This is a genomic window from Streptomyces sp. NPDC051740, from assembly GCF_044453165.1.
In the GTDB taxonomy this organism is placed as follows: Bacteria; Actinomycetota; Actinomycetes; order Streptomycetales; family Streptomycetaceae; genus Streptomyces; species Streptomyces atrovirens.
In genome coordinates this window covers 55,017-167,375 of record NZ_JBITCL010000008.1, presented here as the reverse complement: position 1 = coordinate 167,375, position 112,359 = coordinate 55,017, and the positions used below count along the sequence as shown (strand labels likewise).

General features: G+C 71.5%; 104 protein-coding genes, 3 tRNA genes, 2 pseudogenes and 1 riboswitch (2 of these 110 running past the window's edge). Of the genes and pseudogenes, 47 read left to right on the top strand and 62 right to left on the bottom strand.

The features are described 5' to 3' along the window. Positions 1-232 carry the start of an NADP-dependent malic enzyme gene (locus ACIA6T_RS16040; protein ID WP_399447101.1) on the bottom strand. The gene continues 1,007 nt to the left of window position 1, outside the view, so the window shows 232 of its 1,239 coding nt (coding positions 1-232); its start codon is at positions 230-232; its stop codon lies beyond the left edge, outside the window. A 583-nt stretch (positions 233-815) separates the two neighbouring features. On the opposite strand from ACIA6T_RS16040, the gene ACIA6T_RS16035 reads away from it, so the two are divergent. From ACIA6T_RS16035 to ACIA6T_RS16025, 3 genes are read left to right on the top strand one after another with little or no spacing between them, the layout of a single operon-like run. Beyond that, positions 816-1,778, top strand: a complete 963-nt coding sequence (locus tag ACIA6T_RS16035; protein ID WP_399447100.1) for an ABC transporter substrate-binding protein — start codon at positions 816-818, stop codon at positions 1,776-1,778. 38 nt (positions 1,779-1,816) lie between these two features. Beyond that, the gene (locus ACIA6T_RS16030; protein WP_399447099.1) at positions 1,817-2,755 is read left to right on the top strand and encodes an amino acid ABC transporter permease; all 939 of its coding nucleotides are present in this window, start codon (positions 1,817-1,819) and stop codon (positions 2,753-2,755) included. Beyond that, positions 2,752-3,528 (top strand): amino acid ABC transporter ATP-binding protein, encoded by a 777-nt coding sequence (locus tag ACIA6T_RS16025; RefSeq protein ID WP_399447097.1) that lies wholly within the window; start codon positions 2,752-2,754, stop codon positions 3,526-3,528. Before ACIA6T_RS16030 ends, ACIA6T_RS16025 begins: the two co-directional genes overlap by 4 nt. Positions 3,529-3,587: 59 nt before the next feature. On the opposite strand, the gene ACIA6T_RS16020 is transcribed toward ACIA6T_RS16025, so the two are convergent. Then, a complete protein-coding gene (locus ACIA6T_RS16020) occupies positions 3,588-4,358 on the bottom strand; it encodes a class I SAM-dependent methyltransferase (RefSeq protein ID WP_399447096.1) in 771 nt (256 codons plus the stop codon). A gap of 100 nt (positions 4,359-4,458) precedes the next feature. Between ACIA6T_RS16020 and ACIA6T_RS16015 the strand changes: the two genes are divergently transcribed. Next, a complete protein-coding gene (locus ACIA6T_RS16015) occupies positions 4,459-5,109 on the top strand; it encodes a CGNR zinc finger domain-containing protein (protein WP_399447095.1) in 651 nt (216 codons plus the stop codon). On the opposite strand, the gene sodX is transcribed toward ACIA6T_RS16015, so the two are convergent. Then, complete coding sequence (gene sodX / locus ACIA6T_RS16010) at positions 4,992-5,426, bottom strand: nickel-type superoxide dismutase maturation protease (RefSeq protein ID WP_399447094.1); 435 nt, start codon at positions 5,424-5,426, stop codon at positions 4,992-4,994. The genes ACIA6T_RS16015 and sodX overlap by 118 nt on opposite strands. 146 nt (positions 5,427-5,572) lie before the next feature. On the opposite strand from sodX, the gene sodN reads away from it, so the two are divergent. The 4 genes from sodN (at position 5,573) to ACIA6T_RS15990 (ending at position 7,757) form a co-directional block, all read left to right on the top strand. After that, positions 5,573-5,968: a superoxide dismutase, Ni gene (gene sodN / locus ACIA6T_RS16005; protein ID WP_004983535.1), complete on the top strand. Its 396-nt coding sequence runs from the start codon at positions 5,573-5,575 to the stop codon at positions 5,966-5,968. Positions 5,969-6,120: 152 nt separating this feature from the next. Beyond that, positions 6,121-6,543, top strand: coding sequence for a helix-turn-helix transcriptional regulator (locus ACIA6T_RS16000; protein WP_399447093.1), 423 nt, complete (start codon positions 6,121-6,123; stop codon positions 6,541-6,543). A gap of 9 nt (positions 6,544-6,552) precedes the next feature. Continuing rightward, the gene (locus ACIA6T_RS15995) at positions 6,553-6,984 is read left to right on the top strand and encodes a VOC family protein (RefSeq protein WP_399447092.1); all 432 of its coding nucleotides are present in this window, start codon (positions 6,553-6,555) and stop codon (positions 6,982-6,984) included. A 29-nt stretch (positions 6,985-7,013) separates the two neighbouring features. Further along, positions 7,014-7,757, top strand: coding sequence for a VOC family protein (locus ACIA6T_RS15990; RefSeq protein WP_399447091.1), 744 nt, complete (start codon positions 7,014-7,016; stop codon positions 7,755-7,757). Here the strand turns inward: ACIA6T_RS15990 and ACIA6T_RS15985 are convergent. From ACIA6T_RS15985 to ACIA6T_RS15945, 9 genes are all read right to left on the bottom strand, one after another. Then, a complete protein-coding gene (locus ACIA6T_RS15985; RefSeq protein ID WP_399447090.1) occupies positions 7,754-7,981 on the bottom strand; it encodes a hypothetical protein in 228 nt (75 codons plus the stop codon). The two genes, ACIA6T_RS15990 and ACIA6T_RS15985, sit on opposite strands and share 4 nt — an antisense overlap. A gap of 9 nt (positions 7,982-7,990) precedes the next feature. Continuing rightward, positions 7,991-8,188, bottom strand: a complete 198-nt coding sequence (locus ACIA6T_RS15980) for a hypothetical protein (protein WP_399447089.1) — start codon at positions 8,186-8,188, stop codon at positions 7,991-7,993. A gap of 26 nt (positions 8,189-8,214) precedes the next feature. After that, positions 8,215-8,799, bottom strand: a complete 585-nt coding sequence (locus ACIA6T_RS15975; RefSeq protein WP_399447088.1) for a dihydrofolate reductase family protein — start codon at positions 8,797-8,799, stop codon at positions 8,215-8,217. 133 nt (positions 8,800-8,932) lie between these two features. After that, positions 8,933-9,460, bottom strand: coding sequence for a hypothetical protein (locus tag ACIA6T_RS15970; protein WP_399447087.1), 528 nt, complete (start codon positions 9,458-9,460; stop codon positions 8,933-8,935). A 3-nt stretch (positions 9,461-9,463) separates the two neighbouring features. After that, positions 9,464-11,167: a cytochrome c oxidase subunit I gene (gene ctaD, locus ACIA6T_RS15965; RefSeq protein ID WP_399447086.1), complete on the bottom strand. Its 1,704-nt coding sequence runs from the start codon at positions 11,165-11,167 to the stop codon at positions 9,464-9,466. A 124-nt stretch (positions 11,168-11,291) separates the two neighbouring features. Beyond that, on the bottom strand, positions 11,292-11,828 hold the full coding sequence (locus ACIA6T_RS15960; protein ID WP_399447234.1) for a hypothetical protein: 537 nt from the start codon (positions 11,826-11,828) through the stop codon (positions 11,292-11,294). A 177-nt stretch (positions 11,829-12,005) separates the two neighbouring features. Continuing rightward, positions 12,006-12,620, bottom strand: a complete 615-nt coding sequence (locus tag ACIA6T_RS15955) for a GNAT family N-acetyltransferase (RefSeq protein WP_399447085.1) — start codon at positions 12,618-12,620, stop codon at positions 12,006-12,008. A gap of 190 nt (positions 12,621-12,810) precedes the next feature. Continuing rightward, complete coding sequence (locus tag ACIA6T_RS15950; RefSeq protein WP_399447233.1) at positions 12,811-13,866, bottom strand: family 2 encapsulin nanocompartment cargo protein polyprenyl transferase; 1,056 nt, start codon at positions 13,864-13,866, stop codon at positions 12,811-12,813. A 190-nt stretch (positions 13,867-14,056) separates the two neighbouring features. Continuing rightward, complete coding sequence (locus tag ACIA6T_RS15945) at positions 14,057-15,463, bottom strand: family 2B encapsulin nanocompartment shell protein (RefSeq protein WP_399447084.1); 1,407 nt, start codon at positions 15,461-15,463, stop codon at positions 14,057-14,059. Between the two features lie 293 nt (positions 15,464-15,756). On the opposite strand from ACIA6T_RS15945, the gene ACIA6T_RS15940 reads away from it, so the two are divergent. From ACIA6T_RS15940 to ACIA6T_RS15930, 3 genes and pseudogenes are all read left to right on the top strand, one after another. Beyond that, positions 15,757-16,347, top strand: coding sequence for an N-acetylmuramoyl-L-alanine amidase (locus tag ACIA6T_RS15940; RefSeq protein ID WP_179167205.1), 591 nt, complete (start codon positions 15,757-15,759; stop codon positions 16,345-16,347). A 157-nt stretch (positions 16,348-16,504) separates the two neighbouring features. Then, positions 16,505-16,906, top strand: a pseudogene (locus tag ACIA6T_RS15935) (DUF6010 family protein); the annotation flags it as partial. 10 nt (positions 16,907-16,916) lie between these two features. Then, positions 16,917-17,837 (top strand): 1-aminocyclopropane-1-carboxylate deaminase/D-cysteine desulfhydrase, encoded by a 921-nt coding sequence (locus ACIA6T_RS15930; RefSeq protein WP_399447083.1) that lies wholly within the window; start codon positions 16,917-16,919, stop codon positions 17,835-17,837. Between the two features lie 313 nt (positions 17,838-18,150). On the opposite strand, the gene ACIA6T_RS15925 is transcribed toward ACIA6T_RS15930, so the two are convergent. Then, complete coding sequence (locus ACIA6T_RS15925; RefSeq protein WP_399447082.1) at positions 18,151-19,743, bottom strand: Na+/H+ antiporter; 1,593 nt, start codon at positions 19,741-19,743, stop codon at positions 18,151-18,153. A 60-nt stretch (positions 19,744-19,803) separates the two neighbouring features. Between ACIA6T_RS15925 and ACIA6T_RS15920 the strand changes: the two genes are divergently transcribed. The 3 genes from ACIA6T_RS15920 (at position 19,804) to ACIA6T_RS15910 (ending at position 21,893) form a co-directional block, all read left to right on the top strand. Further along, positions 19,804-20,064 (top strand): UBP-type zinc finger domain-containing protein, encoded by a 261-nt coding sequence (locus tag ACIA6T_RS15920; protein WP_030219872.1) that lies wholly within the window; start codon positions 19,804-19,806, stop codon positions 20,062-20,064. A 258-nt stretch (positions 20,065-20,322) separates the two neighbouring features. Next, positions 20,323-20,736, top strand: a complete 414-nt coding sequence (locus tag ACIA6T_RS15915) for an anti-sigma regulatory factor (protein ID WP_004925829.1) — start codon at positions 20,323-20,325, stop codon at positions 20,734-20,736. Positions 20,737-20,753: 17 nt separating this feature from the next. Next, a complete protein-coding gene (locus ACIA6T_RS15910; RefSeq protein ID WP_399447080.1) occupies positions 20,754-21,893 on the top strand; it encodes an RNA polymerase sigma factor SigF in 1,140 nt (379 codons plus the stop codon). A 296-nt stretch (positions 21,894-22,189) separates the two neighbouring features. Here the strand turns inward: ACIA6T_RS15910 and ACIA6T_RS15905 are convergent, their stop codons facing one another. Further along, entirely contained in the window at positions 22,190-22,633 is a 444-nt protein-coding gene (locus ACIA6T_RS15905) for a hypothetical protein (RefSeq protein ID WP_399447079.1), read from the bottom strand. Positions 22,634-22,749: 116 nt separating this feature from the next. On the opposite strand from ACIA6T_RS15905, the gene ACIA6T_RS15900 reads away from it, so the two are divergent. Both ACIA6T_RS15900 and ACIA6T_RS15895 read left to right on the top strand, forming a co-directional pair. Further along, the gene (locus tag ACIA6T_RS15900) at positions 22,750-23,718 is read left to right on the top strand and encodes a diacylglycerol kinase family protein (RefSeq protein WP_344568988.1); all 969 of its coding nucleotides are present in this window, start codon (positions 22,750-22,752) and stop codon (positions 23,716-23,718) included. Between the two features lie 318 nt (positions 23,719-24,036). After that, entirely contained in the window at positions 24,037-24,294 is a 258-nt protein-coding gene (locus ACIA6T_RS15895; protein ID WP_030219886.1) for a WhiB family transcriptional regulator, read from the top strand. A gap of 175 nt (positions 24,295-24,469) precedes the next feature. On the opposite strand, the gene ACIA6T_RS15890 is transcribed toward ACIA6T_RS15895, so the two are convergent. Then, positions 24,470-25,945: a sensor histidine kinase gene (locus ACIA6T_RS15890; protein WP_399447078.1), complete on the bottom strand. Its 1,476-nt coding sequence runs from the start codon at positions 25,943-25,945 to the stop codon at positions 24,470-24,472. Between the two features lie 485 nt (positions 25,946-26,430). On the opposite strand from ACIA6T_RS15890, the gene nagB reads away from it, so the two are divergent. The 7 genes from nagB to ACIA6T_RS15855 all read left to right on the top strand — a co-directional run bounded on the left by nagB (position 26,431) and on the right by ACIA6T_RS15855 (position 34,511). Then, positions 26,431-27,216, top strand: coding sequence for a glucosamine-6-phosphate deaminase (nagB, locus tag ACIA6T_RS15885; protein WP_399447077.1), 786 nt, complete (start codon positions 26,431-26,433; stop codon positions 27,214-27,216). A 157-nt stretch (positions 27,217-27,373) separates the two neighbouring features. After that, complete coding sequence (locus ACIA6T_RS15880) at positions 27,374-28,138, top strand: GntR family transcriptional regulator (RefSeq protein ID WP_385051892.1); 765 nt, start codon at positions 27,374-27,376, stop codon at positions 28,136-28,138. 226 nt (positions 28,139-28,364) lie between these two features. Further along, the gene (locus ACIA6T_RS15875; protein WP_399447076.1) at positions 28,365-28,631 is read left to right on the top strand and encodes a DUF3311 domain-containing protein; all 267 of its coding nucleotides are present in this window, start codon (positions 28,365-28,367) and stop codon (positions 28,629-28,631) included. Continuing rightward, positions 28,628-30,256, top strand: a complete 1,629-nt coding sequence (gene mctP, locus ACIA6T_RS15870; protein ID WP_399447075.1) for a monocarboxylate uptake permease MctP — start codon at positions 28,628-28,630, stop codon at positions 30,254-30,256. Before ACIA6T_RS15875 ends, mctP begins: the two co-directional genes overlap by 4 nt. 76 nt (positions 30,257-30,332) lie before the next feature. Beyond that, entirely contained in the window at positions 30,333-30,839 is a 507-nt protein-coding gene (locus ACIA6T_RS15865; RefSeq protein ID WP_399447074.1) for a GNAT family N-acetyltransferase, read from the top strand. A 15-nt stretch (positions 30,840-30,854) separates the two neighbouring features. Then, positions 30,855-31,023, top strand: a riboswitch (cobalamin riboswitch). Between the two features lie 123 nt (positions 31,024-31,146). Then, on the top strand, positions 31,147-33,504 hold the full coding sequence (locus ACIA6T_RS15860) for a ribonucleoside-diphosphate reductase subunit alpha (RefSeq protein WP_399447073.1): 2,358 nt from the start codon (positions 31,147-31,149) through the stop codon (positions 33,502-33,504). Beyond that, positions 33,504-34,511 (top strand): ribonucleotide-diphosphate reductase subunit beta, encoded by a 1,008-nt coding sequence (locus ACIA6T_RS15855; RefSeq protein ID WP_399447072.1) that lies wholly within the window; start codon positions 33,504-33,506, stop codon positions 34,509-34,511. Before ACIA6T_RS15860 ends, ACIA6T_RS15855 begins: the two co-directional genes overlap by 1 nt. Positions 34,512-34,541: 30 nt before the next feature. Here ACIA6T_RS15855 and ACIA6T_RS15850 read toward each other — a convergent pair whose 3' ends face one another. Next, positions 34,542-34,826 carry a hypothetical protein gene (locus ACIA6T_RS15850; protein WP_399447071.1) on the bottom strand — a complete coding sequence of 95 codons (285 nt, stop codon included), beginning with the start codon at positions 34,824-34,826 and terminating at the stop codon, positions 34,542-34,544. A 93-nt stretch (positions 34,827-34,919) separates the two neighbouring features. Here ACIA6T_RS15850 and ACIA6T_RS15845 point away from each other — a divergent pair, with 93 nt between their 5' ends. Then, positions 34,920-35,882, top strand: a complete 963-nt coding sequence (locus ACIA6T_RS15845; protein ID WP_399447070.1) for a GlxA family transcriptional regulator — start codon at positions 34,920-34,922, stop codon at positions 35,880-35,882. A gap of 16 nt (positions 35,883-35,898) precedes the next feature. On the opposite strand, the gene ACIA6T_RS15840 is transcribed toward ACIA6T_RS15845, so the two are convergent. The 10 genes and pseudogenes from ACIA6T_RS15840 to ACIA6T_RS15795 form a co-directional block, all read right to left on the bottom strand. Then, positions 35,899-37,269, bottom strand: a complete 1,371-nt coding sequence (locus ACIA6T_RS15840; RefSeq protein WP_399447069.1) for a cytochrome P450 — start codon at positions 37,267-37,269, stop codon at positions 35,899-35,901. Further along, positions 37,266-38,351 carry an epi-isozizaene synthase gene (gene cyc1 / locus ACIA6T_RS15835; protein WP_399447068.1) on the bottom strand — a complete coding sequence of 362 codons (1,086 nt, stop codon included), beginning with the start codon at positions 38,349-38,351 and terminating at the stop codon, positions 37,266-37,268. Before cyc1 ends, ACIA6T_RS15840 begins: the two co-directional genes overlap by 4 nt. A gap of 220 nt (positions 38,352-38,571) precedes the next feature. Beyond that, positions 38,572-39,222, bottom strand: coding sequence for a peptide deformylase (gene def / locus ACIA6T_RS15830; protein ID WP_391789887.1), 651 nt, complete (start codon positions 39,220-39,222; stop codon positions 38,572-38,574). 150 nt (positions 39,223-39,372) lie between these two features. Then, entirely contained in the window at positions 39,373-40,353 is a 981-nt protein-coding gene (locus ACIA6T_RS15825) for a tetratricopeptide repeat protein (RefSeq protein ID WP_399447067.1), read from the bottom strand. Positions 40,354-40,455: 102 nt separating this feature from the next. After that, a complete protein-coding gene (locus tag ACIA6T_RS15820) occupies positions 40,456-41,757 on the bottom strand; it encodes an HD-GYP domain-containing protein (RefSeq protein WP_399447066.1) in 1,302 nt (433 codons plus the stop codon). Positions 41,758-42,086: 329 nt separating this feature from the next. Next, positions 42,087-43,448 (bottom strand): annotated as a pseudogene (locus ACIA6T_RS15815) (HD-GYP domain-containing protein); the annotation flags it as partial. 145 nt (positions 43,449-43,593) lie between these two features. After that, the gene (gene rsrA / locus ACIA6T_RS15810) at positions 43,594-43,905 is read right to left on the bottom strand and encodes a mycothiol system anti-sigma-R factor (RefSeq protein WP_399447065.1); all 312 of its coding nucleotides are present in this window, start codon (positions 43,903-43,905) and stop codon (positions 43,594-43,596) included. After that, on the bottom strand, positions 43,902-44,588 hold the full coding sequence (gene sigR / locus ACIA6T_RS15805) for an RNA polymerase sigma factor SigR (protein WP_030835166.1): 687 nt from the start codon (positions 44,586-44,588) through the stop codon (positions 43,902-43,904). Before sigR ends, rsrA begins: the two co-directional genes overlap by 4 nt. Positions 44,589-44,843: 255 nt before the next feature. Further along, entirely contained in the window at positions 44,844-45,632 is a 789-nt protein-coding gene (locus ACIA6T_RS15800; RefSeq protein WP_399447064.1) for an alpha/beta family hydrolase, read from the bottom strand. Position 45,633: 1 nt separating this feature from the next. Further along, on the bottom strand, positions 45,634-46,449 hold the full coding sequence (locus ACIA6T_RS15795; RefSeq protein WP_399447063.1) for an SOS response-associated peptidase: 816 nt from the start codon (positions 46,447-46,449) through the stop codon (positions 45,634-45,636). Positions 46,450-46,507: 58 nt separating this feature from the next. Here ACIA6T_RS15795 and ACIA6T_RS15790 point away from each other — a divergent pair, with 58 nt between their 5' ends. The 4 genes from ACIA6T_RS15790 (at position 46,508) to ACIA6T_RS15775 (ending at position 50,162) form a co-directional block, all read left to right on the top strand. After that, positions 46,508-47,230, top strand: a complete 723-nt coding sequence (locus tag ACIA6T_RS15790; RefSeq protein WP_399447062.1) for a M50 family metallopeptidase — start codon at positions 46,508-46,510, stop codon at positions 47,228-47,230. 152 nt (positions 47,231-47,382) lie between these two features. After that, positions 47,383-48,699, top strand: a complete 1,317-nt coding sequence (gene aroA, locus ACIA6T_RS15785) for a 3-phosphoshikimate 1-carboxyvinyltransferase (protein WP_399447061.1) — start codon at positions 47,383-47,385, stop codon at positions 48,697-48,699. A 9-nt stretch (positions 48,700-48,708) separates the two neighbouring features. Next, on the top strand, positions 48,709-49,719 hold the full coding sequence (gene rsgA / locus ACIA6T_RS15780) for a ribosome small subunit-dependent GTPase A (RefSeq protein ID WP_399447060.1): 1,011 nt from the start codon (positions 48,709-48,711) through the stop codon (positions 49,717-49,719). A gap of 119 nt (positions 49,720-49,838) precedes the next feature. After that, positions 49,839-50,162 carry a multidrug efflux SMR transporter gene (locus tag ACIA6T_RS15775; protein WP_371235838.1) on the top strand — a complete coding sequence of 108 codons (324 nt, stop codon included), beginning with the start codon at positions 49,839-49,841 and terminating at the stop codon, positions 50,160-50,162. Positions 50,163-50,168: 6 nt separating this feature from the next. On the opposite strand, the gene ACIA6T_RS15770 is transcribed toward ACIA6T_RS15775, so the two are convergent. Then, entirely contained in the window at positions 50,169-50,780 is a 612-nt protein-coding gene (locus ACIA6T_RS15770) for a TetR/AcrR family transcriptional regulator (RefSeq protein WP_399447059.1), read from the bottom strand. Positions 50,781-50,907: 127 nt separating this feature from the next. Here ACIA6T_RS15770 and hisN point away from each other — a divergent pair, with 127 nt between their 5' ends. Together hisN and ACIA6T_RS15760 are read left to right on the top strand one after the other, a co-directional pair. Continuing rightward, a complete protein-coding gene (gene hisN, locus ACIA6T_RS15765) occupies positions 50,908-51,708 on the top strand; it encodes a histidinol-phosphatase (protein WP_399447057.1) in 801 nt (266 codons plus the stop codon). A gap of 170 nt (positions 51,709-51,878) precedes the next feature. After that, positions 51,879-52,280, top strand: a complete 402-nt coding sequence (locus ACIA6T_RS15760; RefSeq protein ID WP_399447056.1) for a cyclic nucleotide-binding/CBS domain-containing protein — start codon at positions 51,879-51,881, stop codon at positions 52,278-52,280. A 71-nt stretch (positions 52,281-52,351) separates the two neighbouring features. On the opposite strand, the gene ACIA6T_RS15755 is transcribed toward ACIA6T_RS15760, so the two are convergent. Continuing rightward, entirely contained in the window at positions 52,352-53,803 is a 1,452-nt protein-coding gene (locus tag ACIA6T_RS15755) for a catalase (protein WP_399447055.1), read from the bottom strand. A gap of 144 nt (positions 53,804-53,947) precedes the next feature. Between ACIA6T_RS15755 and ACIA6T_RS15750 the strand changes: the two genes are divergently transcribed. After that, the gene (locus ACIA6T_RS15750; RefSeq protein WP_344569042.1) at positions 53,948-54,364 is read left to right on the top strand and encodes a Fur family transcriptional regulator; all 417 of its coding nucleotides are present in this window, start codon (positions 53,948-53,950) and stop codon (positions 54,362-54,364) included. A gap of 101 nt (positions 54,365-54,465) precedes the next feature. Here ACIA6T_RS15750 and ACIA6T_RS15745 read toward each other — a convergent pair. The 4 genes from ACIA6T_RS15745 to ACIA6T_RS15730 all read right to left on the bottom strand — a co-directional run bounded on the left by ACIA6T_RS15745 (position 54,466) and on the right by ACIA6T_RS15730 (position 59,980). Further along, a tRNA-Met gene (locus tag ACIA6T_RS15745) sits at positions 54,466-54,539 on the bottom strand. A 334-nt stretch (positions 54,540-54,873) separates the two neighbouring features. Next, positions 54,874-56,691: a tetratricopeptide repeat protein gene (locus ACIA6T_RS15740; RefSeq protein ID WP_399447054.1), complete on the bottom strand. Its 1,818-nt coding sequence runs from the start codon at positions 56,689-56,691 to the stop codon at positions 54,874-54,876. Positions 56,692-56,914: 223 nt separating this feature from the next. Next, positions 56,915-56,988 (bottom strand) — tRNA-Met (locus tag ACIA6T_RS15735). Between the two features lie 55 nt (positions 56,989-57,043). Continuing rightward, entirely contained in the window at positions 57,044-59,980 is a 2,937-nt protein-coding gene (locus ACIA6T_RS15730; RefSeq protein WP_399447232.1) for a UPF0182 family protein, read from the bottom strand. A 164-nt stretch (positions 59,981-60,144) separates the two neighbouring features. Here ACIA6T_RS15730 and ACIA6T_RS15725 point away from each other — a divergent pair, with 164 nt between their 5' ends. Then, a complete protein-coding gene (locus ACIA6T_RS15725) occupies positions 60,145-60,687 on the top strand; it encodes a PPA1309 family protein (RefSeq protein WP_399447053.1) in 543 nt (180 codons plus the stop codon). Between the two features lie 9 nt (positions 60,688-60,696). Here ACIA6T_RS15725 and ACIA6T_RS15720 read toward each other — a convergent pair whose 3' ends face one another. From ACIA6T_RS15720 to ACIA6T_RS15705, 4 genes are all read right to left on the bottom strand, one after another. Next, positions 60,697-61,791 (bottom strand): PDZ domain-containing protein, encoded by a 1,095-nt coding sequence (locus tag ACIA6T_RS15720; protein WP_399447052.1) that lies wholly within the window; start codon positions 61,789-61,791, stop codon positions 60,697-60,699. Between the two features lie 100 nt (positions 61,792-61,891). Next, positions 61,892-62,056 carry a hypothetical protein gene (locus ACIA6T_RS15715; protein WP_399447051.1) on the bottom strand — a complete coding sequence of 55 codons (165 nt, stop codon included), beginning with the start codon at positions 62,054-62,056 and terminating at the stop codon, positions 61,892-61,894. A 126-nt stretch (positions 62,057-62,182) separates the two neighbouring features. Continuing rightward, positions 62,183-62,644 (bottom strand): molybdenum cofactor biosynthesis protein MoaE, encoded by a 462-nt coding sequence (locus tag ACIA6T_RS15710; RefSeq protein WP_399447050.1) that lies wholly within the window; start codon positions 62,642-62,644, stop codon positions 62,183-62,185. 110 nt (positions 62,645-62,754) lie between these two features. Then, positions 62,755-63,918 carry an SDR family oxidoreductase gene (locus tag ACIA6T_RS15705; RefSeq protein ID WP_399447049.1) on the bottom strand — a complete coding sequence of 388 codons (1,164 nt, stop codon included), beginning with the start codon at positions 63,916-63,918 and terminating at the stop codon, positions 62,755-62,757. 192 nt (positions 63,919-64,110) lie between these two features. Here ACIA6T_RS15705 and ACIA6T_RS15700 point away from each other — a divergent pair, with 192 nt between their 5' ends. Both ACIA6T_RS15700 and ACIA6T_RS15695 read left to right on the top strand, forming a co-directional pair. After that, complete coding sequence (locus ACIA6T_RS15700) at positions 64,111-65,550, top strand: zinc-dependent metalloprotease (RefSeq protein WP_399447048.1); 1,440 nt, start codon at positions 64,111-64,113, stop codon at positions 65,548-65,550. After that, a complete protein-coding gene (locus ACIA6T_RS15695; protein ID WP_399447047.1) occupies positions 65,547-66,068 on the top strand; it encodes an NUDIX hydrolase in 522 nt (173 codons plus the stop codon). Before ACIA6T_RS15700 ends, ACIA6T_RS15695 begins: the two co-directional genes overlap by 4 nt. Before the next feature lie 49 nt (positions 66,069-66,117). Here ACIA6T_RS15695 and ACIA6T_RS15690 read toward each other — a convergent pair whose 3' ends face one another. From ACIA6T_RS15690 to ACIA6T_RS15675, 4 genes are all read right to left on the bottom strand, one after another. Continuing rightward, positions 66,118-66,873: an AIM24 family protein gene (locus ACIA6T_RS15690; RefSeq protein ID WP_399447046.1), complete on the bottom strand. Its 756-nt coding sequence runs from the start codon at positions 66,871-66,873 to the stop codon at positions 66,118-66,120. Positions 66,874-66,890: 17 nt separating this feature from the next. After that, the gene (locus tag ACIA6T_RS15685; protein WP_384719552.1) at positions 66,891-67,571 is read right to left on the bottom strand and encodes an AIM24 family protein; all 681 of its coding nucleotides are present in this window, start codon (positions 67,569-67,571) and stop codon (positions 66,891-66,893) included. Between the two features lie 12 nt (positions 67,572-67,583). Continuing rightward, positions 67,584-69,332, bottom strand: a complete 1,749-nt coding sequence (locus tag ACIA6T_RS15680; RefSeq protein WP_399447045.1) for a TerD family protein — start codon at positions 69,330-69,332, stop codon at positions 67,584-67,586. A gap of 136 nt (positions 69,333-69,468) precedes the next feature. After that, positions 69,469-70,065, bottom strand: coding sequence for a M48 family metallopeptidase (locus ACIA6T_RS15675; RefSeq protein ID WP_399447044.1), 597 nt, complete (start codon positions 70,063-70,065; stop codon positions 69,469-69,471). A gap of 216 nt (positions 70,066-70,281) precedes the next feature. On the opposite strand from ACIA6T_RS15675, the gene ACIA6T_RS15670 reads away from it, so the two are divergent. Further along, entirely contained in the window at positions 70,282-71,508 is a 1,227-nt protein-coding gene (locus ACIA6T_RS15670; protein WP_399447043.1) for a TOMM precursor leader peptide-binding protein, read from the top strand. After that, entirely contained in the window at positions 71,501-72,868 is a 1,368-nt protein-coding gene (locus ACIA6T_RS15665) for an ABC1 kinase family protein (protein ID WP_399447042.1), read from the top strand. The genes ACIA6T_RS15670 and ACIA6T_RS15665 overlap by 8 nt, the downstream gene beginning before the upstream one ends. 31 nt (positions 72,869-72,899) lie before the next feature. Here the strand turns inward: ACIA6T_RS15665 and ACIA6T_RS15660 are convergent, their stop codons facing one another. The 5 genes from ACIA6T_RS15660 to ACIA6T_RS15640 all read right to left on the bottom strand — a co-directional run bounded on the left by ACIA6T_RS15660 (position 72,900) and on the right by ACIA6T_RS15640 (position 76,870). Continuing rightward, the gene (locus ACIA6T_RS15660) at positions 72,900-73,109 is read right to left on the bottom strand and encodes a hypothetical protein (RefSeq protein WP_399447041.1); all 210 of its coding nucleotides are present in this window, start codon (positions 73,107-73,109) and stop codon (positions 72,900-72,902) included. 135 nt (positions 73,110-73,244) lie between these two features. Next, positions 73,245-73,568, bottom strand: a complete 324-nt coding sequence (locus tag ACIA6T_RS15655; RefSeq protein ID WP_385049701.1) for a hypothetical protein — start codon at positions 73,566-73,568, stop codon at positions 73,245-73,247. After that, positions 73,565-73,933 carry a WhiB family transcriptional regulator gene (locus tag ACIA6T_RS15650; protein WP_385049698.1) on the bottom strand — a complete coding sequence of 123 codons (369 nt, stop codon included), beginning with the start codon at positions 73,931-73,933 and terminating at the stop codon, positions 73,565-73,567. The genes ACIA6T_RS15655 and ACIA6T_RS15650 overlap by 4 nt, the downstream gene beginning before the upstream one ends. 167 nt (positions 73,934-74,100) lie before the next feature. Further along, positions 74,101-74,415: a hypothetical protein gene (locus ACIA6T_RS15645; RefSeq protein ID WP_399447040.1), complete on the bottom strand. Its 315-nt coding sequence runs from the start codon at positions 74,413-74,415 to the stop codon at positions 74,101-74,103. Positions 74,416-74,578: 163 nt separating this feature from the next. After that, positions 74,579-76,870 carry an ATP-dependent DNA helicase UvrD2 gene (locus ACIA6T_RS15640; protein WP_399447039.1) on the bottom strand — a complete coding sequence of 764 codons (2,292 nt, stop codon included), beginning with the start codon at positions 76,868-76,870 and terminating at the stop codon, positions 74,579-74,581. Between the two features lie 102 nt (positions 76,871-76,972). Between ACIA6T_RS15640 and ACIA6T_RS15635 the strand changes: the two genes are divergently transcribed. Beyond that, positions 76,973-77,230 carry a mycoredoxin gene (locus tag ACIA6T_RS15635; RefSeq protein WP_073932358.1) on the top strand — a complete coding sequence of 86 codons (258 nt, stop codon included), beginning with the start codon at positions 76,973-76,975 and terminating at the stop codon, positions 77,228-77,230. Between the two features lie 74 nt (positions 77,231-77,304). Here the strand turns inward: ACIA6T_RS15635 and ACIA6T_RS15630 are convergent. From ACIA6T_RS15630 to ACIA6T_RS15605, 6 genes are all read right to left on the bottom strand, one after another. Continuing rightward, positions 77,305-77,379: transfer RNA gene (locus ACIA6T_RS15630), tRNA-Trp, on the bottom strand. 83 nt (positions 77,380-77,462) lie between these two features. Then, the gene (gene nudC / locus ACIA6T_RS15625) at positions 77,463-78,407 is read right to left on the bottom strand and encodes an NAD(+) diphosphatase (protein ID WP_399447038.1); all 945 of its coding nucleotides are present in this window, start codon (positions 78,405-78,407) and stop codon (positions 77,463-77,465) included. Positions 78,408-78,553: 146 nt separating this feature from the next. Further along, on the bottom strand, positions 78,554-79,966 hold the full coding sequence (locus tag ACIA6T_RS15620) for a dipeptidase (protein WP_399447037.1): 1,413 nt from the start codon (positions 79,964-79,966) through the stop codon (positions 78,554-78,556). A gap of 10 nt (positions 79,967-79,976) precedes the next feature. After that, the gene (locus ACIA6T_RS15615) at positions 79,977-83,450 is read right to left on the bottom strand and encodes a UvrD-helicase domain-containing protein (protein WP_399447036.1); all 3,474 of its coding nucleotides are present in this window, start codon (positions 83,448-83,450) and stop codon (positions 79,977-79,979) included. A gap of 100 nt (positions 83,451-83,550) precedes the next feature. Then, the gene (locus ACIA6T_RS15610) at positions 83,551-86,859 is read right to left on the bottom strand and encodes an ATP-dependent helicase (RefSeq protein WP_399447035.1); all 3,309 of its coding nucleotides are present in this window, start codon (positions 86,857-86,859) and stop codon (positions 83,551-83,553) included. A 257-nt stretch (positions 86,860-87,116) separates the two neighbouring features. Continuing rightward, on the bottom strand, positions 87,117-87,503 hold the full coding sequence (locus ACIA6T_RS15605; RefSeq protein WP_399447034.1) for an MGMT family protein: 387 nt from the start codon (positions 87,501-87,503) through the stop codon (positions 87,117-87,119). 185 nt (positions 87,504-87,688) lie between these two features. On the opposite strand from ACIA6T_RS15605, the gene ACIA6T_RS15600 reads away from it, so the two are divergent. The 3 genes from ACIA6T_RS15600 (at position 87,689) to ACIA6T_RS15590 (ending at position 93,625) form a co-directional block, all read left to right on the top strand. Then, entirely contained in the window at positions 87,689-90,364 is a 2,676-nt protein-coding gene (locus ACIA6T_RS15600; protein WP_399447033.1) for a lysylphosphatidylglycerol synthase domain-containing protein, read from the top strand. Positions 90,365-90,433: 69 nt separating this feature from the next. Further along, positions 90,434-91,984 carry an alpha/beta hydrolase gene (locus tag ACIA6T_RS15595; protein WP_399447032.1) on the top strand — a complete coding sequence of 517 codons (1,551 nt, stop codon included), beginning with the start codon at positions 90,434-90,436 and terminating at the stop codon, positions 91,982-91,984. A 138-nt stretch (positions 91,985-92,122) separates the two neighbouring features. Continuing rightward, on the top strand, positions 92,123-93,625 hold the full coding sequence (locus ACIA6T_RS15590; RefSeq protein ID WP_399447031.1) for an alpha/beta hydrolase: 1,503 nt from the start codon (positions 92,123-92,125) through the stop codon (positions 93,623-93,625). A gap of 71 nt (positions 93,626-93,696) precedes the next feature. On the opposite strand, the gene moeZ is transcribed toward ACIA6T_RS15590, so the two are convergent. The 7 genes from moeZ to ACIA6T_RS15555 all read right to left on the bottom strand — a co-directional run bounded on the left by moeZ (position 93,697) and on the right by ACIA6T_RS15555 (position 102,831). Continuing rightward, positions 93,697-94,875 carry an adenylyltransferase/sulfurtransferase MoeZ gene (gene moeZ, locus ACIA6T_RS15585; protein WP_030835051.1) on the bottom strand — a complete coding sequence of 393 codons (1,179 nt, stop codon included), beginning with the start codon at positions 94,873-94,875 and terminating at the stop codon, positions 93,697-93,699. 63 nt (positions 94,876-94,938) lie between these two features. Continuing rightward, positions 94,939-95,694: a spherulation-specific family 4 protein gene (locus tag ACIA6T_RS15580; RefSeq protein WP_399447030.1), complete on the bottom strand. Its 756-nt coding sequence runs from the start codon at positions 95,692-95,694 to the stop codon at positions 94,939-94,941. Then, positions 95,682-96,701 carry an NAD-dependent epimerase/dehydratase gene (locus ACIA6T_RS15575; protein WP_399447029.1) on the bottom strand — a complete coding sequence of 340 codons (1,020 nt, stop codon included), beginning with the start codon at positions 96,699-96,701 and terminating at the stop codon, positions 95,682-95,684. The genes ACIA6T_RS15580 and ACIA6T_RS15575 overlap by 13 nt, the downstream gene beginning before the upstream one ends. Positions 96,702-97,111: 410 nt before the next feature. Further along, entirely contained in the window at positions 97,112-98,236 is a 1,125-nt protein-coding gene (locus tag ACIA6T_RS15570) for a hypothetical protein (protein ID WP_399447028.1), read from the bottom strand. After that, positions 98,233-99,909: a DUF3492 domain-containing protein gene (locus ACIA6T_RS15565; protein ID WP_399447027.1), complete on the bottom strand. Its 1,677-nt coding sequence runs from the start codon at positions 99,907-99,909 to the stop codon at positions 98,233-98,235. The genes ACIA6T_RS15570 and ACIA6T_RS15565 overlap by 4 nt, the downstream gene beginning before the upstream one ends. Positions 99,910-100,081: 172 nt before the next feature. Next, entirely contained in the window at positions 100,082-101,767 is a 1,686-nt protein-coding gene (locus ACIA6T_RS15560; RefSeq protein ID WP_399447025.1) for a DUF3152 domain-containing protein, read from the bottom strand. Positions 101,768-101,775: 8 nt separating this feature from the next. After that, entirely contained in the window at positions 101,776-102,831 is a 1,056-nt protein-coding gene (locus tag ACIA6T_RS15555) for an alpha/beta fold hydrolase (RefSeq protein WP_399447024.1), read from the bottom strand. 250 nt (positions 102,832-103,081) lie between these two features. Here ACIA6T_RS15555 and ACIA6T_RS15550 point away from each other — a divergent pair, with 250 nt between their 5' ends. From ACIA6T_RS15550 to ACIA6T_RS15535, 4 genes are all read left to right on the top strand, one after another. After that, positions 103,082-103,309 carry a hypothetical protein gene (locus tag ACIA6T_RS15550; RefSeq protein WP_399447023.1) on the top strand — a complete coding sequence of 76 codons (228 nt, stop codon included), beginning with the start codon at positions 103,082-103,084 and terminating at the stop codon, positions 103,307-103,309. 199 nt (positions 103,310-103,508) lie between these two features. Beyond that, a complete protein-coding gene (locus tag ACIA6T_RS15545) occupies positions 103,509-104,153 on the top strand; it encodes a TetR/AcrR family transcriptional regulator (protein WP_085574399.1) in 645 nt (214 codons plus the stop codon). A gap of 153 nt (positions 104,154-104,306) precedes the next feature. Continuing rightward, entirely contained in the window at positions 104,307-104,534 is a 228-nt protein-coding gene (locus ACIA6T_RS15540) for a DUF3107 domain-containing protein (RefSeq protein WP_019522837.1), read from the top strand. 178 nt (positions 104,535-104,712) lie between these two features. Then, the gene (locus ACIA6T_RS15535; RefSeq protein ID WP_385056068.1) at positions 104,713-104,979 is read left to right on the top strand and encodes a hypothetical protein; all 267 of its coding nucleotides are present in this window, start codon (positions 104,713-104,715) and stop codon (positions 104,977-104,979) included. 384 nt (positions 104,980-105,363) lie between these two features. On the opposite strand, the gene ACIA6T_RS15530 is transcribed toward ACIA6T_RS15535, so the two are convergent. Continuing rightward, on the bottom strand, positions 105,364-106,119 hold the full coding sequence (locus ACIA6T_RS15530) for a ferritin-like domain-containing protein (RefSeq protein WP_085572998.1): 756 nt from the start codon (positions 106,117-106,119) through the stop codon (positions 105,364-105,366). Positions 106,120-106,599: 480 nt separating this feature from the next. On the opposite strand from ACIA6T_RS15530, the gene ACIA6T_RS15525 reads away from it, so the two are divergent. Further along, complete coding sequence (locus ACIA6T_RS15525) at positions 106,600-109,194, top strand: DEAD/DEAH box helicase (protein ID WP_399447022.1); 2,595 nt, start codon at positions 106,600-106,602, stop codon at positions 109,192-109,194. Between the two features lie 78 nt (positions 109,195-109,272). Then, positions 109,273-110,145, top strand: coding sequence for an alpha/beta fold hydrolase (locus ACIA6T_RS15520; protein ID WP_399447021.1), 873 nt, complete (start codon positions 109,273-109,275; stop codon positions 110,143-110,145). On the opposite strand, the gene ACIA6T_RS15515 is transcribed toward ACIA6T_RS15520, so the two are convergent. Continuing rightward, entirely contained in the window at positions 110,142-111,044 is a 903-nt protein-coding gene (locus tag ACIA6T_RS15515; RefSeq protein WP_399447231.1) for an NYN domain-containing protein, read from the bottom strand. The genes ACIA6T_RS15520 and ACIA6T_RS15515 overlap by 4 nt on opposite strands. Positions 111,045-111,265: 221 nt before the next feature. On the opposite strand from ACIA6T_RS15515, the gene ACIA6T_RS15510 reads away from it, so the two are divergent. Then, positions 111,266-111,418 (top strand): hypothetical protein, encoded by a 153-nt coding sequence (locus ACIA6T_RS15510; RefSeq protein WP_106979586.1) that lies wholly within the window; start codon positions 111,266-111,268, stop codon positions 111,416-111,418. Positions 111,419-111,525: 107 nt separating this feature from the next. Here the strand turns inward: ACIA6T_RS15510 and ACIA6T_RS15505 are convergent, their stop codons facing one another. Further along, positions 111,526-112,131 carry a MarC family protein gene (locus ACIA6T_RS15505; RefSeq protein ID WP_399447020.1) on the bottom strand — a complete coding sequence of 202 codons (606 nt, stop codon included), beginning with the start codon at positions 112,129-112,131 and terminating at the stop codon, positions 111,526-111,528. Positions 112,132-112,183: 52 nt separating this feature from the next. Continuing rightward, a protein-coding gene (locus tag ACIA6T_RS15500; protein WP_399447019.1) for a PHP domain-containing protein crosses the window boundary here: on the bottom strand, positions 112,184-112,359 show its end. The gene runs 682 nt beyond the window's last position; only the last 176 of its 858 coding nucleotides appear in the window; the start codon falls outside the window, past its right edge; it ends in the stop codon at positions 112,184-112,186.

The following is a 112,359-nucleotide window of genomic DNA, read 5'->3' as shown; positions in this document are numbered from 1 at the left end:
GGTCCGGCTGCTCGGCGATCGCGCTGCACACCTTCGCGACGCCGGGCGTGTAAGCCAGGGACAGATCGTCCTTGTCGCGGATCGGCACGGTGGCCTGCACAGCCATCTTGCCGCCGCGGTGCAGCGCGAACGCCGGGTCGAAGGAGTCAAGGGGCTCGGCCCCTTTGCCCTGCTCCGTACGACCGTTCCGGCTTTCGCTGTCGCTGCGAGGATTGACAATCTCCGCTGCCACTTGGTTTTACCCCTTAAGTGTTCATGGTTTGAGGGTTGCCACTCCTGGTGAGGGGTGGGCGGGACCGCGCAAGGCCCGGAGGGTTGATGCGAACGGGCCGAACGCGACGGGCGCGCCGCACACGCGCCCTGAGCCCCGGATGAGGGGTGTAAAGAACCTTCTTACCGGACGGACGCCGTCGGCGACGAGTCCATAACGCGAAGGTCACATGCCGAGGCCCCGCGTTGTCGCTCGATATCAGGACAAGGCCGAGAGTAAGTAGGAGCAAGCCCACAACCACGGCAAAACCCACGGCGCGCGGGTCCATATCCTGGGATATCCAGGAGATCTTCCGGCCGGAACGACTGATTCCCGCAGACTGTCCGGTCAGATGTCCCGGAGTGGTGCGGTTCGGGCGTCACCCGTTATCCGATTTTGACATCGCGAGCCCCCTGAACGGCTCAGTCCAAATGGCAAGATGCCGTAATCGAACGAGGTCGCGACACTCGAAGACGTGTGTTCTCGTCGACCTGCGGCGCTGCCGATACCCGTCGGCAGTGGCCCACCCATCGGCATCTCCACCCATCCGCCGGAGGAACCCACCATGACCGCAAGCACTACCCGTCGTACCACCGCCGCGCGCTCCCGTCTTGCGGCGGCCGGCGCGATCGCGGTCGCAGGCGCACTGCTTCTCACCGGCTGCGGTGACCAGACCAAGGACAAGGGCTCCGGCGAGAGCCAGTCCGAGAGCAAGGCCCCGCTGGCCGACAAGCTCCCTCAGGCGATCCGCGACAAGGGCGTCGTCAAGGTCGGTTCGGACATCGCCTACGCGCCGGTCGAGTTCAAGGACGGCTCCGGCAAGGTGGTCGGTATCGACCCGGACCTCGCGGCCGCGATGGGCAAGCAGCTCGGCGTGACGTTCGAGTTCCAGAACGCCACCTTCGACACGCTCGTCGGCGGTCTCGCCTCCAACCGCTACGACATCGCCATGTCGGCCATGACCGACACCAAGGACCGCCAGGAGGGCGTCGACGCCGACACCGGCAAGAAGGTCGGCGCGGGCGTCGACTTCGTCGACTACTTCACCGCGGGCGTCTCGCTGTACACCAACAAGGGCGACAACCAGGGGATCAAGACCTGGGACGACCTCTGCGGCAGGACCATGGCCGTGCAGCGCAACACTTTCTCCCACGACCTGGCCAAGGACCAGGCGAAGAAGTGCACGGACGCCGGCGAGAAGACCCTGAAGATCGAGCCCTTCGACACCAATCCCGAGGCCGAGACCCGGATGCGCTCCAAGGGCGCGGACGTCGTCTCCGCCGACTTCCCGATCGCCGCGTACTCCGTGAAGAACTCCGGCGGCGGCGAGTACTTCGAGATCGTCGGCGACCAGGTCGAGGCGGGCCCGTACGGCATCGCCGTCGCCAAGGGCAACACCGAGCTGCGCGACGCCCTCCAGGCCGCCGTCCAGGCCATCATCGACAACGGCGAGTACCAGAAGATCGTCGACAAGTGGGGTGTCGCGGACGGCGCGATCACCGAGGCCAAGATCAACGGCGGTTCCTGAACCAGCCTCGTTCGACTCGGCTCTGAAAGGCTCCACCCGTGACTGCTGACGTCAACAAGACGGACGGTCCCGGCGCGACGCCCTCCGCCGGGCCGGAGGCCATCAAGGCCATTCCGGTCCGGCACCCGGGGCGGTACGTGTCCGCGGTCGTCGCCCTCGCCCTCCTGGGCGCGGTCGTCTACGCCTTCGCGCAAGGCAAGATCAACTGGGGCGCGATCCCCGACTACTTCTTCGACGACCGGATCCTGCACGGTGTCTGGAACACCCTGCTCCTGACCGTGCTGTCGATGGTGATCGGCATCGTCGGCGGCATCCTGCTCGCCGTGATGCGCCTGTCCAAGAACCCGGTGACCTCGTCCCTCGCCTGGTTCTACATCTGGTTCTTCCGTGGCACCCCGGTCCTGGTCCAGCTCTTCGTCTGGTTCAACCTCGGGCTGGTCTTCGAGTACATCAACCTCGGGCCGATCTACAAGGACTACTGGGCGTCCTTCATGACGCCGCTGCTGACGGCGCTGCTCGGCCTGGGTCTCAACGAGGCCGCCTACATGTCCGAGATCTGCCGGGCAGGCCTGCTCTCGGTCGACGAGGGCCAGACCGAGGCGTCGCACGCGCTCGGCATGAGCCGCGCCAAGACGCTGCGCCGGATCGTCGTCCCGCAGGCGATGCGGGTGATCGTGCCGCCCACCGGCAACGAGGTCATCAACATGCTGAAGACGACCTCGCTCGTCTCGGCGGTGCAGTTCGCCGACCTCTTCCAGGAGGCCAAGGACATCGGTCAGAACTCGGGCTCACCGGTGGAGATGTACTTCCTCGCCGCCGCCTGGTACCTGATCATGACCTCGATCCTGAGCGTCGGCCAGTACTACGTCGAGCGCTACTACGCCCGCGGATCGGTCCGCTCCCTGCCGCCGACGCCCCTCCAGCGCTTCAAGGCCGCGGTCCTCCCCACGCGCCGTTCGAAGGGAGTCCCGGCATGACGCAGCCCACCGACGCACCCATGGTCAAGTCCGAGGGCGTCCACAAGTCCTTCGGCTCCGTCGAGGTCCTCAAGGGCATCGACCTCGAGGTGAAGTCCGGCGAGGTGTTCTGCCTCATCGGCCCCTCCGGCTCCGGCAAGTCCACCTTCCTCAGGTGTATCAACCACCTCGAGAAGATCAACGCCGGGCGTCTGTACGTCGACGGAGAGCTGGTCGGCTACCGCCAGAAGGGCGACAAGCTGTACGAGCTCAAGGACAGCGAGGTCGCCCTCAAGCGCCGGGACATCGGCATGGTCTTCCAGCGCTTCAACCTGTTCCCGCACATGACGGCCGTCGAGAACGTCATGGAGGCGCCGGTCCAGGTCAAGGGCGTGGGCAAGGGGCAGGCCAGGGAGCGCGCGATGCAGCTCCTGGAGCGCGTGGGCCTCGGCGACAAGGCCCGGAACTACCCCTCGCAGCTCTCCGGCGGCCAGCAGCAGCGGGTGGCGATCGCGCGGGCGCTCGCGATGGACCCCAAGCTGATGCTCTTCGACGAGCCGACCTCGGCGCTCGACCCGGAGCTGGTCGGTGACGTCCTCGACGTCATGCGCGACCTCGCCGAGTCCGGCATGACGATGGTCGTCGTCACCCACGAGATGGGCTTCGCCCGCGAGGTGGGCGACAGCCTGGTCTTCATGGACGGCGGTGTGGTGGTCGAGTCGGGCAACCCGCGCGACGTCCTGACCGACCCGCAGCACGAGCGCACGAAGGCGTTCCTGTCCAAGGTGCTCTGAGCGGACACGCGAAGGGGCGGTACGGCCGGTCCGTACCGCCCCTTCGCGTTCCCCTCCGGCTACTTCAGCGCCAGCAGCAGGGTGTCCGACGGCGAGCACCACACCGCCCGCGCCTCGCCGAACCCCTTCTCGCGCAGCACGCGCGCGTGCCACGCGGCCGGCGGCATGTCGCCGTCGGCGTGTTCGCCGTAGATCTCGAACCGGCGGGCCGTCGGTCCGGCGAGGACCGGGTCCTCCGCCGCGAGCTGCCACCACTGGGCCCAGTCGAGGGCACCGTCCGACTTGGCCCGATCCATACGGGCGTGGCGCAGGGCGCGCTCGGCCGCGTTGATCCGGGGCGTCGTGTCGTCGATCATGTGGTCCGCGTTCATGAAGACACCGCCGTCGCGGACGAGCCCCGCGATGTGCCCGTAGAGATCCGCGAGGGGTTCCCGGTGCAGCCAGTGGAGGGCGGTCGCGGTCAGCACGGCGTCGTAGGAGTCGTACGGCAGTTTCGCCGGCCACTCGGGGTCCTTGAGGTCGGCCGTCACGAAGGAGACCCGCTCGTCCCCCTCGAACGTGCCCTCCGCGATGGCGAGCAGCGCCGGGTCCAGGTCGACGCCGGTGCTGGTGGCGTCCGGGAACCGGTCGAACAGCCGGGCGGTGATGCTGCCCGTGCCGCAGGCGAGGTCGAGCACGCGCGGCGCGGTGCCGACGAGGGCCTCCACCATGTCGAGCATGACCCGGAAGCGTTCCTCGCGGTCCGGCATGTACCACTCCTGCTGCCGGTCCCAGCTCTCCTGCCAGGCCCGCCAGTCGGCGGCGGCCGTGGTGGTGTCCGCGTCCGTCATCGAGCGCCTCCCTCGCATACGTCCCGTAATACCCTGGGTGCGGAATCGTCCATTACAAGACCGCGCTCCTGACGATAGATCCCCTGCGTAAGGACTACAAGTGGAACTGGCCTATTACTCGGATTACGCCGTACGCCTCGTCAACACCGAGGAACCGGCCCGGGGGAAGGACACACTGACCTCGGTCGAGGCCGTCCGCGATCTGTTCGGCGCCAACCAGTCGGCCGCCCGGCGCACCACCGACGCCGATGTGACGCGGTTCCGCTCGGTCCGGGCCAGGCTCCGCTCGGTCTTCGAGGCGGCGGACGGCGGCGACGAGACCCTCGCCGTCGACCTGCTGAACTCACTGCTGCTGGAGTTCCCGGTCAGCCCGCAGATCTCCGGCCACGACTTCCGCGACGACGACGGCCGCCCGCTGTGGCACATGCACCTGGCCGACCACCCGTCCAACGCCACCGCCGGCTACGCCGCCATCGCCGCGATGGGCCTGGCCTTCCACCTCACCGAGTACGGCGTGGACCGTCTCGGCCTGTGCGAGGCGTCGCCCTGCCGCAACGCCTACCTGGACACCTCCACCAACCGCTCCCGCCGCTACTGCTCCGACCGCTGCGCCACCCGCGCCAACGTGGCCGCCTACCGCGCCCGCAAACGCCTGGAGGCCGACCGGCCGGAGAGCACGGGCCGGGCCGACGACAGCACCCAGCCCACCACGGCCAGCGGCGAACGCCGCTCGGAGCCGCGCGGCCGGTAACGGAAGCGGACCCGGCCGAGCACCAGCTCGTCGGGCACCACCCCGTAGTCGGTGCTGTCGCCGCCCGCGAACGCGTTGTCCCCGAGCACCCACCAGCCGCCGTCGCGCCGCTCGGCGGCCCGCTTGACGACGAGCAGGTCCTGCTGGAACGGATGCCGCAGCACGATCACGTCCCCGCGTTTGACCCGGGCGCCGTAGTGCACCAGGAGCCGGTCCCCGTGGTGCAGCGTGGGCACCATGGACGGCCCGGTCACCTCGGCCACCCCGAAGGGCAGCGGCGCCCTCGCCCGCTCGGCGTCCTGCGACAGCTCCGGCATCTCCCGGCACCTCCCCGGTTCGTCCTCCACCAGTCCCAGTCTCACCCCGGACTTTTGTCCTAAGCCCGCGGGGGCACCCGCGAAAAGCCGTCCGTCACGGAGTAATGTCCAGTGTGAGAAGACGATCACGAGGAAGGAAACGCTCCATGCTTTCCCGCCTGTTTGCCCCCAAGGTCAAGGTCAGCGCCCACTGCGACCTGCCCTGCGGCGTGTACGACCCGGCCCAGGCCCGCATCGAGGCGGAGTCGGTGAAGGCCGTCCAGGAGAAGATGGCCGGCAACGACGACCCGCACTTCCAGGCCCGTGCCACGGTCATCAAGGAGCAGCGCGCCGAGCTGGCGAAGCACCATGTCTCCGTGCTGTGGAGCGACTACTTCAAGCCCCCGCACTTCGAGAAGTACCCGGAGCTGCACCAGCTGGTCAACGACACCCTGAAGGCCCTCTCGGCCGCCAAGGCGTCCACGGACCCGGCCACCGGCCAGAAGGCGCTGGACTACATCGCCCAGATCGACAAGATCTTCTGGGAGACCAAGAAGGCCTGACCCGGCCCGACCCGCGCGACGACCGGCGATCGGTACACCGTCGCGGGTCGGCGGACACTTCGAAGGGTCCCGTGCCGTCTCCGTGCGGCCGGGGCCCTTCGGCGTACGCGGGACGGCTGCCGCGGTCACGCGGGCCGTGGGATGCTGGGCGGATGGAGCTGGAGGATCTGGTGCGGCTGCGGCGGGCCCGGGACCGGATGGACCGGGAGTACGCCGAGCCGCTCGACGTCCCGGAGCTGGCGCGGACCGCGCTGATGTCGGCCGGACACTTCCAGCGCAGCTTCCGCGAGGCGTACGGGCAGACGCCGTACGCCTATCTCATGACCCGGCGCATCGAGCGCGCCAAGGCGTTGCTGCGGCGGGGCGATCTCACGGTGACGGAGGTGTGCCTCGCGGTCGGCTGCACCTCGCTCGGGTCGTTCAGCTCGCGGTTCACCGAGCTGGTCGGGGAGACGCCGAGCGCGTACCGGGCCCGGTCGCACGAGGAGAGCGCGGTCATTCCGCCGTGCGTGGCGCGGATGTACACCCGGCCGGTCCGGGGCCGGGCACGTGTCGATCCTGGCGAAACCTTCTAGCGTGGGCGCATGGACACAGGAAACGACGTACGGCTCGCCCAGTGCTTCATCGCCGTCGACGACCACGACAAGGCGCTGGCCTTCTACCGTGACGTGCTCGGTCTCGAAGTCCGCAACGACGTGGGGTTCGAGGGGATGCGCTGGGTGACGGTCGCCTCGCCGGAACAGCCGGACGTGGAGATCGTGCTGGAACCGCCCGCCGCGAACCCGGACGCCTCCCCCGGTGACAAGCAGGCGATGGCCGAACTGCTGGCCAAGGGCATGCTGCGCGGGGTCAACTTCACCACCACCGACTGCGACGCCCTCTTCGAGCGCGTCCGCGCCGCCGGTGTGGATGTGCTCCAGGAGCCGGTGGAACAGCCGTACGGGGTGCGTGACTGCGCGTTCCGTGACCCGGCGGGGAACATGCTGCGGTTCATGGAACGGCCCAGGCCCAAGTAGTCGCGCGGCGCTCGCTCTACGATCGGGCGATGAACATCCGCTGGACGTACGCCTTCATCGACCGCCCCGTCCCTCAGTCCGCCCCGGCCGCCGAGTTCTGGACGGCGGTCACGGGCACACGGCTTTCCGAAGTCCGGGGGGACGAAGGGGAGTTCGTCACCCTGCTGGCGGACGGCGCCGACGCCTGCGTCAAGCTCCAGGGGGTCGTCTCGGGCGGGGGCGGCGCCCATCTCGACTTCTCCGTGGACGACGTAACGGAGTTCGTGGCGCACGCGTCGCGGCTGGGCGCGGAGACGGTCGGCGAGCACGAGGGGTGGGCCGTGCTGCGGTCGCCCGCGGGGCAGTCGTTCTGCGCGGTGCCCTGGCAGGGGGAGTCGGTACGGCCGCCCGTCGTGCACGGCAGCCGTCTGGACCAGGTGTGCCTCGATCTTCCGCCGTCCGGCTACGACGCTGAAGTCGCCTTCTGGAGTGGGCTGTTGCCCGGCTGGAACTCGGCACCCGGTTCGCTCCCGGAGTTCCATGTGGTCAGGCCGCCGGCCGGGCTGCCCGTGCGCGTCCTGCTCCAGCGGCTGGAGAAGGAACGGCCGGTCTCCGCCCATCTGGACCTCGCCTGCGCCGACATCGGGGCGACCCGGGCGCTCCACGAGGAGCTGGGTGCGGTGTGCGTGGCCGCGTTCGGCCACTGGACGGTGATGCGGGACCCGGCGGGCGGCACGTACTGCCTGACCGGCCGTGATCCGGAGACGGGCGGACTGGCCCGCCGGCCGGACTAGTCGGTGGTGCCGGGGCAGACGACGGCCACCAGGCCTTCCTCGACGTCCGGCGGCGGCTCGGGGACCGGGCACTCCGGGAGGTGGGGGGTCGTGCTCGGGTCCGTCCTTTCCCAGCCGGCCGGGGACGGCGGTTCGGTCTCGTCCTGCAGCCACAGGGTCAGTCCGCCTCCGACGATCACGACGGCCGTCCAGATGCCCACACCCCACCGCCCCACCGCGCCCATGCCGCAACGCTAGCGCTTGGTGGGTGCCTGGCTCACGGCTTCCCCTGCCTCCGCGTCCGCTTCGTGGGAGCGGGATTCCCGGCACCTCGGGTTGCGGCACGGGCCGTGCGTCCACACCGGGACCCACACGCCCAGTGTCTTGTGGCGCCGGACCACCGTCTCCACCGGCTGTCCGCAGGCGGGACAGACGGGTTGTTCGCTGTCCATGTCCCCAGGGTAGGCCCGGAGCGGGTTCAGCGCTTCCTGCTGTACGTCCGCACCAGCACACCGTTGCCGAACGAGCGCACCGACTCCAGCGCGAACTGCGTGATCGCGAAGCCGGAGTCGAACATCGGCATGCCGGAGCCCTGCACGATGGGGTACGTCTTGATGATCAGTTCGTCGATCTCGTCGGCCAGTTCGCCGGCGAGCCTGGCCCCGCCGCACAGGTAGATGTCGTACGCGCTGTCCTCCGCCTTCAGCGCGCGCACCCGGCCGACCAGGTCGTCCGCGATGATCTCGACGTTGGGGTCGGGCGACTCCCCCAGCGTGCGGGAGGCGACGTATTCGCGCAGGTGGGCGTAGGGGCTGGTGATGCCCTCCTTCAGGGCCAGGTCGTAGCTGCCCCGGCCCTGGACGATCGTGTCGAACCGCTTGTTCGGCAGGTCGTCGATGTTCCTCTGCCTGCGGCCGGGGGTCGGGATGGTCTCGGGGTACTCCGCCGCGAGGAATCCGAAGAACTCATCGTCGACGAAGGCGAACATCGCCGACGCGTCACCCTCCGGGTCCCCGATGAAGCCGTCGATGGAGCAGGCGATGTAGTACGTGAGCTTTCGCAACGCGGCCTCTTTCCGTGGGCTGCCTTCGTCTGAACAACTCCAGTTGTAGTACTTCACTTGTAGTGGTGCAAGGAGGTTTACCGAATCAGGGGCAAGTGGGTGGGAGGATTCCGCATATGGGCGGCCCTGACGCCTAGGGCCTGTGGTGTCCATGGCTCGCCGTCGTACGGCGGACCATACGGGTGTGTCGTACGGCGATCACCAGGAAGAGGCCCACGACCAGGGCCGGGACCGTGACGGTCACACCGAGGACGACGGCGGCCGCCGCTCCCGCGACCGGACCGGCGACGGCCAGGGCGGCGACCGCGCCACGCGAGCGGTGGGCGTCGGCGGGCAGCGGGGCGTGCGGCAACTGCGCCCACTGCCGGGCCGCCTCCCGCTGCTCACCGGCGCGCCGCACGGCGGCATCGGTCCGCAGGGCGGCGGCGGCCGTACCACCCACGACCGCCACCCCAGCCGGCATCCACCACGCCGTGGCCACGAGCAGCAGCAGGGCGATCACCCCGAGGGTGCCCCAGGCGGTCAGGCAGGCGAGCGCCGCCGTACGGCGGGACAGCGGCCGGTCGGCTCCGGCGCGCAGGTCGGTGAGGGCCGGCAGGTACCAGACGCTGCCGGCGGCCGTCACCGCCGCGCACCCGAGGGCCAGAACGGGCTGCAGCACGGCTCACCCCGCCGATTCGAGCGCGGCGATCTCGGGGTGGTGCAGGTCGAACGCCGGGGACTCGCTGCGGATCTTCGGCAGGGTGGTGAAGTTGTGCCGCGGGGGCGGACAGGAGGTCGCCCACTCCAGGGAGCGGCTGTAGCCCCAGGGGTCGTCGACGCCGACCGGCTTGCCGTACTTGGCCGTCTTCCAGATGTTGTAGAAGAACGGCAGGATCGACATGCCGAGCAGGAACGACCCGATGGAGGACAGGGTGTTCAGGGCGGTGAAGCCGTCGGCGGCGAGGTAGTCGGCGTAGCGGCGGGGCATGCCCTCGACACCCAGCCAGTGCTGCACCAGGAAGGTCAGGTGGAAGCCCACCGTCAGCGTCCAGAAGGTGATCTTCCCGAGGCGTTCGTCGAGCATCTTGCCGGTGAACTTCGGCCACCAGAAGTGGAATCCGGCGAACATCGCGTACACGACCGTGCCGAAGACGGTGTAGTGGAAGTGCGCGACGACGAAGTAGGTGTCGGAGACGTGGAAGTCCAGCGGGGGCGAGGCCAGGATGACACCGGTCAGACCGCCGAAGAGGAAGGTGGTCAGGAAGCCCAGCGTCCACAGCATCGGGGTCTCGAAGGACAGACTGCCCTTCCACATGGTGCCGATCCAGTTGAAGAACTTCACGCCCGTCGGCACCGCGATCAGCATCGTCATGAAGGCGAAGAACGGCAGCAGCACACCGCCCGTGACGTACATGTGGTGCGCCCACACGGTCACCGAGAGGCCGGCGATGGCGATGGTCGCGCCGATCAGGCCCATGTAGCCGAACATCGGCTTGCGGGAGAAGACCGGGATCACCTCGGAGACGATGCCGAAGAACGGCAGCGCCAGGATGTACACCTCGGGATGGCCGAAGAACCAGAACAGGTGCTGCCACAGCAGTGCCCCGCCGTTGGCCGAGTCGAAGATGTGGCTGCCGAACTTCCGGTCGCACTCCAGCGCGAACAGCGCCGCCGCCAGCACCGGGAACACGATCAGCACCAGCAGCGCCGTCAGCAGCACGTTCCAGGTGAAGATCGGCATGCGGAACATCGTCATACCGGGCGCGCGCATGCAGATGATCGTGGTGATGAAGTTGACCGCGCCCAGGATCGAGCCGAAACCGGACAGGGCAACGCCCATGATCCACAGGTCGGCCCCGATGCCCGGTGAGTAGACCGCGTTCGACAGCGGGGCGTACAGGAACCAGCCGAAGTCGGCGGCTCCTCCCGGGGTGAGGAAACCGGCGGCGGCGATCGAGGAGCCGAACAGGAACAGCCAGAAGGCCAGCATGTTCAGCCGCGGGAACGCCACGTCGGGCGCGCCGATCTGCAGCGGCATGATCCAGTTCGCGAAGCCCGTGAACAGCGGCATCGCGAACATCAGCAGCATGATCGAGCCGTGCATCGTGAACGCCTGGTTGAACTGCTCGTTCGACATGATCTGCAGGCCCGGCCGGGCGAGTTCCGCGCGCATCATCAGCGCCATGACCCCGCCGACGATGAAGAACACGAACGCGCTGACCAGGTACAGCGTGCCGATCTTCTTGTGGTCGGTGGTGGTCAGCCAGTCCACCCACGCGGCCCGGCGCACCGCGGGTGCCCCGGCGGTGGTCCCTTCGGACGGCGGCACCGGACGGGGCCGTCCGTCCTCCGTGGCTTCGACCTTCTCCATGTGTATCTCGTCCACCGGACGTCTTCCTCCCCAAGCTGTTTCGCGCGCCCATGATCGACGGCGGGGAGAGGTGTCCACATGGGTCGAAGGGTCCCTGCGGGGGCCTCCGGGCAGGGGCCAATGGTCCCTGTTCCCGCCGTCAGCCCTCCGCGCGGAGGGCTGACGGTGCTTCCCGGGCCGCCCCCGCGGGCCACACGATCTCCACGGGGACACCCCGGGCCCGGGCGTAGGTCACCAGGTGGGCGGTGGCGTCGCAGCCGTCGGACGGGGAGCCGTCCCAGACGGCCAGGAGGAGACCGCTGGAGGCGACGAGCCGTTCGTCCGCGCCGATGCAGGAGTCGCGGTCCACCGGGTCGTAGGTCAGCAGGCGCACCTCGTCGGCGAGGGTCAGCAGTTCACCGGCCGCCATCCGGTCCCGCCGGGGCGGCAGGGCGGGCACTCCGATACGCGTGGGGATCACCACGGCCAGCGGACACCCCGACGCCCGCGCGGCCCGGCCGGACGCCAGTGGCGTTCCCGCGCCGGTGCGCACCATGGCCACGGCCGGGGCGGGCCGCCGCGCCAGCCGGGTCCGCAACGCGGACTCCACCAGCAGGAGCGTGTCCGGGGTCAGGTCGGCGTGCCCCACCACCGCGATGTTCCCGCCCGTCGTGCCGCCGTCGCCCGTCGTCGTCATCGTCACGCCCCCGCCGGCCTCGTCGTCCGACACCCGCCGGATCCCTCGGTACGGCCGGCGGGTGCTACCCGCGAGCCAGTGAAGTCCGGACGCGCACCGGCGGCCAGGGCCGAACGTCCCTTTCGGGGTCCCGGTCCCGCCGACGGCCGGCTCCCCGGCCCCGGACCGGCCGGTCCGTCAGCCGGTGGTGCGGGGTTCGCGCCACATGGGCCACATGTACGGGCCGTCCGGGAGGGCCAGGGGCTCTCCGGCCGGCTCGAAGCCGAGGCGCCGGTACAGCAGGGCACTGCGCTCGCTGCTCGCCTCCAGGTACGCCGCCAGCCCTTCCCGGTCGCAGCGGTCGAGGACGGAACCGACCAGCGCGGTGCCGAGCCCCTCGCCCTGGCGACCGGGTGTCACGCCGATCATCCACAGGTACGCGTGGGCCCGTCCCGAGGGGTGGATGTCCGCGGTGAGCCGGCCGATCAGCTCCACCCGCTCGTTGTCCGGGTCGACGGCCCGGCGCATCCGCGCGAAACCGTCCTCGTCCGGCTGCTCCTCGCCGTGCCCGGGGTCGTCCGCCGGTACGAACATCCACAGCGCGCACGCCGAGCCGTCCTCGGTGAGGTCGACACGCCCCTCGGCGAGTACGACGTCGGTGAAGGCCGCCATGAGCCTGTGGTGCGTCGTACGGCGGTACTCGTCACCGGGAAAAACCCAGCCACTGACCGGGTCGTCCTGGAACGCCTCGTCCAGGAGCCGGACGATCAGCTCCCGATCTCCGTCCCCAGCCGTCCGGATCGCCACGCCCATGTCCGCCCCTTCGCCTCAACCGTCCCTGAACGTACGGACGTTGAGCCTAGTGCGGGACGGGCGTGGGGAGGGCGGGTCCCGCACACCGTGGGGAAGTGCGGGACCCGCCGGGCCGGAGCCACGGTGCCGTGCGGGGTCAGGAGCCGCACGGCACCGTGGCTCCGGGGCCGGGGTAACGGCCGGCGGGCCGTCAGGTGGTGCGCCGTGTCACGAACTCGGCCAGGGCCAGCAGCCCGCCCGCCGCCTCCGGATCGGGCACCGCGCGGGCCACTTCCTGCATCGCCCGGGCCATCCGGTCGGCCGCCTGGGTCTGCGCCCAGTCCCGGCCGCCCGCCCGCTCCACGGCCAGCACGATCTCCTCCAGGTCGTCCTCCTCGTGATGCGGTGTCGCGTACACGGCGGCGAGTTCCGCGGCCTCCGGGGTGCCGGAGGTGAGCGCGGCGACCACCGGCAACGACTTCTTGCGGGCGGCCAGATCCGCGCCGGCCGGCTTGCCGGTGCGGCGCGGATCGCCCCATATGCCGATCACGTCGTCGATGAGCTGGAACGCCAGTCCCGCCTCCCGGCCGAACCCGTCCAGCGCCGCCACGTCCGCGTCCCCGGCGTCCGCGTACAGCGCCCCGATCGCGCAGGCGCAGCCGAGCAGGGCGCCGGTCTTGGCCTCGGCCATGGCGAGCGTCTCGGCGAGGGTGACCTCGCCGGGGTCCCGCTGCTCCATGGCCGTGTCGGCGTGCTGCCCCGCGCACAGCTCGACCACGCAGTCCGCGAGCCGGGCCGCCGCCGCCGAGGCCGCCGGATGGGGGTCCTCGGCGAGCAGCCGCAGGGCGAGTGCCTGGAGGGCGTCCCCGGCGAGGATCGCGTCGGCGTCCCCGAACACCGTCCAGGCGGTGGGCCGGTGGCGACGGGTGGTGTCCCGGTCCATCACGTCGTCGTGCAGCAGCGTGAAGTTGTGGACCAGTTCCACGGCGGCAGCCGCCCGTACGGCGGACGCCCGGGCCACGGGCCCGCCCACGGCGGAGGCCGCGGCGAGCACCAGGGCGGGGCGGATCGCCTTGCCCGAACCGCCCCCGGCCGGGGTGCCGTCCGCCTGCTCCCAGCCGAAGTGGTAGAGCGCGACGCGGCGCATCGGGCCGGGCAGCGAGCCGAGGGCGGCCCGCAGCACCGGGTCGACCGCGGTCCGCGCCCGCTCCAGCAGAACCGTCGCCTCGTGACCGTCACCGGGCCGCTGCTCCGGCACGGCCGGCATCTCGGTCGTGTTCTCCGTCGTAAGCCCCGTCTTCGGCTCCGTGATGGACTCCGTCATCGACTTCCCCCTGGGACCGGCTCGGTGGAGGAGCGGAGGTGTGGCGCTTCCGCACCCGCCGAGCGCGTACCTCCGAGGTGTACCCGCCCGGGCGGGCGGGGACACGGCGTGCGGGGTGGGAGCCTGCGGCAGGTCATCGCCAACGGCCGATCTCGACGTTCTCCAGGACGCCGAGCGCGTCCGGTACCAGGACAGCGGCCGAGTAGTAGGCCGTGACCAGGTACTTGATGATGGCCTGTTCGTTGATGCCCATGAACCGCACGGACAGACTCGGCTCGATCTCGTCGGGGATGCCGGCGGCCCGCAGTCCGATGACGCCCTGGTCCTCCTCGCCGGTACGCAGGGCGATGATGGAGGTCGTCCGGGCCTCGGTCACCGGGATCTTGTTGCACGGGTAGATGGGCACTCCCCGCCAGGTGGGGATGCGGTTGCCGCCCATGTCGATGGTCTCGGGGACGAGTCCCCGCTTGTTGAGCTCGCGGCCGAAAGCGGCGATCGCGCGCGGGTGGGCGAGCAGCAGCCTGGTCCCGCGTCGCCTGCTGAGCAGTTCGTCCATGTCGTCGGGGCCCGGTACGCCGTTGTGCGGCTGGATCCGCTGGTCGTACTCGCAGTTGTGGAGCAGTCCGAAGTCGCGGTTGTTGACGAGTTCGTGTTCCTGGCGCTCCTTCAGCGCCTCGACGGTCAGCCGGATCTGCTGTTCCGTCTGGTTCATGGGCTGGTTGTAGAGGTCGGCCACGCGGGTGTGGATGCGCAGCACGGTCTGGGCGACGCTGAGTTCGTACTCGCGCGGCCTGGCCTCGTAGTCGACGAAGGTGTGCGGGATGTCCGGCTCTCCGCTGTGGCCGGCCGCGAGGTCGATCTCCTTCTCTCCGTATTTGTTGGTGCGCTGACCGGGGACCGTGAGTCGCCGGCGGAGGTGTTCGCGCAGGGTGTCCGACCGCTCGGCGACCTGCTCGACGGCCTCGCGCGGCAGCACGAGCACGGTGCAGGCGGTGAGGGTGCGGGCGGTGTACTCCCAGATGGCGTCCCCGCCCAGCAGCGCCTGTTCGCCGAAGTAGGCGCCGTCGGCGAGGACTCCGAGGGATTCGTCCTCGCCGTAGGGGCCGGTGCCGACCCGCTCCACCCTGCCGTGCGCCAGCAGGTAGACCTCGTCGGCCGGGCTGCCGAAGGAGGCGACGACCTGACCGGCCTCGATCTCCCGCTGCCGGCAGCGGGCGGCCAGCTCGGTCAGCACCTCGTCGTCCTCGTAACCCCGCAGCACCGGAAGCTCGCCCAGTTCCGCGGGGATGACCTCGACGCGGTCGCCGGTCTTCACGAACGTCATCCGGCCATCACCCACGGCGTACGTCAGCCGCCGGTTGACACGGTATGCGCCACCCTGCACATCGACCCAGGGCAGCATGCGCAGCAGCCAGCGTGAGCTGATCTCCTGCATCTGCGGCACGGACTTGGTCGTGGTGGCCAGGTTACGTGCGGCCGCCGTACCGAGGCTCTGCTGCTGCCTGGCCTGCTCCGTGCGGACCTCTTCGCCTACCGACATAGAGAATGCCCTCCCCAATGGTGATCCCGCACCCGGCCGTGCCGGGCGTGGCATTGCGCGATCAAGCCTTCCTCACGCAGCGTGCGCGCACCATTACCCGATCGAGCGGGATTGGATCTTGGGAGGACTGGGCAGACATGGGCGCCTGTTCGACCGCGCCGTACCGGAAGGAAATTGTCCGGATCGGCTCGTACAGGAGACGGACGAGTAGTTGAACTCGCTCCTTTTAGGTATAGGCCTGGTGGCGAGCGGTTGCGAAGGGCGGCCGCCGCCCGGCACGAAGGAGGGCGGTCATGGCCCCACCCATGTCCGCGAGCGCGTTCCTGCGCGCTCTGAAGGCGGAAGGACTCACGGTCGTCGAGGTCGGTGACTGGCGCGACCACAACCGCAACCACAAGGGCCCGTGGGGCCCGGTCCACGGCGTGATGATCCACCACACCGTGACCAAGGGCAGCGCCCGCACGGTCGACATCTGCCGCAAGGGCTACGAGGGTCTGCCCGGGCCCCTGTGCCACGGCGTCATCACCAAGGACGGCCGGGTCCACCTCGTCGGCTACGGCAGGGCCAACCACGCCGGGCTCGGCGACGACGACGTGCTCCGCGCGGTGATCGCCGAGAGGGCGCTGCCGAAGGACAACGAGGCGAACACCGACGGCAACCGGCACTTCTACGGTTTCGAGTGCGAGAACCTCGGCGACGGCGAGGACCCCTGGCCGGCGGCCCAGCTGGAGGCCATCGAGAAGGCCGCGGCCGCCGTGTGCCGTCATCACGGCTGGAACGAGCGGTCGGTGATCGGGCACAAGGAGTGGCAGCCGGGGAAGGTGGACCCGCGCGGGTTCACGATGGGCTCGATGAGGAAACGGATCGGCGACCGGTTGAAGTGACGCGCGGACGTGCGGACGCGCGGGCGCACGGGCGCGACGGCGCACGGGCCCACTGGCGACAACCCGTTGGAAACTGTCGCTCGCTCCGCTGGGGCCCGCGGCGGCCCGCTCCTAGCGTGGTGGACCGTCCCTGACGGTCCCAGGAAAAGGCCTCGCCATGCAGTACGTCGCCCCGGTCGGCATCGGTGTCCTCTACGCCCTGCTGATGTCCCTCGTCCGTGAACCGCACCGGCGGCGCCTGAACGCCCTCGTGGTCGCCGGTGCGGGCGCCGCCTACCTAAGCGGCGGCGGGCTGGGCGGCTGGGAGTTCGTCTTCACGGCGCTGGTCACCTATGTCGCGTTCCGCGGCCTGGACTCCTGGACGTTCATCGGCGTCGGCTGGCTGCTGCACACCGTGTGGGACGTCGTCCACCACATCAAGGGCAACCCCATCGTCCCGTTCGCCCACACGTCGTCCCTGGGCTGCGCGATCTGCGACCCGGTGATCGCGCTGTGGTGCCTGCGGGGCGGCCCTTCCCTGATCGGCATGCTCCGGGACCGCGGCCGCAGCCGCGGGCGACAATGGCCCGGTGACCGGCTCCGACACCTCCGACCCCCGCGACGCCCTCGCGGGCCTGCGCCCGCGGCTGCCCTCCCCGCTGCGGGAGGTCACGGACCAGCGGTTCGAGCGGCACGGGGTACGGCTCCTGCTGAAGCGGGACGATCTGATCCACCCGGAGCTGGTCGGCAACAAGTGGCGCAAGCTCGCGCCGAACCTCGACGAGGCGGCCGGGCGGACCGTGCTCACCTTCGGCGGCGCGTACTCCAACCATCTGCGCGCCACGGCCGCCGCCGGCCGGCTGCTCGGCCTGCGCACGGTCGGCGTGGTGCGCGGGCAGGAACTCGCCGGCCGCCCGCTCAATCCCTCGCTGGCCCGGTGCGCGGCCGACGGGATGCGGCTGCACTTCGTCGACCGGTCGGCGTACCGCCGCAAGACCGAGCCGGAGACCCTGGCGGCCGTGCTCCGCGCGGCGGACGCCGAGGACGCGTACGTCGTGCCCGAGGGCGGCAGCAACCCCGCCGCCGTGCGCGGCTGCCGGGCGCTCGGGGAGGAGCTGGCCGGCCGGGCGGACGTGGTGGCGGTGGCCTGCGGCACCGGCGGCACGCTGGCCGGACTGGCCGCCGGGCTCGGCGGCGGGACGCGCGCGCTGGGCATACCCGTGCTCAAGGGCGGTTTCCTGGCCGACGGCATACGGGACCTGCAGAGCGAGGCGTTCGGCGGCCCGCGCGGCGACTGGAGCCTCGACAACCGCTTCCACTTCGGCGGCTACGCCCGCGTCCCCCCGGAACTCGACACGTTCGCCGAGGACTTCGAGCACCGCCACGGCATCCCGGTCGAACGTCTCTATGTCGCCAAGTTGCTTTACGCCCTTGTCGCCCTGACGGAGGAGAACGCGTTCCCGCGCGGGAGCACGATCGCCGCGGTGATCACCGGGCGGCCCTTCCCTTAGGGCCTGTCCGGCGGATCATGCCGGAGACGCGGGGTCCGGCACGCCCTTTTCCCGCTGCCCGAAAGGGTGTGGGCGGTGCCCCCAGCGGCGTTGTCACCGGTTGCCGACTTCCCCACGCTCGGCCGCGCTGGAGCGGGAGCGACCCCATGCGCGGGGGACCCCCGTCGCGTCGACGCCCTCCTCCGCCTTGCAGCCGGACGCTCCCCCACGCTCGGCCGCGCTCGCGCGGGGGACCCCCGTCGCCCCCGCTCACCTCGGCTGCAAGGCGCCGCCGGTTCCCTCCGGCTCGGTCCGCCGGGCAGGCCCCGGGCGGCTAGGTCGTCTCCCGGTAGGCCGCCGCCTCCTCCAGGTCCAGCCGGCGCAGCAGCGTGCGCAGCATCTCGTCGTCGATGTAGCGGCCGTCGCGCAGGCGGACGAACACCTCGCGCTCCGCGCCGATCATCTCCCGGGACAGCCGCCGGTAGGTGTCGTCCACCGACTCCCCGGTGACCGGGTTGACCTGCCCGAGCCGTTCCCAGACGGCGTTGCGGCGGCGCTCCAGGACGGTGCGCAGGCGTTCGGCGAGCGGTGCGGGCAGGGCGTTGCGCTCGTCGGCGAGCAGTTCGTCCAGGCGCTGCTCGGCGATCCGGGAGGCCTGCGCCTGGGCGTTGGCCTCGGCCAGGGTCTCGGCCCGCACGTCGCGTCCGGGGAGCTTGAGCATCCGGATCAGCGGGGGCAGCGTCAGCCCCTGCACGACCAGGGTGCCGATGACGGTGGTGAAGGTCAGGAAGAGCAGCAGGTTGCGCTGCGGGAAGTCCTCGCCCTCGGCGGCGACCGGGATCGAGAAGGCGATGGCCAGCGAGACCACACCCCGCATTCCGGCCCAGGCGATGACGAACGGCGCCTTCCAGCCGGGTCTCCCCTCGCGTTCCCTGATCTTCGCCGACAGCATCGGCGGCAGCCAGGTCGCCGGGTACACCCAGAGGAACCGGATCACGACGACCACTGCGAAGACGGCGACCGCGTACCAGGCGGCGTCGATGCCCTCGTACTCGCCGAGTCCTCTCAGGACGACGGGCAGTTGCAGTCCGATCAGCGCGAACACCGCGGACTCCAGGACGAACGCGACCATCTTCCACACCGCGTCCTCCTGGAGGCGGGTGGCGAAGTCGACCTCCCACGCGCGGTGCCCCAGGTAGAGGGCGACGACCACCACGGCGATGACACCGGAGGCGTGCACCTGCTCGGCGACGGCGTACGCGACGAACGGGATCAGCAGGGAGAGCGTGTTCTGCGGCAGCGCCTCCTTCACGTGGGTGCGCAGCCAGTGCAGCGGTGCCATCAGCACCAGGCCGACCGCCAGCCCGCCGACCGCCGCGAGCAGGAACTCGCCGACTCCCCCGGCCCAGGTCGCGCCCTCGCCGACCGCGGCCGCCACGGCCACCCGGAACGCGGTGATCGCGGTGGCGTCGTTCAGCAGGGACTCGCCCTGGAGGATGGTGGTGATCCGGGACGGCAGGCCCACCCGGCGTGCCACCGCCGTCGCCGCGACCGCGTCCGGCGGGGCCACCACGGCACCGAACACCAGCGCCGCGGTCAGCGGCAGGCCCGGCACGATCAGGTACAGGACCCAGCCGACGGCGAACGTCGCGAACAGCACGTACCCCACCGACAGCAGTGCCACCGGACGCAGTTGCGCCCGCAGATCGAGGTAGGAGCTGTCGGTGGCCGCCGTGTGCAGCAGCGGGGGCAGGACGAGCGGCAGGACGATGTGCGGGTCGAGCGTGTACTCGGGGACGCCGGGGAGGTAGCTGACCGCCAGCCCGGCGGCGACCAGCAGCAGCGGTGGCGGCACCGGGGTGCGCCGGGCGGCCGCGGCGATCGCGGCGCTGCCCGCCACCAGCAACAGCAGCGGCATCACATCCATGTCCGGCCCACCCTCGTTTTTCCGCGCGGCTCCCCGCGCGGGCGTCGTAATCTGGCAATCATGAAACAGTGCACGCACGCCGACGCGCTGCCGCACCCGGAACCCGTCCCGCTCGGTGAGACGTGCCCGGAGTGCCTGCGGGACGGCACCGATCCGGTGCAGCTGCGCCTCTGCCTCACCTGCGGCCACGTCGGGTGCTGCGACTCCTCGCCGAACCGGCACGCCACGGAACACCACAGGGAAACCGGCCATCCCGTGATGCGGACCCATGAGCCCGGCGAGGACTGGCGCTGGTGCTTTGTGGACCACGTACTGGTGTGACCCGGAGTGACCCCGGTGCCGGACGGTTCGACCGTCTGACGTCTGGGTACGTCAATGCGGCGCGCGCTCTTCCCATTTGGGAGCCGCAGACCCCTAGCCACGGAGCGTATTCATAGTTTTACTATGAGTGACGACATACGGGTCGGGGTCCCGGGGACAGGACCGTCGGGAGCGCGATAGCGTCACCGCTGAACCACGTAGCGCGTTACCCGGGGGCGAATCAGGCCCTGAAACGCTTGTACCACCTTGGAGGTGAGGGTGTCCCAGATCGCAGGCGAGCCCGCGACCCAGGACTTCGTGGAAGTCCGGCTGCCGGCCGCGGGGGCCTACCTGTCGGTGCTGCGTACGGCCACGGCCGGTCTCGCGGCCCGTTTGGACTTCACCCTCGACGAGATCGAGGACCTGCGCATCGCGGTCGACGAGGCCTGCGCGATCCTGCTCCAGCAGGCCGTGCCGGGTTCGGTGCTCAGCTGTGTCTTCCGGCTCGTCGACGACTCGCTCGAGGTGACCGTCTCGGCGCCGACCACGGACGGTCACGCCCCTTCGCGGGACACCTTCGCCTGGACCGTGCTGTCCGCGCTCGCGGGCAAGGTCTCCTCCGCCGTGGACGAGGACAAGACCGTGTCGATCAGCCTCTACAAACAGCGCGGCGCGGGACCCGGGCCGGCGTGAGGAGCGAGGACGGGCCGGTGCGGGACGAAGAACGCGGCACACGGGAGCTGCCGGCCGAGCGCGTGCCGGACGGCATCGACGGCATCCCCGAGCAGGCCCGGCCGCATCCGGAGGACGACTCCACGGAGACCGTCGTCCCGGACGGCGGGCAGTCCGGCGGTGCCGCGCGGGGCACGCCCGCGGCCGGGCCGGCCGGGGTCGCTCCGGGCCAGGGGGGCGCCCCCGCCAGGGCCAGGCCGGCAGCGGGGGACGAGGCGAGCGCTCGGGGAAGGGCGACGGGCGGGACGATGAGCGAGCACGAGCGACACGCCGAGGACGAGGCGCCGCGGGCGCCCGCCGCCCGGGGCGCGCGGAGCACCCCCGGTACTCCGGGCACCCAGGGCGGGCACGCGCACCACAACCCGCAGGACCGCAGCGGGGCGCGCGCCATGTTCCTCGAGCTGCGCACGCTGCAGGACGGCACTCCCGAGTACGCGGAGCTGCGCAACCGCCTGGTGCGCATGCATCTGCCGCTCGTCGAGCACCTCGCGCGCCGCTTCCGCAACCGCGGTGAGCCGCTGGACGACCTCACCCAGGTCGCCACCATCGGGCTGATCAAGTCGGTCGACCGCTTCGACCCCGACCGGGGCGTGGAGTTCTCGACGTACGCGACCCCGACGGTCGTCGGTGAGATCAAGCGGCATTTCCGCGACAAGGGCTGGGCGGTGCGCGTGCCGCGCCGGCTGCAGGAGCTGCGGCTGGCGCTCACCACGGCCACGGCGGAGCTGTCCCAGCTCCACGGCCGATCCCCCACGGTGCACGAGCTGGCCGAGAAGCTGGCCATCTCCGAGGAGGAGGTCCTGGAGGGCCTGGAGTCCGCGAACGCGTACTCCACGCTGTCCCTGGACGTCCCCGACACCGACGACGAGTCCCCGGCGGTCGCCGACACCCTCGGTGCCGAGGACGAGGCGCTGGAGGGCGTGGAGTACCGGGAGTCGCTCAAACCGCTGCTGGAGGACCTGCCGCCGCGCGAGAAGCGGATCCTGCTGCTGCGCTTCTTCGGCAACATGACCCAGTCGCAGATCGCCCAGGAGGTCGGCATCTCGCAGATGCACGTCTCCCGGCTACTGGCCCGCACCCTGGCCCAGCTGCGGGAGAAGCTCCTCGTGGAGGAGTGACCCGACGCGGGCGCCGGGGCGCCGGGGCCTGTCCTCCGGATCAGGCCGACCCCGGGTGACGGCGCCTCGCAGCCGGGCCGAGCGAAGGTCACGGGGATCCCTCCCGCGCGAGCGCGGTCGAGCGTGGGGAGCGTACGGCTGCAAGGCCGAGGAGGGCGTCGACGCGACAGGGGTCCCTCGCGCGAGCAAAGCCGAGCACGAGGGGAATCGGCGACCCACGGCGACACCGCTGCGGGTCCCTCTCCGGGGGAGTGCGCGCCGGACCCCGTGGCCCCGGCCAGGTCCGGGGGCGGGCGCTACTTCTCGGCGTTCCCGGGCCCCCGGATGCCGAGGGCCTGGGTCGTCTCGGGGTTGACCAGCAGGACCAGCGCGGTGACGGACACGACGGCGAGCGCGATTCCGGCCGGGATGGCCACGCTGTCGGAGCGCAGCAGGTTGTAGGCCACCGGCAGCGCGATGATCTGTGTGATGACGGCGGGGCCGCGGCTCCAGCTCCGCCGGGCGAACAGCCCCCGCGCGGCGAGCAGCGGGAGCAGCGCGAGCACGATCAGCGTCACGCCGCCGGTGATCGCCTGTTGACGGTCGTCCGGCTCGCCGGTGAGGGCGAGGACCGACATCCACACGCCGCCGGCCACCAGCGCGAGCCCCTCCAGGGCGGCCAGCGCCGCGGCGTACGTCAGACGGCGCGGGCGGGGGCCGGTGGCGTCCGGGGTGGCGGTGGGGGTCTGCTCGCTGCTCACCCCTGAAGGGTAGCCCTCGCCGCGCACGCCCCCCGTGTCGAGGTTCACGCCCCGTCTCCCCCTCCGCCCCCGACTCGGTCTGGGCCCGGTACCGCTCAGTAGGTACCCTGCACGTCATGCGTGCACTTCTCGTGGTCAACCCGGCGGCAACCACCACCAGTGCGCGCACGCGCGATGTACTGATCCACGCGCTCGCCAGCGAGATGAAGCTGGAGGCGGTCACCACCGAGTACCGCGGACACGCGCGCGACCTGGGCCGGCAGGCCGCGCAGAGCGACGACATCGACCTGGTGGTGGCCCTCGGCGGGGACGGCACGGTCAACGAGGTCGTCAACGGTCTGCTGCACGCGGGGCCCGACCCGGAGCACCTGCCCGGTCTCGCCGTGGTCCCCGGCGGCTCCACCAATGTCTTCGCCCGCGCCCTGGGCCTGCCCAACCAGCCCGTGGAGGCCACCGGCGTCCTGCTGGACGCGCTGCGCGAGGGCCGCGAGCGCACCGTCGGCCTGGGTCTGACCTCGGGCACGCCGGGCTCGGACGACGAGGCCGTCCCGGCCCGCTGGTTCACCTTCAACGCGGGGCTGGGTTTCGACGCCGGTGTGGTCGGCCGGGTGGAGCAGCAGCGGGAGCGCGGCAGGAAGTCGACCCACGCGCTGTACATGCGCCAGGTGGTCCGCCAACTGCTCGGCGATCCGCACCGCCGGAACGGGGTGATCACGTTCGAGCACCCGGACGAGGAGCCGGTCACCGATCTGGCGCTCTCCATAGTCTCGAACACCTCGCCGTGGACGTTTCTCGGCAATCGTCCGATCTACGCGTCACCTAAGGCCTCGTTCGATACGGCGCTCGATCTCTTCGGTCTGCACCGGCTCTCCACCGCCGCGGTTGCCCGGTATGGCACCCAGTTGCTCACTTCGTCCCCGGAGCGCGGACCCCGCGGCAGGCATGTGGTCTCCCGGCACGATCTGACGCGCTTCACCTTGCATTCGAAGGTGCCACTGCCCCTCCAGATGGACGGTGACCACCTGGGGCTGCGAACCAGCGTGACGTTCACAGGCGTACGCCGTGCACTGCGTGTGATTGTGTGAGCAGAAAGGGCCAAAGTCCTTTCAGTCGAACGTTTAGACCAGGATCCACCCCATAGAAGTACGGCTGTGACCTAGTCGACACCGAAGAATCAAAAAAAACTTTCCGGAAGGGGTTGTATCCGCCGCCGAGGTTTGCGAGTCTCTTCTTGGCGATCGGGACGGCCCGCAACACCGGCCTCAACAGATCACCGGAACCCCTCTTCAAACCCAAGGACCACGCCGGCGAACCTGGCGGTCGGCCCTTCCCTTGTCGGGGGATTCGTGAAAGCGTTCACATTCACAAGCAATCGCATTACATACCCAGGAGAGGTAGCAGCCATGGACTGGCGTCACAACGCCGTTTGCCGCGAGGAAGACCCCGAGCTCTTCTTCCCCATCGGCAACACCGGTCCTGCGCTGCTGCAGATCGAGGAAGCCAAGGCCGTCTGCCGCCGCTGCCCGGTGATCGAGAGCTGCCTGCAGTGGGCACTCGAGTCCGGTCAGGACAGCGGCGTCTGGGGTGGTCTCAGCGAGGACGAGCGTCGCGCGATGAAGCGCCGTGCCGCCCGCAACCGGGCCCGTCAGGCATCCGCCTGACAACCCACCCCTGCTGACAGCCTGAGCTTGGCGGCGCGTACAGCGCGTACGCTTCTCCCGCCCCCGAGCCGCAGCGCGCAGTTGAGCAAGAGCCCCGGCCGCTTTCAGCGGTCCGGGGCTCTTTGCCGTCCGGGCCCGCGACCCGTCCGGGCCCGCCACTCGCCCGGGTGGCCCGCTACTTGTCCGACTGCACCGGGACGTCCAGGATCACCCTGGTCCCCCGCTCCGGCGCCGGCACCATGTCGAAGGTGCCGCCCAACTCGCCCTCCACCAGGGTCCGTACGATCTGCAGACCGAGGTTGCCCGCGGTCTGCGGGTCGAAGCCCTCGGGCAGGCCCACGCCGTCGTCCTGCACGGTGACCAGCAGGCGGGTCTCCTTCGTGGTGCCGCCGCGGACCGCCGACACCTCGACGGTGCCGGTCTCGCCCTCGCGGAAGCCGTGCTCCAGGGCGTTCTGCAGCACCTCGGTCAGCACCATCGACAGCGGGGTGGCGACCTCGGCGTCGAGTATGCCGAAGCGGCCCGTGCGCCGGCCGGTGACCTTGCCCGGGGAGATCTCGGCGACCATCGCGAGGACGCGGTCGGCGATCTCGTCGAACTCCACGCGCTCGTCCAGGTTCTGGGACAGCGTCTCGTGCACGATCGCGATGGACCCCACCCGGCGCACCGCCTCCTCCAGCGCCGCGCGGCCGCGCTCGGACCCGATGCGTCGTGCCTGGAGGCGCAGCAGCGCCGCCACCGTCTGGAGGTTGTTCTTCACCCGGTGGTGGATCTCCCGGATCGTCGCGTCCTTGGTGATCAACTCGCGTTCGCGGCGGCGAAGTTCCGTGACGTCACGGAGCAGCACCAGCGAACCGATGCGCGTCCCCTTCGGTTTGAGCGGGATCGCCCGGAACTGGATCACCCCGTCGTGCGCCTCGATCTCGAACTCGCGCGGCGCCCAGCCGCTGGCGACCTTGGCCAGCGCCTCGTCCACAGGACCGCGGGAAGGGGCCAGTTCGGCGGTGGTCTGCCCGAGGTGATGACCCACCAGGTCGGCGGCGAGACCCATACGGTGGTAGGCGGACAGGGCGTTCGGGGAGGCGTACTGGACGATGCCGTCGGCGTCGAGGCGGATCAGCCCGTCGCCGACGCGGGGCGAGGCGTCCATCTCCAGCTGCTGGTTCGCGAACGGGAAGGAGCCGGCCGCGATCATCTGTGCGAGGTCCGAGGCGCTCTGGAGGTAGGTGAGCTCCAGCCGGCTCGGGGTGCGCACGGTGAGCAGGTTGGTGTTGCGCGCGATGACCCCGAGGACGCGCCCCTCACGCCGTACGGGGATGGACTCGACCCGTACGGGAACCTCCTCGCGCCACTCCGGGTCCCCCTCGCGCACGATCCGGCCCTCGTCCAGGGCCGCGTCCAGCATGGGGCGGCGTCCGCGCGGGACGAGGTGGCCGACCATGTCGTCCTGGTAGGAGGTCGGGCCGGTGTTGGGCCGCATCTGGGCGACGGAGACATAGCGGGTGCCGTCGCGGGTGGGGACCCACAGGACCAGGTCGGCGAAGGAGAGGTCGGAGAGCAGCTGCCACTCCGAGACCAGCAGGTGGAGCCACTCGAGATCGGTGTCGTCGAGGGCGGTGTGCTGGCGTACGAGTTCGTTCATGGAGGGCACGTCAGCGAGCGTACCCGGCGGTCCGCGGGGGCCCGAAACACCCGCGGGCCGCGGCGCCTGAGAGGGACCCTCAACCCTCCCGGCACCGCAGCCCGGAGCAACATCGGCCGTGGGGTGTGCGGTCCCGGTCGGCCGAGGGACGAGGAGCCGGGGCAGTCAGGGCAGAGAGCTCCGGTTCCTCGGTTCCGCCTTCCTGTGCGGGGAAGGCAGGCTTGGTGTGCCCTACTACGCATTGTGGACTAGACCACTGTCCCTGTAAATGCGTCGGACGCCGTTCGTCCCATCGGTGCCGCGCGGGCGTCCGTCACGCAGCCTAACCCGTGGGGTTCCCCCACGGGGCCGGTCGGACAAGGCAATTTCGGCGCGCGGCCACCGCACCCGCTCTGTTAGATTGAGATTGGTCTAAACCACATTGCATCACCGCACGGATCCGTGCTCACGGATCCGGTCCCAGTCGAGTCCTCCTCAAGATCGGCAGGCCCACCGTGGAAGTTGTCATCGTTGCGGACGCCAAGGCGGGCGGCGAGCTCATCGCCGGGGCCATGGCACAGCTCCTGCGACGCAAGCCCGACGCCCTGCTGGGCGTGGCGACCGGTTCGACGCCGCTGCCCGTCTACCAGGCGCTGGCGGCCCAGGTGGACTCCGGCGCCGTGGACACCTCCCGGGCGCGGATCGCCCAGCTCGACGAGTACGTGGGACTGCCCGCCGACCACCCCGAGTCCTACCGCTCGGTGCTGCGACGCGAGGTGCTGGAGCCGCTCGGGATCGGGATGGACGCCTTCATGGGCCCCGACGGCACCGCCGAGGACGTGCAGGGCGCGTGCGAGGCGTACGACAGGGAGCTGGCCGGGGCCGGCGGCGTGGACCTCCAGCTGCTCGGGATCGGCACGGACGGGCACATCGGGTTCAACGAGCCGTGCTCCTCGCTCGCCTCCCGCACCCGGATCAAGACGCTGACCGAGCAGACCCGGGTGGACAACGCCCGCTTCTTCGACGGCGACATCGACCAGGTACCGCACCACGTCATCACCCAGGGCATCGGCACCATCCTGGAGGCCCGCCACCTGGTCCTGCTCGCCACCGGCGAGGGCAAGGCGGACGCGGTCGCCGCGACCGTCGAGGGGCCGGTGGCGGCGGTGTGCCCCGCCTCCGCGCTCCAGCTGCACCCGCACGCCACGGTGGTCGTCGACGAGGCCGCCGCCGCCGAGCTGAAGCTCGCCGACTACTTCCGGCACACCTACGCCAACAAGCCGGAGTGGCAGGGGATCTGACCGCCCCCTGTGGTCTGGACCAGCCCCCGCCCCGGGGGTATACAAAGGGGATCACGGAGCGTGCGGGGCACACCCCCGCCCCGAGCCGTGCCACGATGTCAGCCGCGGCCGATGGGGATGTCGGTCGTTTCGGCACCCGGAGCCGGGAAGGCAGAGCATGAGCACCGACGTCAGCAGTGCGGAGAACGAGGGTGGGACCACGGTCCGTACCGCGCGTGTGCCCAAGTACTACCGGCTGAAGAAGCACCTGCTCGACATGACCGAGACGGCGCCGCCCGGCACTCCGGTCCCGCCCGAGCGCACCCTGGCGGCGGAGTTCGACACCTCGCGCACCACCGTGCGCCAGGCGCTCTCGGAGCTGGTCGTCGAGGGGCGCCTCGAACGCATCCAGGGCAAGGGGACCTTCGTCGCCAAGCCCAAGGTCTCCCAGGCGCTCCAGCTCACGTCGTACACCGAGGACATGCGCGCCCAGGGTCTGGAGCCCACCTCGCAGCTGCTGGACCTCGGCTACATCACCGCCGACGACCGGCTCGCCGGGCTGCTCGACATCACGGCCGGCGGGCGGGTGCTGCGCATCGAGCGGCTGCGCATGGCCAACGGCGAGCCGATGGCCATCGAGACCACCCATCTGAGCGCCAAGCGCTTCCCCGCGCTGCGCCGCAGTCTGACGAAGTACACCTCCCTCTACACCGCCCTCGCCGAGGTGTACGACGTCCATCTCGCGGAGGCCGAGGAGACCATCGAGACGTCCCTGGCCACCCCGCGCGAGGCCGGCCTGCTCGGCACCGACGTCGGTCTGCCGATGCTGATGCTGTCCCGGCACTCGCGGGACCGGGACGGACAGCCGGTGGAGTGGGTGCGGTCGGTGTACCGGGGCGACCGGTACAAGTTCGTCGCGCGCCTGAAGCGCCCCCAGGACTGAGTCCGCAGCAGGCCGCAGAGGGCTCGTACCGGGCCCCGAGCGGGCCCTGAGCGGGCTCGCGAAACCCGACGAAACGGGCGGTCGACAAGGTTTTCGTTGCTGTTGTCTCTCGGTTGAGCGGCACCTGGGTACCGCTATGCGGACGAGGGGTTACGACCGCGCTACGCCCTGCCCTACATTTCCGCGCATTGACGCCGGTGATCAGTGAGGGGACGGGAACCGTCTGATGTCACAAGCCCCAGAAACCACAGGAGGACCGGTGGTGACGCCCGTGCGCGTCGTCATCGCCCTCTGTCTCGTCGCACCGTTCGTGGCCATGTTGTGGGTCGGGTCCTACGCGAAGACCGACCCGACGTTCATCGGCATCCCGTTCTTCTACTGGTACCAGATGCTGTGGGTGCTGGTCTCCACCGCCCTGACGATGATCGCGTACAAGCTCTGGCAGCGTGACCAGCGCGCCCGCTCGGCCGCGAAGGGCGGTGCGTCGCAGTGAACGACGGCGTGAACGGCGTGGCACTCGCCGTCTTCATCTTCTTCTTCCTGCTGGTCACGGCCATGGGGTTCATGGCCGCGCGCTGGCGCAAGGCCGAGAACGAGCACAGCCTCGACGAGTGGGGCCTGGGCGGACGGTCGTTCGGGACCTGGGTCACCTGGTTCCTGCTCGGCGGCGACCTGTACACCGCGTACACGTTCGTGGCCGTACCGGCGGCGATCTACGCGGCGGGCGCGGCCGGCTTCTTCGCGGTGCCGTACACGATCCTGGTGTACCCGCTGATCTTCACCTTCCTGCCCCGGCTGTGGTCGGTGTCGCACAAGCACGGCTACGTCACGACGTCCGACTTCGTGCGCGGCCGGTTCGGCTCGAAGGGGCTGTCGCTGGCCGTCGCGGTCACCGGCATCCTGGCCACGATGCCGTACATCGCGCTCCAGCTGGTCGGCATCCAGGCCGTGCTGGACGTGATGGGTGTCGGCGGCGGCGAGGACACCAACTGGTTCGTCAAGGACCTGCCGCTGCTGATCGCCTTCGGCGTGCTGGCGGCGTACACGTACTCGTCGGGTCTGCGGGCCCCCGCGCTGATCGCGTTCGTCAAGGACACGCTGATCTACATCGTGATCGCGGTGGCGATCATCTACATCCCGATCAAGCTGGGCGGCTTCGACGAGATCTTCGCCAAGGCGAGCGAGGCGTACGGCCAGACCAACCCGGCCACGGGCGCGCCACGCGGTGCGCTGGTGCCGGGCGAGGCGGGCCAGTGGACGTACGCCACGCTGGCGCTCGGCTCGGCGCTCGCGCTGTTCATGTACCCGCACTCGATCACGGCGACGCTGTCCTCGCGCAGCCGTGAGGTGATCCGCCGCAACACCACGATCCTTCCGCTGTACTCCCTGATGCTGGGCCTGCTGGCGCTGCTCGGCTTCATGGCGATCGCGGCCGGGGTCAAGGTCGACAACGGCCAGCTGGCGATCCCGCAGCTGTTCGAGAACATGTTCCCGGACTGGTTCGCGGGCGTGGCCTTCGCGGCCATCGGCATCGGCGCGCTGGTACCGGCGGCGATCATGTCGATCGCGGCGGCGAACCTGTTCACCCGCAACATCTACAAGGACTTCATCAAGCCGGACGCGACGCCGAAGCAGGAGACCCAGGTCTCCAAGATCGTGTCCCTGCTGGTGAAGGTGGGCGCGCTGGTCTTCGTCCTGACCATGGACAAGACGGTCGCGATCAACTTCCAGCTCCTCGGCGGCATCTGGATCCTGCAGACCTTCCCGGCGCTGGTGGGCGGCCTGTTCACCCGCTGGTTCCACCGCTGGGCGCTGATCGGCGGCTGGGCGGTCGGCATGGTCTACGGCACGGCCGCCGCGTACGGGGTGGCCTCGCCGACGCAGAAGCACTTCGGCGGGTCGTCCAAGGAGATCCCGGGCATCGGGGAGATCGGCTACATCGGCCTCACCGCGTTCGTGCTCAACGTCCTGGTCACGGTCGTCCTGACCTTCGTCCTGAGGGCCGTCAAGGCTCCCGAGGGCATCGACGAGACCAAGCCGCAGGACTACACGGCGGACGCGGGCGACCCCGGCGTCCAGGTGGAGCTTCCGCCGGCCACGGCGGGCAGCAGCCACTGACGCCGGTGACGTACGACGACGGGCCGCCGGAGAAATCCGGCGGCCCGTCGTCGTACCCGTCCGGCAGACTCCCCCCATGGACATCGTCATCCGGCCGGTGGAACCCGGCGAGCACGAGGAACTCGGTGAGATCACCGCGCAGGCCTATCTGCTGGACGGGCTGCTCGACTTCGGGGAGAGCGACGCGTACCTCGGTGAGCTGCGGAACGTGGGGAAACGGGCGGCCGCCGCCGAGGTGCTGGTCGCCGTGGCGAACGGGTCGGTGCTGGGCGGGGTGACCTTCGTGCCGGGCCCCGGTCCGATGGCCGACATAGCGGGGCCGGGCGAGGCGGAGATCCGGATGCTGGCGGTCGCCCGCGCGGGCCGGGGACGGGGTGCCGGGGAGGCCCTGGTGCGTGCCTGCGTGGACCGGGCGCGGGCCGTCGAGGGGTGCGGACGGGTCGTGCTGTCGACCCAGCGCACCATGCGTGCCGCCCACCGCGTCTACGAACGGCTCGGTTTCACCCGCACCCCGGAACGCGACTGGAACCCGCTGCCGGAGCTGGACGACATCATGCTCCTCACCTATGAGTTGACACTCTGAGACCAGCGCGACACAAGATATGGGGTTGCTGGCGGCACCCGACACAAGATGTATGCTCATGCTCGCTGTCGTCGCAGGGGAATCCGGTGTGAATCCGGAACTGTCCCGCAACGGTGTACCCATGCCCGCGTACGCGTGTGCACGGGCGTCAGTCCGAGGACCTGCCGACAGTGCGCCCGGCCGTCCGGTCCGGGTGCCCTGACGTCCGGGCCTCGCGGAATGGGCCGGTGGACGCGACGCCGCGTGCGCTCGTGTACTGCCCCCTGCGCTCTTCGAGGCCCCCGTGCCGAGCGAGGGAGAGCCCCACGTGACCATCGCGCCAGCCGATCCGGCTTCAGCGATCGACGTGCCCGAGGAGAGCGGCGGCCCCGGTGCCGCGCTGCTGCGGACCCTGACCGAGCTGACCGCCGACCTGCCCGACGCCGACCCCGGCCGGGTCGCCGCCGCCGCGCTGCGCGGCCGGTCCGCTTCCGCCGACGAGGCGGAGCTGCGGGAGCTGGCCACCGAGGCGGCGGCCGGGCTCATCTCCGAGGACCCGGCCTACTCCCGGCTCGCCGCCCGGCTGCTGACCATCGGCATCCGCGCCGAGGCCGCCTCGCAGGGCGTCACCTCGTTCACCGGGTCCGTCGCGACCGGGCACCGCGAGGGCCTGATCTCCGACCGGACCGCCGCGTTCGTCCGGCTGCACGCCGCCCGTCTGGACGCGCTGATCGACACCGGGGCCGACGACCGCTTCGGCTACTTCGGCCTGCGCACCCTGCACAGCCGCTACCTGCTGCGGCATCCGGTCACCCGCAAGGTCGTCGAGACGCCCCAGCACTTCCTGCTGCGGGTCGCCACCGGACTCGCCGAGGACGACGGCGCCCGCTCCGTGGACGAGGTCGCCGCGCTGTACGGGCTGATGAGCCGCCTGGACTACCTGCCCTCCTCCCCCACGCTGTTCAACTCCGGCACGCGCCACCCGCAGATGTCGTCCTGCTACCTCCTCGACTCCCCCAAGGACGAGCTGGACTCCATCTACGACCGCTACCACCAGGTCGCCCGCCTCTCGAAGCACGCCGGCGGCATCGGCCTGTCCTACTCCCGCATCCGCGCCCGGGGTTCGCTGATCCGCGGCACCAACGGGCACTCCAACGGCATCGTCCCGTTCCTGAAGACGCTGGACGCCTCGGTCGCCGCCGTGAACCAGGGCGGCCGGCGCAAGGGCGCGGCGGCGGTCTACCTGGAGACCTGGCACTCCGACATCGAGGAGTTCCTGGAGCTGCGCGACAACACCGGCGAGGACGCCCGCCGTACGCACAATCTGAACCTCGCGCACTGGGTGCCGGACGAGTTCATGCGCCGGGTGAACGCCGACGCGCCCTGGTCGCTGTTCTCCCCGGCGGACGTGCCCGAACTGGTCGACCTGTGGGGCGAGGAGTTCGACGCGGCGTACCGGGCCGCCGAGGCGAAGGGCCTGGCGAGGAAGACCCTCCCGGCCCGCGAGCTGTACGGCCGCATGATGCGCACCCTCGCGCAGACCGGCAACGGCTGGATGACCTTCAAGGACGCGGCCAACCGGACGGCGAACCAGACCGCCGAGCCGGGCCACGTCATCCATTCCTCGAACCTCTGCACGGAGATCCTGGAAGTCACCGACGACGGGGAGACGGCGGTCTGCAACCTGGGATCGGTCAACCTCGGCGCCTTCGTGGACCGGGGGGACATCGACTGGGAGCGCCTCGACGAGACGGTGCGCACCGCTGTGACGTTCCTCGACCGGGTCGTCGACATCAACTTCTATCCGACCGGGCAGGCGAGCCGCTCCAACGCCAGGTGGCGTCCCGTCGGTCTCGGCGCCATGGGCCTCCAGGACGTCTTCTTCAAGCTGCGGCTGCCCTTCGACTCCCCCGAGGCGAAGGCGCTGTCCACGAGGATCGCCGAGCGGATCATGCTCGCCGCGTACGAGACCTCCGCCGACCTCGCCGAACGCAGCGGCCCGCTCCCGGCGTGGGAGAAGACCCGTACCGCCCGGGGCGTGCTGCACCCCGACCACTACGACGCCGAGCTCTCCTGGCCGGAACGCTGGGCGGCGCTGCGGACGCGGATCGCGGCCACCGGGATGCGCAACTCGCTGCTCCTGGCGATCGCGCCCACCGCCACCATCGCGTCGATCGCGGGCGTGTACGAGTGCATCGAGCCGCAGGTCTCCAACCTGTTCAAGCGCGAGACGCTGTCCGGGGAGTTCCTCCAGGTCAACTCGTACCTGGTGGACGACTTGAAGCGGCTCGGCGTGTGGGACGCGCGGACCCGTGAGGCACTGCGCGAAGCCAACGGCTCCGTGCAGGACTTCGCGTGGATCCCCGAGGACGTGCGACGGCTGTACCGCACGGCGTGGGAGATCCCGCAGCGCGGTCTGATCGACATGGCCGCCGCCCGCACCCCGTTCCTGGACCAGGCGCAGTCGCTGAACCTGTTCCTGGAGACGCCCACCATCGGCAAGCTCTCCTCGATGTACGCGTACGCCTGGAAGCAGGGCCTGAAGACCACGTACTACCTGCGCTCCCGCCCGGCGACCCGGATCGCCCGCGCGGCGCGCGCCACCACTCCCGTCCCGCAGGCGGCCGACCCCGAGGCCGTCGCCTGCTCCCTGGAAAACCCCGAGTCCTGCGAGGCCTGCCAGTGATGACCACCAAGAACCTGCTCGACCCCGGCTTCGAGCTGACTCTCCGCCCCATGCGCTACCCCGACTTCTACGAGCGCTACCGGGACGCCATCAAGAACACCTGGCACGTGGAGGAGGTCGACCTCCACTCGGACGTCGCCGACCTGGCGAAGCTCAGCCCGGAGGAACAGCACCTGATCGGACGGCTGGTCGCGTTCTTCGCGACGGGCGACTCGATCGTGGCGAACAACCTGGTGCTGACGCTCTACAAGCACATCAACTCCCCGGAGGCGCGGCTGTACCTGTCGCGGCAGCTCTTCGAGGAGGCGGTGCACGTCCAGTTCTATCTGACGCTCCTCGACACCTATCTGCCCGACCCGGACGACCGGGCGGCGGCCTTCGCGGCCGTGGAGAACATCCCGTCCATCCGGGAGAAGGCGGAGTTCTGCTTCAGGTGGATGGACTCGGTGGAGCGGATCGACCGGCTGGAGACACAGGCCGACCGCCGCCGCTTCCTGCTGAACCTCATCTGCTTCGCCGCGTGCATCGAGGGCCTGTTCTTCTACGGCGCCTTCGCCTACGTCTACTGGTTCCGCGGCCGGGGTCTGCTGCACGGCCTCGCCACCGGCACCAACTGGGTGTTCCGGGACGAGACGATGCACATGTCCTTCGCCTTCGACGTGGTCGACACCGTGCGCAAGGAGGAGCCGGAACTGTTCGACGAGCAGTTGGGCCGGCAGGTCACCGACATGCTGCGCGAGGCGGTCGAGGCGGAGCTGCAGTTCGCGCGGGACCTGTGCGGGGACGGGCTGCCGGGCATGAACACCGAGTCGATGCGGCAGTACCTGGAGTGCGTCGCCGACCAGCGGCTGGTCCGGCTGGGCTTCGCGCCGGTGTACGGCTCGGAGAACCCGTTCTCCTTCATGGAGTTGCAGGGGGTCCAGGAGCTGACGAACTTCTTCGAGCGGCGGCCGTCCGCGTACCAGGTCGCCGTGGAGGGCACGGTCGACCTGGACGAGGACTTCTAGACAGCCGGGCGCCCGGGTGCCGCCCCGCCGTCACGCCGCTCGCGCGGTGCGGTGCGGTGCGGCATTCGCCGCCGGGCGTGAGACCGCCGGGCGTGAGACCGCCGGGCGTGAGACCGTCGGGCGTGAGACCGCCGGGCGTGAGACCGCCGGCTCCTCACGTCGCCCGGCGGCGGCTCGGGCGGCCTCGGCCCGCTTGATCTGCCGGTCGATCCGCCGCTCGCGCGCGATGCCGATCAGCGCGGGCAGGGTCATGAGGACGAACAGGCCGAGGACGGCCACCATCGAGGTCAGTGCTTGTATCCGCGTCGTATCCATGGACACCACTGTCCCGCCCGATGCTCCTTACCGGCAGTGGCAGGACTGCCGTACACCCTCGATTTACTGCCATGGACGCGGCACACTGGAGCCATGCTCCAGAACGTGGCCGCCGTCCTCCTCGACGGTGTGAACCCCTTCGAACTCGGTGTCGTCTGCGAGGTCTTCGGCGTCGACCGCAGCGACGACGACCTGCCGGTCTACGACTTCGCCGTCGCCTCGGCCGACGGCCCGGCGGTGCGCACCAACACGGGCTTCTCCCTCCAGGTCGAGCACGGTCTGGAGCGCCTGGAGACGGCGGACCTCATCGCCGTGCCCGCCGGTTCCTCCTATGTGTCCCGGGAGTTCCCGCCCGAGCTGCTGGACGCCCTGCGCAGAGGGGTGGACCGGGGCGCGCGGGTGCTCAGCGTCTGCTCCGGGGTGTTCGTGCTCGCCGCCGCCGGACTCCTCGACGGCCGGCGTGCCGCCGCCCACTGGAAGCACGCGGAGGTGCTGACCAGGAAGTATCCCCATCTGACGGTCGAGCCGGATGTGCTCTACGTCGACGAGGACCCGGTGATCACCTCCGCGGGCACCGCCGCCGGCATCGACGCCTGTCTGCATCTGGTGCGCAAGGAGCAGGGTCCGGAGGTCGCCAACAAGATCGCCCGGCGCATGGTGGTGCCCCCGCACCGCGACGGCGGGCAGGCCCAGTACATCGAGCGCCCGCTGCCGCGGTCCGGGGGCGACACCGTCTCCGATGTGCTGGTGTGGATGGAACGGCACCTCGACGAGGAGACCACCGTCGAGCAGCTCGCCGCCCGCGCCCACATGTCGCCGCGTACCTTCGCCCGCCGCTTCCAGCAGGAGACCGGCACCACGCCCTACCGCTGGATCCTGCGCCAGCGGGTGCTGCTGGCGCAGCGCCTGCTGGAGGCGACGGACGAGACGGTGGACGCGATCGCGGGCCGTACCGGCTTCGGCAACGCGGCGGCACTGCGCCACCACTTCGTCCGCGCCGTCGGTACGACGCCCCAGGCCTACCGGCGCACGTTCAGGGGCCCTCAGGCCGCCTGAACGCGCGCCGCGCGGGTCAGCGGGGTGTCGCCCGCAGCATCAGCCGGCGTGGTCGGAGCGTGATGCCGATCCGGGGCTTGGCGTCGGAGCCGGGCGCGTGGTCGAAGCGGTAGGCGGAGGCGACCACCGCGGTGATGAGCGTGAGCTCGGCCATCGAGAAGTGGTCGCTGGGGCACTTGCGGTTGCCCACGCTGAACGGACTCATCGCGTACTTGGGCACGTCCCCCGCCCGCTCGGGGAGCCAGCGGTCGGGGTCGAACTCCTCGTGCCGCTCGTACGACCGCCGGTCGCGCTGGATCGCGTACGGACTGTAGATGAGGTCCGCGCCCTCGGGAATGCGGTATCCGCCGAGTTCCGTGTCGGTCACCGCGCGGCGCGTCAATATCCAGACGGCCGGATACAGCCGCAGGGTCTCGGTGACGACATTCGCGGTGTACGTCAGCTTCCGGACGTCCTCGAATGCGACCGGGCGGTCACCCACGACGGATTTCACCTCGTCGCGGATCTTGTCGCCGAGTTCCGGGTGCTCGGTGAGAACCAGGAGGAGCGACATGATCGTGGATCCGACGGTTTCGCTGCCGGCGGTGATTATGGCGAGGACCTGGTCGTGGATCTCCTGCTCCCCGATGGGCTCGCCGTTCTCGTCCTCCGCCTCCAGCAAAGCCGTCAGCAAATCGTTCGGCTTTTGACCGCCTGCCCGTCGGTCGGCGACGATCTCGTCGACCAGGACATGCAAATCGGCCAGCGCGCGGTTGAATTCCCGGTTGGCCGGAAGCGGCACCTTGTAGAGCGGTCCGAGCGGTATCACCATGCGCTGGTACATCCCGCCGAACAGCGTGGTGAGGTCGGCGCAGATGCGTTCCGCCCGGGCGTCCATGCAGCTGCCGCGCATCAGGCAGCGGGCGGCCACCCGGACGGCCACGCGGAAGGACTCCACCGTGATGTCCAGCGCCTCGCCGCGGCGCCAGCGCTCCACGAGCGCGTACGCCTCCTCCGCCATGATCGGCCCGTACGCGGGGATGGCGTCGAGCCTGAACGCGGGCTGGATGGTGCGGCGCTGGCGCCGGTGCAGCGGACCGTTGGCGGTGGCGACGCCCTCCTTGCCGAGCAGGTCCTCCAGGGACTCCCAGAGCGGTCCGGCGATGATGTAGTCGGGGCTCAGCGCCACCGCCCCGGTGAGGGCGGGGGTGGTGACGGCGTACACCGTCTTCGGTCCGAGCTTGAGGCGCACGACGTCGCCGTGGTCGCGCAGCCGGGACATGAAGGACAGCGGATCGCGCGCCAGTTTCCAGCCGTGGCCCAGGACGGGGACGCCTCCGCCGGCCACCGGGGGCTCGCGCAGTCCGGTCTCCCCGGCCGTTTCGGGGTCCACCGACTCGACGGTCATGACTCACCTGCCGTTTCGTTGTCGACGTACGGGGGTGTGGACCGGTCGTCCCAGCTGTCGACCCGGTACCGGCCGGACTCGTGGTGGAACCAGTAGACGGAGCTGAACCAGTTCCGCATGTTGCCGACGCAGGCGCGTACGGCGGCACTCGTTTCCTTTCCTCCCACCGTGCCGTCGTCGAGAGCGTCCGCGAAGCGCAGGGCGTCTCGTTCGGCGTCCTGGAATTCGCTGATGCATTCCTCGACGCGGCGCCTCACGTCCGCGATTGCCTCTTCGAGCGTGAGTCCCTCGTGGGTGATGAGACTGATGCCGAGATTGTGCACCTCACTGCCCGCTATTTCCTTCGGAAGGGAACAGAGGTCGTTGTACCAGGCGGCGAATTCCTGACTGAGCAGCGCCGCCTTCCGGTAGGCGGGGTACCTTCGTACCTCGTCCGGCAGTTCACTGCCCGCGCTCGGTTCCAGGAGATCGGTCCAGATCCAGTGCGCGAAGGTGAGCCGGCGCAGTTCCAGATATTCCTCGACGGTGGGGACGATCCCCTTCGTACGGTTGTGGAACTCCCGGTCGTACGCCTCGATCACCTCGTGGAAGTGCCGGGCGAACCGGTCGTTCCAGCCGCCCGGCAGGAACGCGTACAGCCGCTCCACGCTGTCCGCGAGCCCCGCCACCACCGGATCCTCGTGGTCCAGGTGGTCACCGGGGCTGTCGAGGGCCCTGTGCAGCCGGTCCTTCAGCCGCAGCCAGGCGGCGGGGCGGCCGTGCACGATGTCGCGGTCGTGCCGGTCGTCCCAGACGAAGAACCACGCGCTGTAGTCCGCTATCGCCTGCAGGACGTCGTCGGGGGCGCCTATGTAGTAGCCCGCCATAAGATCGGTGTAGCACAGGCCATCGGCATATTCCTCCACCTTGTCCGCGGACATGAGCCGCTTTTCGAGCAGCCACGCCCTGGTCGCCTGTTGAAGTCGGGGCCAATACGGGTGGAGTTGCCGGGAAAACGCCGCCTCGATCACCGGAAGAGACAGCGCTGGTGGAACTGCGATGGTGGTCGGTGTCGATGCGGTGCCGTGTGACAAAGCATGCACGAACAATCCCCTCTCTGCCGCCAGTCGGCGTGCGCCCACCCCTGAGCCGGGCGCACGCCGTGCGTATCCCCGCACCTCCATTCAGCACCACAACTGACCGCTCTGGGAACGGATTTGCTTCTTTCACCACTACGGAGGCCACACAGACGAACGGCGCCCGATCGAAAAGGTGCTCGATCGGACGCCGTTCGTGAGGAGAGGGAGGGGCCCCGAGGGCAGGTCAGTCGTTGGCCACCACGGGGTAACGCGGCTCGTTCTCGGCCATCTGCCGTAGCGCGTCCTTGCGTTCGCGCTTGGACAGCCGGTCGATGTAGAGGTAGCCATAGAGGTGGTCGGTCTCGTGCTGCAAACACCGTGCGAAGTAGCCGGTGCCGCGTACCCGGACGGGGTTGCCCTTCTCGTCCTGGCCGGTCACTTCGGCGTAGTCGGGGCGGGCCAGCGGCATGTACGCCGTGGGCACCGACAGGCAGCCCTCGTTGCTGTCGTCCAGCCGGCGCTGCTCGGCGGGCAGTTCGACCAGCTTGGGGTTGCAGATCACGCCGACGTGCCGCACGCCCTCGTCGTCCGGGCAGTCGTAGACGAAGACCTTCTTGTCCACGCCGATCTGGTTGGCGGCCAGGCCCACGCCCTCGGCGGTGCGCTGGCTGGCGAACATGTCGGCGACCAGTTGCTGGAACTCGTCGCCGAAGTCCGTGACGTCCTTGCACTCCTGGTGCAGCACCGGGTTGCCGACCACGGTGATCGGGCGCGAGGTACCGCGCTCCCGCCACGCCGTCTCGCGCTCCTCGCAGTCCTCCGTGTCGATGACGTACCCCTCGCCGTCGACGGGGAGCACGCCCGCGTGCTGCTGATCGGTGTCCTGCTGAGCCATGACCGACGTGTGCCTTCCTGAGTAAAACCGGGGTTGTGATCTGACAAGGGTACGGTGAAGCGCCCCTTCAGGGACGCGGGACCGTGTCGATGTGCGGCTCCGCCGCGTGGGCGCGATCAACCACAACGGACCCGCACGCGGTCGACGGCCTCAGCAGACCTCTTCAAGATCCCGCCAGTCCCGCGAGTCCGGACTGTCCGCAACCCACCCGTCCAACAACCCCCGGACCAAGGAAGCCGGCGCAGCCACCCCGCACTCCCTCTCCGGCACCCACAACTGCCCGTCCGTACGATGCCCCAGCGGCCCCGGATGCCCCGGCTCACTGTGATCGTGCGGATCCAGATGCTCGCCCTCCCCCTCGTCCGACGGCATCCGGGACTCCGAGCACATCCGGCACAGCAGCCGTACGGAGGACGACCAGTCCTCGGCCGCGAACCCGGCGTCGGAGGCCAGCTGCTCCAGCGCGTCCCGGTCGGCCTCGGTCGCGGCCTCCAGCAGTACCACCCAGGTCGGCACCGGCGAGGGCGCCCACAACTCGATCTCGTCGAACACCGGGTACGTGTGTCCGGCGGCGGTGCTCCGCTCCCCGTGCGGCACGCCGTCGTGCAGGACGACCTCGCCCCAGCGGCGCCCGGAGGACGGCAGCGGAATGGACAGCACCTCGATCCGGGCGGGGTCCAGGCGCCGGCCCCACACCACCTCCGCCTCCCCCTCCGGGGACAGCCGTACGGCCGCGCTGCCCAGGTCCATGCCGAGGGGCTCACCGGAGTCGGTGGCCGGGCCGGGCACCTTGAGTCCGTAGGCCTGCCAGGCCCGCCGGGCCAGCGGCCAGTCCTGCAGGGCGGTGGCGGCGATGCCGACGTTCCACCAGTCGGGAGCGCCCGTGTCGCGGTCGAGCAGCGCCACGGCCCGCAGACCGGCCGACCGCGCCTGCTCCCAGTCGTGCCGGAACTTGTGCAGCAGCGCGAGGTTGAACCAGGACTCCGACAACCAGGGCTCCAGGTCGGCGGCGCGGGTCAGCAGCGCTCCCGCGTCCTCGTACCGGCCGTCGCCGATGAGCGTGAACGCACGGTCCGTGGCCTGCCGCCAGGAGGCGGAGGGCCGGTGCCGTCCCTTGCCGAAGATCCTCACGATTCCCGCCTGCCAGTTCCGTCGGTGGGCTGGCCGTACCTGTCCGCGCCCCCGGACACCCTCTTCTTCGCATCCAACCACGTACGGCCGCGAGGGCGCTCATTACCCATGGGTTACCCAGCCTCGGCCGGGGTCAGACAGTCCCGTTCGTGGCCCTCGCCACGCTCGGCCCTGGTGTTCACGCGCCTCCTCCGTGTTCCGTGACAGCACCCGGGCCAGTGCTTCGACCACCTCCGGCGCGTACTCCCCGGCGGTTCCCAGGCGCAGTTCCTCCAGCGCGGTCAGCGGCCCGCCGGGCCCTCCTTCCCGGGACTTCTCCTCGTACGCGTTGACCACCCGGACGATACGTGCGGCGAGTGGCTGTTCCCGGTGCGGGTCGGCCTGGCGTTCGACGATCGCGGCCACGCGCGGGTCCACCCCGGTCTGGCGCACCACCGCGCCGCCGAGCAGCGCGATCCGCCGCTGTTCGGTGACCGGCAGGACGGCGGTGGCGCCGTCGGGGACCGGGTCGACGAGGCTGAGCTGGCCGATGTCGTGCATCAGGGCGGCGTACTCCAGCACGCTCAGTCCGGGTTCGGTCAGCCCGAGGTCCCGGCCCACCGCCCGGCTGAGCGCGGCGACCCGGCGGGCGTGCCCGGCCGGGGTGTATCCGGCGATCTCGGTGGCCCGCGCGAGGGAGGTGATGGTCTGCCGGTAGGTGGCACGCACGGCGGCGTACCGCCGGTAGGAAAGCTGTGCGAGCAGCAGGGGCACGGAGAAGACGGGCAGTGCCCACAGCCCCACGACCGCGACCCCGAGCGCCATCACCGCGCCCGTGGCGATGACGGCGGCCCCGATGCCGGGTACGGCCCGCAGTTCGTCGCGCAGCGTCGGCAGGAAGGGCCATCCGGTGCGGGAGTGGGCCAGCGCGGCGGCGAGCACGGCGTCGCACAGCGCGGTGAGGGAGAGCAGGGCGAGCAGGAGCAGCGCGTGGGCGGGGCCGCCCCAGCCGTCGAAGGTGCCCCGGTTGTACAGCGGCTGGAAGCACACGGCGGCGAACCCGACGGTCAGCGCCCTGCGGACCGACGGGTCGAGGGCGGGTCCTTCACCGCGCCCGACGTGCGGCACGCTGCCGAGCAGGGAGGCGGCGAGCACCACGGTGACGACCTGGGCGGCGCCGTGGTGGGTGGGGAGGCCCGCGGTCTCGCCGAGCAGCGCGTACGACAGCGAACCCGCGGCGGCGAGCGGCGCGGCCTCCCTGATCCGTGTCCCGTTGCGCCGGGTGAGCTCGCCGACGGCGATGAGCACTCCGAAGGCGAGGGCCGTACCGCGGTCCTCGACGCCGTCGTAGAGCGTGCTGCCCAGGGAACCGGCGGCGAGGACCGCGGCGCACAGGTGCACGACGGTGTGGAGCCGGGGCCTCATCGGCGCGCCCCGGGCCGGCCGACGACCGGTGCGGCGGACCTGGGCACGGCCGCGGGCCGCATACCACCGGTGGCGGACCGCGTGCCGTCGGTGGCGGACGGCGGGCCACCGTCGGCGGACCGCGTGTCACCGGGGGCCGATCGGATATCGCCCGTAGCGGGCCGGAGGGCGTCGGTGACGGGCCGCGTATCGCCGGAGGCGGACCGCGTGTCACCGGGGGCCGATCGGATATCGCCCGTGACAGGCCGGAAAGCACCCGCGATCGGCCGCATGCCACCGGAGGCGGACCGCGTGCCATCGGCGGCCGATCGGATATCGCCCGTAGCGGGCCCGGGGGTACCGGCGATCGGCCGGGTGCCGTCGGGGGCGGGTCGTGCTTCGTCGGCGGTCACCGCCGGGTGCCAGCCGGACCGGCCGATCGCCCGGACCAGCGCGGCCACCATCCGTGGGTCGAAGTGGGCACCCGCGCACCGCCTGAGCTCCTCCAGTGCCACGGGCACGGGCCGTGCCCTGCTGTAGGAGCGGGTGGAGGTCATCGCGTCGAAGGCGTCGGCGACGGCGACCACCCGCGCGGACTCCGGGATCTGACCACCCGCCAGTCCGTAGGGGTAGCCGGTGCCGTCCAGCCGTTCGTGGTGGTGCAGCACCGCCGCGCGGGCCTCACCGAGGAAGGAGATCCCCCGCACCATCTCGTGCCCGTACTCGGGGTGCAGTTCGATCACCCGGCGCTCCTCGGGGGTCAGCGGGCCGTTCTTGGTGAGCAGCCGGGTGGGCACGCCGAGCTTGCCGACGTCGTGCAGGATGCCCGCGAAGCGGAGCACCTCGACGCGCTCGTCGTCCATACCGAGTTCCCGCGCGATCATCATGGACGCCCGTCCGACGCGTTCGCTGTGCCCGCGCGTGTAGCCGTCCTTGATGTCGACGGCCTGGACGAGGGCGCGGATCGTCGCCTGATGGGCGGCCCGCTCCCGGTGGTACTGGGCGAACGCCCACCACGAGACGCCCATCGGCAGCAGCACCAGCAGCGCGGCCACGGGACCGTAGGGGCTGCGCCACAGCAGCGCCATCATGAGTCCGGCGAGGCCGTGCACGGTGATCGGGGCCAGCGACCCGAGGAACAGCCGCCACCAAACGGCCGGCGCCGGGATCCGCCTCCCGCGCGGGAGCACGCCGGGCGCCGACGCCGGAATGCCGCCGTCCAGCAGGGTGAGCACCAAGCAGAACACCAGCACCGCGACCCCGGCCGTGCCGAGCGCGGCCGGGACGTCGCAGTCCGCCACCGCGTCGCGGCCGCCGACCGCCAGATGGACCCGGCTCGCGGCCCACACGGCGAGCACCAGCCTGCCGGTCCGCCAGAGCCTGCGCGCCAGGTACGGGCGTTGTTCCACGGGGAGCAGCAGCGCCCCGAGGAGCGCGACCAGCGCCGCGACGGGCGGTGGCAGCAGGAAGGCGCCGGCGAGCAGGACGGGGTGAAAGGTTCCGCCCGGGTGCGGGACGGCGACCGGACGCGATCTGGTGAGGCGCTCGCAGCCCGCGTACAGCGTGGCGAGCAGGGCGACCGCCCACCAGGAGAAGCCGGCACCGCCCGGCGGGGACACCGGGGCGGAGGGGACCAGCGACAGCGGACAGAGCAGGCCCAGCACGGTGACACAGGCGACATACGCGCGGACCCGTGCCGGTAACGCCTCCATGTGCCCCTCCCCGACCGTGCCCGTCGACACCCGACCTGCCACCTGCCAGGCTCAGGAGCCTAGGACGGCGGGGGGTGCCTCCACGGGCCGATAACCCGCGGATTAGCACGTTCGAGTGACACAGGGACCGGGGAACCGCGGAGTGTCAGGACTCCTGCGGTGCGGTCGGCGAGGCCGTGATGTCCTGGTCGGGGACGGCCTGGCCGGAGCGGATCAGGTCGAGCCGGCCCATGACCTTGGAGCGCAGGTCGCCCGGCACGTCGTCCTGTCCGCAGCAGCGCTTGACCAGCTTCTTCACCGCCTGCTCGAGCCCGTACTTCTCCAGGCACGGCGAGCATTCCTCGAAGTGGTGCTCGAACTTCACACAGTCGGAATCCGGCATCTCACGGTCGAGGAACTCGTAGAGATGATCGAGGATTTCGCTGCAATCCGTCTCGTGCGGCTCTCCGCAGCTCATGACCCCGAGCCTTTCGCTTCGTTCGACTCTCCGGCGCCGGCCGGGACCAGTCCGCGCTCGCGCGCGTAGTCCTCCAGCATGCCGCGCAGCTGACGGCGGCCACGGTGCAGCCGGGACATCACCGTACCGATGGGTGTCCCCATGATGTCCGCGATCTCCTTGTAGGCAAAGCCCTCCACATCGGCGAGGTACACCGCGATGCGGAACTCCTCGGGGATCGCCTGGAGCGCCTGCTTGACGTCCGAGTCGGGCAGGTGGTCCAGCGCCTGTGACTCCGCGGAGCGCAGACCCGTGGACATGTGCGACTCGGCGCGCGCGAGCTGCCAGTCCTCGATCTCCTCGGCCGCGCTGCGCTGGGGTTCGCGCTGCTTCTTGCGGTACGAGTTGATGAAGGTGTTGGTGAGGATACGGTACAGCCACGCTTTGAGGTTGGTGCCCTCACGGAACTGGTGGAAGGACGCGTACGCCTTGGCGTACGTCTCCTGCACCAGGTCCTCCGCGTCGGCCGGGTTGCGCGTCATGCGCAGGGCGGCCGAGTACATCTGGTCGAGGAACTCGAGCGCGTCCCGCTCGAAGCGCGCGCTGCGCTCCGCGGTCGACTCCGCGCCCGTGCCGCCCTGGCCCTCGGGCTGCTCCGCCTGGCCGTGTTCGGTCCCTGCGTCGGTACCGGGAACCGGACCCACCTCCTCCAGAGTTGTCGTGAGACCGAAGGCGGTCTCACCCGAATCGGAGGATAGACGACGATCCGGTCCACCCGCCGCCCGAATAGGGGCGGTCCTGGCCGCGTGCAGCACCGTCCAGTCCAGGTCGGCGCGGGCACTGCGACTCGGGCAGAAGGTCGAACCCATGCGGCGGACTTCCTCTCCTACGACGGCGATGCCGTTGACCGGCATGTACGTCCGTCCCAACAGCGGGAGCCGTCCGGGCATTCCCGGGCCTCACCCGAGCGTGCCGGTCCACCCGACGACCGCGTCCGTGACCACCGTCACGGCCTCCTCCTGCGTGAGGTCCGCCCGCTTGGGCACGGCGAAGCCGTGATCGCCGTGGGGCACCTCGACCAGTTCGTACGCCCACCCGTCTCCCACCACCGCCCTCGCACCGACGCTCCCCGAGGGCTGAACGCCCGGGGGGACCCCCGTCGCGCGGCCACTCCCGTACCCGGGGAACTCCCCGGGCCTGCCGAACGGGTCGTTGCCGCCCTGGACGACGAGCGTGGGCACCCCCGTGCCGAGCAGCTCCTCGGCGCGGGACTTCTCGGGCCTGCCCGGCGGATGCAGGGGGAAGCTGAGGGCGAGTACGGCGTGGGCGCCGAGCTCCGTGGCGGTGCGGCAGGCGACGCGGGCACCGGCGCTGCGCCCGCCCGAGATCACCGGCAGGCCCGGCTTCGCCAGCGCGGGCCAGATGCCGCGCCAGCCGGTGTCGAGGGTCTTCGGCGCGGGGGCCACCTTCTTGCCTGCCACCCGCCAGGGCTGTTCGACCAGGGCGACGGTCACACCGTGTGCGGGCAGCCCGGCGGCGAGCGCCCTCAGGTCCCGGGCCTCGATGCCGCCGCCGGCGCCGTGGCTCACCGCGAGGACGAGGCGGGCGCGGTCACGTGCGCGATGCCAGGTGATGCGGGCGGTGCCGGCGTCCGTCTCCACGGTCTCGGTCGTATCCGTCGTGTCTGTCGTATCCGTCGTGTCTGTCGCGTCCGTCGCGTCTGTCGCGTCCGTCGTGTCGGGGGTCACGTCAGAAGAGTGTGCCCTCTTCCGGCGCGGCCAGCTCTTCCAGCAGCTCCGGTCCGTTGTTGCGGACGTTGCTGACGGCCGTGGGGACCGGGTAGGCGCGCATCAGGCCGGAGGGCGGCGGGGCGAGCAGCTCGCGCAGTTCGCCGACGTCGGTGCGGGCGGGGTCGAGCCAGGCGTCCCAGCGGTCCGGCGTGAGCATCAGCGGCATCCGCGGGTGGATCTCGGCGAGGACGTGCGGGCCGTCCGCCGGCGACACGGCGAGCGGGCTCGTCTCCGCCTCGGTGGTGATGACGGAGCACGTCGCCCACCAGGCCCGGGGGTGGTCGTCCGGCAGCGTCTTGTCCCGCCAGAACTCGTACAGCCCGGCCATGGCGAACACCGAGCCGTCGGCCGGCGTCACGAAGTAGGGCTGCTTGCGGGGCCGCTTCTTCTTCCCCTCGACCTCCAGGTCCCGCTCCTGCTTGCCGGTGACCCACTCGTAGTAGCCGTCGGCGGGGAGGATGCAGCGCCGGGCGGAGAAGGCGCGGCGGTAGGACGGCTTCTCGTGGACGGTCTCCGCGCGGGCGTTGATCATCCGGGCGGCGCCTTCGGGCGTCTTGGACCAGGAGGGCACCAGGCCCCACTTCAGCTTCCGCAGCTGCCGAACCGGGCGCGGGTCCGCCACGTCCTTCAGGGCACGGTCGAGGACGGCGTAGACCTCCTTGGTCGGCGCCACGTTGTAGTCGGGCTCCAGGGCCTCCTCCGGCTCCCACTTGTCGATTTCAAAGATTCCCGCGAGATCCTCGGGCCTGCGACTCGCTGCATACCGTCCGCACATACGTGCAACACTGCCAGACTCCACGCGCAGAGGGAGCGATCGGAAACAGATGGAAAGCATGGTCAGTACCGCGTCCGCCTCACTCGCCTCCCTCTGGGACGAGGTCTCCGGCACCCAGCCCGATCCGGATGTGTGGGTGATCGTCGCCACACTGGTCGCCGCGGCCGCCGTCGTCGTGCCGCAGGGGCTGTGGCGGCTGTCCCGGAACGCCGTCACGATCGCCCACGAGGGCGGTCACGGTCTGGTGGCACTGCTCACCGGCCGCACGCTGACGGGGATACGTCTGCACTCGGACACCAGCGGCCTGACCGTCAGCCGCGGAAAACCGCACGGCATCGGCATGATCCTCACGGCCGCCGCCGGCTACACCGCTCCCCCGCTGCTGGGGCTGGGCGGCGCCGCGCTGCTCGGCGCGGGCCGCATCACGCTGCTGCTGTGGCTGGCCACGGTGCTGCTGCTGGCGATGCTGGTGATGATCCGCAACGCGTACGGCGCGCTGACCGTGGTCGTCACCGGCGGCACCTTCGTCCTGGTGTCCTGGCTGACCGGCCCCCAGGTGCAGGCGGCGTTCGCGTACGCCGTGGTCTGGTTCCTCCTCCTCGGGGGAGTACGCCCGGCCTTCGAACTCCAGGCCAAACGCTCCCACGGCGGCGCGCCCGACTCGGACGCGGACCAGCTCTCCCGCCTGACCCACGTACCGGCGGGCCTGTGGCTGTTCCTGTTCCACGCGGTGTCCCTGTGCGCGTTGCTGGGCGGCGGTCGGTGGCTCCTGGAACTGTAGGTCGCAGCGCCCGTCGGCCGGGCTGCGGACAGCTCCCTGAAGGGGCGCGGGGCCGTAGCGACATGCGACTCCGCCGCGTGGGCACGACCAGCCGGAACGGACCCGCAGCCGACAAGCGGCCTGCACAGCCCCCTCCTTATAGAGTGGGCCCCATGGCCCGAAACCCCGCACACACCGCCCTCTGGCCCGCCCCGCACGCGAGCGGAGCCGTCGACGCGACGGTCCACGTGCCCGGGTCCAAGTCGGTCACCAACCGTGCCCTCCTCCTCGCCGCCCTCGCCTCCGAGCCGGGCTGGCTGCGCCGTCCGCTGCGTTCCCGCGACACCCTGCTGATGGCCGGCGCCCTGCGCGCGATGGGCGTGGAGATCGAGGAAGGCGTCGGCCCGGACGGCACCGGTGAGGCCTGGCGGGTGCTCCCCACGGGCCTGCGCGGCCCGGCCACCGTCGACGTCGGCAACGCCGGCACGGTGATGCGGTTCCTGCCCCCGGTCGCCACCCTCGCCGACGGCCCCGTCCGCTTCGACGGCGACCCCCGCTCCTACGAGCGTCCCCTGAACGGCGTCATCGACGCGCTGCGCCACCTGGGCGCCCGGATCGACGACGAGGACCGCGGCGCGCTGCCGATGACCGTGCACGGCGGCGGCGCCCTGGACGGTGGCACCGTGGAGGTCGACGCGTCGTCGTCCTCCCAGTTCGTCAGCGCCCTGCTGCTGTCCGCGCCGCGCTTCAACCAGGGCGTGGAGGTCCGCCACACCGGGGCGACGCTGCCGTCCCTGCCGCACATCCGGATGACCGTCGACATGCTCCGCGCGGTGGGTGCCCAGGTGGACACCCCCGAGTCGGGTGGCGAGCCGAACGTCTGGCGGGTCACGCCGGGCGCCCTGCTGGGCCGGGACCTGACCGTCGAGCCGGACCTGTCCAACGCCCAGCCGTTCCTGGCGGCGGCGCTGGTGACCGGCGGCAAGGTCGTGATCCCGGACTGGCCTGCCCGTACCACCCAGCCCGGTGACCGGCTGCGGGAGATCTTCACCGAGATGGGCGGTTCCTGCGAGCTGACCGAGTTCGGGCTGGTGTTCACCGGCTCCGGGTCGGTCCACGGCATCGACGTGGACCTCGGCGAGGTCGGCGAGCTGACGCCCGGCATCGCGGCCGTGGCGGCGCTCGCGGACTCCCCGTCGACCCTGCGGGGCGTGGCCCACCTCCGGCTGCACGAGACGGACCGGCTGGCCGCGCTGACCAAGGAGATCAACGAACTCGGCGGTGACGTCACCGAGACCGCCGACGGTCTGCACATCCGCCCGCGCCGACTGCACGGCGGCGTCTTCCACACCTACGAGGACCACCGCATGGCCACCGCCGGCGCGATCATCGGCCTCGCGGTCGAGGGCGTGCAGATCGAGAACGTGGCCACCACGGCGAAGACCCTGCCGGACTTCCCCGAACTGTGGACCGGGATGCTCGGGGCGTAGGGGTTCACCATGCGCCGCTACGGCAAGCACACCGACGAGGACGACATCCGCTCCCGCCCCAACCGCAAGGGCAACCGGCCGCGCACCCACATCCGGCCCAAGCACGAGGACGCGGCCCTGGGCCTGGTCCTGACCGTCGACCGGGGCCGGCTGACCTGCCTCGTCGAGGACCGGGTCGTACTGGCGATGAAGGCCCGTGAGCTGGGCCGCAAGGCGGCGGTGGTCGGTGACCGGGTGGCGCTCGTCGGCGATCTGTCCGGGAAGAAGGACACGCTCGCGCGGATCGTGCGGATCGAGGAGCGCGCGTCGGTGCTGCGCCGTACCGCGGACGACGACGACCCCTACGAGCGGATCGTCGTCGCCAACGCCGACCAGCTCGCCGTCGTCACCGCCCTCGCCGACCCCGAACCCCGTCCGCGGCTGATCGACCGCTGCCTGGTCGCGGCGTACGACGGCGGCCTGGAGCCGCTGCTGGTGCTGACCAAGTCGGACCTCGCGCCGCCGGACAAGCTGCTGGAGCTGTACGGCGACCTCGACATCCCGTACGTCGTGACCAGCCGCGCGGAACTGGAGAGCGGCGAGGCGGCGGACCGGGTGCGGGAGCAGCTGGACGGCCGGATCACCGCGTTCGTGGGGCACTCCGGGGTCGGCAAGACGACGCTGGTCAACGCGCTGGTGCCGGAGGAGCGGCGGCGTACGACCGGACATGTCAACGCGGTGACCGGGCGGGGGCGGCACACGACGACGTCCGCGCTGGCGCTGCCGCTGTCGGGCGCCGAGGGCTGGGTGATCGACACACCGGGGGTGCGGTCCTTCGGGCTCCACCACGTCGACCCGTCCCGGGTGATCCACGCCTTCCCCGATCTGGAGCCGGGCACGGAGGGCTGTCCGCGCGCGTGCAGTCACGACGAGCCGGACTGCGCGCTGGACGCGTGGGTGGCCGAGGGGCACGCGGATCCGGCGCGGCTGTACTCGCTGCGGCGGCTGCTGGCGACGCGGGAGCGCACGGAGGGCGACTGACCTCCGCGTTGTTTGTCGTGGCCGCCGGACGGTAAGTCCATAATCGCACCGAGCCGGACCCGAACCTGTCGAACCTGACGAAGCGGCCACTGTACGTGGGGAATGCGGGAGGACGACACATGGCGTGGCTGCTGGTCGTAGTGGCCGGGTTGCTCGAGACCGGCTTCGCCGTGTGTCTGAAGCTGTCGCACGGCTTCACCCGGCTGTGGCCGACCATCGCGTTCTGCGCGTTCGCGCTGGGCAGCTTCGGGCTGCTGACCCTGGCGCTGAAGAAGCTGGACGTGGGGCCCGCGTACGCGGTGTGGACGGGCATCGGCGCGGCGGGGACGGCCATCTACGGGATGGTGTTCCTCGGGGACCTGGTGTCGACGCTGAAGATCGTGTCGATCACGTTCGTGATCGTCGGTGTGATCGGGCTGCAGTTGTCGGGGTCCGCGCACTGAGCCCTGCTACGGCACCGCCGGGGACCGGTGCAGGGCGCCGCGCACCAGGTCGGCGACGCCGGTGTCGGCCGGGGGCGCGGTGACGCAGGACAGGGCGAGGCGGACCACCAGCTCGCAGGAGCGGGCCAGGTCGGCGGTGTCGGACCGGGGGACGCCGGGTCCGGCCAGGACGGCGACGGCACGGTCGCGGACGAGGGCGACGAAGTCGGCGGGTGAGGGCAGCGGGCCGTCGGCGCGGCGCTGCGCGGGCACGGCGGATCCGGACGTCACGGCCGGGAGGCCCGGGGCGGGCAGGCGTTCGCCCCAGCAGCCGGTGAGCATGGCGCGGACCAGGGTGTTCTCACGGGCGCTGGCGGTGGTCCACTCGGCGGTCGCGGTCAGCCGGTCGCGCGGGTCCACGGGGCCGGTGAGGGCGCGGTCGACGCCGGCGAGGTAGCCGTCGGCCTCCCTGCGGACGAGGGCCCGGGCGAGGCCGTCCTTGCTGCCGAACTCGTTGTACAGCGTCTGGCGGGAGACCCCGGCCGCGGCGGCCACGTCCACCATCCGCACCGTGGACCACGGGCGACGCGCCAGTGCCGTGTAAGCGGCGTCCAGCAGAGATTCCCGCGCTGCAGGCATCTTCGCCTCCCTCGGGGCGAGCGGCCGACCCTGCGGTTAGATTTGACGCGCCGTCGGGCACTGTCAAGGGTCCGCGGGACCCGCCCCCGGTGGCCCCGCACCGATCTCGGCAGATACCGTTCGTCGCATGCCCGACTACCTCGACGACCTGCGTCTCGCCCATGTCCTGGCGGACGCCGCCGACGCCGCGACCATGGAACGGTTCAAGGCCCTCGACCTCAAGGTGGAGACCAAACCGGACATGACGCCGGTGAGTGAGGCGGACAAGGCCGCCGAGGAACTCATCCGCGGCCACCTCAAGCGCGCCCGCCCGAGGGACGCGGTCCTGGGCGAGGAGTACGGGGTGGAGGGCACGGGGCCCCGGCGCTGGGTGATCGACCCGATCGACGGCACCAAGAACTACGTGCGCGGGGTGCCCGTGTGGGCCACGCTGATCTCCCTGATGGAGGCCGGTGAGGGAGGCTTCCAGCCGGTCGTCGGGGTCGTCTCCGCCCCCGCCCTCGGCCGTCGCTGGTGGGCCGCGCAGGGGCACGGCGCCTTCGCCGGCCGCAGTCTGTCGTCGGCCTCCCGGCTGCACGTCTCCCGCGTCTCCCGGCTCTCCGACGCCTCCTTCGCGTACTCCTCGCTCGGCGGCTGGGAGGAGCAGGGGCGTCTTGACGGCTTCCTCGACCTGACCCGCGAGGTGTGGCGCACGCGCGCGTACGGCGACTTCTGGCCGTACATGATGGTCGCCGAGGGATCGGTGGACCTGTGCGCCGAGCCGGAGCTGTCGCTGTGGGACATGGCGGCCACCGCGATCGTGGTCACGGAGGCGGGCGGCAGTTTCACCGGGCTCGACGGCCGGCCGGGACCGCACAGCGGCAACGCGGCCGCGTCGAACGGGCTGCTGCACGACGAGTTGCTGGGGTATCTCAACCAGCGTTACTGAGCGGCACGGAGTGAGCGTGCGCGCCCCCGGCCGGCCGCACGCGCCCTCTTGTTGACCCCCGCTTTGCCTGCCACTCTGGGAGCTCCCCCACTTGTGAACTTGTGAAATCGCGAACGAGCGGGCGCCTACGCCCGTGACCTCGCGTTTTCCGGTAGGAGGTGGCTCCATCCATGCTCGTCCGTGACGCCATGAGCACCGTGGTCCTCACCATCGGCCCCGCCCACACCCTGCGCCAGGCCGCCGCCCTGATGTCCGCCCGCCGGGTGGGCGCGGCCGTGGTCCTCGATCCCGACGGCACCGGCATCGGCATCCTCACCGAGCGGGACGTCCTCAACTCCGTCGGGCTCGGCCAGGACCCCGACAGCGAGCACGCCCACGCCCACACCACCACCGACGTCGTGTTCGCCGCCCCGTCCTGGACCCTGGAGGAGGCAGCCACCGCCATGACCCACGGCGGTTTCCGCCATCTGATCGTCCTCGACCGGGGCGAGCCGGCCGGCATCGTCTCGGTCCGCGACATCATCCGCTGCTGGGCACCTCGGCGGCAGCCGGCCCAGCGGGTACCGGCGTAGCGACATGCGGAACGGGCCGGATCCCGCGAGGGGGTCCGGCCCGTGTTTCGACAAGCGGTCCAGCGCTGGAATCAGCCGCGCAGGGCCTGGACCGCGGCCTCCAGCCGCTTGCCGAAGTCCTCGTCCGCCTGACGGAAGTTGTTGATCGCGCGCTCGGCGATGTCGTCGCGCGTGACCCCGGAGATGGCGTTCGCCAGGTTGTTCACCAGGCGCTCCTTCTCCTCCTCCGTCATCAGCCGGTACAGGTTGCCCGCCTGGACGAAGTCGTTGTCCTCGGCGTGGACCGGCGTGACCGTCTCGCCGGTGACACCGGTGACCGCGATGGGCTGCCACGGCGAACGGCCCGTCTGGGCCGGGCCGCCGAAGCTGTTCGGCTCGTAGTTCTTCGCGCCCCCGTGGCGGCCGTCGTACAGGTAGCCGTCACGGGAGTTGGTGCGCGCCTCGGTGGCGTGCGGGCGGTTCACCGGCAGGTGGTCGGCGTTGATGCCGACGCGGTAGCGGTGGGCGTCGCCGTACCCGAAGAGGCGGCCCTGGAGCATCTTGTCCGGGGAGGGACCGATGCCCGGCACGAAGTGGGCGGGGCTGAAGATGGACTGCTCGACCTCGGCGAAGATGTTCTGCGGGTTGCGGTTGAGCTCCAGCTTGCCGAACTCGATCAGCGGGTAGTCCGCGTGCGGCCAGACCTTGGTCAGGTCGAACGGGTTGAAGCGGTACGTGGCCGCCTCGGCCACCGGCATCACCTGGACGTAGACGGTCCAGGACGGGAACTCGCCGCGCTCGATGGCCTCGCGCAGGTCCCGCTGGTGGGAGTCGGGGTCCTTGCCCGCGAGGATCTCGGCCTCCTCGGCGGTCAGGTTCTTGATGCCCTGGTCCGTCTTGAAGTGGTACTTCACCCAGAAGGCCTCGCCGGCCTCGTTGTTCCACTGGTAGGTGTGCGAGCCGAAGCCGTCCATGTGGCGGTACGACGCCGGGATGCCGCGGTCACCGAACAGCCAGGTCACCTGGTGCGTGGACTCGGGCGACAGACCCCAGAAGTCGAAGACGTTGTCCGCCTCCGTCGAGCCCGTGTACGGGTCGCGCTTCTGGGTGTGGATGAAGTCGGGGAACTTGATCGCGTCCCGGATGAAGAACACCGGGGTGTTGTTGCCGACGAGGTCGTAGTTGCCCTCCTCGGTGTAGAACTTCAGCGCGAAACCGCGCGGGTCGCGCACGGCGTCCGCGGCGCCCAGGTTGCCGGCCACCGTCGAGAAGCGGAGGAAGGTCTCCGTCTCCTTGCCGACCTCGGAGAGGAACGCGGCCCTCGTGTACTGCGTGACGTCGGCGGTCACCGTGAAGGTGCCGTAGGCACCGGCGCCGCGGGCGTGCACCACACGCTCCGGGATGCGCTCACGGTTGAAGTGGGCCAGCTTCTCCAGGAGGAGCTGGTCCTGAACGAGGACCGGGCCACCGACGCCCGCGGTCTCGCTGTTCTGGTTGTCGGCAACCGGAGCACCGGCCTCCGTAGTAAGCGGTCCCTGCGTCACGTACGCCTCCTGCGTCATCACTGACCAACCTGTGCCTTGGCCAAATTCGATCCCGATCCTACAATGGACAATGTCTAAGTCAAGTGAGGCTCCAAAGTCACACCCGTTCGGGATTCCTGTCCCCCTGCTGTTAGGCTGGTGCCTATGAGTGACCTTTTGGAACGGCTCCGTGGACGTGGATGGCGGATGACCGCGCAGCGCCGTGTCGTGGCCGAGGTCCTCGACGGCGAACACGTCCACCTGACGGCCGACGAGGTGCACTCCAGGGCTGTCGCCAAGCTGCCCGAGATCTCCCGGGCGACCGTCTACAACACCCTGGGCGAGCTGGTCTCGCTCGGTGAGGTGCTGGAGGTGGCCACGGACAAGCGGGCCAAGCGGTACGACCCCAACGCGCACCGCCCGCACCACCACCTGGTGTGCGCGCGGTGCGGCGCGATCCGCGACGTCCACCCGACCGGCAACCCGCTGGCCGACCTCCCCGACACGGAGCGCTTCGGCTTCACGGTCTCCGACGTCGAGGTGACGTACCGCGGAGTCTGCCCGAACTGCGCGGCGGCGTAGGCGGCACACACACGCTTGAACGAAAGCCCCGGCATCCGATGGATGCCGGGGCTAAAAGCTCAGGGCCGGAACCCTGTCGGGTTCCGGCCCTGAGCCTTCAGTAGCGGGGACAGGATTTGAACCTGCGACCTCTGGGTTATGAGCCCAGCGAGCTACCGAGCTGCTCCACCCCGCGTCGATGAATGAAACACTACGTCAAGACATCCAACAGAAGCAAATCCGTTCCCGCACGCCACGGCGGCCAACCGCACCACCCCGCCTCACGCAACTGCGGGCAGTCGTGCCGCTGGGGCGGCACCCCACCCTGACACCACCCCGCCGCGCAACTGCGGGCAGTCGTGCCGCTGGGACGGCACCCCACCCTGACACCACCCCGCCTCACGCAACTGCGGGCAGTCGTGCCGCTGGGGCGGCACGGGTGGGCGCAGCGGCACCCCGCAAACGCCGGGCTGCGGAACCCACCCCCGCCCAGCCCACCGCCGCCTCAGCTCGCACGCCCCCGCCCGGCCTCACGCGGACAGCTCCTCACGCAACGCGTCCCGCAGCCGCGCCGCCCGCTCCGTAACCGCCGGAGGCCCCAACGCAGCCGCCCGCTCCGCCCACCGCTGCCCCTCCGCGAGCTCCCCCCGCCGCGCACAGACCAGCGCAAGCCGCAGCGCCGCCCGCCCGTGCCCCGCGTCGGCCGCCCGGGTCCACCACACGACCGCCTCCGGCTCACTCCCCTCACGAGCCAGCAGCAACCCCAGATTGAACGCCCCGTTCCGCGACCCGGCCTCCGCCGCCTCCCGGTACCACCGCGCCGCCTCGACGACATCCCCCCGCGCCGCCGCGAGCATCCCGACCCGCACCTGCGCCCGCCGGTGCCCCTGTGAGGCCGCCCGCTCGTACCACTCCTCGCACTCACTGCGCCGGTTCACCGGTTCCCCCAGCTCGTGCGCCGGCTCCGGCGGCCTGCGGGCATCCAGCACCGTCGCCAGCCGGTACGCCGCCTCCGCGCTCCCCCCGCCCGCCGCACACCGCAGGAACCGCTCCGCCTCGCCCTCCTCGCCCTCCCGCAGCCGCGCCATCCCGACCTGGAGCGCCGCCTCCATGTGCCCGGCGGCCGCCGCCCGCTCGTACCAGCGCAGCGCGGACCGCTCCTCGCCCCGGCCCGCGTGCAGGATGCCGAGGTTGAAGGCTGCGTCCACGCTGCCGGTCTCCGCGGCCTTGGAGAACCACGGCTCCGCACCGGTCTCGTCCCCGGCCCGCAGCAGCAGGATCGCCAGCGCGTTCGCCGCCTCGCGGTGACCGGCGTACGCGGCCCTGCGGTACCACTGCTCGGCCGGGGCGGTCCGGCCCTGGTCGGCGCAGAGCAGCCCGAGGTTGTACGCGCCGTTGATGTCACCGGCGTCCATCGCGGCCCGGTACCAGCGCTCGGCGGTCTGGGTCTCGCCCCGCTCGGCGTGCAGCGCGCCCAGCGCGTTCGCGGCGTTGCCGTCGCCGTCCTGCGCGGCCCGCAGCCACCACACGGCGGCGTTCTCGGTGTCCCCGGCGTCGCGCAGCAGGAAGCCGAGCGCGCAGGCGGCCCGGGTCTCGCCGTCCTTGGCGGAGGTCAGGTACCAGCGGCCCGCCTCCTTGAGCTCGCCGCGCCGCTCCAGGATCGCCCCGAGGTGCAGCGCGGCCCGGCGGTGTCCCCGCGCGGCGGCCTGCCGGTACCACTGCTCGGCCTCCCGCACCAGCGCGGCGGCGGCGTCGTCGCTCTCCCGCGCGGCCCTGCGGTCCAGCGCGCGGGCCAGCCGGTACGCCCCTTCCCGGTGCCCACGCTCGGCGGCGGCCCGCATCCAGCGCTCGGCCCGGGCCGTGTCCCCGCGGTGTTCCAGCAGGTCGGCGAGGGCGTACGCGCCGAGGGTGTGGCCCTGCTCGGCGGACTGGCGCAGCCAGTACTCGGCGGCGGGTTCGTCCCCGCGCTCCCGGTGGTGGCGGCCGAGCGCGTGGGCCGCCGCGGTGGAGCCGGCCACGGCGGCGATCCGCCACCAGCCGGCGGCCTCCTCGGCGTAGCCCCGCTGGTGCAGCAGGACACCCAGGTTGTTGGCGGCGGCGCGGTCGCCCGCGGCGGTGGCGGCACGCAGATGGGGTTCGGCCCCGTCGAGATCACCGCGGCGCAGCAGCATGGCGCCGAGAACGCTCATCGCCTCGACGTCGCCGGCCTCGGCGGCGAGCCGCTGACGCAGCTCCTCGGCCGCCTCGTCGGCGGCCTCCCCCGTCTCGTCCCGGGGTTCCTCCCGAGAGGAGGACTTCACAAAACGCCCTGTCTCGAACAGAGTTGCCTTGTCCCCCATAACATCCATCGTCGCACCACCTGCAACCTGGGTACACCTGGTATACCGCAGCCAGTGAGGTCACTACAGCGTTTTGTCGACATGCCCACAGAGAGACAAGTCAAACACAGATCGGCCAACTCCCGTCGGCGGCACGGCCGCCACCCGCCCAGGCACATGCGTTCGCCCATCACAAAGGCCCGGATTCCTTGAGGAATCCGGGCCTTTGATGTCGCCGACTTCGCGACGTGAGTAGCGGGGACAGGATTTGAACCTGCGACCTCTGGGTTATGAGCCCAGCGAGCTACCGAGCTGCTCCACCCCGCGCCGTTGCGTTGCAACCGTAGCACGGCGCGGGAGGGGCGTTTGACCAGCCTGCTCGCTAACTGCTCGGACTCGGGCTGGGACTAGGACTGCTGTCCCCGCCGCCGGGGCCACCGCCCCCTTCGGCCGACTGGGCCTCCTCGGCCTTGCGCAGCGCGTCCTCCAGGTCCTTCTGCGCCTTGCCGTAGGCCTCCCAGTCGTTCTTCTTCAGGGCTTCCTGGCCGGCCTCGAAGGCCTTCTGGGCGTCGTTCAGCGCCTCCTGGACCGTGGGGTTGTCGGACGTCGGCGGTGGCGTCGTGCCCTCCTCCTCGCCGGTCCCCTCGTCCTCGCCCGGTGGCTCGGTGGTCGTGCCCTCACCTCCGAAGATCTTGGCGAGAGCCTGGTCGAGGGTGTCCTCGAAGGCGGTCTGGCCTCCGTAGGTCACCAGCACCTTCCGCAGCAGCGGGTACTTCAGTCCGCCACCGCGCACGTAGACCGGCTCCACGTAGAGCAGCCCTCCGTCGAGCGGGACGGTCAGCAGGTTGCCGTACTCGACCTCGGAGTCGCCGCCTCTCAGCAGCCTGATCGACTCGGCGATGTCCTGTTCGGAGTTGAACTGGCTCTGGACCTGTTTGGGCCCGGAGACCGTGGTACTGGTCGGCAGTTTCAGCACTCTGATCTTGCCGTAGTCCTCGGTGCCCGGATCGGCGTTCACCGCCATGAAGGCACTGAGGTTGTCACGGCCGTTCGGTGTGAACGTCGTGGTGAGCGAGAAGGTCTGCTCCTGCTGGTCGGGCATCTTCATGCTCAGGTAGTAGGGAGGCACCGCGTCGCCCGTCTTGTTGGTCGGGTCGTCCGGTACTTCCCACACCTCGCTGCCCGAGAGGAACGTGGTGGCGTCCTTCACGTGGTAGCGGGTCAGCAGTTCGCGCTGCACCTTGAACAGGTCCTGCGGGTACCGCAGATGGGCCATCAGCGCGCTGGAGATCTCGGCCTTCGGCTGCACCGTGTCCGGGAAGGCCTTCATCCAGGTCTTCAGGACGGGGTCCTGGGTGTCCCACTGGTAGAGCTTGACCTCGCCGCTGTACGCGTCGACGGTCGCCTTCACCGAGTTGCGGATGTAGTTGACCTGGTTCTGCTGGGCCACCACCGCGCGCTGGTCGTTGGTGGCGGTCAGCGAGTCGGCCGTGGTGTCACCGAGGGTCGTCCGCGACGCGTACGGATAACCGTTGGTGGTGGTGTAGGCGTCGACGATCCACTGGATGCGGCCGTCCACGACCGCCGGGTAGGCGTCGCCGTCGATGGTCAGCCACGGGGCGATCGCCTCGACGCGCTCCTTGGGCGTGCGGTTGTACAGGATCCGCGATCCCTCGCCGATCGCCCCGGAGTACAGGATCTGCGGCTCGCTGAACGCGACCGCGTAGGCGGCCCGGTTGATCGGGTTCTCGAGGTTGATCCCGCTGTCGCCCTTGTAGCTGTACGTCTTCTCACCGCTGTCGTCGGAGTAGTCGATCTCCTTCTGGGGACCGCCGACGATCGAGTACGTGGTGGTGCGCTCGCCGTAGTAGACGCGCTGCTCGTACTCCGGGAGTTCGCCCTGGGACGGCAGGTCGGACTCGATGAAGTTCGGACGGCCGCCGGAGTCCACGCTGGTGCCCTCGGCCGCGACGACACCGTATCCGTGGGTGTAGCGGAAGTGGTCGTTGATCCAGTTCCGCTTGGGGATGCCGTCCAGGTTCAGCTCGCGCAGACCGATGACCGTGTCCTGCTCCTTGCCGCCGATGGGATACCGGTCGACGTCCAGGTTGGTCGGGAACGCGTAGTAGTTCCTGATCTGCTGGAGCTGCTGGAACGTCGGCGAGACGATGTTCGGGTCCATGATCCGGATGCTCGCCGTGTCGGTGACGTCGTCCCGCAGCTGGGTCTTGTCCTCGGTCTGGCTCGTGCCCGGGTAGTCGGTGACCTTGGAGTCGTCGATGCCGTAGGCCTCACGCGTGGCCTTGAGGTTCTTCTCGACGTACGGCGCTTCCTTGGCCTGCTCGTTCGGCTGGACCTGGAACTTCTGCACGATCGCCGGGTACAGGCCGCCGATGAGGATCGCCGACAGCACCATCAGGCCGAAGCCGATCACGGGCAGCTGCCAGGTGCGCCGCCACAGGGTGGCGAAGAACAGCAGCGCGCAGATCACGGCGATGCAGAACAGGATCGTCTTGGCCGGCAGGTAGGCGTTGGCGTCGACGTACCTGAGGCCCGTCCAGCTGTCGGTGGCCTTGAAGTCGCTGGACTTCACCGCCAGTCCGTACCGGTCGAGCCAGTAGGCGACCGCCTTCAGGGCGACGAAGACACCGAGGAGCACCGACAGGTGTCCGGTGGCCGCGGCCGTGGCGCGCGCGCCCGGGCTGGTGATGCGCAGCCCGCCGTACAGGTAGTGGGTGAGCGCGGCGGCGATCAGCGCCAGGATCGTGGCGGCGAAGCCGAAGCCGAGCAGGAACCGGTACCAGGGCAGGTCGAAGGCGTAGAAGGAGACATCGAGCTTGAACTGCGGGTCCTTCTGGCCGAAGGACACGCCGTTGACCCACATCAGCCAGGTCCGCCACTGGCTCGACGCCGAGGCGCCGGCGATCAGGCCCACCAGCGCGGTGATGCCGAGCAGCAGCCACTTCTTGTACGGGGCGATGCCCATCCGGTACCGGTCGAGGTTCTGCTGCTCCATCGACATGGCGCTCAGCGGCGGCCGCATGCGGTGTGCCAGCCAGACGTTGAAGCCGACCGCGAGGGCCATCAGCAGACCGAAGACGAAGAACAGCCCGATCTTGGTCCACAGGGTCGTCGTGAACACCGACGAGTAGTTGACCGAGCGATACCACAGCCAGTCGGTCCAGAAGCCCGCGAACATGGTGAACACCATGCCGAGGACGGCCAGGACGCCCAGTGTCATGAGCAGGGTCCGGACCCGCCGGGACGGGCGGCCCACTCTGATCCGTGGCCCCGTCGGGCCTCCGCCGCGGTCCGGCATCTGGAAAGCCAAGGTAGGCACCTCGAAGTTCGCTGTTGATTCGTCAGGCCCGCGTCTTCACGGACCGTGTGTGGTCCCCCGTGATCGCAGGCCCACACCTATGCAACTTACTCACGCTTTACTCGGTTCCCGATTCCGGCCAGGAACGAGAGAGGATTGTGACCATGTCCAACACACCCATGGCGGCCAACCCGCTCACCCGGGCCGTGCTCGAGATCGACGAGTACGTCTCCGGCCTCGGCTGGGACCAGCCCGCCCGCCTGTTCGCCCTCGTCGACACCGCCCGGCTGCGGGCCGAACAGCCCTCGCTCGCGGACCGGCTCGGTCTGGGCGACGAACAGGAGACAACCGCTCTCACCCCGATCGAGCAGGACGAGATTCCAACGGGCAAGCCGCTCGACGAGTTCCTGGGCACCATCGCCTGGCCCGACGCGGTGACCGGCTGTGCCCTGACCGTGGAGCGGCTGATGCTGCCGCCCTCGGCCGAGGCCCAGGTCCCCAAGGACCTGGACGAGGCCGCGCTGACGAAGTGGGTGGCGCGGCACCCGGAGCGTCAGGAGGTCCGGATGACGGTCGCGGTGCTGCGCGACGGGACCCGCGAGTCGGCCCTGCGGCTGCGTGAGAAGGACTCCGCCACGGAGGTCCTCACCGGCTCCGAGCTGGTGCCGGGCCTGGCCCAGGCGCTGACGGCGACGTTCGAGGATTAACGGGGCCGGTCAGGAGGCCGTGCACTTCGGCAGGTCCGCGGTGTCGTCGGAGCGGATGTCCTCCAGGGCGCCCAGGGCGTCGTCGATGGTGTCGACCTTCACCAGGGTGAGGCCCTCGGGGGTGTCCTTGGCGGCGGACGCGCAGTTGTCGGCGGGCGTGAGGAAGTACTCGGCGCCCTTGTCGCGCGCGCCGACCGTCTTCATCTCGATCCCGCCGATCGGCCCCACCTTGCCGTCGTCGTCGATCGTGCCGGTGCCGGCGACGAACTCGCCGCCGGTCAGGCTGCCCGGGGTGAGCTTGTCGTAGATGCCGAGCGCGAACATCAGGCCCGCGCTCGGCCCGCCGACGTCGGCGAGCTTGATGTCGATGCTGAACGGGAAGGTGTGGTCGGTCCCGGCGGAGATCCCGACGACGGCGCGCTTCTCGCCGCCGTCCTCGGAGGCCGTGGTGGTGATCGTCACCTTCTCGGTCTTCGTCGCCGTCCGGTTCTCCTTCTCGGCGGCGGCCTGCTCCTTGGCGGGCACGACGGTGAAGACGACGTCCTCGCCCGGCTTGTGCTCGGTCACCCGCTCGGCGACGTCGGCCGGCTCCTTCACCGCCTCGCCGTCGACGGTCTTGATCACGTCGCCCGCGTGCAGCTTGCCCTCGGACGGGGACCCCTTGACCACCGTGGAGACGATCACCCAGGACTTCACCGGGACGTCGAGTTCCTTCAGGGCCGCGACCTTGGCGCTCTCCTGGGACTGACTGAACTCCTCGGCGTTCTCCTGGGTGGACTCCTCCTCCGTCTTGCCGTCGGGGTAGAGGGTCTCGTGCGGGACGACCTTGTTGTCGTGCGCGAGCCATCCGTAGACGGCCTCGACGAGGTTCATCCGGTAGTCGGCGCTGGTGACCCGCACCGTGGTCATGTTGAGGTGACCGTCCGTCGGGTAGGTCTTGTGCCCGGAGATCTGCAGCACCGGCTCGCCGTCGTGCTCGCCCAGCGTGTTCACCGTCGGCCCCGGGGACATCTCCGAGTAGGGCACGGGGATGAACACTCCCGCGCACAGGAGCGCGATCAGCATCAGGGTGGAGGCGAGCATCGTCGCGGTGCGGCGTGGCATGCCTCGACAGTACGGGACAGGCCTGTCAGCGCACCGGCAGGGCCGCCCGGACGGGCGGCCCTGCTCGCTTCGTACGCCGTGGCCTGCCGCTCTTCGGCCTTCAGCTACCCGAGCGCGGCCTTTCCATGGCCTCGCGGAACCGGGCGTAACCGACGAGTTCGGGACCGTCGCTCCGCACCTTGCGGGTGCGGTTGGCCCAACTGCCCCACAGTCCCGCTCCGATCGCGGCCACCAGCGGAATCAGCAACCAGGCGAGTGCCGCCATGCCGACCTCCCAACCCCATGAGCGTCCGCAACGCTGACTGATCAGCAGATTAACCATCCGCAGTGACAACGCTCACGCCAGGGGTGGGGTTACGCAACCGGAGGTCCGGGGCCTGTCATGGGCGCCTCAGCAGGCGCCCACCCATTCCTCTGTCCCGTCGGAGAACCTCTGGTGCTTCCAGATGGGCACCTCGTGCTTGAGGTCGTCGATCAGCTTCCGGCAGGCCTCGAAGGCCTCCCCCCGGTGCGGGCACGACACGCCGACGACCACGGCGAGGTCCCCGACCCGGAGGTCCCCCACCCGGTGCACCGCGGCCAGCGCCCGGACGGGGTACTCGGCGGCGACCTTCTCGGCGATCCGCCGCATCTCGTCCTCGGCGCTGGGGTGGCACGAATAGCCGAGCTCGTCGACGTCGGCACCCCCGTCGTGGTTGCGCACGGTCCCGACGAACAGCGCCGTCCCGCCGGCCGCGTCGTCCCCGACCGCGTGGAGGACCTCGTCCACGGACAGCGGCGTGTCGCGGATCGAGATCAGCTTGATCGGGTCCTGTGCGGCCTGCTCACCCGGGTGATCGTGCGTGGATGCCATGTCTCCATCGTGCCCCACCGCGGCGACAACGCGGAACAGCGTCATCGCCCGGCACGCGCGCGTGCCCGTTCGGAGCTTCCTACAGGAGGCGGCTTCCTGCAGCAGGCGCGTCAGATCCGGCGCCGGGCCTTGCGCGCCCGCCGTACCACCGCGGCCGCGCCCAGCAGGGCCACCGTCGCTCCCGCGGCGCCCGCCGCCGTCGCGTCCTTGCGCCCCAGTCGCCGGCCGGCGACCGTGTGCCTGCCGGACACCTCCTCCAGCAGCTCCGCGAGCACCTCCTCGTTGGTGTGCGCGGGCCGCCACCCGGCGTCGTGCAGCCGGCTCCCGCTGACCACCCAGGGGTACATCGTGTAGGCCAGGTCCCCTGCCGGGGACGGGGTGAGCCCGATCCGGTGCAGCCGGGCCGCCGCGCCGAGCGCGACCGCCGACGGCAGCTCCATCCGCCGGATCCCGCTGAGCTCCTCGACCTCCTCCTGCTCCAGCCATCCGTCGCAGCCGACGGCCAGCTCACCGTCGACCTTCTCCAGGACGGCGTACTCCAGGGCACTGCACAGATCCTGGACGTGACAGAACTGCCACGCGGGCCGCGACCCGGCCACCACGAGCAGCCTGGGCGACTCGAAGTACCTGGTCAGGGCGGTGTCGGTGCCTCCCACCAGCACGGCGGGGCGCACCACCGTGACATTGAGCCCCGGGTGCGCTCTGGGCGCCCGGCGCGCGAGCCGCTCGATCTCCAGGAGGTCACCGACCCCCGTGGCCTCCGCCGTGGCCCGCAGCTCCGCGTCCTCGGACAGCGGCAGCTCGTTGTCCGGCAGCGCCCCGTAGACCATCGTCGACGTGCACAGCACCACGCGGTGCACCCCGGCGGCCGCGGCGGCCGTCAGCACCGTCTGCGTGCCCCGCACGTTGTAGGCCGTCCGGGCGGCGGCATCGGTCTCCAGATCGAGGTCGAGCGCGAGATGGACCACCGCGTCGGCCCCGCGCAGCTTGTCCGCGATGGCCGGGTCCCGTACGTCCAGGATGTGCCAGCGCGCCTCGGCGCACTCGCCGCGCCGCTCGTCGATGGCGATGACCTGCTTGATCTCCTCCGAGGCGGCGAGCCGCGCGGTGAGCAGCGCGCCGATGCCGGACGCGGCACCGGTGACCGCGACGACGGGGCCGCGCGCGGCAGTCGTTCTGCCGGCGCGAAGCGCCGTCGTCGAGGGGCGGTGGTCGGGCGACGGGTGGACTGACTTGTTTCGCGCTGCGCGAACCTGTGGATCTGGGGAACTCACCGGGCGTCTCCAGCGGTTGTCTTCAGTACGGGCGCAAGCGACGCGTACGTACCAGGTGGCATCCATCCTGCCGCAGGCCTTCTGTCGGCGAAGCACCGAGGCCCGAACCGCTTCAGGTGTCTACGCTGGGTGGTGTTGTCGGGCAGCCGTGCCGCCGGAAAGAACCGGTGGCCCTACCAGCCGAGGAAACCCGTGAGTGACACCCCATTCGGATTCGGCCTTCCGCCGGAGGAGCCGGACGACGGCGACGAGGGCAAGAAGAAGGACCCGCAGAGCGGTGGTGGTCAGGGCCCGGCCAACCCGTTCGGCTTCGGCATGCCCGGAGCCGGAGGCTTTGGCGGCCCTGGCGCGGACAATCCGTTCGCCGCGATGTTCGGGTCGCTGAACCCCAACGACCTGGGCGCGGCGTTCCAGCAGCTCGGCCAGATGCTCTCCTACGAGGGCGGGCCGGTGAACTGGGACATGGCCAAGCAGATCGCCCGGCAGACCGTCTCGCAGGGCACCGCGGAGGGCTCGAAGGACGCGAGCGTCGGGCCCGCCGACCGCAGGGCCGTGGAGGAGGCGGTCCGTCTGGCCGACCTGTGGCTGGACGACGCGACCTCCCTGCCGTCGGGCGCCAACTCCGCCGTGGCCTGGAGCCGCGCGGAGTGGGTGGAGGCCACCCTTCCGGCGTGGCGGGAGCTGGTCGACCCGGTGGCCGAGCGCGTCGGGAACGCGATGGGCGATGTGCTGCCGGAGGAGATGCAGGCCATGGCCGGCCCGCTGATCGGCATGATGCGCTCCATGGGCGGCGCCATGTTCGGCACGCAGATCGGGCAGGCCGTCGGCGTGCTCGCCGGTGAGGTCGTCGGCTCGTCCGACATCGGCCTGCCGCTGGGCCCGGCCGGCCGGGCCGCGCTGCTGCCGCTGAACATCGAGACGTTCGGCAAGGACCTGGGCGTCCCCCAGGAGGAGGTGCGGCTCTATCTCGCCCTGCGCGAGGCCGCCCACCAGCGCCTGTTCGCGCACGTCCCGTGGCTGCGCTCGCACCTGTTCGGTGCCGTGGACGGCTACGCGCGCGGGATCAAGGTCGACACCGGCAAGCTCGAGGACGTCGTCGGCCAGTTCGACCCGCAGAACCCCGAACAGCTGCAGGAGGCCCTCCAGCAGGGCATGTTCCAGCCGGAGGACACGCCGGAGCAGAAGGCCGCCCTGGCCCGTCTGGAGACGGCGCTGGCGCTCGTCGAGGGCTGGGTGGACGCCGTGGTGCACGCCGCGGCCAAGCCGCGGCTGTCGTCGGCCGACGCGCTGCGCGAGACGCTGCGCCGCCGCCGCGCCTCGGGCGGCCCGGCGGAGCAGACGTTCGCCACGCTGATCGGTCTGGAGCTGCGCCCGCGCCGGCTGCGCGACGCCTCGCGCCTGTGGGCCTCGCTCACCGACGCGCGCGGGGTCGACGGCCGGGACGCCCTGTGGGCGCACCCGGACATGCTGCCGACCGCGACCGACCTGGACGACCCGGACGGTTTCGTGCACCGCGAGCAGATCGACTTCTCCGAACTGGACAAGATGCTCGGCGAGGCCGCCGGCGGGAAGCCCGACCTCAAGAAGAAGGACGAGGGCGAGGACGAGAACAAGGGCGACGACGCCGAGTGAGCCTCCACGACGAGGCGGTCCTCGTGCTCAAGGGGTACGAGGACCAGCCCGGACTGCGCCAGACCTATCTGGACCATCTCGCGGCGCATCCGGACGGCATGTGGAAGGCCTGTACGGACGGTCACATCACGGCGAGCGGCCTGGTGATCGATCCCGAGCGGGGCCGGGTGCTGCTGACCCTGCACCGGAAGCTGCGGATGTGGCTCCAGATGGGCGGGCACTGCGAGCCGGGCGACGTCTCGCTCGCCGCGGCGGCCCTGCGGGAGGCGACGGAGGAGTCCGGCATCGCGGGACTGACCCTGGTCCCCGGTGGCCCCGTGCGTCTGGACCGCCATCACACACCGTGTGCCTGGCATCTGGACGTCCAGTACGCGGCGCTGGCTCCGTCCGGAGCCGTCGAGGCGATCAGCGACGAGTCCCTCGACCTGCGCTGGTTCCCGTACGACGAGGTGGCGGACGTGGCCGACAGCTCGGTCACCCGTTTGGTGGAAGCGACCCGGACGAGACTGGGCGTCTGACACAGGGGTAAGGGGCGGCCGCCTTCGCGGCCGCCCCTTACCGGTGCGTTCAGCTCCAGACGTTGCCCTGGTTCTGGCCGCGGCCCCCCTGCTGTCCCATGCCGTACTGGGCGGCAATGCCCGAGCCGACCTGGGCGTTCTGCGGCGGCAGCAGTTCGCTGGGCTGGACGAGCGCGAAACCGCTGCCCATGAAGCTGAGCTCCCAGCCCTCACCTGTGTTGCCGCGGCGCCGCCACACCCCGGAGGAGTGGGTCTGGGCCTGCATCTGCACGCGCAGGGACGTGGACCAGGCGACGATCGCGTCGGCGTCGCAGTTGACGTACTTGTCCGGCGTCACCTGCATCAGCAGCGGCATGCCCGAGGTCATCAGGGCGACCCTGCCGTTGCCTGTGATGTTGAGCTGGTACTTCCCGGAGCCGGAGATGCCGTACAGGCTGTCGACGGCGATCACCTCGTGGTGCAGCGAGGAGTCCATCGCGAGCACATAGCTGCTGTCGACCGTCAGCCCGTCGTGGTCCACCTCCATGACGTGGATGCGCTGGGCGAGGTTGGCGAGGTAGACGGTGCCCTGCCCGTGGCAGCGCATCAGGTCGAGTCCCTCACCGGTCTGCGCACGCGCGCGTGACGCGCTGTTGCTCTGGAACTCGGCGTCGAACTCGACGAGTCCCTGGTAGGCGACCATGGTGCCCTTGCGGGCGAGGACGTCGTCGTGGCCCTCCAGGGCGACGCGGAGCATCTGCTGGTTCTGCAGGCTCCAGCGCTCCTGGGTCTGCTGGTCGTTGAAGGCGAAAAGCGGGCTCTGCATGGTGTGGTTGCTCCCCCTCAGCCCCGGACCCGGAGACGGTCGGTGCTGTCCTCACTGGGCTGGACGACGACGATGCCCTGACCGGAGAAGGCCATCTGGTAGGCCTCTCCGCTGCCGCGGCCGATCAGCGACTGGGCCCGGAAGCTGCGCTTGCCCTTCACCTTGAGGTTCGGGGACCAGGCGACGAGGGCGTCCGGGTCGACGTACGTCTCGTCGTCGCCGCCACCGCAGTCCACGACGATCGGTTTGCCGCGCGAGGTCAGCGCGACCCAGCCCTGCCCGGAGATCCTGGTGTTCCACAGGCCCTGTCCGGCGAACTTCGCCAGGCCCTTGACCCGCTCCACGCCCCAGGTGAGATGGGCGTCGAAGGCGAGCAGGTTGGTGGCGTTGACGGAGATGCCGTCGCCGTTGAGGTTGATCACGACGACGTTGGCGCCGTAGTCGGCGAGGTAGAGCAGGCCGTCGCCGGAGCACTTCATCAGCGGCGCGCCCTCGCCGGTCATCCAGTCCTTGGCGATCTGGCGCACGGCGGGCGGGTTGGGCTCGTACTGGACGAACCCTTCGTAGGCGACCATCGACCCGACACGCGCGAGGAGGTCGTTCCCGGTCTGCATGGCGATCTTCGCCATGTGGTTGCCGTGGTTCTCCATGCGGGCGGTGACGGGGGCGGGGGCGTAGCCCGCGAGTGGCTGGTTCATGACGGGCTCCCTTTAGATCTCGTACGGCTGGACGACGATGAAGTTGCCGGGAGCGCCCCTGAACTGGAGGTTCACGCTCTCCCCGGTGTCGCCGGGGAAGGAGTTGCGGCGCATCCGCACCTGGCTGGAGACGACCACCTGGGAGGCGGCCGACCAGGCGACCACGGCGTTGCAGTCGGCGAACGTGGTGGGCGTGACCGGCAGCACCACGGGCGTGCCGTGGGTCTTGACGACGATGGTGCCGGTCCCCTGGAACTGCATCGTGAACAGCGCGCCGCCGGGGATGCCGTGCCCCTCGATGCGGCGGACCTCGTACTGCAGGCTCTCGTCGAAGGCGAGGACGTTCTCGGCGGAGACGCAGACGGCGTCGCCCTGGAGCTCGATCGGGTGCAGCATCGTGGAGTTCTCGGCGAAGAACACCTGGCCCTGGCCGGTGCAGCGCATCAGCTGCATCTCCTGGCCGGTGGCGTTGCCGACGATGCGGCCGGAGAAGCCGGCGCCCTTGTAGCTGAAGTCGACCTTGCCCTGGTAGAGCACCATGCTGCCCTGCCGGGCGAGCACGGGCTGCCCGCCGATGCCGAGGTCCGCGCGGACGAGCTTCTTGTTCTGCTGCGTCCAGCGCTGGCCGGTGGGCGTCTCCTTGAACTGCTGGAGCGCGCCGAGCACGCCGGGGCTCTGCGGTGCGCTCTGGGGCGCCCCGTACGGGGCCTGCTGACCCGGCGGTGGTCCGGGCGGGGGCTGCTGACCGTAGCCCGGAGGGGGCGTGGGCTGTCCGTAGCCGGGCGGCGGGGCGGGGGCCTGCGGTGCCTGCGGCTGTCCGTAGCCCTGGGGCGGCGGGGCGGGGGCCTGCGGTGCCTGCGGCTGTCCGTAGCCCTGGGGCGGCGGGGCGGGCTGGCCGTACGGCGGCGGCTGCTGGCCCGGCTGGCCGTAGGGTGCGGGCGCCGGGGCCGGGGGCGGCACCGGGGAACCGCCGGACGGGGTGTGCAGGGGGGCGACGATGGTCGGCGCGGTGTGCACCGGCGGTGCGGAGGGCGCGGGGACCGGCGGCGGCGCGAAGCCCTGTGCGGCGGGCTGGGGCGCGGGGGCCGGAGCAGGCGCGGGGGCCGGGACGGGGGCGGGCGCGGCGCCGCCGGGTACGCCGAACGCGGGCGGCGCGGTGGCCTGGGCGGGCGGGGCGAAACCGGGCGCGGCTCCGTCGGTCCCCGGCTGCTGCTGGGGGGCGGCCGGCTCGTCCTCGGCCACCTCGCCGCCGAAGTTCCGCAGCAGCGCGTCGAGCCCGCCGTCGAAGCCCTGTCCGACGGCGGCGAACCGCCAGACGTCCTTGAAGTAGAAGTCACCCAGCATCACGGCCCGCTCGGTGGAGAACTCCGAGCCGCTGAACGGGTACCGGGCCACTTCCTCGCCGCCCGCGACGATACGGATGTACCCGGGACCGACCTGCGACATCTGCCCGGCGCCGTCGAGGGTCGCCGTGAAGGACAGCTTCCTGATCTGCTGCGGGATCCGGTCCAGCGTCACACGGAACGACTCGGTGTCGCCCGCCTGGGCGCCCAGGAGCTGAACGGACTCCTCGGGGGACTTCGGCTGGTTGTAGAAGATGAAGTAACGGTCGTCGGAGAGCCGCTCGTCGGCGTCGAGACCGAAGCAGCTGATGTCGAAGGTCAGCCCCGGGCCGGAGATCTGCACGCCTACGTACAGATCCGTCCCCGCCGTGAGGTCACTGATCCTGGCCTTGTGGCCGCGTTGGAATTCCCTGGCCATACGTACGACCGTCCCCCATCCCGAATGTGAGTGCGTCGCGCCAGGCTAACGGCAAACTCCGACACCGGATGAAGTCGGTACAGACCCGGTACACAACGCGTGCACAGGCCTACGGTGCGCTCACCTCGGGCGGTGCTCACGCATCGCGCGCACCCGGCACATGCGGCAGCCGCTCGGCCGCGACCACCCCTTCGAGATAGCCACGGGCCCGCTCGGTCTTCGGATACGTCTCCAGCAGCCGCCAGAAACGCGGGCCGTGCCCGGGCACCAGCAGATGCGCCAGCTCATGGCAGAGGACGTAGTCGACGACGTACTCGGGCATGCCCTGCAGCCGGTGCGACAGCCGGATGCTTCCCTCGGACGGGGTGCACGAGCCCCAGCGCGTGTTCTGGTTGGTGACCCAGCGCACCGAGTCGGGCCGGGCCCGCCCGCCGAAGTACTGCTCGGACAGCCGCCGGGCGCGCTCGGTCAGCTCCGCGTCCCCGAGTGTCCGCCTGCTCTCCTGTGCGGCCAGCTTGTCGAGCATGACGGTCACCCAGCGCTGCTCCTCCGCCTCGGACATCCGGGCGGGGATGAGCACGACGGTGCGATCGCCCTCGCGGTACGCGGAGACCGTTCTGCGGCGGCGGGCGCTCCTGCGGACCTCGATCGCGCTCGCCCGTGAGCCGTTCGTCGGCTGGCTCGTCGTGCTGCGCTGTGACTTTCCGGCGCGGTGCAGTGGGTCGGCGGGCACGCCCCGACGGTACCCGCTGTACACGGGGAAGTCTTGGCTCCGGGACGGTTCCACGGCGATCCCCCCACCGGGCGCCGGATTTGTACGATGAATCCCGCCGCCTGTGGACAACTTTCGGCGACCTCCGGCCCGTCCCGGCATGCTGGCATGCGTCGGACGAGCCGTGAAGGACTCGACCGCCCAACGAGGATGATCCGGGACATACGGGGGTCTGTCATGCATCCGATGGTCAAGCCCGCGCTGCGGCGCGGATGGCGCGATCTCAACACCGTGCAGTTCGGGATGACGCCGGCGCACGCGTTGACGCTGGGCCCGGTGGACACGGCCACGGGCAGCTTCCTCGACCTGCTCAACGGCACCCGGGGACTGGAGCTCCTGCGGGAGGAGGCACGGCGCATGGATCTGCCCGAGGGCCATGTCGACCGGCTGGTACGCCGGCTGTCGCGGGCCGGGCTACTGGACGACTCGCGGGGCGGCGGACCGGCCGCCGAGACCCTGCGGGAGAAACCGGAGGTCCTCGACCGGCTCCGTCCGGACCTGGCGTCCCTCGCCCTGACCACCTCCGAACCGGGCGATCCGCTGCGTCGGCTGGCGGCGCGCCGCAGTACGCGGGTACAGGTGAGAGGCGCGGGCCGAGTGGGTGCCGCCCTCGCGGCACTGCTGTCGGGGGCCGGAGTGGGCGAGGTCGACGTGCGCGACGTCGGGCAGGTCGAGCCATGGGACGTCGCGCCGGGCGGGCTGCCCGCCGAAGCCGTCGGCGACCGCAGGGACGAGGCGGCCCGCCGCGCGGTACGCCGGGCTGCCCCGGACCGCCCGCCGCGCCGGACCGCCCGGTCCCCCCTCGAAGGCGGCGACCCCGGTTTCGGTCTGGTCGTCCTCGCCCCACGGGACGACGTCGCCGTGCACGCGCCCGATCCGGCGGCCGCCGAAACCCTCCTGTCCTCGGGCACACCCCATCTCTACGCCGGTGTGGTGGAAGGGACCGGTGTGGTCGGCCCGCTGGTCCTGCCCGGCGAGACAAGCTGTGCGGGCTGTCTCCAGCAGGACCGCACCGACCGGGACCCGGCCTGGTCGCGCCTGGCCGCCCAGTGGCGCTCCGGGCGGCAGCGCCGGGTGGGCGCCTGCGACCTGACGCTGGCCACGACGGTGGCCGGGCTGGCGGCCGCCCACGCGCTCGCCTTCCTGGACGGCCGGGTTCCGTCCAGCGCCGGCGCACGCTGGGAGGCGTCCCTCCCCGCTCTGCGCTGGCATGCGCGTCCGGTCCGGCCGCACCCGGCCTGTCCGTGCGGAGCCGTACGCGAAGGTCCGGAAAAAGGTAAGGGAGAACACACCCCCGGGGACGGGGGGTCGCACGAGACAATGGCCGTGCACGGGCCGTCGGAGGAGTCGCGCCGCAAGGCGGACGCGAAGCGGCCGGCAGGGACTTGGAGGGCGCATGTCTGATCTTCCCCGGAAGGCGGTCACCCGGACCGCCAAACTGGCCGCACTCCCGCTCGGCTTCGCCGGGCGGGCTACCTGGGGACTCGGCAAGCGGATCGTGGGCGAGTCCGCGGAGCTTGTCGGCCGCGAGCTCCAGCAGCGCACCGCCGAGCAGCTCTTCAAGGTGCTCGGCGAGCTCAAGGGCGGCGCGATGAAGTTCGGCCAGGCCCTGTCGGTCTTCGAGTCGGCCCTGCCGGAGGAGGTCGCCGGTCCCTACCGGGCGGCGCTGACCAAGCTGCAGGAGGCAGCCCCGCCGATGCCCACCCGTACCGTCCACGCGGTGCTGGCGGAGCGGCTGGGCGAAGGCTGGCAGGAGCTGTTCCTGGAGTTCGAGGACAAGCCGTCCGCCGCGGCCTCGATCGGCCAGGTGCACCGGGCGGTGTGGCACGACGGCCGCGAGGTGGCGGTCAAGGTGCAGTACCCGGGCGCCGGCGAGGCCCTGCTGTCCGACCTGAACCAGCTGAGCCGCTTCGCCCGTCTGCTGGGTCCGCTCATCCCCGGCATGGACGTCAAGCCGCTGATCACGGAGCTCAAGGACCGGGTATCCGAAGAGCTGGACTACGGCCTTGAGGCCCAGGCCCAGCGGGCCCACGCCGAGGAGTTCACGGAGGACCCCGACGTCGTCGTACCGGACGTGGTCCACCAGTGCGAGCAGGTGCTGATCACCGAGTGGATGGACGGCATACCGCTGTCGGAGGTCATCTCGGACGGCACGGAGGCACAGCGCGACCGGGCCGGCCAGCTCCTGGCCCGCTTCCTGTTCTCCGGTCCCGCCCGCACCGGTCTGCTGCACGCCGACCCGCATCCCGGAAACTTCCGTCTGCTGCCCGGCGGGCCGCGGGGCGAGGACGACTGGCGCCTGGGCGTGCTGGACTTCGGCACCGTCGACCGGCTCCCGGGCGGGCTGCCCGAGCCCATCGGCGGGGCCCTGCGGATGACGCTGGACGGAGAGGCGGAGGCCGTCTACGAGATGCTCTGCGCCGAGGGCTTCGTCAAGGAGTCGATCGAGCTGGACCCCGACACCGTCCTCGACTACCTTCTGCCGATCATCGAGCCGGCCGCGGCCGACGAGTTCACCTTCACCCGCGGCTGGATGCGGAGCCAGGCGGCCCGGATAGCCGACCCCCGCTCTCCCGCCTCCCAGCTGGCCAAGCAGCTCAACCTTCCCCCGGCCTACCTGTTGATCCACCGGGTGACCCTGAGCACGATCGGTGTGCTCTGTCAGCTGGGCGCGACGGTGCGGCTGCGGGAGGAACTGGAGGAGTGGCTGCCGGGTTTCGTCCCGGAGGAACCGGCGGCGGAGGAACCGGCCGCCCAGGCATGACGGACGCGGCGGGCGCTCCGCGTGCCGGCCGCTACCACCACTGCGAGTCCAGGCGGCCCTCGATCGCCCGCAGGTTGTCGCGGGAGCACGCCTCGCAGTAGTGGCGGCGGACGCCGTTCTCCACGGAGAAGGTCCAGGTCGGCCGCAGCCCCTCGGCGCGGGTGCCGCAGCGGGCACACACCAGCGGCTCCGGCTCCTCCGCGGAGCCGTCGTCGTCGCTGCCACCGGGATGACTCGTCACCCGGCGACGATAACGCCGTTCCCGACGGTCCGCCCCGCACAACGCACCGCGGGGGCCGGTCCGTTCACACGGACCGGCCCCCGCGGGGAGAGCCGTGCCTCCCGCTGGGGAGGCCACCGCTTCAGGGGGGATCGGTTACTGCATGACCGCCATGGCGAGCGCGCGGCGGGCGCGCCGGGAGGCGCGCTCGGCCCGGCGCTGCATCCGGCGAGCGGTCACCAGGCCGGCGGCCTGGCGCTCCCGCTGCGCCTCCTGCAGTCGCTCGTGCATATGCGCACGGGCCAGGGCTTCTGGGATGAGTTGCATCTCTCGGGTCCTGTTCTGGCGCGAGTCGTTCGCACCGCTGGTGGTGAAGTCTTCGGTCGCGGAGCCTGCGGGCTCGTGAGCGGACGGCATCATCGGGGCCTGCTTCTGGGGGTCGTGCGTGAGGGGGCGGTCGATCGTTCCTGGGGTGTTCATGCCATGACCGGGTTCTTGCGCGGGCGGCCACGCGGCCGCTTGCGGGCGACGACAACTCCCTGGACGAACAGCTCGCCGCCCCAGACGCCCCAGGGCTCACGCCGCTCCTTGGCGCCGGCGAGGCATGCCTCGATCAGCGGGCAGGTACGGCAGAGGGACTTGGCGTACTCGACGTCCGCCGGCGACTCGGCGAAGAAGACCTCCGGGTCGTAGGAGCGGCACGGGACGGGCACGCCGAGGTTCTCGATGGCGTCGTCGAGCGCGGTGAGCGCGGTGAGCGGAGTCAAGGTCGGGTCCTCCGTGGAGCCGGGCTTGGGGATCGTGTCGGAAGGCGGTACGGACGGGACGTGCGCTTCGAGTTGCACGGTTCGTCTTCCTCGTCTGGTCGTTTCCGGCCTGTTGGCCGGGTGGCGGCTGGTACCGGGCTCTTTTCTTGTCCCGAGGCGCTTCGCTCTCCCCGCTTGAGGGAAAACAGAAGGGCCGCGGATCCCGGGTGGGGTTCCGCGGCCCTGAAGGCGCCGACCTGATCGCATCAGGCTGGATCACTCCAGGGTTCTGGCCCACGGAAGGCCCACATCAGGTGGTGCTGCGTCGTCTGCTTCCGGAATCCGGCACCGGCTGCCGCAAAGGCATAGGCCTTCGCCTGTGCCACTACCGCTTCCAGTGCCTTGGTCGGTCGCTCATCGCGCTCACGGACGGCAGGAGCCGCGGGAGCGAGGGAGGACACCAGACGTGCGGCATGGACGCCGGACAGACCGGTGCCCTGGTTCGAGGCGCCGAGCATGCACAGGGAGACGGCCGAGCGATCGGTCAGTTTGACGATGGAGCTGGTGTTGATGCTGATCACTGGACTCGCCTCCTCTCGGCGTCTAGGGGACCGGGGTGAACCGATCCGCGGATATGCAAGTACAACACGGAGTCAGGGCCTTGGAGAAGGCCGCCGTCCCCGTGCCTAAGAACCTATGGGGATTGCCGGGGCATGCGCAAACTATTTTTCCGACGAGTTCGGATCAGTCCTGATCCCGTTCCTCGTCGATGTCGCGACCTGCGCAGATGGCCAGAACATCGGCGCCGTAGCGGCCCAGCTTGCGCATCCCCACCCCGGGGATCCTGGCCAGTGCGTGCTCGTCGTCGGGGACCGTCTCGGCGATGGCCATCAGCGTCTTGTCGGTGAAGACGCAGAAGGCCGGCTGCCCGCTGCGCCCCGCCTGGCCGGCGCGCCACTCACGGAGCCGCTCGTACAGGCCCTCGTCCATGTCCGTGGGGCAGTCCTCGCAGCGCATCAGCTTCATCTCACCCGCGTCGGTCAGCGTGCGGCCGCACACCCGGCAGCGGGCGGGGCTGCGCTGTCCGCGTCTCGGACCCGGGACGACCGAGGCGGACGCCGTCCCGAACGAACCGCGCTCCACACCTCCCGCGCCGGCCGCGCCGCCCCGGCCCGCGGTGGCGTTCGAGCCGGGGCGCAGTCCGTGGAGGAAGCGGCTGGGGCGACGGTTCGGCCGGCTGCCGGGTGAACGGGAGAGCGCCCAGGAGAGCTGGAGGCGCTCACGGGCGCGGGTGACACCGACGTAGAGGAGGCGGCGCTCCTCCTCGATCTGCTCGTCGGTCTTTGCGTAGGTGATCGGCATCATGCCCTCGGCGACGCCGACCAGGAAGACGACGTCCCACTCCAGGCCCTTGGCCGAGTGCAGCGAGGCGAGGGTGACGCCCTGCACGGTCGGGGCGTGCTGGGCGCCGGCCCGCTCGTCGAGTTCGGCGACGAGGTCGGCGAGGGTGGCGCCGGGTCTGGCGGCGGCGAAGTCCTGGGCGAGATGCACCAGCGCGGCCAGTGACTCCCAGCGTTCCCGGACCGCTCCGGAACCGGCCGGCGGCTGGGTCGTCCAGCCCTCGCCCGAGAGCACGGCCCGCACCTGGGAGGGCAGGTCGGGTGCGTCGTCGAGGAGGGGGTCGTTGCCGCCGAAGCGGGCCGCGCCGCGCAGGGCGATGCCGGCCTTGCGCACCTCGGGACGGTCGAAGAACCGCTCGGCGCCCCGCAGCTGGTAGGGCACGCCGACATCGGCGAGGGCCTGCTCGTAGGTCTCGGACTGGGCGTTCGTCCGGAACAGGACGGCGATCTCGCTCGCCGGGACCCCGGCGTCGATCAGCTCACGGATGCGGCGAGCGGCGCCCTCCGCCTCGGCGGGCTCGTCGGGGTACTCGGTGAAGACCGGCTCGGTCCCCGCGGCGCGCTGAGAGACCAGTTCCAGCCGGTGATCGGCGGCCCGGCCACGGGCCTGGGCGAGCAGGCCGTTCGCCAGGCGGACGACCTGGGGGGTCGAGCGGTAGTCGCGGACCAGCTTGACGACGGTGGCCCCGGGGTGGCGGGTGCGGAAGTCGAGCAGGTGGTCGGGTGTTGCGCCCGTGAACGAATAGATCGTCTGGCTGGCGTCGCCGACCACGCACAGGTTCTCCCGCTCGCCGAGCCACAGTTCCAGCAGCCGCTGCTGGAGCGGGCTGACGTCCTGGTACTCGTCGACGACGAAGTGCTGGTACTGGGCGCGGACCTGATCGGCGATGTCGTGCCGGTCCTGCAGGACGGCGACGGTCAGCAGCAGCACGTCCTCGAAGTCGATGACGGCGCGCTCGCGCTTGAGGTCCTCGTAGGCGGAGTAGAGCTGGGCGATCTCGGCGGGGTCACGGGGGGACTCCCGGCCGGCCTTGGCGGCGGCGGCCGCGTAGTCGGCCGGGACGGTCTGGGTGACCTTGGACCATTCGATCTCCGCGGTGACGTCCCGCAGCTCGCCCCGGTCGAGCCGGATCCGGCAGGCGGCGGCCGCGTCGGCGACCAGCTGGATCTTGCGGTCGACGAGCCGGGGCAGGGAGCCGCCGATCGCTTTCGGCCAGAAGTACTGCAGCTGGCGCAGCGCCGCGGAGTGGAAGGTGCGGGCCTGGACGCCGGCGGCACCGAGCTGGCGCAGCCGGCCGCGCATCTCCCCGGCGGCGCGGTTGGTGAAGGTGACGGCGAGCACGCTGGAGGGCTGGAGGATGCCCGCGCGCACCCCGTAGGCGATCCGGTGGGTGATCGCCCGGGTCTTGCCGGTGCCGGCGCCCGCCAGCACGCACACCGGACCCTGCAGGGCGGTGGCCACGGCGCGCTGCTCGGGGTCGAGCCCTTCGAGCACCGCGTCGGCCGAGTCCGGTACCTGCGGGAAGAGAGTGGAGTGCGTTGCTGCTGTCACACAGCCATGCTGCCAGGTCGCCGGAGACAGGCGAGCCGGTTGTCCACAGGGAGGCCCTCGTAGTCGTACTAATGCGGCAGGCATCACGTGGGACACGTGCGGCCACCCGGCGGGAATGCCGGCGCTCTCCCGTACGTTCCTCCCACGACCAGGACTTCCCCGAGCCGCCGAAGGAGCGCGAGAGGCATGCAGGGCACTGTGACGATGTACAGCACCACGTGGTGCGGCTACTGCCGTCGGCTGAAGAGCCAGCTGGACCGTGAGGGCATCGCGTACACCGAGATCAACATCGAGCAGGACCCGGACTCCGCGGCCTTCGTGGAGAAGGCGAACGGCGGAAACCAGACGGTGCCCACCGTACGGGTGGTTCCCTCCGCCGGTGGCGACGAGGTCGTGATGACGAACCCGAGTCTCGCCCAGGTGAAGCAGGCTCTCGCGGTCTGACGTTCCCCGGCGCCGCGCCCCCTCCGGTCGAGGTCACCGGAGGGGGCCGACGTGTCTTCAGGGGCGCGGGGAGGCGGAACCGGCCGGATTCGAACCGGCGTCCTCGCGGTTTTGGAGACCGCGCGCGACGACCTCTGCGCTACGGCTCCGCCCGGTCCGACAGCGTAGCCGGTGCACGGGACGGAGCCCCGACGGCTTGGCGTCGGAGCTCCGTCGGGCGCTGGGCGTCCGGTCAGAAGGCGCTGCGGGCCGGCAGGTCCTTGCCGTACCAGCGTTCGATCAGGCGGGCCGCGATCGAGATGCCGTACGGCGGGAGCACCTCGCCGGACTCGAAGGCGGCGCCGAGTTCGTCGCGGGAGAACCAGCGGGCCTCGTGGATCTCGTCGCCGTCCACGTCGATCTCGGTCGAGGTGGCGCGTGCGGTGAAGCCCAGCATGAGGCTGGACGGGAAGGGCCAGGGCTGGCTGGCGACGTACTCGACCTCGCCGACGCCGATGCCGACCTCCTCGTGGACCTCGCGGCGCACCGACTGCTCGATGGACTCCCCCGGCTCGACGAATCCGGCGAGCGTGGAGAAGCGGCCCTCGGGCCAGTGGACCTGGCGGCCGAGCAGGATGCGGTCCTGGTCGTCGACCACGGCCATGATCACCGCGGGGTCGGTGCGCGGGTAGTGCTCGGCGCCGCAGGCGGGGCAGCGGCGGATGTGGCCGGCGGCGGCGATGACGGTGCGCTCACCGCAGCGGGAGCAGAAGCGGTGCAGCCGCTGCCAGTTCTCCAGGGCGACCGCGTGCACCATCAGGCCGGCCTCGCGCTGCGACAGGAGCAGTCCCGCCTCGCGCAGGCCCGCCGGGCGGGCGGAGTCGTCCATGCGGCCGGGCAGGGAGTCCTTCTGGAGGGCGAAGTAGCTGACGCCCTCGTCGTCGATGCCCAGGAAGTAGCGGTGGGCCTCGGTGAGCGGGGCCTCGAAGGACGGGGTCATGACGAGTTCGGTACGCCCGTCCGCCGCCTCGTCGATGAGGACCTGGCCGCCGGAGACCACGAAGCAGCGGGTCGAGGGGTGGCTCCACGCCGCCGCGAGCCATGCCTCGTCGAGCCGGTGGTGGGCGGCGCGGTCGATGCCGCTCGGGGCGGTGAGCGAGATGGGTCGGTCGGCGGTGTGGTCGGTCCAGGTGGTCACGGGTGCTTCCAACTCCCCCGGTGGAACGGATTGGGACGGCGGGCGGTTCGGCGGGACGTGCGGCGGGAGGGACCGGGTCCTGCGGGGCGCGGCGGGTCCCTTCCAGTGTGCCCCGCGCGGGCGTCCGGTTCGGACGGTGTGCGCGGTCAGGGGGCGTGCCGCCAGTGCTCGGCGAGGTCGCCCCACAGGTACGCGCTGGTCTCGACGCCTTTGAGGAGCAGGTCCAGGTCGACCTTCTCGTTGGGGGCGTGCCAGCCGTCGGACGGGACGGAGGTGCCGAGGAACAGCACCGGTGCGCCGAGGACGTCCTGGAGGTCGGCGGCCGGTCCGGAGCCGCCCTCGCGGGTGAAGCGGACGGGTGCGCCGAAGGCGCGGCCCATGGCCCGGACCACGGACTGCAGGGCCGGGTGGTCCAGTGGCGTCAGGCAGGGGCGGGTGGCGGGGCTGAAGGTGATCTCGTGGCGGATGCCGTCGGGCAGCTGTCCGGGCACCCAGGCGCCGACGGCCTCGCGCACGTGCTCGGGGTCCTGGCCGGCGACGAGGCGGAAGGACAGCTTCACCATGGCGGAGGACGGGATGATCGTCTTGCTGCCGGGGCCCTGGTAGCCGCCGCCGATGCCGTTGACCTCGGCGGTGGGTCGGGCCCAGACGCGCTCCAGGGTGCTGTATCCGGCTTCGCCGCGGGTGCCGTGGGACCTGGCGGTGCGCAGCCACCGCTCCTCGTCGAAGGGCAGTTCGGCGAAGAGTTCGCGTTCGCGGTCGGTGAGCTCGACGACACCGTCGTAGAAGCCGGGGATCGCCACGCGCGCGTGCTCGTCGTGCAGGGCGGCCACCAGGCGGGCGGCGGCGGTGGCCGGGTTGGGCACCGCGCCGCCGAAGGAACCGGAGTGGATGTCCTGGTCGGGTCCGTACAGCCGGATCTCGCACTCGGCGAGGCCGCGCATGCCGGTGCACACGGTGGGGGTGTCCTCGGACCACATGCCGGTGTCGGAGACGATCACGGCGTCGGCGGTGAGCCGGTCCGCGTGCTGTTCGACGAGCGCGCGGAAGTGCGGGGAGCCGGATTCCTCCTCGCCCTCGATCAGCAGTTTCAGGTGGACGGCCGGGGTGGTGCGGCCGGTGGCGGCGAGGTGGGCCCGGACGCCGAGGGTGTGGAGGAACACCTGGCCCTTGTCGTCGGCCGCGCCGCGCGCGTAGAGGCGGCCGTCCCGGACGACGGGTTCGAAGGGCTCGCTGTCCCAGCCGTCCTCGCGGGCCGCCGGCTGCACATCGTGGTGGCCGTAGACCAGCACGGTGGGCGCCTCGGGGGCGTCGGAGGGCCATTCGGCGTAGACGGCCGGGGCGCCGGGGGTGGGCCAGACCTCGGCGGTCGGGAAGCCGGTCTCCTTGAGTTTGGCGGCGAGCCAGTCGGCGCTGTGGCGCACGTCGGGCGCGTGGTCGGGCTGGGCCGAGACGGACGGGATGCGCAGCCACTCGGTGAGGTCGTCGAGGAAGGCGACGCGGTGCTGTGCGATGTACGTACGGACGGCGCTGACGGCGGTGTCAACGGGCTGGCTCATGTCCTCGAGCCTATCGGCCCGCGCCGGTGTCCTCGGAGTGCGGTATCTCACCGGGCGGCTCCCCGAGCAGCAGCCGCTCCAGCTCCGCGCGGCCGGGCAGGGGGTCGGGGCGGACGATCTCACCGGTGCGTACGTACAGGAACGCGGTCGTGACGGTCTCCGGGGGGACGCCCTGTTGTTCGGCCCAGGCGAGCCGGTAGACGGCGAGCTGGAGCGGGTCGGCGGTGTGGTCGCGGCCGGTCTTCCAGTCGACGATCTCGTACGTCGTCCCGTCCCCGCCGTCCTTCCGGTAGACGGCGTCGATGCGGCCGCGGACGACGCGGCCGGCGATCGACAGCTGGAAGGGGGCTTCCACGCGGTAAGGGGTGCGGTGGGCGTACTCGGTGCGTTCGAAGGCCTCCTTGAGGGCCTCCAGGTCGTGTTCGTCGGAGATCTCGGCGTCGCCGCCGGGCAGCTCGTCCGGGTCGAGCATGGGCAGGGTCAGTTCCTCGAAGCGTGCCTCGACCCATGCGTGGAAGCGGGTGCCGCGGCGCGCGGCGGGCTGCGGCGGGCGGGGCATGGGACGGGCCAGTTCCTGGGCGAAGCCGTCCGGGTCGGCGGCCAGGCGCAGCAGCTGGGAGGCGGTCAGCGAGGCGGGCAGCCGCACCTCGGTGACGCTCGTGCGCAGGTGCAGGAGCTCTCCGGTGAGGGCGTCGAGGTCGCGGTCCCAGGAGGCGACGGTGCGGGCCTCCTCGGGGGTGAGACGGGGGCGCGACGGGTGGGCCGGCTCCGCCGGGCCGGGGTGTGCGGTGGGTTCCGGGGCCGTCGCCTGGCGCGGGACGGTGGGACGGTCGGTGCTCCAGGAGTCCCAGTCGTCCGGGTCGGCGTCCGCGAAGGGGTCCTCCTCGGGGAGGGGGTCCTCGTCATCGGGCGGTGGCGGCCAGTCCGGGTCGTCGTGGGTGTCGGGGTCGTGTACGGCCGTGGCGGGGCCGTCCGGGTGGGCGGCGAGGCGGTGGAGGTGGGCGAGGACGGTGTCGGCGGCCGCGCGGCGGCGGGCGAGCGCGGCGTCGTCGAGGGGCAGGGGCCAGACCTGGTCGTCGCCGGCCCGGTGCAGGGCGGGGTTCTCCTCGTCCTCGGCGGGCTCGTCGGCCCATGCCTCGATCTCGCCGTGTCCGGCGGCGCAGTGCGCGTAGAGGGCGTGGAGGAAGTCGGAGGGGCCGCGCGGTTTCTTCTGGCTGGGCCCCCACCAGTGGCCGGAGCCGAGGAGCAGGGAACGGGGGCGGGTGAAGGTGACGTAGCCGAGGCGGAGTTCCTCGGTGTGCTGGTGTTCCTTCATGGCCTCGTGGAAGGCCTTCAGGCCCCGGGAGTCCCAGGACTCGACGTCGGGCAGGGTGTCGGCGTCGCCGCGCAGTCCGTGCGGCAGCACCCTGCCCTGCGTGGTCCACTTCTCGCGGCCCTGGCTGCTGGGGAAGGTGCCGGTGACCAGTCCGGGGACGGCGACGACGTCCCATTCGAGGCCCTTGGACTTGTGCGCGGTGAGGACCTTGACGGTGTTCTCGCCGCCGGGCAGCGCGTTGTCGAGGCCCTTCTCGTACTGGGCGGCGGTGCGCAGGAAGGCGAGGAAGGCGAGCAGGGTGGCCTCGTTGTCGCCGGCGGCGAAGGACGCGGCGATGTCGAGGAAGTTGGAGAGGGTCTCACGCCGGCGGGCGGCCAGGGCGTGCGGGGACGCGGAGAGTTCGACCTCCAGGCCGGTGACGGCGAGGACGCGGTGCAGGACGTCCATGAGGGGGTCGGCGAGGGAGCGGCGCAGTTCGCGCAGTTCGGTGGCCAGGCGGGCGAAGCGTACGCGGGCGTCCGGTGAGAAGGGCAGGCCGTCGTCGTCCCCGCGGCCGTCCAGCGGTGTCTCCAGGAAGGTGTCGAGGGCGTCGGCGAGTGAGATCACCTCGGCCGGGTCGACGCCCTCGACGGCTTCGGCGAGCCGCCGGTCGGGGTCGTCGTCGCCGTCCACGCGCGCGTGGGAGACGAGCCGTCGTGCGCGCCGCCCCAGCAGGGCGAGGTCGCGGGGGCCGATGCGCCAGCGCGGGCCGGTCAGCAGCCGTACGAGGGAGGCGTTGGCGCCGGGGTCCTGGAGGACCTCGCAGACGGCGACGAGGTCGGCGATCTCGGGCAGGTGCAGCAGCCCGGACAGGCCGACCACCTCGACGGGGACGTCCCTGGCGACCAGGGCGCCCTGGATCTCGGCGAAGTCGCCGGCCGTGCGGCACAGCACGGCGATCTCGCCGGGTGCCTTGCCGGTGTTCACGAGGTGGGCGACGGAGTCGGCGATCCAGTCGATCTCCTCCGCGTGGGTGGGCAGCAGGGCGCAGCGGACGGTGCCGTCGCGTTCGGCGCCGGGGGCCGGGCGGAGGGCCTCCACGCCCGCGTGCATGGCGCGCAGCGGCTCGGCGAGGCCGTTGGCGAGGTCGAGGAGGCGGCCGCCGCTGCGGCGGTTCTCGCTGAGCGACTGGCGGGTGGCGGGGCGGCCGTCGGCGTGGGCGAAGTGTTCGGGGAAGTCGTCGAGGTTGGCGACGGAGGCGCCGCGCCAGCCGTAGATCGCCTGGCAGGGGTCGCCGACGGCGGTCACGGGGTGGCCGGTGCCGCCGCCGAACAGTCCGGCCAGCAGGACCCGCTGGGCGACGGAGGTGTCCTGGTACTCGTCGAGGAGGACCACGCGGAACTCGTCGCGCAGGACGCGGCCCACCTCGGGGAGGGCGGCGAGCCGGGCGGACAGGGCGATCTGGTCGCCGAAGTCGAGCAGGTCGCGTTCGCGTTTGGCGGCCCGGTAGCGCAGCACGAGGTCGGCGAGCTCGCGTCGCGCGGCGGCCGCCTCGGGGACCTTGCGCAGGTCGGCGTTGGTGAGTCTGGTGTTCTCCAGGGTGCGCAGCAGTTCGGCGTCGTGGGCGCGCAGGTCCTCGGGCCGTACGAGGTGTTCGGCGAGCTCGCCGTCGAGGGTGAGGAGGTCGCCGACCAGGTCGGGGAAGGAGCGGGTGAGCGCCGGGTAGAGGCCGGGGGCCTCGCGCAGGACCCGCGCGGCGAGCTGGTAGCGGGTGGCGTCGGCGAGGAGGCGGGAGGTCGGTTCGAGGCCGACGCGCAGTCCGTGGTCGGTCAGGAGGCGGCCCGCGAAGGCGTGGTACGTGGAGATCACGGGCTCGCCCGGGGGGTTGTCCGGGTCGATGGCGTCGGGGTCGGTGACGCCGGCCTTGATCAGCGCCTTGCGGACGCGTTCGGCGAGTTCACCGGCGGCCTTGTTGGTGAAGGTGAGGCCGAGTACCTGTTCGGGGGCGACCTGGCCGGTGCCGACCAGCCACACCACGCGGGCCGCCATCACCGTCGTCTTGCCCGACCCGGCTCCGGCCACGATCACCTGCGGGGCGGGCGGCGCGATGATGCAGGCCGTCTGCTCCGGAGTGAACGGGATGCCGAGGAGCTCCTTGAGCTGATCGGCATCGGTGATACGAGCGGGCACACGCAGAATCTAGCGGCGGACACTGACAGCGGGGGCCGTCAGAGCGCTCCGGGAGCGGAGAACCGCAGGTCGGCACGGGTGGTGCGATGCGTCACTCCGGTCACTCGACCACGTGCCGGCCCTCGGGCCGGGCGCTGCACGAGGCCCGGAACGCGCAGTGGGCGCAGTGCTGGCCCGCGGTCGGGCCGAACCGTTCGTCGAGGACCTTCCCGGCGGCCGTGGCCAGCAGATCGCCGATCCACTCCCCCTCCGGCGGCTCCTGGGCCTGCACCTTGGGCAGGGTCTCGCCGCCGTCCCGCTTGGCGGCTCCCTGGCGCAGCTGGACGAGCTCGGCGCCGCCCGGTTCGGGGCGCGCGCCGTCGAAGGCGTCGTCGACGGCGCCCTCCCCGACGGCGAGCTGGTAGACGGCGAGCTGGGGGTGGCGCTCCACCTCCTTGGCGCTGGGCGCCTGTTTGCCGGTCTTGAAGTCGACGACGTACGCGCGTCCCTCGCCGTCGGTCTCGACGCGGTCCATCTGGCCGCGGATGCGGACCTCGTAGTCGCCCGCTTCGAGGGTGACGTCGAAGTCGTGCTCGCTGGCCACCGGGGTGCGTCCGGCGCGGTCCATGACGTGCCACTTCAGGAAGCGTTCGAGCGCCACGCGCGCGTGCTCCTTCTCCTGCGCCGACTTCCACGGCGCGTCGAAGGCGAGCGCGTTCCACACCGAGTCGAGGCGCTCCATGAGGACGGCGAGGTCGGCGGGGGTGTGCCCGGAGGCCACCTCGTCGGCGAGGACGTGCACCACGTTGCCGAAGCCCTGGGCCGCGGTCGCGGGCGCGTCGGCCTTCACCTCACGGCCCAGGAACCACTGCAGGGCGCAGGTGTTGGCGAGCTGGTCGAGGGCGCTGCCGGAGAGCACGACGGGCTGGTCACGGTCGCGCAGCGGCACCTTGCTCGCCGTGGGTTCGAACATGCCCCACCAGCGGTAGGGGTGCGCGGACGGCACCAGGGGGCGGCCGTCCTCGTCGGCGAGCGCGGCGAGCCGGGCCAGCCGCTGGGCGGCGGCCTCCCGCAGGGTGTCGGAGACCCGGGGGTCGACCGTCGTGGCGCGCAGTTCGGCGACGAGCGCGGCGACGGCCAGGGGGCGGCGCGGGCGCCCGGTGACGTCCTTGGGTTCGACGCCGAGTTCGGTCAGGAAGCGGGAGGGCTGGTCGCCGTCGTCGGCGGGCGCCTTCACGGCCGTCACGACGAGCCGTTCACGCGCGCGCGTAGCCGCTACGTAGAACAGGCGGCGTTCCTCGGCGAGCAGCGCGCCGGGAGTGAGCGGTTCGGCGAGTCCGTCGCGGCCGATGCGGTCGGCCTCCAGCAGGGAGCCGCGGCGGCGCAGGTCCGGCCACAGACCCTCCTGGACGCCGGCCACGACGACCAGGCGCCACTCCAGGCCCTTGGAGCGGTGCGCGGTCATCAGGCGCACGGCGTCGGGGCGGGCGGCGCGCCGGGTGAGGGTGTCGGCGGCGATGTCCTGGGCCTCGATCTCCTCCAGGAAGTTCAGGGTGCCCCGGCCGCCGGTGCGTTCCTCCGCGCGGGCGGCGGTCGCGAACAGCGCGCACACGGCGTCGAGGTCCCGGTCGGCGTTACGGCCGGCCGCGCCGCCGCGCCGGACGGCGCGCTCCAGGCGCCCGGGCCACGGTGTGCCGTCCCACAGGTCCCACAGGGCCTCCTCGGCCGTACCGCCGCCCGCCAGGCGCTCACGGGCGCGGCGCAGCAGGCCGCCGAGACGCTGGGCGCCCCGCGCGTAGACGGGGTCGTGCACGGCGAGCCGCTCCGGTTCGGCCAGCGCACGCGCGAGCAGCTCGTCCGAGGGCGGCGGCAGCGGGTTGCCTCCGGCCCGCTCCTCCTCGCGCAGGGCCCGGCCGAGGCGGCGCAGATCGGCGGCGTCCATGCCGGCGAGGGGGGAGGTGAGCAGGGTGAGGGCGGTTTCGGTGTCGAGCCAGCACGGTTGCGCTTCGGGACCGGGCCCCGCGTCCTCCCGGTCGTCCGCCTCCGCCGCCGCCACCGCGCGCAGGGCCGTCAGCAGCGGGGCCACCGCGGGTTCGTGGCGCAGGGGCAGGTCGTTGCCGTCGACGTCCACGGGGACGCCCGCCGAGGTGAGCGCGCGGCGGACGGCGGGGAGGGTGCGGGCGCCGGCCCGGACCAGGACGGCCATGTCCTTCCAGGGAACGCCGTCCTCCAGGTGCGCCCGGCGCAGGATGTCGGCGATGTTGTCCAGCTCCGTGCCGGACGTCGGGTAGGTGTACACCTCGACCCGGCCGCCGTCCCGGTCCGGGGTCAGCTCCCGGTGGGCGCGGACCTTCTCGGCGGGCAGGCGGGGCAGCGGCATGCGCCGGGTCACCCGCCGGGTCGCCTCCAGCAGGGCGGCGTCGGAGCGCCGGGAGGTGCGCAGCACCTCGACCGGGGCCGGGCGGCCGTCCGCGCGGGGGAAGGCGTGCGGGAACTCCAGGATGCCGCCCACGTCCGCGCCCCGGAAGGCGTAGATCGACTGGTCGGGGTCGCCGAAGGCGACGAGGGTGCGGCCGCCGGCCAGGGCACGCAGCAGCCGTACCTGGGCGGGGTCGGTGTCCTGGTACTCGTCGACGTAGACGGCGTCGTACCGCGCGGCCAGCCGCCCGGCGATCTCCGGGCGGCCGGCGAGGAGCACCGCGCGGTGGACCAGTTCGGCGTAGTCGAGGACGCCCTGCAGGTCGAGGACGTCGAGGTACTCGGCGAGGAAGGCGGAGGCGGCGCGCCAGTCGGGGCGCCCGATGCGGCGGGCGAAGGCGTCCAGGGCCCCGGGGCCGAGCCCCAGCTCGCGGCTGCGGGCGAGCACCGCGCGGACCTCGTCGGCGAAGCCGCGGGTGGTCAGGCAGGCGCGCAGCTCGTCCGGCCAGCGCACATGGGCGAGCCCGAGCCGCTCCAGGTCCACCTGGCCGGCGAGCAGCTCGCGGACGGTGACGTCCTGCTCGGGGCCCGACAGCAGCCGCAGCGGCTCCACGAAGAGGTCGCTGTCCTGGTGGGCGCGGATCAGGGCGTAGCAGAACGAGTGGAAGGTGGTCGCCTGCGGGGCGCGCGCGGCCCCGATGCGCAGGGCCATGCGGTCGCGCAGCTCGACGGCCGCCCTGCGGCTGAACGTCAGCACCAGGATCCGCTCGGGGTCCCCGCCACGGGCGATCCGCGCGGCCACGGACTCGACCAGGGTGGTGGTCTTGCCGGTGCCCGGACCTGCGAGAACGAGCAGCGGGCCGGTCGTGTGCTCAACCACGGAGCGCTGCGCGGCGTCCATGTGAGGGGGATTCACCCGAGCGGGCGGGGTACGCACCAGTCGATAAGCGCCACGGTTCCCCCGCCGCACCTGGGGGTGCGACAGGCCGTTGGTGGAGGAAGAGGAGCTCACGTGGTTCGCCGGTCCTGGTGGGTGTGCTGTGGGGCCGTTCGCCGCGCGTGCGGGGCGGTGGGCGCGGGGTGAAGGGGGCACGCGCGGCCGACGCTACGCCGGTGAAAAGTGCGGAAGCAGGCTTTCCGCTTCTTCCCTCCGGGCACTCCGGCCGCACATGTCCCTTGCCTCACGAACGTACGTCATGCCACGAATGTGCCCCGTATCACCTTGAGGGAGCAGAGGTCACACGGCGGCGTGCGCGAGGGCGGAAGCTGTCAGGTGTGACCTTCGGTGTACCCGCCGCCGTCCCACCGCGCGCGCCTCATGTCGAGGCGCGGCACATGGCCCTCCGCGGCCCGGCCCGCCTCCCTCAGGGGCGTGCCCTCCGCGCGGTAGTGGCCGAGGGCTCTCAGCTCGTGGCCCGGCAGCAGCACGCCGTCCGCGCGGACGACACGCCACCACGGCACCGCTCCCCCGTACAGGGCCATCACACGTCCGACCTGCCGGGGACCGCCCTCCCCCAGCCACTCGGCCACGTCCCCGTACGTCATCACACGTCCCGGCGGGACCAGCTCGGCCACCTCGAGGACCCGCTCGGCGTACTCGGGCAGGGCGTCCGGGTGCTCCGGGCCGCCGTCGGACGGAAGGCTCTCCTGGCTCATCCTGCCCATCCTGCCCCACCCCACCGACAACGTGACGCGCTCGCGCGCGTGCGCACGGCTCGCCCCGGAGCGGCGCTTCGGGCAGACTGTGCGGCCCGCGTTCTGACCCTGATGCCCCCTTGTGCCGGTACGGCATGCCACCATCGTGCGGGCGGTGACTGGTGATACAAGATCGAGAAGAGACGATGAAGCAGCAGGGCGCGCACCCGGAGGACACGGAGGGCACCCCTGACGCCTCGTCGCGCCCGGACACCGCGGCCCCCGAGACGGCGCACATCGACGAGGTGGAGGGCGACGAACCGCTGCTCCCCGCGCGGGTGCACCGCCCGTCCGACCTCATGCGGCTCCTGGCGGGCGTGCTCGCCGTCGTGGTGCTGCTGGCGATCGCCGCGTTCGCCCACGGCACCACCTCGGGCCTGGAACAGGACATCAACAAGGGCACCGGGCAGGCGCCCGACCTGCTCATCAAGATCGCGGGCCTGGCCTCCAGCATCGCGATCCTCCTGGTGCCGGTGGCCTTCGCCATCGAGCGGCTGATCAAACGGGACGGGCTGCGGATCGCCGACGGCGTGCTCGCCGCCGTCCTCGCGCACGGTGTGACACTCGCCACCGACCTGTGGGTCGCGCGTGCCGCTCCGGACTCGATCCAGGAGGCGCTCACCCAGCCCTCCCCCGGCGACATCCACGCCCTGACCGACCCGGTGCACGGCTATCTGGCCCCGGTGATCGCGTACATGACGGCCGTCGGGATGTCCCGCAGACCCCGGTGGCGCGCGGTGCTGTGGGTGGTGCTGCTCCTCGACGCCTTCTCGATGCTCGTCACCGGGTACACCACACCGTTCTCGATCATCCTGACGGTCCTGATCGGCTGGACCGTCGCCTACGGCACCCTCTACGCGGTCGGTTCGCCCAATGTGCGCCCCACCGGCCGCACCCTGATGGCGGGCCTGCGCACCGTCGGCTTCCGCCCCGTGACCGCGTCCCGGGTGGAGTCCGGCGACGCCTCCGAGGCCGGGGACCGGGGACGCCGGTACTTCGTCACCCTGGAGGACGGTCCGCCGCTGGACGTCACCGTGGTCGACCGTGAGCAGCAGGCGCAGGGATTCTTCTACCGCGCGTGGCGCAATCTGGCCCTGCGCGGCTTCGCCACCCGCAGCAGCCTGCAGTCGCTGCGCCAGGCACTGGAGCAGGAGGCGCTGCTGGCCTACGCGGCCATCGCGGCCGGCGCCAACGCCCCCAAGCTGATCGCCACCTCCGAACTCGGCCCCGACGCGGTGATGCTCGTCTACGAGCACAGCGGCGGGCGCACCCTCGACTCGCTGCCGGACGAGGAGATCACCGACGAACTGCTGCGCGACACCTGGCACCAGGTACGGGCCCTGCAGTCCCGCCGTATCGCGCACCGCCGGCTGGTGGGCGACGCCATCCTGGTGGATCGTTCCGGCACGGTGATCCTCACCGATCTGCGCGGCGGCGAGATCGCGGCCGGTGATCTGCTGCTGCGCATGGACACCTCCCAGCTGCTGGTGACCCTGGGTCTCAGGGTGGGCGCCGAACGCGCGGTGGTCTCCGCGCTGAGCGTCCTCGGCCCCGACACCGTGGCGGACTGCCTGCCGATGCTCCAGCCCATCGCGCTGAGCCGCTCCACGCGCGGGACGCTGCGGCAGCTGGCCCGGGAACGGGCGCAACGCGAACGTGAGGCGGTCCTGGAGGCCTACCGGCAGTCCAAGCCGGCCCGCGCGGAGCACGGCGCCCACCAGGTCGTGCTCGACAAGCCCGACAAGAAGGCCGTCCGCGCGGAACAGCGGGCCGAGAAGCGGGCCGTCGACGAAGCCATGGAGGAGGCTCGCGAGGAGGACCTGCTCACCCAGATCCGGCACGAGGTGCTGCGGATCAGGCCGCAGGCCCCGGTGGAACCGGCCCGCCTGGAACGGGTCCGGCCGCGGACCCTGATCAGTTTCATCGCCGGTGCGATCGGCGCGTACTTCCTGCTGACACAGCTCACCCACATCGAGTTCGGCCCGCTGATCGAGAACGCGGAGTGGGGCTGGGTGGTCGCGGCGGTGCTGTTCTCGGCGGCCAGTTACGTCGCGGCGGCCATGGCCCTCCTCGGGTTCGTACCCGAGCGGGTGCCGTTCGTGCGGACCGTGGCGGCACAGGTCGCCGGATCGTTCGTGAAGATCGTCGCCCCGGCCGCGGTGGGCGGGGTCGCCCTGAACACGCGGTTCCTCCAGCGCGCGGGGGTACGGCCGGGGCTCGCGGTGGCGAGCGTCGGCGCGTCGCAGCTCTTCGGGCTCGGCTGTCACATCCTGATGCTGCTGGCCTTCGGCTACCTCACCGGAACCGAGAAGACGCCCTCCCTCTCGCCGTCCCGCACGGTGATCGGGGGCCTGCTGACGGTGGCGGTGCTGGTGCTCGTGGTGACCTCGGTGCCGTTCCTGCGGAAATTCGTCGTCACGCGCGTGCGGTCGCTCTTCGCGGGTGTCGTGCCGCGCATGCTCGACGTGCTGCAGCGGCCGCAGAAGCTGATCACCGGCATCGGCGGCATGCTGCTGCTGACGGCCTGCTTCGTGATGTGCCTGGACGCCTCGATCCGGGCGTTCGGCGACGAGACGACCTCGGTCAGCATCGCCAGTGTCGCCGTCGTCTTCCTCGCCGGCAACGCGCTGGGGTCGGCGGCCCCGACACCGGGCGGTGTCGGGGCGGTCGAGGCGACCCTCACGGTCGGCCTCATCGCGGTCGGGCTCCCCAAGGAGGTCGCCGCGCCGGCGGTACTGCTCTTCCGGCTCCTGACGCTCTGGCTGCCGGTACTGCCGGGCTGGCTGGCCTTCAACCACCTCACCCGCAAGGCGGCCTTGTGAGCGAGGGCCCCTTACCTCGTACGGCCCGTGTCCCGCGCGTCCCGCTCCGGGCAACCGCAGGATGGGACCATGCCCCGCCCCTTCCGTCCGTGTGCCGCCGCCCTGACCGTCTGCGCCGTACTGCTGCCCGTGCTGCTGGCGGGCTGCGGTGAGGACGACGACAAGGCCGAGGACCTGACGGAGCAGCGGCTCGGCTGGAAGGACTGCCCGGCTCCGTCCGAGGCGCAGGGCGGGGGCCCCGCCCCGTCGCCCCTGCCCGGCGGCCGGGGCGAGTGGAGCTGCGCCACCATGAAGGTGCCGCTGGACTGGGACGATCCCGAGGGCGACACCATCGGCATCGCGCTGATCCGGGCCAGGTCGAGCGGCGCGGCGAATGAACGCATCGGCTCGCTGGTCTTCAACTTCGGCGGCCCGGGCGGCTCCGGCGTCACCGCCCTGCCCGCGTTCGGCGAGGACTACGCGACCCTGCGCACCCGCTACGACCTGGTGAGCTTCGATCCCCGCGGGGTCGGCCGCAGCGCGCCCGTGACCTGCCTGGACGACCAGCGACTCGACGCGTACCTCCAGCAGGACGCCACCCCCGACGACAGCGCCGAGCGCACGGAACTCCTGGACGGAACCGAGAAGTTCAACGCGGCCTGCGAGAAGAACTCCGAACGGGTGCTGCCACATGTGCGCACCACGGACGCCGCCCGTGACCTGGACCTGCTGCGCCAGGTCCTCGGTGACGAGAAACTGCACTACTTCGGCATCTCCTACGGCACCGAACTCGGCGGCGTCTACGCCCACCTGTTCCCGAAGAAGGTGGGCCGCGCGGTGTTCGACGCGGTCGTCGACCCCACGGAGACCGCGGAACAGGGCTCGCTCGCACAGGCGCGGGGGTTCCAGCTCGCACTCGACAACTACGCCGAGGACTGCGTCTCGGGGACCGAGCAGTGCCCCGTCGGCGACAGCGCGCAGGACGTGAAGGACCGTATCGCCAAGCTGCTGAAGGACCTCGACCGCACGCCCGTCCCCGGCGTCTTCCCCCGCGAACTGACCCAGACCGCCGCGACCAACGGGATCGTGCAGGCCCTGTACTCCCAGGACTTCTGGAAGTTCCTCACCGACGGCCTCGAGCAGGCGTACGACGGTGACGGGACGATTCTGATGGTGCTCTCCGACTCGATGAACGGACGTGCCGAGAACGGCGAGTACAGCAACCTCGTCCCGGCCAACGTGGCCATCAACTGCGCCGACGACGAACCCCGCTACACCCCTGAGGACGTGGAGCGCCGGCTGCCCGGGTTCCGGGCCGCGTCCCCGCTGTTCGGGGAGTACCTGGCGTGGGGAATGGTCGGCTGCACCGACTGGGCGGTGCCCGGGGCCGCCGGGCATCCTGATGTCCACGCCCCCGGCGCGGCTCCGATCCTGGTGATCGGCAACACCGGCGACCCGGCCACCCCGTACGAGGGAGCTCGCAGGATGGTGCGGGCGCTCGGTGAGGGCGTGGGTGTGGAGCTGACGTACAAGGGGCAGGGGCACGGGGCCTACAACAGCGAGAACGCGTGCGTACAGGACGTGGTGCACAGCTATCTCCTGGACGGAAAAGTGCCGGCGTCCGGGACCGTCTGCTCGTGAACGAGGCTACGGTTCACTACATATCCGCAGGTCAAAGCGTTATCCACAGGCTGCCCCGGTGAGCGGAGGATCTGCCTACCATGGCCTGACCGCCATCCGCGGCACGGTGCGGACGGCCAGCGAGGGGGGAAGTGGCACATGACCCGTTTCACACGGTGGACGGCCCTGGCGGTCGCCACCGCGCTGCTGACGGCAGGCTGCAGCGGCGGCGGCTCGTCGGACGGCGACTCCGGCAATGACGACGGCGAGAGCGGCGGGACGGCGCTCGACTGGGGGCGCTGCCAGGCCTCCGAGGACGCCCCCGCACCGGACGAGGAGTGGCAGTGCGCCACCCTCAGGGTGCCGCTGGACTGGTCGAAGCCGGACGGCTCCACGATCGGGCTCGCGCTGATCCGGGCCGAGGCCACGGGCGACGACCGCCTGGGCTCACTGCTGTTCAACTTCGGCGGGCCGGGCGGGTCCGGCGTGTCGATGATGCCGTCCTACGCCACCACGGCCTCCGAGCTGCGCGAGCGGTACGACCTGGTGAGCTTCGATCCGCGCGGGGTCGCCGCCAGCGAGGGCGTCCGCTGCCGCGACGACAAGAGCATCCAGGCCGCCGAGTCGTCGGTGGACGGCACCCCGGACACACCGGTCGAGGAGCGGACGTTCCTCCAGGACGCCACCGACTTCGGCAAGGGCTGTCAGGACGCCGCCGGGAAACTGATGGCCCACGTCTCGACCACCGACACCGCTCGCGACATGGACCGCATCCGGCAGGCCCTCGGCGACGACCGGCTGAACTACTTCGGCATCTCCTACGGCACCGAGCTGGGCGGTGTCTACGCCCATCTGTTCCCGAAGAAGGTGGGACGGATGACGCTCGACGCGGTGGTCGACCCCAGCGCCGACACCGTGGGCCACGCCAAGAACCAGACCCGGGGCTTCCAGACGGCCCTCGACAACTACCTGAAGTCCACCGGGCGGGACCCCGAAGAGGGTTCGCGGGAGATCGCGGAGCTGCTGGAGCGGATCGACTCCGACCCGCTGCCGACGTCGTCGTCCGGGCGCGAGCTGACGCAGACGCTGGCACTGACCGGCATCATCCTGCCGCTGTACAGCAAGACCAGCTGGCCGGTGCTGACCAGCGCGCTGGAGGCGGCCGAGGAGGGCGACGGCACGGAGCTGCTGGCGCTGGCCGACAACTACAACGAACGCGACCCCTCGGGGAGCTACGGCACGACGACCCACTCCCAGCGGGTCATATCGTGCCTGGACGACGAGCAGCGGCCGACCCTGGAGGAGGCGAAGGAGCTGCTGCCCGAGTTCGAGGAGCTCTCGCCCGTGTTCGGGTCCTTCCTCGGCTGGGACACGGCCGGCTGGTGCCACGACTGGCCGGTTCCCGGCCAGTTCGACACCCCGGAGGTGAGCGCGCCGGGCGCGGCGCCGGTCCTGGTCGTGGGCAACACCGGCGACCCGGCTACACCGTACGAGGGTGCCCGGAAGATGGCGGACGAGCTGGGCGAGGACGTCGGTGTGGTGCTCACCTGGAAGGGCGAGGGCCATGGCGCGTACGGCAGCGGGAGCGACTGTGTCGACTCCACTGTGGACGCCTATCTGCTGGACGGCACTGTGCCCGAGGACGGCAAGACCTGCTCATGACGACGACGGGGGCTCCGCGCACTCGTGGTGCCCGGAGCCCCCGCGTCGGCTCGCGTTCGTACCGGGGCCGGTCAGTAGACCGGCTTCTCCGGCTCGATCTGGTTGACCCAGCCGATCACGCCGCCGCCCACGTGGACGGCGTCGGCGAAGCCCGCGGACTTCAGGACGGCGAGGACTTCCGCACTGCGGACACCCGTCTTGCAGTTCAAGACGATCTTCTTGTCCTGCGGCAGGCTCTCCAGGGCGTTGCCCATGAGGAACTCGTTCTTGGGGATCAGGCGGGCGCCCGGGATGGACACGATCTCGAACTCGTTCGGCTCGCGGACGTCGATGAGCTCGATGCTCTCGCCGTCGTCGATCCACTCCTTGAGCTGCTTGGGAGTGATCGTGGAGTCGGCCGCCGCCGCCTGGGCCTCCTCGGAGACGACGCCGCAGAAGGCCTCGTAGTCGATGAGCTCGGTGACGGTCGGGTTGTCGCCGCAGATCGCGCAGTCGGGGTCCTTGCGGACCTTGACCTGGCGGTACTGCATCTCCAGGGCGTCGTAGATCATGAGCCGGCCGACCAGCGGCTCACCGATGCCGGCGAGGAGCTTGATCGCCTCGTTGGCCTGGATGGAGCCGATGGACGCGCACAGCACGCCCAGGACGCCGCCCTCGGCGCAGGAGGGGACCATGCCGGGGGGCGGCGGCTCCGGGTAGAGGCAGCGGTAGCAGGGGCCGTGCTCGGACCAGAAGACCGACGCCTGGCCGTCGAAGCGGTAGATCGAGCCCCACACGTACGGCTTGTTCAGCAGCACGCAGGCGTCGTTGACCAGGTAGCGGGTCGCGAAGTTGTCCGTGCCGTCGACGATCAGGTCGTACTGGCTGAACAGGTCCATCACGTTGTCGGCCTCGAGCCGCTCCTCGTGGAGGACCACGTTCACGTACGGGTTGATGCCCTTGATCGTGTCACGCGCGGATTCGGCCTTGGGGCGGCCGATGTCGGACTGGCTGTGGATGATCTGGCGCTGCAGGTTCGACTCGTCGACCTCGTCGAACTCCACGATGCCGAGCGTGCCCACGCCCGCCGCGGCCATGTACATCAGACCGGGCGAGCCCAGGCCGCCGGCGCCCACGAAGAGCACCTTGGCGTTCTTCAGCCGCTTCTGCCCGTCCATGCCCACGTCGGGGATGATCAGGTGGCGGGAGTACCTGCGGACCTCGTCTACGGTGAGCTCGGGGGCCGGCTCGACCAGGGGTGGCAACGACACGGGGACTCCGTTGGTCGGTCAATCACTACGGTTGTTCTTCGCCTAACAGTGCCATGGCCTTTTTCATTCCGAGACACCCGTTCCGATAAGCGAGACGATGTCGTCCCAGTAGCCGGGCAGGGGCTCCCAGGGGGCGGTGCGGGCGCGGTGACCCGTGGGGTGGGTGCGGTCCGTGAAGTAGATCGTCGCGGCGCCCTGCCAGCGGGCGATGCGCAGGGCCTCTTCCAGGTGCGGGCCGGGCACTCCGTGCACGAAGTGGCAGAAGCGTTCGGGCGGGTGGTCGGCGGTCCACTCCGCCACCTGCGACCAGCGGTAGTCGTTCCACGGGCCGGAGAAGGTGACCAGCTGGTCGGCGTGTTCGGCGTATCCCGGATACGGGTGGGTGCCGTGGCCGAGGACGATGTGGGCGTCATGGAGCGCCCGGAGTGCGGCGGTCGTGCGCCGGACCTCGGGGAGTGCGGCTCGGTCGGCGGGACAGCGGTCCAGCAGGAAGCCGTCGACCTGGTACCAGTCCATGAAGCGGTGGGCGTCCGAGAGCACCTCGCCGAACGTACGGAGGCCGTACGCCGCGTCGAGGCGGCCGAGGACGCGGACACCGGCGTTGCGGAGACGGCCGGCCGCTTCCAGGCACCGCGGGTCGGGTTGGGTGCCGGGGCCGTCGGCCACGTCGAGGACGACCCAGTGCAGAGGGATGCCCGGGCGGGTGAGTTCGCTCCACTCGGTCGGGGCAACGAGGGGGTGCGCGAGGCCGGGAACGCCGAAGCCCGTACGGACGTCGGTGCTCGCCGTACCGGCTTTGACGCTGGTCAGATACGGCATGCCGCCTCCATCCAGATGTCGGCGAGGGACTCCTCGAGGTTGATCCGGGGGCGCCAGCCGAGGCGGTCGCGGGCGGTGCGGACGTCGGCCTGCTGCCAGCTGCCGCAGCCGTCGGGGTACGGGAAGGCGACGGGGGTGGTGATGTGGTGATGGTCGGGGTCGGGGCGGGGGTGGCCGATCGTGGTGCGGACGGGGGTGGTGGAGTGAGATGTGTGGGCGGGGTGGGGTACGTGCGGTGGGTGCGGGCCCGGGGGGGTGTCCAGTTCGTTGAGGGCGCCGCCGTAGCCGGCCACCCTGGCGAGGATTCCGGCGGCGTCACGGAGGCGGACGGCTCGGCCCGAGCCGATGTTGATGACGCCCTGCGCGGCGGAGAGGGAGGCGGCGTGGACGGCGCGGGCCACGTCGCGGACGTCGATGAAGTCCCGTTGCGCGCCGAGACCGCCGAGCTTCAGCTCGCTGTCGCCGGACTGCATGGCGCGGCGCATCGCCTCGGCGAGACGGCCGAGGGGGGAGCCGGCGGGGGTGCCGGGGCCGACGGGTGAGAAGACCCGGAGGACCACGGCGTCCAGGCCGGAGCCGAGGACCAGCTCGGTGGCGGCGAGTTTGCTGACACCGTAGGGGCCGCCGGGGCGGGGGACGGCGTCCTCCGCCGTGGACGAGCCGGGCTGGCTGGGGCCGTACTCCGAGCCGCAGCCGATCTGTACGAGCCGTGCGCCGCAGCCGCTGCGGCGGAGGGCCTCGCAGACGGTGGCCACGGCGACGGTGTTGTGCCGGGTGAGCTCGCGGGCGCCGCCTCTCGTGGTGCCGGCGCAGTTGACGACCACGCCGGGGTGGACGGCGTCGAGGAAGCGGGTGAGGGCGCCGGGGCTGCCGGTGGCGAGGTCGAAGCGGACGTCGGCGTCGTCGCCGCGGCCGAGGGCGGTGAGCTGGACGGCGGGGTCGGCGAGGAGGCGGTCGGCCACGAAGCGGCCGATGTAACCGTTGGCTCCGATCAGGAGGACTCTCATCGGGCGACTCCTTCGGCGTCCGGGGTGGTCATGTGGGGTTCTCCTTCAGATGTCGGTGCGGGTGTGAGTACGAGTACGAGTACGAGTGCGTTGTTGCTGCGGCGCGGGCGCCTACGGACGGTGGGTGGGGCGGGGCCGCGTCGGGGGTGTCCGTCCTCGGACTGGCGCGGAATCGGCCTGCTGGAGGGGGTGCGGGATGCGGACGCGCCAGCCGCTGCGGGCGGCCACCCCCGCCCCGTCCCCTCCGCGCCGTACGCGGCTGCCCGTCGCGTGGACCGCGGGCAGTCGTGCCTCCCTCAGTGTCTTAAGGGCCTGGGGGGTGCCCCCAGGGCGGCACGGGTGGGTGCGACGGCGCCCCGCAAGCGCCGGGCAACGCGACCCGCCCCCGGACCACATCAACGCGCGCGACGTCACTGTCGTGGCTCCGGGCTGATGTGCGCCGAGGCTCGGGGGAGTTTGCGGGAGGCGTGGATCAGCAGGGTCAGTGCCGCTGTCCCGCAGGTGAGGGTGGGGAGGGCGGCGGGGTTCCAGGCCGCGGTCAGGGTCTGGACCGGGGTGGCCAGGGCGTCGCAGCCGGGGAGCCGGGCCGCGAAGAGCGTGGCCAGGGCCGTCGCCTGGGTGGTCGCCGTGACCGTGAGGATCACCTTCGGCGCGTGGGTGAAGCCGTGGATCGTGAGGAGGCGGGCCAGGAAGAGGAGGCCGCCCAGGGCGAGTGCCGGGGGCAGGGCGAGGGGCTCGTCGAGGAGCGCGGACGTCGTAGTGAGCAGAACGGCCACCGCACCCAGGAACAGGACGAACACGCCGATGAGTGCGGGTCTTACGGAAGCCGAGAAGTCCTCCAGACCACGGCTCGACGCCAGCCTGCGGCGGACCCGGGCGGCGAAGAGGCGGGCCGTCCAGGCGGCGGGCGCGCAGGACAGGGCGAGCGCCACGACCGGGGCGACGGTGAGCGGCCAGTCCCCTTCCGCCGTGCCGTCGGGCGGACCGTCGGGGCCGCCGGTGACCGCCGTACCGAGCAGGCCGTCGCCCAGGAGGGCGTAGCCGAGGAGCCAGCAGGTCCAGGACGCCGTGGCGGAGCGGGGCGGGATGTCGGACCGGGCGCTCAGCGGGCCCCGGCGCAGTGCCGCGCGCAGGGCGAGGGTGACGGCCAGGATGCCGGTGGCCGCCGCGTAGAGGCGGGGCTGACCGTGGGTGAGGCGCAGGGCGATCACCGTCGCCACGCACAGGGCGCCGGGGAGCAGGGTGAGGACGGTCCAGCCGGCGCGTGGCCTCGGACCCGTGGTGGCCGGGGCGGGTCGAGGTGGTGTGTCGTCGCGGGGGACCCTGGCGTAGAGCTCCTCCGCGAGGGAGAAGACGTCGCGGTGGCGGAAGCGGGCGGCGGTCCGGTCGGTGATGCCGTGGGCCTCCAGGCCCGCCGCGATCTCCAGGGGGTCCACCGCCTGTTCGCACAGATCGCGGTGGCGGTGCAGCAACGCCTTGACCGGGTCGGCCGCGCCGGGCGGAGTGCTGCGGTTCAGTTCACCGAGGTCGGTCATCGGGCTGTCTCCGTCGCGGGTACCGGGGCGTCCATGGCCCACGCGGGGACGGCGCGGGGGGCGGGGTCGGTCCAGTGGCCGGGGACGTGGGCCTCGGCGGGGGTGGCGAACGGCAGGGGGGCGCCGGTGCCGTCGAGGAGGGGGCGGTGGACCGGTGTGCGCGCGACGATCTCCAGGTAGATGCCGTGGAAGGCGGAGATGTTCTGGTCGACGGTGAACAGCTCGAGTGCGCGGGCGCGCGCGGCGGCGCCGAGGCGTACGCGGCGCTCGGGGTCGCGCAGCAGGGAGACGCACGCCTCGGCGAGCGCCCGCGGATTGCGCGGCGGTACGACGAGACCGGTGCCGCCGATGGCCTCCACGACCGCGCCGACGTCCGTGGAGACCGTCGCGCGCCCGCAGAGCATCGCCTCGACGAGGCCGGCCGGGAAGCCCTCGACGACGCTGGAGAGGACGGTCACGGCGCCCGAGGCGTACGCGTCGGCGGGGGTGGGCAGCTCCGGGCCGCCGATCCGTTCGAAGGACACCGGGTCGGCGCCCACGGAGTGCGGGCCCTCGGCCTCGTCCGGGAAGAGCCGCGCGGCCAGTGCCTCGCAGTGGCCGAGGTAGGCGGCGCCCTCCGGGTCCGCCGGGGCGCCGATGACCCGCAGCCGGGTCTTCGGCTCCTCCTTGCGGATCTCCGCGAAGGCGTGCAGCAGCGAGACCAGGTCCTTCGCGGGCTCCACCCGGCCGACCCAGACGAGGGTGTGCGGGTCCGCGCTCTCCGGGGACTCCCCCGCCTCCGCGAAGGGCGCGGCGTCCATGCCGGGGTACACCGTGCGGAGCTTCGCCCGGTCGGCGCCGCAGCGCTCCTGCCAGCGGCGGGCATGCGTGTTGCCCGGTGTGATGAACGCGGCCCGGCGGTAGGTCTCGGCGGCGAGCCTGCCGTGGAAGGCGGCGAGCAGGGAGCGGACCGCGGGTGAGGCGTCCGGGCGGGTGAGGTAGTGCGTCCGCAGGCGTACGCCGTACTCGGTGACGAGGAGGGGGACGCCGAAGAAGTGGTGGGCGAGCAGACCGGGAAGGGCCGTCACTCCGCCGGCGGCGGCGTGGCACAGGTCCACCGCGCCCAGCCCGTCCTCCTCGTACCAGTCGAGCGAGAGGGGGCGCAGGGCGCGCTCCAGGTGGGCGGCGACGGCCAGCAGATCGGGTACGCGGGCCTCACGCGCCGTCCGTAGGGCGCCGGGCGCGCGACAGGCGCGCTCCAGGGCGCGTACGGCTGTCTCGGAGCGGAGTGCGGCCACCAGACCGCCTTCGTCGCGGGCGAGTTCGGCGAGGCCCCGGAGCGCGGTGGCGAAACGGTCCGCCTCGGGTGTCGCGGGGCCCGGGTCGGGGGCGGTGGGGTCCGTCGCGGCGCAGAGGGCGGCGGCCAGTTCGCCGTAGTGCTCCGAGAAGCGCCGGCGTGCGCGGCGGCCATGCACCACCCCGTCGTCCTCGGCCGCCCACAGCGGTGCGGTGCGGACCCGGCCGACCTGGGGCGGCAGCGGGACCCAGCCCGCGTCCTCCTGGGCTTCGCCGCTGCTGAACGCGTAGACGTCGAACTCGTGCCGGTCGAGTCCGCGCACCAAGCGGTCGCACCAGAGTCCGCCCTCACCGCCCACGTACGGATAACCACCCTCCGTAAGTAGTCCGATGCGCACGTGTGCACCCCCGATCTCCCGTATGGGGAGCCGCCGTTGGTCCGGCGGCTCGTAGCGGGACGAACGTATGCGGACAAGGAGGTGGCGTGATGGACGGTTGTCCATCACGCCACCAGAAGGGGTGAACGGGCGTAACTTTCCCGTGCGGGGCGCGTTCGGCCGCGCTAGGCGATCAGCTCTTCGGGTACGGCCATGCGTTCGGGCGGCAGCTGATTCCGTCGTGGTCGAGGAACTTGGTCTGCTGCTGCATCACCGGGGCCAGGTCGCCGTCCTTGTCACAGGTGACGTGGTTGAAGCCCAGGCGGTGGCCGACCTCGTGGTTGATCAGCATCTGACGGTAGGCGTGGATCTTGTCGCCATAGGTGTCCGCTCCCTGCGCCCAGCGGTCCGCGTTGATCATCACGCGCTGGGTGGCCGCCGAGTCGCAGGAGACGTTGTCCACGGTGGTGTCCAGGCCGGACTTGGCGCACCAGTCCGCGGTCGTGTCGGGACCGGCGAGGGTGATCACGAAATCGACCTCGCCGGAGTGGACGCGCTCGAAGGTGCGCGCGCCGTTGTGCGCCCAGCTGCGGTTGTCGTTGAGCGTCTTCTGGACCGCCTCGGCGAAGAGTTCGCCGTCGAGGCCGAGTCCCTGCTCCACGTCGACGCGGTAGGTGACCTTCTGCCCCTTGCCCGGAGCCTCGTCGATGCCGGGGACCGCGTCGAACTTCCCCGTGCCTCCGCGCGCGGCGCTCAGCGGGTACTTCTTGTCCATCTTCTGCTCGTACGTCAGCGGTTCGGCGCTGGGTACGGAGGGCGTCTCCCGGTCGTCCCCGCGCGAGGCGGAATCCCGGACGTCGCGCGCCTGCTCACCGGTGGCCTGCGTCTGTACGCCGCCGGTGCTGTCGCGTTCGTCGGCGACCTGCCCGGCCACGACGACGGCCAGCACGGTCGTGACGGCGGCGGCCGCGATACCGGTGAACGTCCGCCCCTTGCCACCCTTGGCCGGCGTGGGCTGCCCGGTCGGCGGCGCGTCGTCGTCATGGCCTTCGGGACCGGCGGGGATGCCGGTGGCCGGGGCGGCGCTCCAGTCGGTGACGGCGGCGTAGGGGTCCGCGGGGCCCGGCGGGCGGGGCGCGGAGGCGGACGGGCGCGGGGAGAAGCGGTCGGTGGCCGCACCGAAGGCGTCGAGGTAGTCCTGGCGCGGTCCTCCGGGAGGCGCCTGCCGCTGCCGCGGGAGGGGCGCGCCCGGCCCCGCCGGCACGCCGTACCCGGCTCCGGCCGCCGTACGACCGTCCGACGCCCCCCAGCCACCCCCGGGCTCCCGCTGCTCCGGATGCCCACCACGGGCCTGGTGGACGCCATGGGCGGGGGTTCCGTCGGGAAGCCGGGAAACCCCGCGCGCGGGAGTCCCGTCGGGCAGCCGGGGAAAGCCGTGCGCCGGGGTTCCGTCCGGCAGACTCGGGACGCCGCCCTGCGCGGGCGCGCCGTCCGGGAGCCATCCGTCCGGCAGGCGCGGGACACCGTGCGCGGGAGTCCCGTCCGGGAAACGCGGGACGCCGTGCGTAGGCGTGCCGTCCGGGAAACGCGGGACACCGTGCGCGGGTGTCCCGTCCGGGAAGCGTGGTGCTCCGCCGGCCTGTGTTCCGTATCCCGCTCCCGCCGTTCCGTACGTCGGAGGAGTCCCGTAACCCCGGGTCGGGCCCTGCTGCGGCGGAGGCGCGGGCGTCCGGCGCGGGGCCGGGCCGTTCGTCTGCCGCGGTCTGCCCGCCTGTCCGGATCCTGACGAATCGCCAGGCGCCGAACGGTCTTCCCGTACGGCGCTCTTGTCCGCGGTGTCGCCCTTCGGGGCGGGTCCGCGGCGGCTGTGGCGTCCCACGTCGCGCCTCAGCCCCTCATGTTCTCGGTGGTGGTCTCCCCACCGGTGTCGGCGGGTGAGCCCGGAGCGCCCTGCGCGTCCGGCTCATCAGTATCCCCCTGATCCGCCGAATCCGTTGTATCCGCGAGGAGTTCGCGGAAGGCGAGGGCCACCGTCCCGGGGTATTCCATCATCGCGACGTGCCCCGCGTCCGGGATCGTCACCAGCCGGCAGTCCCGGAAGGCGCGCGCCGACCGCTGGGCCATGCGGAAGCCGACGAGCTGGTCCCGGCCGCCGTAGACGAGCAGGGTCGGCGCGAGCACCCGCTCGGCCTGGCGCCACAGTCCGTGCTGGCCGCCCAGCGTGTACGCGTTGACGAGCCCCCGCGCGGAGCGTGCCATCGCGTCCCAGAAGTACGGCAGCCGCAGCCGCCGCTCCATCTCCTGTACGGCGTTGCGGAACCCTTCCGGCGACACCCGCGCGGGGTCGCCGTAGCAGAGCCGCAGCACGCCCCGGACGCGCTGTTCCGCCGTCCACTCGCGGGTGATCCGGGTGAACAGCGGTGCGATGCCGGGCACCGCCAGCAGTCCCGTGGGGACGGCGGTGCGCTGCACCCGCAGTTCCGGCAGGGCCGGTGACACGAGCGTGAGGGTGCGGACGAGGTCGGGGCGTACGGCGGCGACACGGGTCGAGACCGCGCCGCCGAGCGAGTTGCCGAAGAGGTGCACCGGGCCGCGGCCGGTCGCGTCGAGATAACGGATCACCGCGCGTGCGTGCGCGCTGATGGAGTAGTCGCCGTCGTCCGGCGGTGGGGAGTCGCCGAAGCCCGGCAGGTCGACGGCCTCGCTGTCGACGACGTCGTCCAGCAGCGGCATGAGCGCCGACCAGTTCAGCGAGGAACCACCCAGTCCGTGGACGTGGAGGGCGGGGGGCAGCCCCTTCCGCGCGGGCGGCCGGGACCGTACCGACAGGGTGATCCCGGGCAGCTCCACCGACCTGAGCCGCTCGCCCTCCGCGACCCTGACCGCCGCCACCTCGGGAAGCACGTTTGCGGGCGGCACGGACGGCAGCTCGGTCGAAGACATGCGGCAATGTTACGAGACGATCACGTACTGGCTCATGTGTTCGCCGTCACAAGCCGCCACAAGGGCACAAGAGGGCTCCGCACCGCCGCAAGGGGCGGAGCCTGCCGTGCGCTCCCTGTCACGCCCCGGTCGCGGATCGCATGGCGTCCGGATCGGGTGTCTCCTAGGCTCGTAAGAAGGGCACCCGCATATGGGCCCCCGCAGTTCTCGGGGGCGTTCGCAGCAGATGTTCGCAGGAAGGGAGCCCGGCATGGCCGTAGATCCGACCGACCCCGAGACGTTCGTGGAGGACGAGGACGCCCATGAGGGCGAGGAGTTCGACGTCGAGGCGCCCGAGGTCGACGCGGCCGAGCAGCACGCGGAGGTGAAGCCGGACCGCGACGACCCGATGACCGGCGTCGATCCCGACCGCGCCAACGAGGCGGACCTGATGGAACAGGCCAGGATCGTCTCCCTCGACGAGGACGACTACCGGTGACGAGCGCACCGACGAGAACCGTCGTCGAGCAGTGAGGAGGAAACTTCTTGCCCGCTCTGACAGCTTTTGAAACCGTCCGTATGGCTTTCACCGCCGTCCGGTCCGTGAAATTCTGCGCTCTCACCGCGCACACCACGGTTACCGAAAAGTACGATGGCGGCGCGGCTCACACCGCACGTGGACGACAATGGGAGGCGGCGTGACAGCCATCGAGCAGACAGACGCGGTACGCCCGAGGGGTACACGCCTGCCACGCCGTGCCCGACGGAACCAGCTGCTGGGCGCCGCCCAGGAAGTCTTCGTCGCGCAGGGCTATCACGCGGCCGCGATGGACGACATCGCCGAGCGCGCGGGCGTCAGCAAGCCGGTGCTCTACCAGCACTTCCCGGGCAAGCTGGATCTGTACCTCGCCCTGCTGGACCAGCACTGCGAGGCCCTGATCCAGTCGGTGCGGCACGCGCTGGCGTCGACGTCGGACAACAAGCAGCGCGTACGGGCGACCATGGACGCCTACTTCACGTACGTCGAGGACGACGGCGGCGCGTTCCGCCTGGTCTTCGAGTCGGACCTGACGAACGAGCCCGCCGTGCGCGAGCGCGTCGACAAGGTGACCAACGAGTGCGCGGAGGCGATCTGCGACGTGATCGCCGAGGACACCGGGCTGTCGCGGGCGGAGTCGATGCTGCTCGCCTCGGGGCTCGGCGGTCTCGCCCAGGTGGTGGCGCGGTCCTGGCTGCACAGTGACCGCAGCGTGCCGCGCGACCAGGCGGTGCAGCTGCTGGCCTCGCTGGCCTGGCGGGGCATCGCGGGATTCCCGCTGCACGGCAACGAACAGCACCACTGAGGAAGGCGGGCGGACACCGGCGGCCGTTTGTTCCCGTCGGCTGTTCGCTCCTGGCGTTGCCGGGCGCAGCGTGTACGTCCCCTCACCGGGCTAATGTGTGCTGGTACGGCGCGGAAGGTCGCGCACTTCACTGACCGTCGGAGGGACATAGCCGTGGAGGTCAAGATCGGCGTGCAGCACGCGCCCCGCGAGATCGTTCTGGAGAGCGGTCAGAGCGCCGAGGAGGTCGAGCGCGTGGTGGCCGAGGCGCTGGCCGGGAAGTCGCAGCTGCTGAGCCTCGTGGACGAGCACGGCCGCAAGATCCTGGTCCCGGCCGACCGTCTCGCCTACGTCGAGATCGGCGAGCCGGCCCCGCGCAAGGTGGGCTTCGGCGCGCTGTAGGCGCGACCGGCAGTCGAATGGTCGTGTGAAGGGCCCGGCGGTACGAGACCGCCGGGCCCTTCGCGTGTTCACGGACGGCGCACAGGTCCCCCACAAGGGAGGATTGGGTTCCGCAGGTCAGGGGTAAACCGGGCTACGACCGATGTGAGCAGGCCGGCCATGTGGGAGGGACCCCGACATGCTCTTGGAAGCGCTCAGCTCCGCGATCCTCGGCCTGGCTCTGGCGTGGGTGGCCGTCCGCCGCCTGCCGCATCGTCTTCCCGCCCGCGCCCTGGTCCTGCCGACCGGTGTGGCCGGGGCGCTGTTCGGCGCCTTCCTCATGCACACCGCGCTGGACGCCGGCAGCCTGCTGACGGTGCTGCTCGGGGCGGTGATCGTGTCCGTGGCGTCGCTGTCGCTGCTGCTGCGGCCGGCGGGAAGACTGCGCCGGTCGGCGACCGCGTGAGCGGTCGCCGGTGGCGGCGCCGGGGGGTGAACCGGTCCGGGGCGGCGCCCCGAGGCGGCGTCCGGACGCTGCCCGGGCCCGCAGGCCCCGGCGCCCTCCTCCGTCTTGCGGCACACGGCACCGGAACCTGATCGGCTCGACCGTGGTGCCGCAGGAGCGTCCCCGTGGTTCCACGTCCCGCGTTGCCCGGGCGGCTGAACGTTCTCTCGCCCCCGCCGCCCCTTCCCTTCCCGTCCCTGGGGGCTCCGCCCCCAGACCCCCTTGCGCCCGCGCGGCGGAGCCGCATGTCGGCGCAGCCCCGCGTCCCCAGGGGGTCAGCCCTACTTCTCGCCCGCGCGGCGGAGCCGCATGTCGGCGCAGCCCCGCGTCCCTTCAGGGCCAGGCCTACGCCGCCAGTCCCAGTGCCGCCATCCGCTTGGTGTGGGCCTCGGTGATGCGGGAGAACATCTTGCCGACCTCGGCGAGGTCGAAGCCGTCCGCGACGCCGCCCACGAGCATGGTCGACAGCGCGTCCCGGTCGGCGACCACCCGCTGGGACTGCGACAGCGCCTCGCCCATCAGCCGCCGCGCCCACAGCGCGAGCCGTCCGCCCACGCGCGGGTCCGCGTCGATCGCGGCGCGCACCTTCTCGACGGCGAAGCCGCCGTGGCCGGTGTCGTCGAGCACGGCCAGCACCAGGGCGCGGGTGTCGGAGTCCAGGCGGGCCGCGACCTCGCGGTAGAAGTCGCTGGCGATGGAGTCGCCGACGTACGCCTTGACCAGCCCCTCCAGCCAGTCGGAGGGCGCCGTCTGCTTGTGGAAACCGTCGTACGCGGCGACGAACGGCTCCATCGCGAGCGTCGGTTCCTCGCCGATCCCGGCGAGCCGGTCGCGCAGCCGCTCGAAGTGGTGGAACTCGGCCGACGCCATCTTCGCCAGCTCCGCCTTGTCCGCCAGCGTGGGCGCCAGCTTGGCGTCCTCCGCGAGCCGCTCGAACGCCGCCAGCTCGCCGTACGCGAGCGCGCCGAGCAGATCCACGACGGCGGCCCGGTACTGGGGGTCGGCGGAGGCGGCCGCCCAGTCCATGGCGGCGACGCCGGTGGGTCCGGCGGAGGTGTCGGGGGTGTCCGCGGCGTTGTCAGGCTTGTCAGAGCTCGTCATGAAGCGCACAATAGCCCGCTTGCCACGTCCCGGAAGGACCCGCTCAATCAGTGTGACGACGACTACGTGGCCAAATCGGCCATGGCGTGTGCGCGAATCCGGGGTATGGTGGTAATGCGCCTGCTGAGCACTCTGACGTACTCGACAGGCCGCATGTATGAGGATGCCCGGTCGGAGGCCCGATCGGCTCCGACCCGACAGCCCTCCTTGCCGTACGCCACACTGCGTGCGGATTCCGGAGGGGGACCCTCAGCGGTACGAGCGCTCGAGCGTCGGCAGTGGTCCCGTGCCCTACGGCATCGCCCGTAAGGCAGCCGACGTCCCCGGCACGGTCCCGACACGACCCCCGCGCTCGCCTCGCACCGCGCACACAGAAGAGGCAGCACCCTGACTACGACGTTCCGAGAGCTCGGAATCCTTCCCGAGACCGCCGAGGCCCTGGAGGCCGTCGGCATCATCACCCCCTTCCCCATCCAGGAGATGACGCTCCCCGTGGCCCTGTCGGGCACGGACGTCATCGGCCAGGCCAAGACCGGCACCGGAAAGACGCTCGGCTTCGGCCTTCCGCTCCTCGAGCGCGTCACCGTCCCCGCGGATGTCGAGGCCGGCCGCGCGAAGCCCGAGGACCTCACCGACGCGCCGCAGGCGCTGATCGTCGTCCCCACGCGCGAGCTGTGCACGCAGGTCACCAACGACCTGCTCACCGCCGGCAAGGTGCGCAATGTGCGCGTCACCGCGATCTACGGCGGCCGGGCCTACGAGCCGCAGGTCGAGGCGCTGAAGGAGGGCGTCGACGTGGTCGTCGGCACCCCGGGCCGGCTGCTCGACCTCGCCGGGCAGAAGAAGCTCGACCTCAAGCACGTGAAGGCCCTCGTCCTCGACGAGGCCGACGAGATGCTCGACCTCGGCTTCCTGCCCGACGTCGAGAAGATCATCAACTTCCTTCCGGCCAAGCGCCAGACCATGCTGTTCTCGGCCACCATGCCGGGCGCGGTGATCGGTCTGGCCCGGCGCTACATGTCGCAGCCGACGCACATCAACGCCACGTCTCCGGACGACGAGGGCGCGACGGTCGCGAACACCACGCAGTTCGTCTACCGCGCGCACAACATGGACAAGCCCGAGATGGTCGCGCGGATACTGCAGGCCGACGGCCGGGGCCTGGTCATGGTCTTCTGCCGCACCAAGCGCACCGCCGCCGATCTCGCCGACCAGCTCAAGCAGCGCGGCTTCGCCTCCGGCGCGGTCCACGGCGACCTCGGCCAGGGCGCCCGTGAGCAGGCGCTGCGCGCGTTCCGCAACGGCAAGGTGGACGTGCTCGTCTGCACCGACGTCGCCGCCCGCGGCATCGACGTCGAGGGCGTGACGCACGTCATCAACTACCAGTCCCCCGAGGACGAGAAGACGTACCTGCACCGCATCGGCCGCACCGGCCGCGCGGGGGCGAAGGGTACGGCGATCACGCTGGTCGACTGGGACGACATCCCGCGCTGGCAACTGATCAACAAGGCGCTGGACCTGGGCTTCGGCGACCCGCCGGAGACGTACTCCACCTCCCCGCACCTGTTCTCGGACCTCGGCATCCCCGAGGGCACCAAGGGCGTCCTGCCGCGCTCGGAGCGTACGCGCGCCGGGCTGGACGCGGAGGAGCTGGAGGACCTGGGCGAGCCGGGCGGGCGTGGACCGCGCGGGCGCGGTGACCGGGACGGGCGCGGTGGCAGGGACGGGCGCGACGGCTCCCGTTCCGCCGAGCGCGAGACCTCGACCCGTACGCCGCGCCGCCGCCGCCGCACGCGGAGCGGTGCGGCGCTGGACGAGGCCGCGCAGCGGCCCGTGGGCCCGGCCGCCGAAGGCGCCGGCGAGGCGGAGGCCGACACGGCCGCCCGCACCCCGCGCCGCCGTCGCCGTACACGCGGCGGAGTCACGGCCGGGGCGGCGACCGCGGTGGAGGCGGCGGAGTCCGCCGTCGACACGGCGGAGGGCACGGTGGCGGAGGCCGCCACGGCTCCCGCGAAGCCGCGCCGCCGCCGGACGCGCCGAGGCGCGGCGGACACGGCGACGGCCGTCGTGACCCCGGTGGCCGAGGAGACCACGGCAGCCGTGGCGGCCCCGGTCGTCACGGAAGCCCCGGTCGTCGTGGAGCCCGAGACTCCGGTCACCGAACCGCGCCGCCGCCGCACCCGCAAGACCGCGGAGACCGCAGCGGTGGACACGGCGGAGGCGACCACCGAGCCGGTCGAGGCGGCGGAGGCCAAGCCGCGCCGCACGCGCAAGACGGCGGCCAAGGCCGAGGCCGCGGTCGACACCGCCGAAGACAGCACCGAGCAGGCCGAGGCGACCGAGACCAAGCCCCGCCGCACCCGCAAGACCGCGGCCAAGCAGGCCGAGACCGTGGTCGACACGGTCGAAAGTGGCGCCGAGCCGGTCGAGGAAGCCAAGCCCCGCCGCACCCGCAAGGCCACGGCCAAGAAGACCGAGCCTGCGCTCGACACCGCCGAAGGCAGCACCGAACAGGCCGAGGCGACCGAGACCAAGCCCCGCCGCACCCGCAAGACCGCGGCCAAGCAGGCCGAGACCGTGGTCGACACGGTCGAAAGTGGCGCCGAGCCGGTCGAGGAAGCCAAGCCCCGCCGCACCCGCAAGGCCACGGCCAAGAAGACCGAGCCTGCGCTCGACACCGCCGAAGGCAGCACCGAACAGGCCGAGGCGACCGAGACCAAGCCCCGCCGCACCCGCAAGACCGCGGCCAAGGCCGAAGCCGCCGTCGACACCGCCGAAGCCGTCGAGGCCAAGCCGCGTCGTCGGACCCGTAAGGTCGCCGAGTCGGAGCCGGCCGTCGCCGTCGAGATTCCGGCGCAGGCGGTTCCGGAGGCCGAGGCGGCGGAGGCCAAGCCGCGCCGTACGCGGAAGGCCGCGGCCAAGAAGACCGAGGCCGTCGCCGAGGACACCGAGGCCACGCCCCGGCGTCGTACCCGCAAGGTCGCCGAGATTCCGGCGCAGGCCACCGACGAGGCGAAGCCCAAGGTCCGGCGGACCCGCAAGACGGCAGCAGCCGCGGAGTCCGCGGAAGGCTGACGCGACGAACCGACGGCCCGGTCCCACATCCGTGGGGCCGGGCCGTCGGCGTGTCCGCCACCCGCTACCCTCACCCCCGTGACCAGCCACTCCCCCTCCGCCCGCGCCCGCGCCCGCGCCCGCCGACTCCGCACCCCACGCGGGGAGTTCGCCGTCGTGGACGTGCCGCCGGCCGCCGGGGTCACGGTGCGGGGGGTCGCGTTGCTGCTGCCCGGATACACCGGCAGCAAGGAGGACTTCGCGCTGGTGCACGAACCGCTCGCCGCGCGCGGCTACCGCACCGTCGCCGTGGACGGGCGGGGTCAGTACGAGTCGGACGGGCCTGCGGACGACGAATCCGCTTACGCGCAGGACGAGTTGGCGCGGGACGTCCTCGCGCAGGCGAGCGCGGTCGGTGCGCCCGTGCACCTCGTCGGACACTCGTTCGGCGGTCAGATCGCCCGCGCCGCCGTCCTCCTCGACCGCTCCCCCTTCCGCTCGCTCACGCTCGTCTCCTCCGGCCCCGCGCGGATCTCCGTCTCCCAGGAGCAGCGTGTGAAGCTGCTGCGGGACGCGCTCGCGGTGATGTCGATGGCGGAGTGCTGGGAGGCGATCCTGGCCATGGGACCGCCCGAGGAGGTGGGCGGTCCGGCGCGCGGGCCCGTCGGTCAGGAGCACCTGCGCAGCCGCTGGTTGCACACCAAGCCCGCACAACTGCTCGCCGTCGGCCGCCAGTTGTGTGCCGAACCGGACCGGGTCGCGGAACTGGCCGCCGTCCCGCTGCCGTTCCATGTCCTGTCGGGGGCGCGCGACGACACCTGGCCGGTGCCGGACCTCGACGAGATGGCCCTCCGTCTCAGGGCGCACCGCACCGTCGTCGACGGGGCCGAGCACTCACCCGCCGCCGACCGTCCCGCACCGACCGCCCGCGCCCTCGCCGACTTCTGGGACGGGCTCGCGGCCACCCCTTAGTACTGCGCCTGCAAGTGGTCCCAGAACCCGTCGCGCAGGGCGCGCCGCAGGTCCGCCTGGCCGCGCAGGGAGTACTGCAGCAGCCCCTCCGCCTCCACCAGCAGATCCTGGTCGACGGATCCGGGCAGGTAGGGGTGGCCGGGGAGCAGCTCCACCAGTGTGTCGTGGCCCCGTGCGGCCAGCCACTTCGCGGCGATCTGCGCGCCGACGAACCGGACGTCCTCGCGGGCGGGCCGGCCCGTCGCGGGTTCGTACGCCGGTGCCGTGCGCCGGGAGACGTACGGCTTGAAGAAGTCCAGGTCGAGCGTGCGCTGGCTGTCGACCTCCCAGAGCAGCGGCTCGGCCTGGTTGCGGCCCTCGGGCGCCTCGATGCCCCAGAGGTGGACCCGGGCGCCGTACCCCTGGGCCGCCTCGACCGCCGAGACGAGGTCCTCGTCGCCGCCGAGCAGGGCCGCGTCGCTGATGGCGCGGTGCCGGGCCAGTGACTCCAGGTCGCTGCGGATCAGGGAGTCGACGCCCTTCTGCTGGTTGTTGGCGTTGAGGTTGCCGAGGCGGACCTTGACGTCCGGGAGTTCGGCGATGGACTGCTGCTCGGCGGTGTGGATGCGGCGTCTGGCCCCGTCGTACCAGTAGACCCGCAGCAGCCTGCTGTCCGCGAAGATGGTGCGGGCGCGGTCGATGAGCGCGTCGATGAGCCCCTCGGCGTCGAGGTCGAAGGCCCGGCGGTCCTCCGTCCCGGCCACGAGCCGCCCCGCGGCGGCGTACAGGTAGCCCGCGTCGACGAAGATGGCGTGGGTGGAGGGCGTCTTCGCCACCTCGGCGAGCATGCGCTGGAGCAGCTCGTTGGTGCGGTCGATACGGGCGTGCAGAGCCGCGAGGTCTTCGTTCATCGCCTCCATTGTCCCGGTGGTCACGCTACGAACACAACCGGTCCCGGTCGGTCTCCTTCGAAACCCTTACCGGTCAGTATTTAGTCGATCGAAAAATTTCTTTAGCGTAGGGAATGTTTGCATCACGCATCCCGTTGAACCCTTCATGGAACACGGGCTCGACCGGCCCGTGCGCCGCCCCACCGAGTAGTTCTCCTCCAGGAGGATGACCAGACGAAGGGAGAAGCCCCTTGCGCTTCGAAATCATGCGACTCGACGACGTCGACGGCACGCCCGTGGACACCACCGTCGTGGACGCCGCCTCCGTCAACCGCATCGTTCAGCAGGCCGCCGCCATCGGGCAGCGCCTGTGGATCCGCCCGGCCGACACCCCGGCCTCATAACGCGCAGCACGCGGGAGACCGGCCGCACGGGCCGGGTCCTCGAGTACGTACGTCACGGAGCCCCCGTACCGCCATCGGTACGGGGGCTCCGCGCGTCCGGGCCGGGTTCAGCCGCCCCGGATCACCTGGGTGACGCCGTTGATGATCTGCTGCACGGCGATCGCGGAGAGCATCATGCCGGCCAGGCGCGTCACCAGCACCACGCCGCCGTCCTTGATGACCCGGATGATCAGCAGCGAATACCGCATCACCAGCCACAGCACGACATGGATGGCGAGGATCGCCGACCACACCGAGACCTGCCCGCCGACACCGTCGGCCTTCTGCACGGCGAGGATGACCGACACGATCGCACCGGGCCCCGCCAGCAGCGGCATCCCCAGCGGGACCAGCGCGACGTTGACGTCCTTGGTCTGCTTGGGCTCGTCGGTCTTGCCGGTGAGCAGGTCCAGCGCGATCAGCAGGAGCAGCAGCCCGCCCGCGATCATCAGCGCGGGCACCGACACGTGCAGGTAGGCGAGGATCTGGTGGCCGAGCAGCCCGAACACGGTGATCACACCACCGGCCACGCAGACGGCCTGGAAGGCCATCCGCTTCTGCATCTTGGCGGGCCGGCCGGCGGTCAGGGCGAGGAAGATCGGGGTGATCCCAGGGGGATCCATGATGACGAAAAGGGTCAGGAAGAGAGAGCCGAAGACGGCGACGTCGAGCATGACAGCCTTGCTGAGGAACGAGTGAAAGGGTGCGGGGAGGAGGGGGGAAGCCTCAGACTCCGCCGGTCCCCGGCACCGGGAACGCCCCGGTCGCGCGCCGCGTGATCTCGCCGTACACCTCGGGGTCCGTCATGAACTCGCCGAGGACGCAGGTCTTCCGGCTGCCGTGGTAGTCGCTGGAGCCGGTCACCAGGAGCCCCAGTTCCTTGGCGAGGCCGCGCAGCCGCG

Bases quoted from the DNA above. Each gene is read 5' to 3' on its own strand.
- ACIA6T_RS15855 (WP_399447072.1), top strand. From the start codon at position 33,504: ATGACCACCAAGAACCTGCTCGACCCCGGCTTCGAGCTGACTCTCCGC.
- ACIA6T_RS15670 (WP_399447043.1), top strand. From the start codon at position 70,282: ATGCATCCGATGGTCAAGCCCGCGCTGCGGCGCGGATGGCGCGATCTC.
- ACIA6T_RS15900 (WP_344568988.1), top strand. From the start codon at position 22,750: ATGCGTGCACTTCTCGTGGTCAACCCGGCGGCAACCACCACCAGTGCG.
- ACIA6T_RS15680 (WP_399447045.1), bottom strand. From the start codon at position 69,332: ATGGCCAGGGAATTCCAACGCGGCCACAAGGCCAGGATCAGTGACCTC.
- ACIA6T_RS15605 (WP_399447034.1), bottom strand. From the start codon at position 87,503: ATGAGCCAGGAGAGCCTTCCGTCCGACGGCGGCCCGGAGCACCCGGAC.
- ACIA6T_RS15920 (WP_030219872.1), top strand. From the start codon at position 19,804: ATGAAACAGTGCACGCACGCCGACGCGCTGCCGCACCCGGAACCCGTC.
- ACIA6T_RS15995 (WP_399447092.1), top strand. From the start codon at position 6,553: ATGGACACAGGAAACGACGTACGGCTCGCCCAGTGCTTCATCGCCGTC.
- ACIA6T_RS15945 (WP_399447084.1), bottom strand. From the start codon at position 15,463: ATGTCGGTAGGCGAAGAGGTCCGCACGGAGCAGGCCAGGCAGCAGCAG.
- ACIA6T_RS15590 (WP_399447031.1), top strand. From the start codon at position 92,123: ATGACCCGTTTCACACGGTGGACGGCCCTGGCGGTCGCCACCGCGCTG.
- ACIA6T_RS15535 (WP_385056068.1), top strand. From the start codon at position 104,713: ATGCTCTTGGAAGCGCTCAGCTCCGCGATCCTCGGCCTGGCTCTGGCG.
- ACIA6T_RS15840 (WP_399447069.1), bottom strand. From the start codon at position 37,269: ATGACCGTCGAGTCGGTGGACCCCGAAACGGCCGGGGAGACCGGACTG.
- rsrA (WP_399447065.1), bottom strand. From the start codon at position 43,905: ATGAGCTGCGGAGAGCCGCACGAGACGGATTGCAGCGAAATCCTCGAT.
- ACIA6T_RS15750 (WP_344569042.1), top strand. From the start codon at position 53,948: ATGAGTGACCTTTTGGAACGGCTCCGTGGACGTGGATGGCGGATGACC.
- ACIA6T_RS16035 (WP_399447100.1), top strand. From the start codon at position 816: ATGACCGCAAGCACTACCCGTCGTACCACCGCCGCGCGCTCCCGTCTT.
- ACIA6T_RS15960 (WP_399447234.1), bottom strand. From the start codon at position 11,828: ATGACGACGACGGGCGACGGCGGCACGACGGGCGGGAACATCGCGGTG.
- ACIA6T_RS15820 (WP_399447066.1), bottom strand. From the start codon at position 41,757: ATGAGGCCCCGGCTCCACACCGTCGTGCACCTGTGCGCCGCGGTCCTC.
- ACIA6T_RS15865 (WP_399447074.1), top strand. From the start codon at position 30,333: ATGGACATCGTCATCCGGCCGGTGGAACCCGGCGAGCACGAGGAACTC.
- ACIA6T_RS15690 (WP_399447046.1), bottom strand. From the start codon at position 66,873: ATGCAGAGCCCGCTTTTCGCCTTCAACGACCAGCAGACCCAGGAGCGC.
- ACIA6T_RS15515 (WP_399447231.1), bottom strand. From the start codon at position 111,044: ATGGAGGCGATGAACGAAGACCTCGCGGCTCTGCACGCCCGTATCGAC.
- ACIA6T_RS15845 (WP_399447070.1), top strand. From the start codon at position 34,920: ATGCTCCAGAACGTGGCCGCCGTCCTCCTCGACGGTGTGAACCCCTTC.
- ACIA6T_RS15950 (WP_399447233.1), bottom strand. From the start codon at position 13,866: ATGCCGGCCGTGCCGGAGCAGCGGCCCGGTGACGGTCACGAGGCGACG.
- ACIA6T_RS15710 (WP_399447050.1), bottom strand. From the start codon at position 62,644: ATGGCATCCACGCACGATCACCCGGGTGAGCAGGCCGCACAGGACCCG.
- ACIA6T_RS15555 (WP_399447024.1), bottom strand. From the start codon at position 102,831: ATGTCTTCGACCGAGCTGCCGTCCGTGCCGCCCGCAAACGTGCTTCCC.
- rsgA (WP_399447060.1), top strand. From the start codon at position 48,709: ATGCGCCGCTACGGCAAGCACACCGACGAGGACGACATCCGCTCCCGC.
- ACIA6T_RS16000 (WP_399447093.1), top strand. From the start codon at position 6,121: ATGGAGCTGGAGGATCTGGTGCGGCTGCGGCGGGCCCGGGACCGGATG.
- ACIA6T_RS15775 (WP_371235838.1), top strand. From the start codon at position 49,839: ATGGCGTGGCTGCTGGTCGTAGTGGCCGGGTTGCTCGAGACCGGCTTC.
- ACIA6T_RS15980 (WP_399447089.1), bottom strand. From the start codon at position 8,188: ATGGACAGCGAACAACCCGTCTGTCCCGCCTGCGGACAGCCGGTGGAG.
- ACIA6T_RS15740 (WP_399447054.1), bottom strand. From the start codon at position 56,691: ATGGATGTTATGGGGGACAAGGCAACTCTGTTCGAGACAGGGCGTTTT.
- ACIA6T_RS15990 (WP_399447091.1), top strand. From the start codon at position 7,014: ATGAACATCCGCTGGACGTACGCCTTCATCGACCGCCCCGTCCCTCAG.
- ACIA6T_RS15640 (WP_399447039.1), bottom strand. From the start codon at position 76,870: ATGCCTGCCGCATTAGTACGACTACGAGGGCCTCCCTGTGGACAACCG.
- ACIA6T_RS16025 (WP_399447097.1), top strand. From the start codon at position 2,752: ATGACGCAGCCCACCGACGCACCCATGGTCAAGTCCGAGGGCGTCCAC.
- ACIA6T_RS15530 (WP_085572998.1), bottom strand. From the start codon at position 106,119: ATGACGAGCTCTGACAAGCCTGACAACGCCGCGGACACCCCCGACACC.
- ACIA6T_RS15985 (WP_399447090.1), bottom strand. From the start codon at position 7,981: ATGGGCGCGGTGGGGCGGTGGGGTGTGGGCATCTGGACGGCCGTCGTG.
- ACIA6T_RS15575 (WP_399447029.1), bottom strand. From the start codon at position 96,701: ATGAGAGTCCTCCTGATCGGAGCCAACGGTTACATCGGCCGCTTCGTG.
- ACIA6T_RS15715 (WP_399447051.1), bottom strand. From the start codon at position 62,056: ATGGCGGCACTCGCCTGGTTGCTGATTCCGCTGGTGGCCGCGATCGGA.
- ACIA6T_RS15795 (WP_399447063.1), bottom strand. From the start codon at position 46,449: ATGTGCGGACGGTATGCAGCGAGTCGCAGGCCCGAGGATCTCGCGGGA.
- ACIA6T_RS15505 (WP_399447020.1), bottom strand. From the start codon at position 112,131: ATGCTCGACGTCGCCGTCTTCGGCTCTCTCTTCCTGACCCTTTTCGTC.
- ACIA6T_RS15875 (WP_399447076.1), top strand. From the start codon at position 28,365: ATGTCACAAGCCCCAGAAACCACAGGAGGACCGGTGGTGACGCCCGTG.
- ACIA6T_RS15850 (WP_399447071.1), bottom strand. From the start codon at position 34,826: ATGGATACGACGCGGATACAAGCACTGACCTCGATGGTGGCCGTCCTC.
- ACIA6T_RS15525 (WP_399447022.1), top strand. From the start codon at position 106,600: ATGACGCTCCCCGTGGCCCTGTCGGGCACGGACGTCATCGGCCAGGCC.
- ACIA6T_RS15550 (WP_399447023.1), top strand. From the start codon at position 103,082: ATGGCCGTAGATCCGACCGACCCCGAGACGTTCGTGGAGGACGAGGAC.
- ACIA6T_RS15790 (WP_399447062.1), top strand. From the start codon at position 46,508: ATGGTCAGTACCGCGTCCGCCTCACTCGCCTCCCTCTGGGACGAGGTC.
- ACIA6T_RS15880 (WP_385051892.1), top strand. From the start codon at position 27,374: ATGAGCACCGACGTCAGCAGTGCGGAGAACGAGGGTGGGACCACGGTC.
- aroA (WP_399447061.1), top strand. From the start codon at position 47,383: ATGGCCCGAAACCCCGCACACACCGCCCTCTGGCCCGCCCCGCACGCG.
- ACIA6T_RS15620 (WP_399447037.1), bottom strand. From the start codon at position 79,966: ATGAGCCAGCCCGTTGACACCGCCGTCAGCGCCGTCCGTACGTACATC.
- ACIA6T_RS15925 (WP_399447082.1), bottom strand. From the start codon at position 19,743: ATGGATGTGATGCCGCTGCTGTTGCTGGTGGCGGGCAGCGCCGCGATC.
- ACIA6T_RS15665 (WP_399447042.1), top strand. From the start codon at position 71,501: ATGTCTGATCTTCCCCGGAAGGCGGTCACCCGGACCGCCAAACTGGCC.
- sodX (WP_399447094.1), bottom strand. From the start codon at position 5,426: ATGCCGGAGCTGTCGCAGGACGCCGAGCGGGCGAGGGCGCCGCTGCCC.
- ACIA6T_RS15760 (WP_399447056.1), top strand. From the start codon at position 51,879: ATGCTCGTCCGTGACGCCATGAGCACCGTGGTCCTCACCATCGGCCCC.
- ACIA6T_RS15895 (WP_030219886.1), top strand. From the start codon at position 24,037: ATGGACTGGCGTCACAACGCCGTTTGCCGCGAGGAAGACCCCGAGCTC.
- ACIA6T_RS15635 (WP_073932358.1), top strand. From the start codon at position 76,973: ATGCAGGGCACTGTGACGATGTACAGCACCACGTGGTGCGGCTACTGC.
- ACIA6T_RS15940 (WP_179167205.1), top strand. From the start codon at position 15,757: ATGGCCCCACCCATGTCCGCGAGCGCGTTCCTGCGCGCTCTGAAGGCG.
- ACIA6T_RS15770 (WP_399447059.1), bottom strand. From the start codon at position 50,780: ATGCCTGCAGCGCGGGAATCTCTGCTGGACGCCGCTTACACGGCACTG.
- ACIA6T_RS15720 (WP_399447052.1), bottom strand. From the start codon at position 61,791: ATGCCACGCCGCACCGCGACGATGCTCGCCTCCACCCTGATGCTGATC.
- ACIA6T_RS15725 (WP_399447053.1), top strand. From the start codon at position 60,145: ATGTCCAACACACCCATGGCGGCCAACCCGCTCACCCGGGCCGTGCTC.
- ACIA6T_RS15955 (WP_399447085.1), bottom strand. From the start codon at position 12,620: ATGGGCGTGGCGATCCGGACGGCTGGGGACGGAGATCGGGAGCTGATC.
- ACIA6T_RS15570 (WP_399447028.1), bottom strand. From the start codon at position 98,236: ATGACCGACCTCGGTGAACTGAACCGCAGCACTCCGCCCGGCGCGGCC.
- ACIA6T_RS15655 (WP_385049701.1), bottom strand. From the start codon at position 73,568: ATGAACACCCCAGGAACGATCGACCGCCCCCTCACGCACGACCCCCAG.
- ACIA6T_RS15730 (WP_399447232.1), bottom strand. From the start codon at position 59,980: ATGCCGGACCGCGGCGGAGGCCCGACGGGGCCACGGATCAGAGTGGGC.
- hisN (WP_399447057.1), top strand. From the start codon at position 50,908: ATGCCCGACTACCTCGACGACCTGCGTCTCGCCCATGTCCTGGCGGAC.
- ACIA6T_RS15685 (WP_384719552.1), bottom strand. From the start codon at position 67,571: ATGAACCAGCCACTCGCGGGCTACGCCCCCGCCCCCGTCACCGCCCGC.
- ACIA6T_RS15600 (WP_399447033.1), top strand. From the start codon at position 87,689: ATGAAGCAGCAGGGCGCGCACCCGGAGGACACGGAGGGCACCCCTGAC.
- sodN (WP_004983535.1), top strand. From the start codon at position 5,573: ATGCTTTCCCGCCTGTTTGCCCCCAAGGTCAAGGTCAGCGCCCACTGC.
- ACIA6T_RS15580 (WP_399447030.1), bottom strand. From the start codon at position 95,694: ATGCCGTATCTGACCAGCGTCAAAGCCGGTACGGCGAGCACCGACGTC.
- def (WP_391789887.1), bottom strand. From the start codon at position 39,222: ATGGCTCAGCAGGACACCGATCAGCAGCACGCGGGCGTGCTCCCCGTC.
- ACIA6T_RS15595 (WP_399447032.1), top strand. From the start codon at position 90,434: ATGCCCCGCCCCTTCCGTCCGTGTGCCGCCGCCCTGACCGTCTGCGCC.
- ACIA6T_RS16020 (WP_399447096.1), bottom strand. From the start codon at position 4,358: ATGACGGACGCGGACACCACCACGGCCGCCGCCGACTGGCGGGCCTGG.